Genomic DNA, 115,343 nt, shown 5'->3' on the forward strand with positions numbered 1-115,343 from the left:
AGAGGTCGTAGCGGCATCGTCACCGCCTTCACCATCAGTGTCGCGACCGTCGGCATCGCCACCATCCGTCTCGACGACCGGTTCGTCTTCGGGCCGGACGAAGCCGCGTTCGATCTTCAGCTCGCCATTGGCTGCCAGCGAGATGAACGCGCCGCCGCGGGCGACGTCTTGCCTGTCGAAGACGTAGGGCCGATCGTTCAGCGCATCCAGCGCGTTGCCGAGCTCGTCGAGCCGGGCTTCAGTTTCCTCGCAATAGTCTTCCGCCGCGGCATATTCGGCATCGAGCTTGTCATATTCAGCCTTCAGAGCGTCATGGCGCACGAGCTCCTCGTCGGTGTACCCGCGCCGTTCACCGTAGAAGCGGCGGAGGCCCGCGGTGTGGCCATAAGGAAAGTCGAAGGCGGCATCGACCCATTTCCAACCCTCTTCGGTCTTCAGTGCTTCGGCGTCGGCGCTCAGTTTTTCCAGCACGAGCTGCTCAAGCAGTGCCGGGTCCTGCAGCCATCCGCCATTGTCCTCATCGAACAGGTCGCGCATCACGACACCGCCGGCGCGCTCATAGGCGTCGACACCAACATAGACGACGCGTCGATCGGATGCCCGGACCGCGGTTTCGGTCAGCAGCCGGCGGATATAATAGGCATCCTGATTATGGGACCGCGAGATCGTGTCCCAGACCTGCTCCTGCCGGACGTGGTCATTGGTGATCGAAAAGGCCATGACCTGGCCGAGCTTCATCTCGTCATTGGCATAGAATTCGAGCAGGCGCGGCGAGACGGAGGCCAGCCGTAGGCGCTGCTTCACCGTCGCAACCGAGATGTGGAAACGGGCGGCGATCTCTTCCTCGTCGAGTCCCTGCTCGCGCAGCGCCATCATGCCGCGAAACTCGTCCAGCGGATGGAGTTCGAGGCGCTTGACGTTTTCGGCAAGCGAATCCTCGCCTTCCAGCGTTTCGCTTTTGCTGACGATGCAGGGAATCCCAGCAGTGCTGGACAGCTTCTTCTGGTTGACCAGTAGTTCCAGCGCACGGTAGCGACGGCCGCCCGCCGGAATACGGTAGATGCCGGTCTCTTTGCCGTCGGCATCAACTTCGGCGCGGACGTTGAGGCTGCTCAGCAGTCCGCGATGGGCAATGTCTTCGGCCAGCTCCTCGATCGATACGCCCGCCTTGGTCTTGCGCACGTTTTGCTGGCTGAGAACGAGCTTGTTGAAGGGAATGTCACGCCCGGCATTGAGCGTGATTTTCTGGATGGCCTGTGCCATATCGTTTCTCCGTAGCGGGCTGGCCGGAGCCTCTCTCCAACAACCGCAACCCGCCGCGAACGCCCCCTTCCCCCTCTCCCTCCTAATGCGTCCGCAGCCTTCGCCGTTTCCGGCTGGCTTGCAAACCGCAGGTGAGGATCTTCCATTCCGCCACCGCCATTTCCATGCCACTCGCGACCGTCGGTCCCGGTAGTCAAGGCAGGAAGTTGGGCGGTATAAGCGCGGGCGGACGAAGTGATTTCAGGACAAATTCAACAGGATGTCATAGATTCGGGTCGGAGCAGCACGCACTGTTTTGGGGCGTCGAAACCCCTGCTGCCGGTGGTGCCGCCGGAAGGCATCGAACTCCTTGACCTATGCGGCCGGGGGGGCTGTGGCATATCCAACAGTCGGAGCGAAAGGCTTTGGAGCCGTCGTGCACGGTTTCGAACGTCCGGATCACCAGGGGTCAATGAGCATCGGACGGCGGGGCGCACCGCCGAAAATGCTCGAGGAGAAACCGTTGGCTGACCCGCTATCCTTCAACATCTACACATAGCGACCACAATCGCGAAACCGAAGAGATGTGGGATGAGCACGGAGCCTGGATTCCTGCGACAAGCCTAAGGAACCCTTCATGCGGTTGAGCCATCCGGTGGGACACGATCCTTTCAGCTCTCAAGGGTGAAGCCTGCCTCGCAGTGAAAAACGCGCTGCGAGCTGCCAGCGAGGCGAAAAGCGACAGCGTGTGCTGATCAATATCGAACAACACTATGATACCTGGATGGCAGCCGAACATGCTGCGCCAGCACCTAATCCACCCAAGGCTTTAAACCTTGGGTGGATTCTGCTTAATTTCGGTGACGAAAGTTCCAAGATATATGGCGAACAGCACCAGCGGACGTGTCCGCCGGGTCCGTTGACACATTTTGAGATGTTATCAGGCGCGCAGTCGCTGGCCGGGATCGCTTGCTTCCGCCTGCTCCATTTCGCGTTCGCGCCTGTTGTAGCGGATTGACGACCAGAGCGAGATGCCGATGAGGGCAGCCCCACCAAGGCCGGTGATCACTTCCGGAATGTGGATCAGGGTCTGGAAGTACATGACCACCGAGAGGATCAGGATCGCGTAGAATGCGCCGTGTTCCAGGTAGCGGTATTCGCTGAGCGTACCCTTCTCCACCAGCATGATCGTCATAGAGCGCACATACATGGCGCCGATACCGAGACCGATCGCGATGACGAAGAGGTTCTGCGTCAGCGCGAAGGCGCCGATGACGCCGTCGAACGAGAAGCTGGCATCAAGCACTTCCAGGTAGAGGAAGGCACCGAAGCCGCCTTTTGCCGCCGCACTCATGGTTTCCTGCGAGGCGTCGAGCAGGCCGCCGACCACCTCCACCACGAGGAACGTCAACAGACCGTAGATCGCCGAATAGACGAAGGTGTGGACCTCCGCCGGATCGAGCAGCGTCGAGAAGCCGAGGATGAGTGCCAGAACGAAAGCGATCTCGATGCCCTTGATGGTCGCAAACCGCGCCATCTTGCTCTCGACCCATTTGATCCAGTGCACGTCCTTCTCATGGTCGAAGAAGTAGGTCAGACCGACCATCATCAGGAAGGTGCCGCCGAAGGCGGCGATCGGCAGATGCGCGTCGTTCATGATGCGCGCATATTCCTCGGGCTTGCTTGCGGCGAGAACGATCGCTTCGATCGGGCCGATCTTCGCCGCGATGACGACGATCAACAGCGGGAAGACGATGCGCATGCCGAAAACGGCGATGATGATACCCCAGGTCAGGAAGCGATGCTGCCACTCGGGCGTCATGTCCTTGAGTTTGTTGGCGTTGACGATCGCGTTGTCAAAGGACAGCGAGATTTCCAGCACCGCAAGCACGGTGCAGATGAAGAAGACCGAGACCATCCCACCGACGGTTCCGGTCGATTGCCAGCCCAGCCAGGCGCCGAGCACAAGGCCCACCGCCGTGACGATGAAGGCCCATTTGAAATAGCCGAGCGCGCTCGCGTGCGATTGAGGCTGTGTCATCGACGAGCCTCCTTTGCGCGAACCACGCCGGGATCGGTGAAGAAATGCGGTTTCAAAACGGAAATGCGCACAGCCGAAGGGGCACATGCGTGAGGCATGAGATCAGTTTTCATTGGAGCTAATCCGCCGGCTAATTTGCTGGCGGTACCGACATCACGAGAGCGCCGTAAAAACTCTCGCCAGAGGGGCCCGGCACCAGTGTTCCTCCCGCGTCTGATGTCTTAAGGGCGGGAGCGATTTTCTAAATAGCAACGTCCGGAGGAACGTCAAGGGGGCGCTTCTTGCTTTGTCTGGCGATCACCAAACGGTTTGGCGGGATTGGCTTGCTGCCCAGCTCTTCGCAGACGTGGACGCAAGCACCAACATTGCAGCGGTTCCCAACGTCAGCTTCGCAGCTTTGGAATTGACAGGTGAATTCGACAAAATCGAATCTGATGCCCAACGCAACGCGGTCAAGAAGCTCGTCGAATCGTTGGCGCGCCGCGACTCGACACGTCCCGCAGATGACTTGGGTTTCGACCGCGGGCGCCCCTCGCTTAATAGAACAGATCGGCCGGGCGCCGCTAGCACCCGACGCGCCGCCAGCCGACTACGGCCCGCGCGCCGGTACGTCCGCGTAAGCCGGGAGGCCAGGACCTTGATCTACCCCGTCGAGAATAGGCACCCGAACGCTTCCAGAAGGACAATGCCCGCGCTGCATGTCTCACGGTGTTTCTTTCGGCGAAAAAGACCCGCACGACACGTAAGACGCTCCACGATCTTGCGAGCGTTAAGGACGATCGACTGGCCAATCGGCTCGTATCGACGAGCTGGCTCAGGCTTAGTCAGCTGCAGGCCAGTTGTTAGATGGTTCTTCGACAAACCGCTCGCTGACGTCATCGGCGGGATCGGAATCTCTGTCGTAAGCGAGGCGCAAGCGTTCTAAGTCTTCGAGTATGGCGGCGCAGACATCCCTATGCTGCGCTCCGCGGTTGACGGCCGCGTCGATCAGACTCTCGAGACCAAGACGCAGGTCGCCCCGCCAGTCATGTTTCGGCATTGCTGCTCCTCCGTCTCATGGTTGAAGGAAAAGCTCCATCCATGTGGGCGCGTGGTCAGTGGTATGATCCCAGCCGCGCACATGCTTGTCGACCCCTGCACCTGAAAGCCTTCGGGGAACGTCCGGGCTGAGAAAGAAGTGATCGCGAAGACCGACGTCTCTTACGAAGGCGTTTCGAAAGTACTCCCAGAAGGTATAGACACGTTCGCCAGGATGACGCTGGCGAACAGCATCCGTCCAGCTGTATTTGCGGGCCCAGCCCATGTCACTCAATCGATAACTTGGCCAAGTAAGCGGCGCTCAGGGAACAAATCCGCAACATTCCCGTTGGACTTCATTAGCAGCATTTGAACAGGGCGCTGCTAGCCGGGAGATACGTGCGCTTCCGCCCCAATCGGGAGCGCTCCGATGTACATCCCCAGCAACTTCCTTTTCCCCATCCACGAAACTCACCCGTCTCTTCTCGCCGTCATCGAACAGAACCTTGCTATGGCGGATGTGCGTCTCGAGGCCGCAAGGGATCAAGCATCCTGGCAAGACGATCCCGAGCGTCGGAGAAACTCCGAGGAAGCAGACCGGCGAGTACTTCTCGCCATGCACGAGAGGACCCTCGAACTTTACGCAGCCGATGTCCAAACCCTTGTTAGGGCCAGAAAGCGTGCCTTGGACCGGTGGGAATTAAGCTGAGGGGATCGCTGGTCCCTCAGACTGTCAGTCCGGCCACGCCGGACCGTGTCCCGGAGTGCTTGGCACGGATATACGGAGCATGAGTCTATAATCCGCAAACGCTGGCGCACGCGGGCGGCCTGTAAGCTTGAGGAACATATCCTTGGTGCCTCCCCGATCGCCGGCAGCCCCTCCTCGATCGCGCTAGTTGTGAGCAGTTTGCAAACATTACGCCGGTAGATCGACAAAACCTTTTCGTACGCGGAAGCGCCAACGCTCGCAGCAACATTCTATGCAGCATGCGCAAGTTGCGTTGAGTACGCGAACAGCCGCACCAGACTGAAGCCGGAACCCTTCTCGATCGCGCTGGTGGCCGAGGAGGGGAGTGTCAGCGTCGTGTTGGCATAGGGGTATCTTGGTTGGGCGCCCGAACACCCAAACCCATTCATTCGCAAAACTTATCGTTCCATATGCGAACGGCAATGGATCGACGGATCGGAATGTGTCATGGCGTGCACAACTTGCTGAAGGCCCCAACATGACTGTGATCACCGTCCCCGTAACCGCCCCGAATGCCGCCCGGACCGGCGTCCTCATTATGCTGCTCGGCATGCTGATGTTCTCGCTGAACGACGTTATGGGGAAATGGCTGGTCGCGACCTATTCCGTCAGCCAATTGATGGTGATCCGCAGCATTGCGGCCCTTTTGTTCCTCTCGCCCTTCATTCTCAGGCGCGGGTTGCGCTCGATGTTCCAGATCGAGCGGCCGGGACTGCAGGCGCTTCGCTCGCTGCTCTTTGCGATCGATGCCTCCGCTTTCTATTTCGCGGTCGCCTATATGCCGCTTGCCGACACCATGACCTACTGGCTGGCTGCGCCGATCTATGTCGCTGCGGCCTCGCCGTTCCTGCTCGGCGAGAAGGTCGGCTGGCGGCGGTGGACGGCGATCCTGATCGGTTTTGCCGGTGTCTTGATCGCGCTCGAACCTTCCAAGGAAAGCCTTGGCCTGCCGGCATTGATTGCCCTTGCAGGCAGCGCCGCCTTCGCCTTCGCGCTGATGCTTGGCCGCACGCTGCGTTCGACACCAGATACTACCCTCGTCTTCTGGCAGATCGTCGGCGCATTGATCTTCTCGCTCGTCGGCGTCGCAGCCAATCCTTCTGGCTGGGCGCCCGTTGGCGGCGAGGCGCTGCTACAACTCGGCATGCTCGGTATTGTTGCAATGCTTGCGCATATGCTGGTCAATCGCTCGCTCAAGCTTGCCGATGCTGCGACGGTCGTGCCCTTGCAATACACGCTGCTTTTCTGGGCCGTGGTCTTCGGCTGGTTCTTCTTCGGCGACACACCTCGTGCGACGGTGATCATCGGAGCGGCATTGATCGTCGCCTCGGGCCTCTTCATCTTCTTCCGCGAGCAACAATTGAAGAAGCGGCAGGCGAAGGCCTGATCGCAGCGCCTGCGCAAGCCGGTTTCACCGAGCGTGTTTCTGTTATCCCGCTCGCATTCAACGCCAAAGGAAACACTGATGGCCAAGGCGATCCATTCGATGATCCGCATTCTCGACGAAAAGAAGTCGACCGATTTCTATCGCCTGGCCTTCGGGCTTGAGGTCGCCGAAAGGCTGGACTTCGAAACCTTTACTCTCGTCTATCTCAGCAATGAGGAGAGCGAATTCGAAGTCGAGCTGACGGTCAACAAGGATCGAACCGAGCCCTATGCACTCGGCGACGGCTATGGCCATCTTGCATTCTCGGTCGCCGATCTCGATGCCGAGCATCAACGCGCCACCGATGCGGGCCTCAGCCCCGGCAAGATCGTCGCCTTCAACCGTGATGGCACCTTGCTTGCCCGCTTCTTCTTCCTGGTCGATCCCGACGGCTACAAGATCGAGGTTCTTCAGCGCCACGGTCGCTACAAGTGACGCCATGCTGAAGATGGCAATCAACCAAAACAATACCGGTTATCGCGCCTATCTATTTCGCTTATAGACCTCGGCAGCATAGTCTTCCCTGGAAAGCATCAGGAATGATGCAAACAAGGGGAACGTAAATGAAGAAGCAGATTGCAGCAGCCGTACTCGCCATCGTGGCGGCAACCGCCTCGTCGGCTCACGCGGCGGAGAAGATCAAGATCGGTACCGAAGGCGCCTATCCTCCCTTCAACTTCATCGATCCCGCCGGCAAGATCAGCGGCTTCGATGTGGATATCGGGCTTGCGCTCTGCGAGCGCATGAAGGTCGAGTGCGAAGTGGTGGCCCAGGATTGGGACGGGATCATTCCCGGCCTGCTCGCCAAGAAATACGACCTGATCATCGCCTCGATGTTCATCACCGAGGAACGCAAGAAGCAGGTTGCCTTCACCAATCCCTATTATCTTGCCGCGATGACGCATGCCGCGCCAAAGGGCTCGGGCATCACGGAGTTCACCAACGAGGCGCTCAAGGGCAAGGTGATCGGCGCGCAGTCCGGCACTACCCAGGCCGAATACATCACCGCGACCTACCCCGACGCCGAGATCAAGCTCTATCCGACCCAGGACGAGGCCAATCTCGACATGGTCAATGGACGCCTCGATCTCCAGGTCGGCGACATGCTGCCGCTGCTCGATTGGGTCACGAAGAACGATGATGGCAAGGGCTGCTGCGAGCTCATCGGCGAACCGATCACCGACAAGAAGTTCGTCGGCGAAGGCGTCGGCATTGCCGTCCGCCAGGAAGACAACGATCTGCGCGAGAAGATCAACAAGGCACTCGACGAGATTCGCGCTGACGGCACCTACAAGAAGATCAACGACAAGTACTTCAGCATCGACGTCTACACGATGAAGTGACGCGCCGCGGGTCGGTTTACGGCCGACCGGACGAAAGCCGACCGCGCCCGAATGGCGCGGTCGCTTATTCCTCAATTATAACAGGCAGCGCGTATAACAGTGCGTTGCCGCTTTACGATCGCATCGGACTCGGGATCACCGACAAGCGATTGGCCGGCCCATTGGCCTTCGAGCCATTCAGCTTCGACCTATCCAACCACCATCCACATACGGGCCGAGAGTGCTCCCTGCTTCCCCGTCAAGGGGCCCGGCATCGATCAAGGCCCGGTCGGTCGGCATCGTTCAATCTGCACTGATGCCGGCAGCCTGTGGGGGAAAACCAGCCGGACAATAGGAGCCAGCATCCGCCAGCCGCGCGATGCCCGGCTCCACGAGACGGTCAACCCGGACATCGCCACTGGTCGTGCCATTGGTTGTGCCATCGGGCGGCCGCCGAGACAGCGAGCGACGGAAGGCACGCGAGGGTATTCTTGGCGGATGCCGCGGCAGGCGCTAAAGCTCGTCTGTCGAGATTGATCGACCTGAAAGCGGCCACTGATACGGAGACCGATATGTTCGACCTCAGCGGAAAGACCGCCCTGGTGACAGGCGGTGGTCGCGGCCTCGGCCTCGAAATGGCAAAGGCTCTCGCCAGAGCGGGCGCGGCGGTAGCAATCAATGGTCGTAACCGTGAGGCACTTGAAGCGGCACGCCGCCGACTTGCCGACGATGGCATAGCGCTCGATATCGCCCCAGGCGACGTGGCGACGAACGCCGCACAAATTGTCGACGCGGCGTTGGCGGGAACGGGACAGCTCGACATTCTGATCCATGCGGTCGGCGAGCGTGACCGGCGCGGTACGGACGCCATGGACCTCGCTTCCTTTGCTGCGCTGATCAACGCCGACCTGACGGCTGCCTATGGAATGGCGAAGGCAGCGCTTCCTTATCTTCGCCGCTCCGTCGCGGGGCGGCTGATTTTCGTCACCTCCATCGCCGCCTTCGTTGCACGCCCCGGAGACCCCGCCTATACGGCCGCAAAAGGCGGCCTTGATGCCCTCACCCGCTCGCTCGCGGCCGAACTCGGCTCCGACACGCTGACAGTCAATGCGATCGCGCCCGGCTGGTTCGCAACGGAGACCAATGCGGCGCTTGCCGCCGATCCGGCACTCCAGGCCTTCGTCGATGTCCGCATTCCCTTAAAGCGTTGGGGCCGACCGGAAGAGATCGCGCCTGCGGCCGTGTTTCTGGCATCGCCCGCTGCAAGCTTCGTCAATGGCATTACCTTGACCGTCGACGGCGGCATGACCGTGCAGATGTAGTAGCCGCCCCTCCGGCTCGGTTCACGGCCCGCTTTCGCCCGGCAAACCTTCGGCAAGAAGCGTCGCGAGACGGGAGGCCGCCTTGTCCGCCTTTGGCTTGAGCCGCAGAGAGAACTCAGCATTCGGCAGCGTCGGCAATGACAGAGCCTGGGGTGCGAGGGCGATGCCCTCGCCTATAAATCGCGCGGTCCGCGCGGTGATCGCGATCCCACTTCGAACTGCAGCGCGCAACCCGGAAAGGCTCGGGCTGGTCGCCGCGATACGATAGCTGTGGCCCGCTTTATCAAGTGCGTCTGTGGCCGCCGACCGGAATCCGCAGGGTGGGTCCAGCACCGCGATCGGCAGCTCGCCACCGGCGGGAGCCGGCTCACCCGATGCCGACAGCCACAGCATCGGCTCGCTCAACAAAGCGACCTCGTCGGGCTGCGGGCCCTCGCGCATGACGATCAGAACGTCGATCACGCCTTGATCATAGGCCGCCGTCAGCTCCCGTGACCGTCCGACCCTGAGATCAAGCCGGACGCGCGGATGCGTTCGGGCAAAGAGGCGCAGGAGATCAGGCAGATTGCTGTCGGCAAAGTCCTGGGTGCAGCCGAGCGCCAGGCGGCCATCGGCCTTGGCGCCTTTGAAGCTGAGCCAGGCGTCACGGTGAACTTCGAGAATCCGCCGCGCGTGAACCAGCAGTTCCTCTCCCGCGGGCGTCAGCATACGTCTTCTTCCCGATGGAGCGAGAAGCGGCTCTCCCACCATATTTTCCAGCCGCTGCATCTGAGCGGTGATAGCGGAAGCGGTGCGGCCGACCGCGGCGGCCGCATGCGCGAGCGAGCCGCCTTCGGCGAAGGCGAGGAACGTTCGGAGCAGGTCAGGATCGAAAGCTTGCATTACTTCAACATAATCGAATCGTTAATATCAAACAATTCGATTTTATCTCACCAAATGAAATGACAGATTGAAGACAACAAGGGATCACAATCAACAAAAGGAGTCTTCGATGCCTATCATCAATATCACGGTCAGCGGCAAGGCCGACGCGGCTCTCTCTTCGCGGATTGCCGCCGCAGTCAGCGAATTGACGGCTACGCACCTGCGCAAGGACCCGACAATCACTGCAGTCGCCATCACCTATATCGATCCCGCCCATTGGTTCGCCGGCGGCAGGTCGCTGGCGGAGCAGGATCTGAACAGCTTCTGGCTGGATATCAAGGTCGTCGACGGCACCAACACAAAGCCGGAAATGGCGGTCTATCTGGAAGCGGTTTACGGCCGGTTCGAACAACTGCTCGGCAATCTGCATTCAGAGAGCTACATTCTCGTGCACGAGGTTCCGGCCGCCGCCTACGGCTACGGCGGCAAGACGCAGGAGTTCCGATACATCAGCGGGAAACTGAAGACCACCGCATAGCTACGGACACGCTCCCATCTGCCCGCCCCTCCGCGTAGCTCTGTGGGGTGGGCAGATGCATTGCGCGGCGAAGTTCGCGACGCAGAGAGCGCCGGAGGGAACAATCGCCTAGCAAGGCCGTTCGACGCTGAATCGACACCAGCAACGGAAGGCCGATCATGATGGATCCGGTCCGGCAGACGGGTTTATTGGGCGAAGACGGCGACAGCGGAAAGCAGGAGCGGCGTTCATCAACGACTTCGCGCGAACAGCACGGCGACAGTTTTTTGCGCAAGCTCGGCGCCGGCCTGATATCCGGTGCTGCCGATGACGATCCAAGCGGGATCGCCACCTACAGCCAGGTCGGCGCGCAATTCGGCTTCTCGCTCGGCTGGACCGTGCTGTTCTGTTATCCGTTCATGGTTGGGGTGCAGGGTTTGAGCGCCAGGATTGGTGCCGTCACCGGTCAAGGTCTTGCGCGCAACCTGCGTCGGCACTATCCCGCGTCCTTGGCGCGCGTGGCCACATTGATGCTGTTGATCGCAAACGTCATCAATATCGGCGCCGATCTCGCCGCGATGGGCGCGGCCCTGCGGCTGCTCGTCGGTGGGCCACAGCTCGTCTATGCCGTGCTGTTTGGCATCGTCTGCGTGCTGCTCGAGATTTTCGTACGCTACAGGCGTTATGCGATGTTTTTAAAGTGGTTGACGCTTTCGCTCTTTGCCTATGTCGCGGTCGTCTTCGTGGTCGATGTTCCCTGGATGGATGCGGCGCGTGGCGTTTTCATTCCCTCGTTTACCTTTGGCGGCGAACAGGCGATGGCGCTCGTCGCCGTGCTGGGAACGACGATCAGCCCCTATCTGCTTTTCTGGCAGGCGGGCCAGGAAGTCGAAGAGCTCGGACGACGGCATCATCCAAGATTGGGCGCCAACCCGCAAGCCGCCGAGCCGGAGCTCGTGCGCATAGAGATCGACACCGTCGTCGGCATGGCGTTGTCGGGCCTCGTCGCCCTCTCGATCATGATCGCGACCGCCACAACGCTTCACGCCAACGGCACCACACACATCGAAACGTCGGCGCAGGCGGCCGAGGCTCTGCAACCGATCGCCGGCAACGTCGCCTTCGCACTCTTTGCTGCTGGCATTATCGGAACGGGCATGTTGGCGGTTCCGGTTCTGGCGGGTTCGGCCGCCTATGCCGTTGCGGAACTGTTTCAATGGACAGAAGGGCTGGATCGCGCACCTCGGAGGGCAAAAGCTTTCTATGGCACGATCGCTCTGGCGACGTTCGGTAGCGTTGCCGTTTTTCTTGTCGGGGTAGATCCATTCCTGCTGCTCTATTGGAGTGCGGTCATCAACGGAGTACTCGCAGGCCCCCTCATCGCCATCATGACGATGATGGCCGCCAATCGCCGCATCATGGGCCAGCTCAAGGCGCCGTGGTGGATGTTGGTGCTCGGTGGAACGACCGCCATAGTGATGGTCTCCGCGACGGCCGCGATGTTGTTGCTCTAGGAGCATCCCGCTTTGGTGTCGAGCCAGCGGAAGTGGAAAGATGCTTTAGAACCAAGGCCCTTAGCGTCCGTTGCGTGTTCATCGGAGCGCCTAAGGGACGCCCTATCCAAACCGCCAACATGTCGGTCCGCGCCTCCAAGAAGAGGTGACGGCGCCACTATTTCGTTTCCGCATCATCCGCGGCGCGGACTTCAGCGCGGCTGACGATGTCCATCAGTTCTTCGCTGAGGGCGTTCTGATAGGCAAAGTCCGGGCTTGGAACGATCCCCGGGTCCTCCTCGTGATCCTGGACGACGAGATCGTCGCGCAGATGGGCCATGAGCCTTTCCCAGCATGCGTCATCGCGCGCAGCAACCGCCAGGAGCGCGGTCAGGATTTTTCGGTGAGCCATAAGCTTCAGCTCGATCTTTTTCATTTTGTGCCTCGTCTTGGCCGACAAGCTCGGCTGGAGTTCTTCCAACGGCATCTCCAACAGAAAGGAAGCGGCGTTGGTTCCATCATGCTGCCGGGAGCGCCGCGGCTCGGAACATAAAGGCCGACCGCGCATTGTCTAAAGAGCAACTCAGCTACCTCGAAAGGCAGTATCCCCATGCCTTCCACCCCTGAGAAGGAAGACCAAACGCAGCCGCTGGAGACCCAGGTCGTTGACCTCATTCCGGCGTTACGGGCGTTTGCACGCACCTTCGTCACCTCCAACTTCGAGGCGGACGATCTCCTGCAAGAAACCCTTTTTCGCGCATTGCGCGGTATCGATGGCTTCGAACCCGGCACAAATCTGAAGTCGTGGCTCTTCACCATCATGCACAATGCCTTCCGCACGCAGTACAAATTGCGTCGGCGCGAAGCGCCCGGCGCCGTCAACTGCGCCGAATTGCCGATACCAATGGCCCCACCACAAGAATGGTGTGTGCTGAACTGCGAATTGCGCTCGGCGCTGGAAACGCTCGCCCCCGTCCATCGGGAGGTCCTTGTGCTCGTCGCCGGCTATGGCCTTAGCTACAAAGAGGCAGCCGAAATCTGCGACTGTGCCGTTGGAACAATCAAGAGCAGATTGAGCCGAGCTCGCGATGAACTCGCCTATCGCATGAGCGGTGTGCCGGTTCAATGAGCCGGCCCTTCCCGATCACTGCATGAAAATCAGGTAGAGCGCGCCGACGAGGGCCAAGCCGAACAGAACGACGAAAGATCGGCTCGCGACGCGATCGGTATTCTGCCTGCGAAGCGCCCGGCGGGCAGCATCGACGCGGTCAAGCCGCGTCCCGCTCGTCAGATTTGAATTCAGGCCTTCAGCCGTTTCGTCCCGCTCTGCGAGCGTGTCCTGGCTGATGATTTCATCAAGCAGGTGCAGCCGGCGTCCGTATTCGGCGCCGTTTTTTCCGAGGCGTTGGAGCTGGGCAAGATTGTCGCCGAGATCCGCCCGCTTCACCTCCAGGCTAAGCGGGTTGGCGGCGGCGCGGATCGTCAACGCATCCTTCGTTTCACCCGGTCGCCGCGTCAGAGATTCGACAGCGGTAACGACCTCCGGTGAAAAGCCGGAATCCAGCAGCCTTTCAGCCGTCCATCCCGGCGATTTTTCAAGCACATCATGGAGGAAGGCAACCGTCTTGGCCTTGTCGCCCTGAACGGCGTCGGCAACGCGCTGACAATGCCGTATGTAGGGTTCGCCTGCCTTGTCACGCTGGCCGGCGTGGGCGTGAACGGCGACTTCTCGCGCCCAGGCACGCTCCTCGGGCGCCGATAGCAGGACTGGAGAGCGCCAGAGCGAGCGCCGGTCGCGGGTGTCAGCCATTGCTACGGCCTTTGGTTGTGGGCGCCGCCCGGAGCGGTCACGCCTTTGAGGCCAACGCCCGCCAAACCGGGATCTCGACGCGCCGCATCTGCCAGCGAAACGATGCCGACAAGCCGCTTGTTACGATCAACGACGGGCAAGCGGCGTACCTGCTCATCGCCCATGTTGCGCGCCACGTCGGACACGTCTTCGTCGTCGAAGCAGTATTTGACGTCGGCGGTCATGATGTCGCCAACACGGGTCTTGTCGTCGCGACCGTCGGCGACACAGCGTACGACGATATCGCGGTCCGTAATCATGCCGACCAGGCGATCATTATCGCCGACCGGCAGAAAGCCGATATCGTTTTCGGCCATTTCCCGCGCAACCGTTGAGATCGTATCGTCCGGGCTGGCAACGTGGACGTCCCTCGTCATGATTTCGGAAATTCGCATGACTGCTCTCCTTTCCGTTCAGGATTCATCGGGTCCGCGGCCGGCCTTTCCGTGCGGAGCCGTCGACGGCGCAACCACGGTTCCGGTATCGTCGTCGGCGTCGTCCGTGGGATGGAGGCGCTCACGTTCAGCCAGTTCGCGGCTGGCTTGTTCCCAATGGCGCTGGTCGGCACCTTCGGGCCGTCCCTCACTTTCCCATATCGCATATGCGCGCCGGCGAATGCGTTCCTCCCTATCGTCCATGACACTGACCCTCGTTTAGTGTTGCGCCTTGCAAACTCTAAAATCGTGGATTTGTTCCGGATCGGATTGGGGGGCGCACAAGCGCCGCTACAAGGGTTCCGACCGGATCGAACGCGCCGCACGCTGCAATCCTCGAAACTTCTCGGAACTATGCGGGTAAACGCCGGTTCTGCTTGGAAAATGAGGAAAAGGAAATGAGCCCGACCCCACGTAGACCCGGCGAGCAACAGCCACCAACACCGAGGCCGAACCGGACACCACGGCCGGTCGAAGAACCAGAACCCGAGGATCTGCCGGATGAGAAGCGGACGCCGAACCCGGACGAAGTCCGTGAACCGCCCATGCACGCCGAACTTCGCCTCTCGTCCATGTAGCCGCGAAGAGCTGCCTTCAGTTTGGCCCGTACGGGCTTTCGCCATGAATGATCATCATCAACTCGTGCAGCCATGCATCGAGCGGCTGTGTTCTCTGCCTCGTGGCGGCCAAGGCAATCGCGCGTTCGAGCGTACGCTCGACGAGGAAGTCCGCAGCCTTGACGCTCGACAGCAGCGCCCTGGCTCTGAGGCGCAGGCCGGGAATGAGATCCGTAACGGGTTGATCGGGCAGGCCTCCATAGATCGGGGCAAGCGATGATATATTCAGCAGATACTGTTCGAAAACGGCGCTCACCAGGTCTGACGAACCAGTGCATTTGCTAAGGCGCGCGGCCGAACTGAACCTTTCCGGAACACTCAAATCGTCGCAGCCGCTGAAAAAGATCAATGGCACCGATCGGCGCGCGAGCTCGTCCGCGACGGGAAAAACCAACTCCCCATTCAGGTTGATGTCGAGGACAGCAACCTGAATATCATCAGCCTTCGAAAGGCGCTTCAAGGTTTCTTGCACCGTTGGGGTGGGGCCAATGATGGTCGCGCCGGCCCGTTCGAGCCATAGGGCGATGTCATTGGCGACGTAGAACTCATCCTCCGCCACGAGCACCCGCAAATGCTGCAGTTCCGGCATCATATTCCGTCCTCGATCCTTCTGCGCATCTCAGTTCTTCCGGCGCTGCGCGCGGTTGCTCGCCGTTGTGGCTCGCCGGGAATCGAGAGCCCTTTGCAGCCTGTTGGCGAGTATGAGCAACCGATCCGGGACATCATCGATCGGCGCCGCATTCGGCTCGACCGCACGGGGTACCGCATTGTTGATCAGCAAGGTCTCGTTTTCATCAACCGTCTTCTTGCTCGAAGCCATCGCTTCTATCCTAGTCGTCCTTTACAGTGCTCTTCCGGGCATGTTCGCCGCCAATGGCAACGAAGTCAGGATACGCCCTGTGGGAGGGGAAGCCAAGTTTTCCGGCTCCGTGGCGGAGATCGATTGCTTCGGAACGAACGACGGTGCTGTCGGTTTGGTCTCCATGATGTTCCCGAACCAGATCAGCAACGCTCGCATCTCCAGTCGAGTGAGATCAGTCGCCATCTCGGCGAGAACCGCCCTGTTGACTGTGCTCGCCATTATACTGACTGCCCATCCGACATTCCCCCAGACCGGCGATAAAGCTCCATCCGCCGATTGCCAAACGGGCCCCGCAACGCCTGAGAACGAGCAGTCAGAGGAATGGACGCAGAAGCTCGAGAGATGCGCCGGCGTTCTTCTGCCACCCAAGACAGGTGACCGTGAAATGGTGGAACCGGCTCCGCCCACCGGGAAAACACGCATTATCAAGCCCCACGAACTGCCGCCCGATGAAGGCATTGAGCAATGAGCCGCCGAAGCGCTGCGGCGCCGCGCGTCCTTCAAGACGCGAGAAGGTCGCCGTAGCAATTCTGAATTGCTGCTGTTTTGCCCTTCGGCCGGCTTGGATTAAAGGAAATATGCAGTTGGCTTTGCCTTCTGGCGCAGCGGTCGAATGGCTGACCTCGAGCCCTATCGACTAGCACTGGAAGTCGCGTGCTCTGCCGACGTTTTTGCGCTGAAGACTTGGCGCCGGCCTTCGGTGATCTCCAATTCCCGGATGGCCAACCTTGCCGCATCGAGTTTCGCTTCGGCCTGAATCAGCCTCTTGCGCATGGTGAGCACCGCAGCCGAAACCACGAGAATATCGGCGATCACGACAATGACCGCGCCGGCAACACCTTCAACGCCAAACAGGATCAATATGACAGCGCCGACAAATATCGCAACGGCGCCGCATCGCAGGTTGCGGCCGCCTCTCAGGAAAAGCACGGCGGGAAAGGTCGCCATCAAAACGGCTACGATCCCGGATTTGTCCGCAAGGCTCTGTGAAGCGAATTCGATGAGTGTATCCATGGCGACCCACGGCTCGCTGAGACAGTTCAAGTTGAGCGTCTGATCAACCGGGCGTTCCATCCGAACGCGCCGGTGTTCCGGTTCATCAAAGTGTCGTCGAAAATGGCTAGGGTGCCAACTCGGCGGCCTTTTCGGCGGCCCCGGTCTGCTCCGGCTCGACGATTACCATCTTGAGACGCAATTCGTCAGCAGTCTCATTCGCGTATCTCCCCGTTGACCCTACCACAATAGTGGTACGCGCCATTCGCCTTTTGGCGATACAATTGGCCAAAGGTACTCGTCTCCTCATCCCTTGCTTCAGCTTACTACGCACTAGTGCTGATGGCACTGATATCAGCGAACCTGATATATTTTTCGGTGGCCGGCAGTTTGATCGGTCGACGGCGGAGCAGGATGACTTGGGCGTACGGCGAACCGGTGTGCGAATGCCGGGACTGCTGCGCGTGAGTGCGACTAACCATTAGCTCCTCAAACGTTTGTTTACTGCAGGCCCCTCCGCTGGTGCAGCACCGGCGAAACATAATCATTGTGGATATTTGAAGGGATTTGACAATGCAGAGCTCGACCGACCGCGTGATCGTGACACCGGAACCGGCGCTGCTCGACGTAAGGGAGATTATCGATTTTCTTCGCCGGCGTTGGAAATTCATATCGTGCACCGCGGTCTTAACGCTCGGAGCTTTCGTTGGAATCTCGCTCGTCGTCACTCCGTCCTATACAGCCATTTCCAGGATACTGCTCGACGCTCCGAAGGATTATATCCTCTCTCAGGACGCTGGGCCTGAACTGCGCGACAACTCCACATTCATCGAAAGCGAGATCGCCATCCTGACGTCCGCCTCGCTGCTTCAGAAGGTTGTCGAAAGCGAAAGGTTGGCGTCAGACCCTGCGCTTGAGGCCGGGGCCTTGACCTGGCTCGAGAGCGCGCTCGAGGTTTCGCGCGTCGGACTGGCCGATGTCATCGAGCTCAACGTAACCTCACATGATCCCGAACAGGCGGCGCGCCTCGCCAATGCGCTTGCCCAAGTCTACGTCCAAGACCGCATCGAATCCCGTTACGAAGGGGCCAAGAAGGCTTCCACCTGGTTGAGCGAACGCGCCGGAATTCTGCGCGAAGAACTGAGCCGCTCGGAAAACGCCGTCCAAAAATTCCGCACCGAGCATAATCTTTTGGCGACCCAGTCCGGAAGCCTGACCGGGCAGCAATTATCCGAGTTGAACATAGCCCTCATCAACGCCCGTGCTGAACTGGCAACAAAACGCTCGAAGTTCGAGCAGGCGGAGAAGGTCGTTAGTTCCGGAGGCGATGCCCAGACCCTGCCCGACGTGCTGCAATCCGATGTCGTCAGCGCGCTTCGCACCCAGGCCGGCGTCGTGACGCGCAAGGAAGCAGATCTGCGGCTACGTTACGGCGAGCAGCATCCTGAGGTGATGACGGTCCAGGCGGAGCACCGCGACATCGAGCAGCAGATCGCCGCCGAGATACAGCGGCTCGTCGGCAACCTCAGAAACGAGGTGGAAGCTGCAGAAGCGCGCGAAGCTGCGCTGTCTCGGGCGCTGGCGTCGGTATCCGGCCAGTCGGCGGTTGAGGATCAGGTCGGCGTACAGTTGCGCGATCTGGAGCGGATTGCAGCTGCGAACAAGGAACTGTTCCAGACATTCCTGTCGCGCGCCAAGATCGCCGAGGAGAAATCGACATTGCTGAGCAGCGGCGTGCGCGTCATTACACGCGCCGGCGTCCCGCTCGCGCCAAGCTTCCCGAACAGGCCGCTTTTTGCGGCCGTGGGCCTGGTGGTCGGTGCTGCCTTGGGCGGAGCCGGCGCGCTTGTCCGCGAGCTGTTTTCATCCGGCTTCATGGCAAGGCGCCAGGTCGAAGAAGCACTGGCCGTTCCAGTTCTCGCCTCCCTGCCGCGGATGACGGAATGGTCGCGGACAAAATCGCGCGTGCAGCCGGTGGCGTACCTGGAGCACCGTCCCTTGTCGCGCTACAGCGAGGCCGTTAGAAGATTGCGCCTGGGTCTCGGCGACATACCCGACACGGATAATGCGCCATCAATCACCCTCGTCACCTCGGCGATGCCGGGCGAAGGCAAGACGACGCTTGCACTCAGCCTTGCTTGCTCTGCCGCCGCAGACGGGGAGCGCGCGCTGATAATAGATGCCGATCTCAGGGTTTCGGCCACCACCGCCTTCTTTGGCATGACGGAGAATGTCGGCCTGGTCGACCTTCTGACGCTCCCGATCGATCCCGCCAAGGCAATCCACCTGGACGAGCGCTCGGGCATTCACGTTCTGCCGGCCGGCGCCAAGACCCTGAACCCTCCCGCTCTCCTTGCCTCGGCACGGATGCGGTCGCTCATCAACGAGTTCCGGGCAACCTATGACACCGTGATCATCGATGCGCCGCCGGTCGGCCCGGTGGCAGATGCCTCCATTCTTGCCGGACATGCCGACAAGGTGGTGTTCGTCGTGAAGTGGCGAGACACGTCCCGCGAAGCGGTGGCTGAGGGCATTCGATACCTCGGCGACAAATCCAAGATCGCCGGGATTGCCCTGACGATGGTCGATGGGCCGAAGTTGCCCAAATATGGCCGCTACGCGTCTCTCGACGGCAATGGATATGACGGCCGCTACCTGAATTGATGAGCAAATCCACTCGACTCTCGAGGAAAAGAAGCAGTTCACCTTTAACAAGATAGTTAATACATCGCGAATATTTAATAACAATAAACAAGCACAAAGTAACAAACAGAAATATACTGAATAAAAATCGAACAATTAAAAAATAAGATGGAGGTGAAAAGATGCTGAGTGACAACTCACACGATGGTTCACGTTCGGTGCCACTGGACGATGCACGCGATGCTCAGCCCGAACGCTGGTACGTGGTGCAGACACATCAACATTGTGAGACCCTGGCTGAAAAGCATCTGACTTCACAAAACTTGCGGACCTATCTGCCGAAACGGCGCCGAACCGTTCGCCATGCGCGCAGCATAAAGACTGTGTGCGGTGCCTATTTTGATGGCTATCTTTTCGTATCACTGGATATTCAACGGCAGAGATGGTCGCCGATCAATTCGACCGTCGGCGTGCGCAAGCTCGTGATGAGCGACCGCAAGCCGATACCAGTCCCTTACGGAATCGTCGAAGCCTTGATCATGGCCACCGACGAAGCGGGATTCCTGCACCCCAAGGATATGTTCCAAGCGGGAAAAACAATCAAAGTAGAGAGCGGCCCATTTGCAGATCAACTCGGCGTCCTTGACTACGTCGGGCGCTCAGGAGCAGTCCGAGTCTTGATGGATATTATGAATAGGGCCGTTCCAATTTATATAGACAGAGACAAGTGTCTGGTGATAAATTAACATCTGCTTAATTAGTACTTTTGTTGAGTTTGTTGCTTTAATCCTAGGTTTTTTGCGCGAAAGATGAGCCAGATCGACTCACCCTCGCTGCGGCAGCCTGCGAAGAATCGGCCGAGCCTGCGCTGTGTCGAAAGATTGGCAACGGCACATCACTGGATTTCACGTATGACGCTCCCGACAGTCGATTGTGAAGAGCTCCGTCTGCCATGGACCGCGAGGACGGGCGGGTCCCAACATAGCCTCTTGGAGAGAATCACGGAGCACAAGAGCGGCCGTGAACTCTACTGGCAGCTCCCATGAAGTCGCGCCCCATGTCTACCTGGCAAGAAAGCGTCGTGACCAAGGAGTCGTCGACTTCGCAGGCGAGCGGTCACGATCAGGCAGCGACGTTACGGAGCGGCTCAACCAGATGCCTTCCCTCACCTCCAGTTCCACCGTTGGCGATCGCGGCTGAACTGTTTGCGGCGCTGGATGCCGCCGATATCCACTACGGCATTGTTCAGGATCCGGGAAGCCTGCCGCAAGCCCTCGCCGGCCGTGACGATATCGACATGCTGCTCGATAAGCAGGACTACACAGCCTTTTGCGAGATCATGGCTCGGCTCCACGGCCTTCGTAGCGTCAGCCTCTCCTGCTACGACAATGTGTGCGACGGTCGCGAAGATTGGTTCGTTCCTGATTTTTCACGCAGCGCCTATCTCCACATCGATCTTCATGTCGGCATCCGCGTCGGCTGGGAGTTCCGCAAGCGTTATCTGGCGTTCGACTATACGGCGATCGCGCAGTGGGAGCACCTGTCGGTCGACGGAGTAACCATCCCGGTCGCCTCTCTCGAGGACGAAATTCGGTTGACGCTTGGTCGTTTCGCCTTTCGTCTTTGGGGATGGCCGTGGACACGATGGGTGGTCTTGCCTGGGGACTGGGAGGACCACCTTGCGCAACTGCCCTTTCGATCCGGCGAAGCGGATGAACGTGTCATCGAATGCGCCAGTGGCGGCGGCACGATGAGTTGCAGGATCCGGCCGAACGAAGGCGGCATCGAGGTCTATCGCGCTGATCTCGCGCGGCTCAGGCACGCGATCCGTCACCGGTGCGGGTACTCCCGCAGCAGCGGTCTGACGGATGCGACGGTCCACTTCATCCGCAAGGCCTCCTATCTTTCGTTGAGGATCCTGGGGCGACTGTGGCCAGGCAGCGTTCCGGCAAAGAGGCGCGCCTCTACAGGCGGGCTCGTGGTCGCGCTCGTCGCGCCGGATGGCCTTGGCAAGAGCACGCAGACCGATCTGCTGACACGCATCTTCGCCTGGAAGCTCGGTTGCGCGCAGGTTTATGTCGGTACTGGAGAAGGCGATGGGTGGTGGTTCCGCAAGGGATTGCAAAATTTTCTTTCCCCACGCAGGCACCAACTCAAGGCGGTGATCCAGCGTGACCGCAAGGAACCGCGCGGCAGGGCGATGGGCAAGGTGCTCGCGGCCGGGCTGGCTTTATGGGCCGTGCTGATTGCGATCGAGAGATATGGGGTCGTCAAGCGTGCGCATCGGTGGGCGACACGCGGCCTGATCGTCGTGTGCGATCGGTGGCCGCAGACGCTTCGCAAGGGCTACCTGGACGGACCGATGATCCAATCCGACCTGCCTGCCGTTCCCGGCCTCGCGGCGCTCGCCCGCTTCGAAGAGCGGCTTTATCAGAAGATGAGCGAATGCAAGCCAGACCTTATCCTTCACCTCGTATCGGATTTCTCGGTCTCTGAGAGCAGAAAGCCGGGAGAGATCAGCAAGGAAGGGTTCGAGGCGCGGATGTCGTTGATGAGCGAGCTTCGAGCACTCGACAAAGACATCAGGGCCATCGACGCAAGCGGCAATACCGAGACCGTCACCCGGGTTCTTTTCAAGCAAATCTGGCTTTCCCTGTAAGAGGCGACGCCTACCCCCGATATCCCAGCAGGTCACACGCGCCACGTTCCAGCGCGGCCCTCTGCCTGTCACCTTGAACCGTCGCCGAAACGGAATGCGCGCCCCGAAACGCCGTCGTTTCGCAACCAAAGCCCCTCAACGAACTACCAACAGCCGTCAGCCTCGCGGAGATACACGCAGATGAAGATCGTTCATGTGTTGACTCGCCTGCATCGCGCGGGTTCGGAGGAAAATACGCTGGCCTGTTGCAACGCGCAGGTGAAGCACGGCCATGAGGTCCTGTTGGTTCACGGCAACGAATATGATGCCAGCCTGCAGGCTTCCGTCGCCAAGACCATGCGGGTCGTCGGCCTTGACGCGCTTGTCCATCCGATATCGCCCATCAACGATTTCGCGGCCCTGCGGCAACTCAGCCGCCTTCTCCTCGAATGGCGCCCCGACATCGTTCACACCCATCAAAGCAAGGCTGGCATCATCGGCCGGTTGGCGGCCAAGCAGGCCAATGTTCCGGGCATCATCCACGGCGTGCACATTCTACCTTTCGTGCACGTCGGCAATGCTCAGAAACTGACTTTCCTTGCAGCCGAACGACTGACCGCACGGTTCACACGCGCCTTCATCGACGTCAGCCAATCGATGCGCGATATCTGCGTTTCCCACCATATCGGCAGCCCCGCACAGCACTATGTCGTTCATTCGGGTTTCGACCTCACGCGCTTTTCCCACGCCGATTGGCCGAACGAGGCGCCGCGGCTTCTCGGCATTGCGCCTGGCGAGCCCAAGCCACCGGTCGTGTTGATGCTGGCGGCACTCGAACCCAGGAAGCGCCATATCGAACTCATCGAAGCTTTTCCCGAGGTCATCGAGCGCGTTCCGGACGCGCGGTTGATCCTCGCCGGCGAAGGACCGGCACGGCGGGATATCGAAGCCGCCATTGCCCGCTCCCCGGTGGGCGGCAGTATCCATCTGATCGGATATCATTCCGAGCCGGAACAGTTGATCAGCCTGGCCGATGTCTGCGTGCTGACGTCGATGCGAGAAGGACTGCCGCGCGTGGTCATGCAGTACCTGGCCGGCGGCAGGCCCTGTGTCGTGTCGGAGTTGCCCGGGCTGGAGGAAGTCGTCAGGCATGGCGTCAACGGCATCGTCACCCCCACCGGTGACGTGAACGCTGCGGCGACGGCCATTGCCGATCTCCTCGAAAACAAGGCGCTTCGCGCCCATTTGGCCGAAGGCGCAAGACGCACCGACCTCACATCCTGGGGACTCGATGCGATGTGCGACAGCGTCGAGACGGTCTACCATTCCGTACTCGGGGCGCTACCACAAAACAACCTTGCAGGCGCGCGGGCTTATCAGTCGCAACTGCAATAGCAATCGCAGTGCCTGCAGACTTCCACACTTCGATCAGGGCCAGGCTCCCGCTGCCAAGGCAGGGGCGCCCGTCCTCCTCTTTCAAAGGCAATAGGTCCGTCCCGTTTCTCCTGGGAGATATATCGTGACTCAAATACCGGCCGAATCTTCACGTCCCTGGCACAAGGCGATTCCGCTCCCGATTGAGCAGATCAAGAATCGATTTGTGCTGCGCTGCCTGTTCTGCTCTCTGGCTATGCTCGGTGACCTATGCGTGATCCTTGCAGCAGCTGTCACGACCAACCTGGTCAGCCTGCACATGACCGGTCATGGGCACGGGCCAAAGCTCGCCTATGTCGTCTTGCCCACCTACCTGGTCGCCGCCTGGAACCTGGGCGCCTACCACTTGCCGACGCTGCGTTCGCGCTTGGCGTCTGTCAGAAGTTGCCTTGCCTCCCTGGCGACCGCGGCGAGCTTCTCGCTCCTCGCCGCGCTCGCCTTCAGCGTCATCGGCAGCTTCTCATCGCGACAAACGGCCTTCTTCCTTGGGCTCACCGCCGTCGGCCTGACCGTCTTCCATTGGAGCGTAGCGGCGGGATTGCGTCGCCGGGAGCATCAAACGGAGACGAAGGTCATTCTGCTGGGCGACGACAGCGTCCGTTCAAATCGCCAGCGCAACGTCGCAACGACGATTAATGTGAGAGCACGCGACTGGCGTCCGGTGGAGATGGATCCGAACTTCCTCAATGATCTGTCGTTGGCGGTAGCGGACGCAGACCGGATCGTGTTGTCGTTCAGAGCCTTCAAGGAACAACAGAAATGGGCAAAGCTGCTCGGCGAACTCGGCTTCGAGACCGAGCTGCTCGAACCGGGCCTTGCTGGCCTGAAACCGTTGGCGCTCCGCTATCTCGATTCCACGCCGACGCTCGTTGTCTCGACGGGACCGCTGACATTGCACAAGCGCGCGCTCAAACGCGGCTTCGACCTGATGCTGGTGCTGCTCGCAGCGCCCATAATCGTGCCTCTGATCGCCGTGCTCTCGGTTCTCGTTCGCGCGGATTCGCCCGGGCCGGCGTTCTTTGTGCAGAAACGGATCGGCACCAACAACAGATATTTCAACTGCATCAAGTTCAGGACCATGCGCGTCGACCTGACCGACGCGGCCGGCAATCACCTTACCGAACGCAACGACCCTCGGATAACACGGCTCGGGCATTTCCTGCGCCATACCAGCCTCGATGAACTGCCCCAACTTTGGAACGTCTTCATGGGGCAAATGAGCCTCGTCGGTCCTCGGCCACACGCGCTGGGCGCATCGGCAGAAGGTGCGCTTTACTGGGAAGTGGTCCCGGACTATTGGCATCGTCATTCGATGAAGCCTGGCCTGACGGGCCTTGCGCAAATCCGCGGTTATCGAGGTCCGACGGAGAAGAAATGCGACATCGAAAGCCGCGTCGCCGCCGATATTGAATACATCCATACGTGGTCGCTCTGGCTGGATGTGAAGATCCTTTTCAGGACCTTGCGGGTCCTTGTGCACAGCAATGCATTCTGAAGTGTCTTGAGTATCGTCACGTCCCCAACGTTGACGAAGGAGAAGGCTATGAAACCGTATGTCGAAAGCTATGGCTCTTCACGGTACGCAGGCGCACGCCGACGCCCTGGAGACTTTCACGGCCCCACGCGCGCGGTCGATTGCGGCCGACTGCTCTTGCGAATTCTCGCGGTGCTGGCTGCCTTGCTGACCGCCAATCTCGCCCGTGCCGAGGGATATGTGCTCGACACTGGCGATGTCGTGCGCGTCCTGGTCTTCGGCGAGGCGGCCTATCCTTTGGAGGTCGCGGTCGACGACCGCGGCTCGATCGCGCTTCCGCTTCTCGGTGACGTTCGCGCCCGTGGCCTGACGACAGCCGCCCTGTCCCAGAACATCCGCAATGCCTACCAGCAACGGAAATTGATCCTCGACCCCTATGTCAAAGTCGAGATCGGACAATACCGTCCGTTCTTCATTTCCGGCGCCGTCGCGCACCCCGGCTCCTATCCGTTCCAGCCAGGAATAACCGTCCGGCACGCATTGGCGCTTGCCGGCGGCTTCCGTCCAACGACAGCCGGAGAATCCGTGCCGGCATTACAGATCGCGGACCTGCGTAGCGAGCGGGCAAATTTGATGATCGAAGAATATCGGCTGAAGGTTCGCCTTGCCCGGCTCAACGCCGAGAGCAAACTGGCCGACAGTTTTGTTATCCCGACTGATCCGCCGGCCGAACTTGGCCAGGGCCTGATTGACGAGATCATTGGAACCGAAAGGGCGCAGTTGAAGGCTCGGCTGGGCGCATTCCGGGACGACGTATCTTACCTTGAAGCCTCGCTTGCGCGCCTGAAGAAGGAAGCCGAGACGCTGGCCGGTGCCAAGGACGAACGTCAGCAGACGTTGAAGAGCCAGCTCGAAGAGTTGGAAGCTGTGCGGACCCTGCGCCAGAAAGGTTTGATTACCAATACGAACGTGATGGCGCTGGAGCGTGCCCAGAACAACTATCGCCTCGACCTCGCCCAGTTCGAAATGCAGCAGACGCGGCTGCAGCAGGATCTGCTCAACATGGAGAGCGAGCTGCGCAAGAAGCATCAGGACCACGAATTCCAGTTGATTTCGGACACGCAGGAAACACAGGTTCAACTGGCGAAGCTTGCAAGCCAGCTCAGATACCTGTCGGACAAACTGCTTTTCGTCTTCGAATATGGCGAGCATCGGACAATCGAAGAACTGCAGGGATCGGTAAGAATCCTGATTTTCCGGCGCGGCCAGAAGACGGGCCAGGAAGTCACCGCCAACGAGGACACCGACGTCAATGCAGGCGATGTCATCGAAGTCTCGGTCGTAGCGAGCAAGGGCTTCTATTCGTCGGGAGATTCGCGTCCGGACCCGGCAGTGGACATGGAAAAGAAAGCGTTCTGACGGGGAGGCGAGCCGCCATCGACCATGTCGCGGGACGATTCCTGCGCCTTGCGACGCGCCCGCAGCACCAGCAAGCCGGTCACGGACCCCAACTGAACCGTCATCACGGCGAGCAGGCTCAGTAAGATCACGGCGAATACACCATCGATGCCATGCTGAAGCACCAGATAAACGGGCGTGATCAACAATACGACAATGGACGACAGGAAAATCCAGACGACCCGCCCGAAGCATCCTCCGAGAAAACCGATCGTCAGAAGGGTCGCGAACTCAAACACCTGATACCCCTCTCGTGCTGCGCTCTTCGTCAGAGCGACAGTTGGAGTCACGCGTAAATATCGCAGTAACCATCGGCGAAAACAATGACAGTCGTGCAACAGTCTTACAAGTTTCGGATGGCCAGGCGTTGCTTTGCGGCCACTTCGAAGACCAGGATGCACTGAGTATGGTATTCAGCGGCCACAGTATTACCGGCATTCTGACCTTCCTTTCCGGTGCAGCCTTCATGCTTGCGGCAAATCATAGGCATGCCGCGCCGCGCCACAAGGCTCAGCCGGCGAAACATGGGCAGCTCTTGCGTGGGCCGCGGCACAGGTCACGCCGTCGCCGCAGCGCGGTCACGCCATGGCAGGTGGCCGGGGCAATCCTCTTCTTGCTCCCCCTTCTCCGACTTGCATTCGAGTTCCTGCCCGCCAACAGCGCGTGGATGACTGCGCGATCCGCCTTCGCCGTCGCCCCATGGCCGGCCTGGATGGAGAGCCTCACCGCAAGCGCCGCCTCTGCGAGGGACCAACTGACGAAACTGACGGGCGTTGCTTTGGACGGGCAGTCTTTTTGGCTGGCCTTGGCGGCATTGGGCCTCATGCTGATGGTCGTTCCGCGGCGGCGCAGGCGAAGACGGGTTTCTGCCAACCCGCCTGCAGCCACCTTTTCGGCCACGCAAAGGCGCGTGCCGGGCACGGAACTTGCGGGCGCCTTGCGTTCCTGCCGCGGCGCACTCGCAGGTGTCGCGATCTTCAGTGGCGTCAGCAACATCCTCATGCTGAACGGCGCGATCTTCATGCTGCAAGTCTACGACCGCGTCCTGCCGAGCCGGAGCGTGCCGACGCTCATCGGCCTGTCGATCCTGGCTGCCGCCCTCTTCCTCGGGCAGGCGGTCATAGATCTGCTGCGCGGCCGCATCATGACGCGGATCGGCGCCGAACTGGACGAATGCGTTTCGGGGCGGGTATTCTCCGCCATCGCGCGCCTACCCCTCCTCGTCGGGCAACAAGGCGAAGGACTGCAGCCTCAGCGCGACCTCGACAGCATTCGCACCTTCCTTGCCAGCCCGGGTCCCAACGCACTTTTCGAACTGCCGTGGCTACCTTTCTACATCGCGATCATCTGGAGTTTCCACCCGATCCTCGGGCTGACGGCGATCGGCGGTGCGATCGTATTGGTGGCATTGACGATCACGACCGAGATGCTGACACGCAAGCCGGCGAGCGCGGCGACATCGTCGGGAATCCGGCGCAACAACCTGGCGGAAGCAAGCCGCCGCAATGCGGAAGTTCTGGCCGCCATGGGCATGCGTCGGCGCCTGCATGAGCTTTGGCAGGAAACGAGCCGCGAACACATCGCCCAGCAGCAGCGCGTCAGTGATGTCGTTGGGGGCCTCGGCAGCCTTTCCAGAGCGTTGCGGCTGATGCTTCAATCCGCGATGCTGGGCGTCGGTGCCTGGCTGGTGATCCATGGCGAGGCAACGGCCGGTGTCATCATCGCCGGCTCGATCCTCGCTGGACGGGCCCTTGCACCCGTAGACCTCGCAATCGCTCATTGGCGCAATTTCATCTCTGCGCGCCAAAGCTGGCGCAGGCTGAGCCAGTTGCTTTCACGGCTGCCTGACGAAGTGGGGCCGATGGCCCTTCCGGCGCCACGTTCCAGCCTCACCGTCGATCGCGTCGCCGTCAGCGCGCCTGGCACGCAACGGCTGATCGTGCAGGGCATCGAGTTCAATCTTAGCGCAGGCGTCGGGCTTGGCGTCATCGGCGCCAGCGGTTCCGGCAAATCAACCTTTGTACGTGCCCTCGTCGGCGCCTGGCGGCCGACGATCGGCCGCATAAAGCTCGACGGGGCGGCACTCGATCAATGGCCGCAGGACCATCTTGGCCGCTACATCGGCTATCTGCCGCAGGACGTGGAGCTCTTCTCAGGAACGGTTGCGACCAACATTGCGCGCTTTGAGCCGGTGGCAGATGCCGACGCCGTTGTTGCCGCGGCGCGTGCGGCGGGTGCTCATGACCTGATCGTCAGCCTGCCCAATGGATACGAGACCCAGATCGGCGAGAGCGGAACCGCACTTTCTGCCGGACAGCGTCAGCGCATAGCGCTTGCCCGCGCCCTCTATCGCGACCCATTTCTGATCGTGCTCGACGAGCCGAACTCCAATCTCGACGCGGATGGCGAGAGCGCCCTTGGCGAGGCGATCAAAGGGATCAAGGCTCGCGGCGGGATCGTCGTCATCGTCACGCATCGACCGAATATCCTCGCCGCGGTCGACCTGGTGATGGAAATGAAAGAAGGGCAGATGCAGACGTTGGGCCCGCGAGAACGGGTGCTTTCGAAGCTCTCCCCGCCGCAGCCGGCCAATACTGATTTCCTCAGGCCCATCGCCGCCCACCCCAAACTGCCGAATTGAAGGCGGTCAAAACAATCGTCGCCAGTCAAATGAACGCACCGCACTCGCACCGACGCTCTATTCGCCGCAACCTCCTGGGTGGCGTCACGGTCATCGCCCTGCTTTTCGGCGTGGTCGGCGGCTTCGCTGCAACGATGGAGATCTCCGGCGCGATCATCGCCCACGGCGTGGTGGTCGTCGCCTCCAACGGCAAGAAAGTTCAGCACCCGACCGGCGGCATTGTCAGCAAAATCCTCGTGCGCGACGGTACGCATGTCGAAGCCGGCGATCTTCTCGTGCAGCTCAGCGATGTCGTGCCGCGCGCCAATCTGGCCTTCGTGACCAAGAGCCTGGACGAGCTCTATGCCCGAAAATCGCGCCTCGAGGCAGAGCGCGACGGCGAGGAGCAATTGACGATCACCCCAACACTGGTCGCGCGGATGAGTGAGCCCGATGTTGCAGCGCTGGTCACGAGCGAGCGTCGACTGTTCGAAATTCGTCGCATCGAGCGCTCCGGCAACAAAGCGCGGCTTCGCGAGCGCATCGAGCAGCTCCAAAAGCAGATCGAGGGCTACTTGGCGCAAGGAAAGGCCAAGAGCAAGGAAATCGAACTGATCGGCGAAGAACTCGAGGGGATTCGCGATCTTGTCGAGAGGAAACTCACGCCGCTGTCGAAGCTGACGGCCTATGAGCGCGACGCGACCCGGATCGAGGGCGAGCGGGCGCAGCTGATCGCCAGCACTGCGCAGGCGCGGGGCGCGATCGCAGAGGTGCAACTTCAGATCCTGCAGCTGGACAAGGAGTTTTCGAGCTCGACCGGCAGCGAACTTCGCGACGTCGACGCCAAGATTGCCGAGTTCGAGGAACGACAGGTGACGGCCGCAGATCAACTGTTGCGCATCGATATCCGTGCGCCCGTCAGCGGCTCCGTCTATCAGTCGACGGTGCACACCATCGGCGGCGTGATTGCTGCCGGTGAGCCGATCATGATGATCATACCGGATCACGATGCTTTGGCGATCGAGGCAAAGGTTGCTCCTCAGGACATCGACCAGGTCCTTATCGGCCAAGGCGCCCAGTTGCGGTTCACCGCCTTCAATCAGCGCATCACGCCGGAATTCCAAGGTGTCGTCTCGATGGTCGCAGCCGACGTGACGCACGATCAACGCACGAATGAAAGCTACTACGTCGCGCGGATCACGCCGAAGCTCGATGGGTCGGAACGTTCCTTGACCCTCCTTCCCGGCATGCCCGCCGAAGTGTTCATCACGATCGGAGACCGGACGATGATCTCCTATCTGATGAAGCCTTTGTCAGACCAGATGATGCGCGCGTTCCGGGACCAATAGGCGCAACGCAGGCGGCACCAACGCCGCCGCTGAATCCGGTGTCTCCAGCGAAGGAGGATTGCTGTGATCGCGGACAAGCTCAGACCTCCGATATTCCTGATCGGCAACTATCGCTCAGGAACGACCATCACGCAGAAATTGATCGGCCTGCATCCGGACGTGGTGACCTGGTATGAACCGCGCACGCTCTGGCTCTACGCGGATCCCGGGAGGCAACACGATGTGTTCACCGAGCGTGATGCGACGGAAAAGGTCATCCGCTACATTCGCGGACGCTTTCTCGAATTTCAGGTGAAGAACGGCGGCCGCCAGATCATGGAGAATACCCCGTCGAACGTCCTCCGCACCTCCTATGTGCACGAGATCTTCCCGGAGGCGACCTTCCTCTTCATCACACGAAACCCGTTCTCCTACATCAGCTCGATGGAACTGAAATGGCAGAGAACGAAGACGCTGAAGGGCATGAAGAGAACGCTTTCGACCACGCCGCTGACACAACTTCATTACTATGCCGCCGTGCTCATCCGCCAAATGTTCGTCAAGAAAATACTGCGGAAGAAATACGCGCCGATCTACGGGCCGAAGTATGAAGGGATCCACCAGGACCTGAAGGAACATGACAAGCTGACAGTGATTGCGCGCCAATGGGCGCGTGGCAACCGCCGGGCCAGGGAGGATCTTGCCAGGCTCGGAGACGGCCGGGTGCTGACATGTCGATACGAGGACCTGATGCAGGATACCGAGAATACCTTGCGCCGCATCTACGACCACTGCGGACTCGCCTGCAGCGATGATATCCTTCGTGCCGCCAAGCAGATGGTAGACCCCACCCGCCAGGAGAAATGGCTTCGCTTCGATCGCGAGCAACTGCGGGCAATCCTTCCGGAGATCGAGGAAGAGATGCGCGTGTATGGCTACGAAGTTCCGCCTCCCCTTCAGTGAGAGAGTGCCGCAAGAGCAGCGTGTAGGTTCGTTCCCCCAAAGGAGAGCAAGGCGTGAGTAACATTCGACAGGGGCTGGCAAGGCGGAGTGTCGTGGGCATGTTCTGGACGGGCCTGTCCATGGGGGCGCTCGCCGTGGCGGAGGCCGTCGCGCTTCTCGTACTCGCCCGGCTTCTTTCCCCCAATGAATTTGGGCTTTATGCCGCGGCCGTCGTCATCATCAAGCTGGCGACCATCTTCGAAAACCTTGGCGTCGCCCCGGCAATCGTGCAGCGGCCCGAACTCGATGAACGCCACCTGCGGGTCGGCTTCACCTTGTCGCTGATCCTCAGCCTCGTGATCGCCGGGCTGGTATGGTTGACGGCACCCGCGATCGCACATGCCATGCGACTTGCCGACCTGGCGCCCATCGTGCGCGCCACCAGCGTGGTCTTCATTTGCCAGGGCGTCGCGCTGGTGGCGCAGGCCGTCGCCCAGCGAGCGCTGCGGTTTGAATGGCTGGCCGCCGTCGACGCGATAAGCTTTGCGGTCGGCTTCGTGATCGCAGCACCGATCCTTGCCTTGGCTGGTTTCGGAATTTGGGCGCTCGTCGGTGCGCTGATGACCCAAAACGTTCTGCGCACGATCGTGTTGCTTGTCGGCCAGCCGCATCCGAAACGCCCTCTGCTGGAGCGGCGTGCAATCAGCGAATTGCTGTATTTCGGTGGCGGGTTCACCATTGCCAGAGTGTGCAACTATCTCGCGACCCAGGTCGACAAGCTCATTGTGGGCCGCTGGCTCGGAGCGGAAGCGCTCGGTATCTATTCGCTCTCCTCACAGCTCATGACCACGCCGGCGGTCATCATCGGCCAGATTCTCGACCGTGTCCTGTTTCCAACGATGGCGCTCGTTCAACAGGAGCCCGCCCGGCTCGCCCGCGCCTATCGCAGCGCGGTTGCCGCCTGCGCTCTCGTGGTGCTGCCGGCAAGTCTTGTCGTCGCGATCGCGGCGCCCGAACTCGTCCTGGTGCTCCTCGGTCAAGGATGGGACGCGGTCGTCGCTCCTCTGCAGATCCTGGCCGTCGGTATGTTGTTCCGCACAAGCTACAAGCTCAGCGACTCCATTTCGCGGGCGACCGGTGTCGTCTACGCAAGGGCGTGGCGGCAGGCGATCTTTGTGGTCGCCGTGGCGGCTGGCGCTTTACTTGGATGTTTCTGGGGCGTGACGGGTGTGGCGGTCGGCGTTGTCGCGGCCGTCATGACCAATTTCATGCTGATGGCGCATCTCAGCCTGCGCGTCACCGGGATCAGCTGGTCCGAGTTCATCGGGGCGCATGCGCCGGCATTTGCGCTCGCGGGCGTGGTGGGCGCCAGTGCCTGGATCGCCGCGGATCAATTGCGCCAGGTTCACGTGATGCCGCTCGTCCTCCTCGTCAATGTCGCGATTGCCGCCGGCGCGACGGGCCTGGTGTCGTGCTGGCTGCTGCCGTCGCTGTTCCTTGGTCGGGACGGGCAGTCGATGCTTCGCCTGGTCGCCGGATTGGCGCCCGCTTGGCTGCGACGCAGTCGACCGAGCTAGGCAGACAATCTCCCACCGTTCGGCGGCATAGTCCGGACGACGAACACGAGCGTTCCAAATTCCGTCCCGCGATCCGATCGAGTGACGCCGTTCCTGCCCGACGGTCGCCCTCCTTCGGCCGCGGGTTTTGGCATTACCCAGGGGTGCCCGTCCCAGCGAGCACCAACGATCGCTGACCTGCAAAGGCCGGCTGAGAGGCCGCCTTGACAAAGGAGATACGACATGACCAGTTTGGCTCGGTTTCCTAGTATCAAAGAGCTTTTGGCAGATATCGACCTCGACTACGGCCTTAAGGGCGGATTGGGCGATGACGGACTGCTGGCACTGACCGGTGTGTCCGCTGGAAATGCGACACTGCCGCCTTTTGTCCAGAACGTTCTGCGCGCGACGGTCTCCTTCGAGGGGGGCAGCGACTGGGGCCTCTCACCAATGGGTCTTGAGCGCAATGATGGCTCCAGCGGCGCGACGGCACCGGCCGAAACCGGATTGGCGAAAGAGAGTGCAACAAGGCCATCCCCCGCCATGACGACCAGCGACGGAGAAGCGCCCACAACGATGGAGGTGCAGAGCCTTGCCGCTTCGACCAGCAGCACACCGACAGCACTCGAAATCCGTGTGTCCGGCGCCGCCGATGACGCCGAGGAAAAGGGCTCGGGGACGATCTCGGGCAACATCAACGATCTCGAACTCGGCTTCGACGGCACCACCCGTCAGACGGTCGGGATTCGCTTCACAGGTATCGACATCCCCAAAGGCGCCATCATCACCAATGCCTATATCCAGTTCACCACCGACGAAGTGAGCACGGGGGTGGTTTCCCTGCTGATCCGCGGCCAGGACTCGGACGACGCAGCAGCTTTCACAACCGCGAAGTTCGACGTTTCATCCCGCCCGATCACGGATGCATCGGTCGGCTGGACACCTGTGGACTGGACAATACGCGGCGAGGCCGGAGCCGGCCAACGCACGCCGGATCTCAAGGCGATCATCCAGGAAATCATCGATCGCGACGGCTGGGCGGCGCTGAACGACATTGCCTTCGTGATCACTGGCACCGGCACGCGCACCGCCAAGTCTTTCGACGGCAACGCCGCCGCGGCACCGCTCCTGCACCTCGAATATTACGTGCCGCCAGCAAGCGCTCCGGTCGCATTTAACACTCCGGCAGACACCAACGCCGCCGCCGACCAGATTGCAGAGCTGGCCGCCGTTGGAGCGGCCATCGGCATCACCGCTTCGGCCAGCGATCCCGATGCCACCGACACGGTGAGTTACAGCATCGACGATGCGCGTTTCGCCATCGACGCCAATGGCGTCATCACCCGCTCGGGCACCGGCACGCTTGACTTCGAAACGCAGGCCCAGATCACCCTGACGGTGACGGCGACCTCGTCCGACCGAAGCACGGCCACCCAGACCTTTACCGTCAACGTTCTCAACAGCCCGGAACCGGTCGCCTTCAATACCCCGGCCGATGCCGACACGGCCACCAACCAGATTGCCCAAGGCGCTGCCGCAGGCACCAAGGTCGGTATCACGGCGTCAGCGGCGGACCCGGATGCCGGTTCGACGGTGACCTATAACCTCAATGATTCGCGTTTCGCCATCGATGCGGGCGGCGTCATCACCCGCTCGGGGACCGGTACGCTCAATGCGCAGTCCCAGCCTTCGATTACGCTAACGGTCACGGCCAGGTCGTCCGACGGGAGCACAGCCCAGCATGACTATACCGTCAACGTCACGACGGGGATCCCGGGCCCGCCGACATCGGCAACCTTGGTGCACACCGTACTGACGTCCCAGTGGTCGCCGGAAAGCCCGGACCCGTCGGGTATCACCTACATCTCCCATCTCGGCACCCTGATGATTTCCGACGGGGAAGTCGATGAGATGTCGATATTCAAGGGAAAGAACCTCTTCGAGATGAGCCTGAACGGTACCCTGATCAGATCGCTCACCACCACCAGTTTCTCAGACGAGCCAAGTGGTGTTGCTTACAATCCCACCAACCGGCACCTCTATTTCTCCGATGATACCGGCACGAAGAGTGTCTACGAACTCAACCCGGGTTCGGACGGGCTTTACAACACGGCCGATGACATAGTGACCTCGTTCAAGACTTCTGCATTCGGGAGTTCCGACCCCGAGGGCATAGCCTACGACACCAAGCGTGGGGTCCTGTATCTCGCGGATGGCAACGCGAGGATCTATACGATCAACCCTGGCGCGAACGGCAAATTCGACGGAGTGGCCTCCACGGGCGGCGATGACGTGGTGACGAGTTTTTCGATCGGGACGCTGTCCAACGGGGACCCTTGCGTCGAGTATGACCCCGTTCACGACCTGCTCTATGTCGTCAAGTCGCGCACCCAGGTCGTGATGATGTCAACGACGGGACAGCAGCTGGGCACACTCGATATATCGGCGGCCAATGCCCGCAAAGTGGCCGGCCTGGCGCTTGCGCCAAGCAGCGACGATGCGAACCAGATGAGCCTCTACATCGTCGACCGAGGCGTCGACAACGACTCCAACCCGAACGAGAACGACGGCAAGCTTTACGAGTTCCGGCTCGACCATTGGCTGCTCGCCTGATTGGGGGAGCATGATCGGCCACCTGGCCAAAACCTGAAGCAGGTCGCGCAAAAGTGCGCAAGCGCTCTGCGATAAAGTCAAGAAATATCACTGGTGTAGGGGTGGCTGCGTCCACTGGTCGACCCCTGTTATCCGCAAGCCGCGGAAAGGAAATTGGCCATGTCTAAGGTGTCCCGCGTTCCATCTGGCCTAGACGACCCAAAACTGCTCGCGATCGAGTTCGGGCTGAGTTTTGGCGCCCATGGCGGTTACGTGTTCGAGGATGATGCTGGTTCGATCTGGACCGCTCATCCTCAAGGGCTGGCACAGCGATTGGTGGCTGACCTGAGGGCGAGCTGGGAGGAGCCCACGGTCGCCACTCATGGGCACCGCTCCTCTGTGGACGCCAGCACAGAGTACCAAGGCCCGCTCGTGGATACGACCGCTACCTCGGTGTCTTCCGACACCGACGGGAGGTCGCTTGGAAGCGATACGCACGAGAGCACCTTCCGCTCATCCAATACAACCAGCTTGGATCCGGCATCAAGCAATGTTGCCCCCGGCGTGGCCACGCTGAACAGTGCCACCGTCAACACGCTTGCCGCCGATCCGATTTTCGAGACAAGGATCGCCACCGCCGCTGATGACATCGAGGAAAAGAGCTCCGGCACGATCTCCGCCAACATCAACGATCTGGACATGGGCTACGACGGAACCACTCGCCAGACCGTCGGACTTCGCTTCACCGGGATCGACGTTCCCCGAGGTGCGGTCATTACCAACGCCTATATCCAGTTCACCTCCGACGAGGTCGGCACCGGCGCGGCGTCGTTTGTGATCCGTGGCGAGGATGCAGACGAATCGGCCGCCTTTACCGCCATCAAGTTCAACGTCTCCTCGCGCCCGACCACGGATGCATCCGTTGCCTGGACGCCAGCAAGCTGGACGGTGCGCGGTGAAGCCGGCATTGCCGAGCGAACGCCGGATCTCAAAGCGATCGTCCAGGAGATCATCGACCGCGGCGGCTGGGCGGCGCTCAACGACATGGCATTCACGCTCGTTGGCACCGGCACGCGCGTGGCGAAGTCTTATGAAGGCAGTGCCGCTGGCGCCGCGCTCCTGCACATCGAGTACACCGTTCCGGTGGCAGGCAGTCCCGTCACATTCAATACGCCGGCAGATGGGGATCCAGCCACCAACCAGATCGCCGAACTCGCATCAGCAGGCACCAAGATCGGTGTCACCGCTTCCGCCAGCGACCCAGACCCTGGCTCGACCGTCGCCTACAGTCTTGACGATCAACGCTTCACCATCGACAGCAACGGTGTCATCACCCGGTCGGGCACCGGAACGCTCGACTTCGAGACCCAGGCCTCGATCACGTTGACGGTAACGGCAACCTCCTCCGACCAAAGCACGGCCACCCAGACCTTCACCATCGGCGTTCTCAACAGCCAGGAACCGGTCGCCTTCAACACGCCGGCCGACACCGACACGGCCACCAACCAGATCGCCGAACGCGCAGCCGCCGGCACCGTCGTCGGCATCACCGCTTCCGCCAGCGATCCCGATGCGAGCGACACGGTCAGCTACAGCCTCAACGATTCACGCTTCGCCATCGACGGCAACGGGATCATCACGCGCTCGGGCACCGGAACTTTGAATGCCCAGGCCGAACCTTCGATCTCGTTTACAGTGACCGCCACATCTTCCGACGGAAGTACGGCAAGCCAGGCTTTCACCCTCGACGTCCTCGTGAGCCCGCAGCCCGTCGCCTTCAACAGCCCCGCTGACGCCGATGCGGCCACCAACCAGATCGCCGAGCTCGCAGCGGCCGGCACCGCGGTCGGCATCACCGCATCGGCGGGGGATCCCAACGCAACCGATACGGTCAGCTACAGCATCGACGACCCGCGCTTTGCCATCGACAACAATGGCGTGATCAAACGCTCTGGCACCGGGACGCTCGACTTCGAGACGCAGACATCGATCCTGCTGACGGTGACGGCGACCTCCTCCGATCAAAGCACCGCAACCCAGTCCTTCTCCCTCGCCATTCTCGACAGCCCGGAATCGGTCGCCTTCAGATCGCCCGCCGATGCGGATCCGGCCACGAACCAGATTGCCGAGCTTGCCGCAGCAGGCACCAAGGTCGGGATCACTGCCTCCGCAAGTGATCCCGACGCCGGCTCGACGGTCACCTACAGCCTCAACGACAATCGCTTCGCGATCGATGCCAATGGTGTCATTACCCGCTCGGGCGTCGGCACACTCGACTTCGAAACCCAGACTTCGGTCACCTTGACCGTGACGGCAACCTCATCCGACCAGAGTACGACCACCCAAACCTACACCCTCGGTATTCTCGACAGTCAGGAGCCGGTCAGCTTCGGAACGCCGGCCGATGCGGATACGGCCGCCGACCGGATCGTCCAGAATGCTGCCGCAGGCACCAAGGTCGGCATCACCGCCTCGGCGAAAGACCCCGATGCCGGCTCGACCATCACCTACAGCCTCAACGATAATCGCTTCGCGATCGATGCCAACGGGGTCATCACCCGTTCCGCCACGGGCACGCTCAATGCCCAGAGCGAACCGTCAATCGCCCTTCACGTGACGGCAACATCGTCCGATGGAAGCACCTCCACGCACGACTACACCGTCAACGTCGCCGCGCCGACGGGACCGCAGACCCTTTACCGCTTCGCGATCTTCGGCGACTACGGGGATACCAACCTCAATGGGGAAAAGGCCGTGTCGGCGCTCATCCATAGCTGGAACGTCGATTTCGTCCTCACTGTCGGCGACAACGTCTACGCGCCCCAGACAATGGATGCAGCCATAGGCCAGCAATATCACGACTATATCGGCAACTATCAAGGCGCCTATGGCGCCGGCAGCGCCATCAATCGCTTCTTCCCCGTGCTCGGCAATCACGAGTATGAGGACGGCAACTTCTCGAACTACCTGAATTATTTCTCGCTGCCGGACAACGAGAGGTACTACGACTTCCAGGTCGGACCGGTGCATTTCTTTGGGCTCAACAGCAACAAGCAGGAAACTGATGGCCGCAGCGCGACGTCGGTCCAGGCCCAATGGTTGCACGCCACGCTCGACGCGTCGAACGCGAGCTTCAACGTCGCCTACTTCCACCACACACCCTATAACCCGGGCGGCAGCACCCTCACCATGCGCTGGCCCTTCGAACCCTGGGGCGTAAATGCGGTGTTCGCCGGCCACGAGCACAACTACTACCGCGAAAACCGCGACGATAATGGTGACGGGGTACAGCTTCCCTACACCACCACCGGCCTCGGCGGTTCGGGCCGCGACGTCCCGAACGTCGGCACGAATCTCGTCACCATCACCGATCAGGGCATGCTGATCGAGTTCTACAAGGTCACCAGCTTCAACGGGATCACAGCGACCAGTTCTCTCACCGACTCCTACTTCATCGCGACGCCGGCGGGCCGCGCCCCGACGATCGTCAACGGCAGTTATGTGCTGAACGGCACGACAGGCGCCGACTATCTCTGGGGGCTCGGAAGCAATGCGACGCTGACGGGCGGGCGCGGCAACGATACGCTCGTCGGCGGCAAGAACAGCAATCTTTTCGTGTTCCACACCGGCGATGGGAACGACACGATCCTGAATTTCCGGGCCGGCGCTGCCACCGGCGACGTCCTCGACCTGCGTGACTACGGTATCGACAGTGCCAGCAAGTTCCAGCAGGTGGCGTCGAACCAGGGCGCAAATGTGGTGGCCAACCTCAGCGCCACGGACCACCTGACGCTCCTTGGCCTTCACGCAGAGCAGCTCCATGACGACAATTTCGTCCGGACAGGACTTCTTGTCTGAAATGAACTGACTGGGTCTGCCGTCTTCGGCCGACGAGATTAGCCCCGACGAACACAGAAGCACGGGCCCCGCATCGGCGGGTTCCGATTATCAGAAAGCCGCGGAAAGGAGATTGGACATGTCTAAGTTGTCCCGCGTTCCATCTGGCCTAGACGACCCAAAACTCCTCGCGATTGAGTTCGGGTCAAGTTCTGGCGCCCATGGCGGCTACGTATTCGAGGATGATACCGGAGGTTCGATCTGGACCGCTCATCCTCAAGGGCTGGGACAGCGATCGGTGGCTGACCTGAGCGCGAGCTGGGAAGAGCCCGCGGTCGCCACTCATGGGCATCGCTCCTCTGTCGATGCCAGCACAGAGTACCAAGGCCTGCTCGTGGATACGACCGATACCTCGGTGTCTTCCGACACCAACGGGAGGTCGCCTGGAAGCGATACGCACGAGAGCACGCTGCGCACCTCCGAAGTAACAGCCTTGGAGCCGGCACCGAGCAAGGTTGCCCCCGGCGTGGCCACGCTGAACAGTGCCGCCGTCAACACGCTTGCCGCCGATCCGATTTTCGAGACAAGGATCGCCACGGCCGCTGATGACATCGAGGAAAAGAGTTCCGGCACGATCTCCGCCAATATCAACGATCTGGACATGGGCTATGACGGAACCACCCGCCAGACCGTCGGACTCCGCTTCACCGGGATCGACGTTCCCCGGGGGGCGGTCATTACCAACGCCTATATCCAGTTCACCTCCGACGAGGTCGGCGCCGGCGCCGCGTCGTTCCTGATCCGCGGCGAGGATGCAGACGATTCGGCCGCCTTTACCGCCATCAAGTTCGACGTCTCCTCGCGCCCGACCACGGACGCATCCGTTGCCTGGACGCCAGCAAGCTGGACGGTGCGCGGTGAAGCCGGCATTGCCGAGCGAACGCCGGATCTCAAGGCGATCGTCCAGGAGATCATCGACCGCGGCGGCTGGGCGGCGCTCAACGACATGGCATTCACGCTCATTGGCACCGGCACGCGCGTGGCGAAATCTTATGAAGGCAGTGCCGCTGGTGCAGCGCTCCTGCACATCGAGTACACCGTTCCGGTGGCAGGCAGTCCGGTCACATTCAACACGCCGGCAGATGGGGATCCAGCCACCAACCAGATTGCCGAACTCGCAACGGCGGGTACCAGGATCGGCGTCACCGCTTCCGCCAGCGACCCCGATGCCGGCGACACGGTCAGCTACAGTCTCAACGATTCACGCTTCGCCATCGACAGCAACGGGATCATCACCCGCTCGGGCACCGGCACGCTCGACTTCGAGACCCAGGCGTCGATCACGCTGACGGTAACGGCAACCTCGTCCGATCAAAGCACCGCAATCCAGACCTTCACCATCGGCGTTCTCAACAGCCAGGAGCCGGTCGCCTTCAACACGCCGGCCGACACCGACGCGGCCACCAACCAGATTGCCGAACTAGCAGCCGCCGGCACCGTCGTCGGCATCACCGCTTCGGCCAGCGATCCCGACGCCGGCGACACGATCAGCTACAGCCTCAACGATCAACGCTTCGCCATCGACAGCAACGGCGTCATCACCCGGTCGGGCACCGGCACGCTCGACTTCGAGACCCAGGCCTCGATCACGTTGACGGTAACGGCAACCTCGTCCGACCAAAGCACGGCCACCCAGACCTTCACCATCGGCGTTCTCAACAGCCAGGAGCCGGTCGCCTTCAACACGCCGGCCGATGCCGACACGGCCACCAACCAGATTGCCCAGAATGCTGTCGCCGGCACCAAGGTCGGCATCACCGCTTCGGCCAGCGATCCCGACGCCGGCGACACGGTCAGCTACAGCCTCAATGATTCGCGCTTCGCCATCGACGCCAACGGCGTCATCACCCGCTCGGGCACCGGAACACTTAATGCCCAGTCCCAACCGTCGATCAGCCTGACAGTCACGGCAACCTCGTCCGACGGCGGCACTGCTTCCGAAACCTTCAATTTAAACGTCACCAGCGGCACGAATGGCCCGCCGATATCAGCGACCTTGGTCCATACCGTCCTCACCTCGCAGTGGTCGCCCGCGAGCCCCGATCCCTCGGGGATCACCTATATTTCGCATCTCGGTACGCTGTTCGTTTCCGACGGTGAGGTCGACGAGATGTCGATATTCCAGGGCAAGAATCTCTTTGAGACAAGCCTGAACGGCACGCTGGTAAGGTCGCTTACAACCATCAGTTTTTCCGATGAACCGAGTGGGGTCGCCTATAACCCCACAAACCACCATCTCTATTTTACCGACGACACCGGCACGAAGAGCGTCTACGAACTCAATCCGGGAATGGACGGACTTTACAACACGTCCGACGACATCGTGACCTCATTCAAGACCTCTGCGTTCGGCAGCACAGATCCGGAAGGGTTGTCCTACGACACAAACCGCGGAGTTCTGTACCTCGCGAATGGCGTCAATAATACCGTCTATACGATCAATCCGGGTGTGAATGGCAAGTTCGACGGCGTGCCATCCGTGGGTGGTGATGACGTGGTGACGAGTTTTGCAATGGGCGCGACGTCAAACGGGGATCCCTGTGTCGAATACGACCCCGTTCACGATCTGCTCTACATCGTTAAATCGCGTACCGAGGTGACGATGACCACACCGACAGGCGAATTCCTGGGAACCCTGGATATCTCCGCGGCCCATGCACGCAAAGTGGCGGGACTGGCGCTTGCGCCGAGCAGCGACGATCCGAATCAGATGAGCCTCTACATCGTCGATCGCGGCGTCGACAACGACGTGAACCCGAACGAGAACGACGGCAAGATGTATGAGTTCCGGCTCGACCATTGGCTGCTCTCCTGAGGAGACCCGGGGCTCATTGCCCGACCAGCTGCGCCGATCGATCAACTGGATCGATAAACCAGGGGTAATCGCAGCTCTCCTTCAGGCGGCCCGGGAGATGACCAGCTCCTGCTGCCATTGCTGCGGGGGCGAGCGCGACCCGGCACCCGCACGACGCGTTAGAGCACGCCGCACAAACATCACGCGTGAAATCAAATAGTTATGGCGCGTTGCGCGAGGCGTTTGATCGCAACGCGCAATCGTGCCGGCTGTGGCGTGTGCGGCACAGCCGAGGATTCAACCTGGAAACTGCGGAAGGGAGATTTGGATATGTCTAAGCTGTCCCGCGTTCCGTTTAACATAGACGACACGTTCGCTTTGAGTTTTGACATCAAGGGCGGCTATTCGCTCGATGGCGGTTTCATCGGGCCGGCCGAAGCGGCCAATCCGAACCTGGCGGGGTCTGTCAATCTGTACGAGCTACCGCCGGGTGCGGCGACAGTCGAGCTCAGTGGCGACTGGGTCGGCTCCGCCGATCAAAGCCACCGCTCCGCTGTCGAGGCCGGCAAGGGTGGCGAGAACCGGGCATCCGATGCCGCGCCGGGCGAGAATGATGGCTCGACTTTGACGCCCGCGATCACCATCGCCAAGGCGGCCGAGAGTGCATTCGGTTCCCCCGGTTTCGTAGAGGCCGCAGCCAGATTTGGCGTCCACGCCGACAGCAGCGTGTTCGATACGCCTCCGGATAGCCTTCGCGGTTCCTGGCGTTACGGCGCCGCCCAAACGGTCGGCCCCGAGGGGCACCCGACCGGGACAACTGAGGCGGATGGTCGGCTTGCGACAGCGTCCAGCACCAACGCCAGCCTGCTTGCAGCCAACGATCCGATCTTCGAAACAAGGGTCGCGTCGAGCCTCGATGACGTCGAGGAACGCCCCACAGGCTCGATGTACATCACCAGTAGCGATCTCGAGCTGACGATCGACGGCACTTTGAACCAAACGGTCGGTATGCGCTTCAATGGCATTGACATCCCCCATGGTGCCGTCATCACCAACGCCTATATCCAGTTCACGGTCGACGAGGTGACCACCGGGGCCGTTTCGCTGCTGATCCGCGGCGAGGACGTGGACGATGCCGCTGCCTTCACCAGCACGGCTTTCAACGCATCCTCGCGCACCAGGACGGACGCGTCGGTGAGCTGGGCACCGCCAGACTGGACGATACGCGGCGAGGCCGGCCTTGCCGAACGCACGCCGGACCTTAAAGCGATCATCCAGGAGATCGTCGATCGCGGCGGCTGGACTGCGCTCAATGATATGGCGCTCCTGATCACCGGCACCGGTACGCGCACGGCAAAATCCTTCGACGGTAGTGCCGCGGCCGCCCCGCTCCTGCACATTGAATATTATGTGCCGCTGGCGAGCGCTCCGGTCGCCTTCAACACCCCGGCCGATGCCAATCCCGCCGCCAATCAGATTACGGAACTCGCTGCAGCCGGCACGGCGGTCGGCATCACCGCTTCGGCCAGCGATCCCGATGCCGGCTCGACCGTGACCTACAGCATCGACGATCCGCGCTTCGCCATCGCCGCCGACGGCGTCATCACCCGTTCATCGACAGGTACGCTCGACTTCGAAACTCAGAGCTCGATCACTTTGACCGTGACGGCAACCTCGTCCGACCGAAGCACCGCAACCCAGGCCTACACCGTCGGTGTTCTCAACAGCCCGGAGCCGGTCGCCTTCAACAATCCGGCCGACACCGACACGGCCACCGATCGGATTGCCCAGAGCGCTGCCGCCGGCACCAGGGTCGGCATCACCGCCTCAGCCAAGGATCCCGATGCCGGTTCGACCGTCACCTACAGCCTCAACGATCCACGCTTCGCCATCGATGCCAATGGCGTCATCACCCGTTCGAGCACCGGGACACTTAATGCCCAATCCGAACCATCGATCGCCCTGCATGTGACGGCAAGATCGTCCGACGGAAGCACTGCGACACATGATTACACGGTCAACGTCGTTACTCAGACGGGGCCGCAAGTGTTGTACCGCTTCGCGGTCTTCGGCGATTACGGCGACACCGACCTTTCCGGCGAAAAGGCGGTGTCGGCGCTTATCCATAGCTGGAACGTCGACTTCATTCTCACGATAGGCGACAACGTCTACGCACCACAGACGTTGGACAATGCTGTCGGCCAGCAATACCACGACTACATTGGCAACTATCAAGGCGCCTATGGCGCCGGCAGTGCCATCAACCGCTTCTTCCCGACGCTCGGCAATCACGAATACAACGAGACCAATGTCACCAACTACCTGAATTACTTCACGCTGCCCGACAACGAGCGGTATTACGACTTCCAGGTCGGGCCGGTGCATTTCTTCGGGCTCAACAGCAACAAGCAGGAGCCCGATGGCCGCAGTTCGACGTCCATTCAGGGCCAATGGATGCACGCCACGCTGGATGCGTCAAACGCGAGCTTCAACGTCGCCTACTTCCACCATACACCCTATAACCCGAGCGGCAGCACCACCACCATGCGATGGCCCTTCGAGCCCTGGGGCGTGGACGCGGTATTTGCCGGACATCAGCACAACTATTATCGCGAAAATCGCGACGACAATGGCGACGGTGTCCAACTGCCCTATACGACAACGGGCCTCGGTGGCGCCGGCCGCAGCGTCCCCAACGTCGGCACGAATCTGGTCACCATCACCGATCAGGGCATGCTGATCGAGTTCTACAAGGTCAGCAGCTTCAACGGGACCACCGCCACGAGCGTCCTCACGGACTCCTATTTTGTCCCGACACCGGTGGGCCGCGCCCCGACGATCGTCAACGGTGCCTATGTGCTGAACGGCACGACAGGCGCCGACTATCTCTGGGGGCTCGGAAGCAATGCGACGCTGACGGGCGGGCGCGGCAACGATACGCTCGTCGGCGGCAAGAACAGCAATCTTTTCGTGTTCCACACCGGCGATGGGAACGACACGATCCTCAATTTCCGGGCCGGCGCTGCCACCGGCGACGTCCTCGACCTGCGTGACTACGGTATCGACAGTGCCAGCAAGTTCCAGCAGGTGGCGTCGAACCAGGGCGCGAATGTGGTGGCCAACCTCAGCGCCACAGACCACCTGACGCTCCTTGGCCTTCACGCAGAGCAGCTCCATGACGACAATTTCGTCCGGACAGGACTTCTTGTCTGAGTGATCTGACTGGGTCTGCCGTCTTCGGCCGACGAAATCAGCCCCCGTCCAGCGGGGGCATTTCGTCGCTTGTATCCCGTTACCGACCGGCTCCCGAAAATCCCCTTCCCCGACGGACATAGAAGCACCGGCCTGCACCGGTGGGTTCTGGCTGTGCGCAAGCCGTGCAAAGGAGATTGGACATGACCAAGCTGTCCCGCATCCCGTCCGGCCTGGACGATCCCAAACTGCTCGCGATCGAGTTCGCACTGGGTTTCGACGTCGACGGCAATTACACCTTTGACGACCTCGCCGCTGTTTCAATCGGCTCCGTTCATCCGAAAGCAGCGCAACCGGGATCGGCAATTGACCTGGCTGGGAGTTGGGGGGCTTCTGCCTCTCTCGATCGCAGCGACCACTCGCCCGTCGCTGTGACCAACCCGGAGGAAGGATCTGTCACCGGCACGATTAGCACCGCGCCGACCCCAGGCACCCAGGGGCTCGACAACAATACGCTAGGAAGCGGGAGCCGCCTGTCCGACGCGGCCACCCTGGAGGCGCCGGCCGAAACCGACGCAACCGCGCCAAACAGCGTCCCAATCGCCGCACTTGCGGCCAATCCAGTCTTCGAGACAAGGGTAGCCTCGAGCGCAGACGACGCAGAGGAACGGTCCAGCGGTTCGACATCCTTGACCAGCAGCGACCTCGAGTTGACTGTCGATGATGGCGTTGGCCAGACCGTTGGGATTCGCTTTACCGGCATCGACATTCCGAAGGGCGCCATCATCACCAATGCCTATATCCAGTTCACCGTCGACGAGGTGAGCGCGGGGACGATTTCGCTGCTCATTCGCGGTCAGGATGTGGACGACGCCGCGGCCTTCACCGCCACCTCGTTCAACGTCACCTCGCGCCCGACGACCGACGCATCCGTTGCCTGGACGCCTCCTGACTGGGCCACGCGCGGTGAGGCCGGCGCGGGGCAGCGCACGCCCGATCTCAGCGCAATCATCCAGGAGATCGTCAGCCGCAACGGTTGGGCGGCACTCAACGACATGGTGTTCGTGATCACCGGTAGCGGCACGCGCACGGCGAGAGCCTATGACGGCAGCCCGACGGCCGCGCCCCTCCTGCACGTTGAATATACCATACCGACATCCGGCGATCCGGTCGTCTTCAATACGCCGGCAGACACCAATCCCATCGCCAACCAGATCGCCGAGCTTGCGGCCGCCGGCACCGCCATCGGCATTACGGCGTCGGCCACCGACCCCACCCCGGGCGACACCGTCGCCTACAGCATCGACGACCCACGCTTTGCCATCGACGCAAACGGCGTCATCACCCGCTCGGGAGCGGGCACACTCGACTTTGAGACCGAGACCTCGATCAGGCTGACGGTGACGGCCACCTCCTCGGATTTCAGCAAGGCAAACCAAACCTTCACGGTCAGTATTCTCAACAGCCAGGAACCGGTTGCCTTCGGCAGCCCGGCAGATAGCGACCCGACCGCCGACCGGATCGCCCAAAATGCTGCCGCCGGCACCAGAGTCGGCATCACCGCTTCAGCCAGCGATCCCGATGCCGGCTCAATCGTGACCTATAGCCTTAGCGATCCTCGTTTCGCCATCGACGGCAATGGCGTCATCACACGCTCCGCGATCGGGACGCTCAATGCGCAAACCGAGCCGACGATTACGCTGCATGTCACGGCGACGTCGTCCGATGGCAGCACCGCCGCGCACGATTACACCATCATCAACAGTCCGCCTGCCACCAACACCGTGATCTTCGAGAAGAGAGTTCTTGCCAGCCTCGACGATGTCGAAGAAGCGGCCTCGGGCTCGGTCTCTGCCACCAGCAGCGATTTGGAACTGACCGTCGACGGCGCCAAGGTCCAGACCGTCGGAATGCGCTTCACCGGAATCGACATTCCCAAGGGCGCGATCATCACCAATGCCTATATCCAGTTTACCGTGGACCAGGTGAGCACGGGAGCAGTATCGCTGATGATCCGCGGCCAGGATGTGGACGATGCCGCCGCCTTCACGACCGCTCAGTTCAATGTTTCTTCGCGCGCGACAACGGACGCATCGGTCGCCTGGACGCCTGCGGACTGGACGACGCGCGGAGCGGCAGACCTGGCTCAGCGGACGCCGGACCTCAAGGCGATCGTCCAGGAGATCGTCGATCGCGGCGGCTGGGCGGCGCTCAATGACATGGTGCTCCTTGTGACCGGCACCGGCACGCGCACGGCAAGGGCCTTTGATAGCAACACCGCGGCAGCTCCGCTGCTGCACATCGAATATTACGTGCCGCCGGCAAGCGCCCCTGTCGTCTTCAACACGCCTCCCGATGCCGACCTCGCAGCCAATCAGATCGCGGAGTTGGCTGCGGCCGGCACGGCCATCGGCATCACCGCCTCGGCAGGCGATCCGGACGCCGGTGCCGTCGTTACCTACAGCATCGACGACGCGCGCTTCTCCATTGGTTCGAACGGCGTCATCACCCGCTCGGGCGTCGGCACACTGGACTTCGAAACCCAGAATTCGATCTCGCTCACCGTAACGGCAACTTCATCCGACCGAAGCACCGCCAGCCATACCTTCACCCTCGGCATCCTCGACAGTCCCGAACCGATTGCCTTCAACGATCCGGCCGACACCGACACGGCGAACAACCGGATCGTCCAGAGCGCAGCGGCAGGAACCCGGGTCGGCATCACCGCCTCGGCGAAAGACCCCGATGCCGGCTCGACCATCACCTACAGCCTCAACGACAACCGCTTCGCGATCGATGCCAACGGGGTCATCACCCGTTCCGCCACCGGCACGCTCAATGCCCAGAGCGAACCATCGATCGCCCTTCACGTGACCGCAACATCGTCCGACGGAAGCAGAGCCACCCACGACTACACGGTCAACGTTGCAGCCCAGGCGGGACCGCAGACCCTCTACCGCTTCGCGGTCTTCGGCGATTTCGGCGATACCAACCTCAATGGGGAAAAAGCCGTATCGGCGCTCGTCCACAGCTGGAATGTCGATTTCGTCCTCACTGTCGGCGACAACGTCTACGCGCCCCAGACAATCGACGCCGCCATAGGCCAGCAGTATCACGACTATATCGGCAACTACCAAGGCGCCTATGGCGCCGGCAGCGCCATCAATCGTTTCTTCCCCGTCCTTGGCAACCACGAGTACAACGAGAACAATGTCACCAATTATTTGAACTACTTCACACTGCCCGACAATGAACGGTACTACGACTTTCAGATCGGGCCGGTGCATTTCTTCGCGCTCAACAGCAACAAGCAGGAGACCGACGGCCGCAGTGCGACGTCGGTCCAGGGCCAATGGATGCACGCCACGCTCGACGCATCAAACGCGAGCTTCAACGTCGCCTATTTCCATCACACGGCCTTCAACCCAAGCGGCAGCACCAGTACCATGCGCTGGCCCTTCGAGCCCTGGGGCGTAAATGCCGTCTTTGCCGGTCACGAGCACAACTATTACCGTGAAAACCGCGACGACAATGGCGACGGTCTGCAGCTTCCCTATACCACCACCGGCCTCGGCGGTGCGGGCCGCGATGTCCCGAATGTCGGAGCCAGCCTTGTAACGATCACCGATCAGGGCATGCTGATCGAATTCTACAATGTTACCAGTTTCAACGGGACCACCGCGACGAGTTCCCTCACCGACTCCTATTTCATCGCGACGCCGACCGGACGTGTCCCGACAATCGTCAACGGCGGCTATGTGCTGAACGGCACGACGGGTGCCGATTACCTCTGGGGGCTTGGAAGCAATGCGACGCTGACGGGCGGACGCGGCAACGATACGCTGGTCGGCGGCAAGAACAGCAATCTCTTCGTGTTCCAGGTTGGTGATGGCAACGATGCAATCCTGAACTTCAGGGCCGGCGCTGCCACCGGCGACGTCCTCGACCTGCGTGCTTTCGGCATCGACAGCGCCAGTGAATTTCGGCTGGTGGCGTCGAACCAGGGCGCAAACGTCGTGGCCAATCTCAGTGGCACCGACCACCTGACCTTGCTCGGCGTGCATGCCGAGCAACTCCACGACGACAACTTCGTACGGACTGGCCTGCTTGTCTAAATGAAGTGACCTACCGCGCCGTGCGTCATTTAAGACGCACAAAGGTCGCTTTAACACTTTGATTTACTGCATTTCTTCGTCCTTAAATCGAAGTCGATTTCAGGAGACATGCAGTCTGCCCCTTTCGGCCCAGCTAGGCTGACTCCTACAATCGGCGAAACGACAAAGCCGGAGCCCTGAAAGCACAGGGCTCCGGCTTTGTCGTTCTACCGCACCGCTCTATCTCAGAGGCGCGAAGGTCGCTTTAGCACTTTGATTTGCCTCATGTTCTGTCATTTGACCGGCTGCGATCAAAGCAACACGCACGCGTGTCCTGGAACGCAAAAAAGCCGGCATTCCTGCCGGCTTTGCTGAGACGAACGGCCTGCGACTTAACGCGGGCGCCTTCCCTCATTGGGGATCATTTCTTGTGGCTCCAAAAATCGAGGTTCAGGTTGACAAGCTTTTTCAATTGGCCAGGCGGCCCGTAGTGATCGTGGTTCTTGTCTCCCCATCCATTGCCTGGCTTCGGGAATTTGGGGTGCGATCCGCTGGATTTGGCAATGGCGCGCGAACTCAGGCTAGTGCCAAGCAACAAGGTTATGGCGGGAGGAGTTACAGCAGCAAATTTCCCGGCCTTCATGAGAAAATTCCGGCGCGCTTCCGCTTCCGTATTAAGTCTTTCTGGCGAATTGTCTACGCCTTTTTGGGTATCTATCGACATAACACTTCCCTTTTTGCGCGGACTGAAATTATCCGCTTACACTATCACTTTACATATTAGAGTTCAATTGGCGATATGCATACATAAATACTTTAAATCTTCGAGCGAAGATCTTTATTCAAGAGGACAGTCGTGATACGGCGAGCGAGATGGACCGGATTCCGTCGAGCGAGGTGGTGGACGCGTGAAAACCGCTTTGCGCCCCAGACGAGGTTGCCAGCCAGGCGCAGGGGCGCACCCAGGATCGGGTGACATGAGGCAAAGACGCGCCTCCAATGCTGGAAACGGATCGTCGGCCGTTCCCCGCACCCGGGCGGAATGCTCGTCCCGAAAAAGCGATGCAAGGTCAGTAACTGCGTTTCGACAGCATTGCGCGCGCTTCTGCCCGCGAGCGATGCTCGAAGCGGCGCCCAGTCGATAGCTTCGCTTTCGGCCAGTTGTGCCAGGTCATACATATGCCTGAGGTCGATCCTTCCCCGCCAATAGTCGCCTTCCTTGAGAAGGTCATGCACGATCCAGTGCAGGGCACGAGACTGCGCAGGAGGGATTTTCACGGAGAGCCCCCCCTGCTGCACGAGCTTCGGGCGCCCAAGGCCATCCGCACGATAGGCCCGCAACTCAAGCATGCCCACGTCCCGGTCGCGCGCCATGCCACGACCATCGGGCACGCCAACATAGCCAAGCTCTTCCAGGCAGGCTTGCGCCAATGGCTCGTCGCGTGCCGCAACAGCCAGGTCGATGTCGCTGGTTATCCGATCTGGAACGGTTTGCGAGAGAAACAGCGGAACCGCACCCTTCAGCAGAACGGGAGCGACGCCGATAGCGTTCAGAGCGGTGATGGCCTCGTCCAACTGCAGCCGCAATCTCTGATTGCGCTCTCGATTGCAGTCGCGAATGAACTGAAGATAGTCGCGCACGTCGCCGGGCACGTCCCCGATGCGGCCCGCCTGCTCGATTGACGCGAACAGAGCCGGCGTCAACAAGGTCTGGTTCGCCAGCGCAATTATCCCCGGCCAGTCCGGCTGGTCGACAACACGACCGCAAAGGCCGGCAATCAATGCGTCGAGTGGGTTTGCGGCGGGCTTCATGAGCATGCCCGCCCAATCAGCCTGACCGCCTCATCGAGCCCGGTATAGGTCAGGCGATACGCCTTCACGGATCCTATGACGCCAGCCAACACGTCGAAACCGGTATCGCCCAACTCGCCGCCCGGCGCGAACGCACCGCCAAGCAGGCCGCGCAGGACATCCACCGGATCGACCTTTTCCAAGCTCGGTTTCGCAGCGCGGTCACGATGGAGGAGAATGACAGCGCCCACCGGCCACGACTGCGCGGTCAGGGAGGCAGCAGCCTTCGGCACGAGATAGCGCACGCGCCGGTTGTCCGGACGTCGGAAGATCGGCGCTGCATCGAGGTCGGGAAAGCGCTCCGCCAGCAAAGGCCACGCGCCCGACTTGACGGCGGGTGCGAACGGGAGCCCGACGCAGCACCCGTCGGCATTCAGGAGGGTCACGTCGTCCGACGCGAAACCGAATCCGGCATGGGCCAACGCCATCGTCAATGTCGTCTTGCCCGCCCCCGGCTCGCCGCAGAGCAGAACAAGCCGCTCGTTCTTGAGGAGTGCTGCCGCGTGAAGGGCCAATTCGTAATGGCCGGCACCGAGGACATCGCTCAGCATTTCGCCCTTCAAAATTGTCGCCATTTGATCTGGAGCCGAGGCCAGGAGCCATTCGCCGTTGCGAAACAAGTGGAGCCTGTCACCATGCTCGGCCAGATGGAAAACGGTGTCGGGGGTGCCATCCCCAACTTCGAGATGCCTGAAGGTGGCCATCGTCGGTAAAGCGTGGGCAATCGGATAGAGGATGCGCATACGGCGCCCGGCAACACTCAGCATCTGGCTCACATGATCTTGCGCGGAAATATCGAGCGGCGAGATCCGGGGCCGGATCAAGCCCAGGCGCTGCCAATCCTCGATCGCCGCCTGGACCTGCCCACGCGCATCCCGGGCATCGACGCCGGCGCGCTCCACACCCTCCGTCGGCTTTCCCTGTTCCAGCAGGCGCCAGATATAGGCGGCAGTGTCATTCAGGGTGAAGATCGCGTGCTGCGATGCACTGAACAGAACATTCTGCCCCCTGATCCGGACGAGCCGTGCCTGGGTGACGAAACGGGGCGCCATACTGTCGCCTCGCATTCCCAAATAAGCTCCCATAGCCCTTCATCCCTCCCCATCCCGCGGCGCAGGCGGCTTTCAAACTCTCACTCGGCCGGCGATCCGGCCAATCCGGCAAAGACTTTCGGATTGCGCACGAGCCGCCAACGCAACCACAGCCCGGTGGCAAACGAGGTCAGGATCGAGGCAAGCACCAGGGCCGTGAACATGCGGCCGTCGATGATGTCTGCCGCATAGGCTACGCTGGCGAGCACGATGCCAGGCCCGCCGCGCGTGTTCATGGAGACGCCGTAATCCAGTGCCCGCGCCCAGTCGCAGTCGGCGGCTCTTGCGGCAAGAGTGCAACTTACGAGCTTGATGGTCGTGCTCATGCCGATGAACAGAACGGTCAACCCGGCATCGAACTCATGTGCGAGATTGAGCCGTTGTCCTACGAGCGCAAAGTAGATCGGGACGAAGAACCAGATCGCGATGTCGGCGATGTGCTGTTTGACAGGAGCGAGGTGTCGCGAGGGAAACCGCGCCATGACCAGACCCGCGACAAGCGCTGCGAAAACGATGTTCACGTTCAAAAGGCTCGCGCCGGCGACGAAGATCAGGCACAGGAGCATCGTATAGCCGGTAAAAGGCGCTTCACTGAATTTGCCGATCATCCATCGACGAAGTGCCCTGACGACCGCCGGTGCGAAAAACAGGGAGGCGAGCACGAAACCGAGCGTTATGGCGACCACGCGCCCGATGCCGGCTGCGCTCGCCGCCTCGCCATGCTGGACCGCCGTGGCGACGGCGAGGATCGTCCAGAGGATGAGGTCCTGAATCGTGGCTGCCCCGATGACGTTGCGCGCGAAGGGCGTTCCCATCAGGCCCAGATCGAGAAATAGCCGCGAGATGACGGGGATCGATGTGACGGCGGCGGCTATTCCCATAACGAGCTTGAAGGCGAAGGGATCACCACGCTGGGTGTCTGCGAACAGCGAGGCGCTCGCATAGCCGAGCACGAACGGGATCATCAGCGCGCCAACCACCAGGGCGACCACGATGCGGCCTGCCGCCCCACCGCCCTCTGCCTGAACCTTGAAGCCCGCCGTGAACATCAGGAGGACGAGGCCGAACCAATAGAAGGCCGTCAGCAGCGCGGACTGCGCCGGAAAGGCAGCGAACAGCCATTCATGCGCTTCGGGCGAAATCGTACCAAGCACCGATGGGCCAAGGACGATACCCCCGGCTATCTCGCCGATGACCCGGGGCATCTTCAGGCGCTCAAACAGGTGACCGCCGCCCAGCGCTCCGATAAGCAACAGCACCAGCGACAGGAAGAAACGCGCGGTTTCGGAATCGCTCATGACGCCGCCTCAAATGGCGGCGCGCGGTGAACGATGCGGCTGCCGATATCACGCACGGCCGTCAATCCGGGTGTAGGTGGCGACAACACGGGCTGCCAGCTCATCGAGCGAATAGAGTTCCGTATCGAGGACGAAATCGGGGTTCTCCGGTGGCCTGTAGGTGGTGTTATAGCCGATCAGGGTATCGATCTCGCCGCGCATGGCCTTGCCGTAGAGCCCCTTCGGATCCCTCTCGGCGCAGCCCTGGATCGAACAGGCGACGTAGCCGGTCGTCAGGTTTCTGACATTCTTGCGAACATATTCGCGCGCGTCTTCGCCGGCCGTCAGAGCCGCAACGACCACATTGAGGCCGGCCTCTGCCGCCTTGTTCGCCAGATGCGCGAGAATAGAAACGACATGCAGCCGGCTTTCTGCCCCGAAGCCAAGCTTTGCGCCGAAGAAGTCGCGGACCTCGTCACCATCGAAGAGAATGGCAGGAATCCCGGCCATCCTCAGATCGGCGACGACCCGTGTCGCGAGCGTCGTCTTGCCCGCCGACGTCGGTCCGAGCAGCCACAGTACCGTTCCAGCCTGTAGCGAAGCGCGCGGATGCCGCGTATCGGGCTGTAGATGCGTCCTTCCCTGCACGGTCTATCCTCCCCTGTCCTGCAGCTATTCCTGGAACAGCGCTCGTTTCATCATCAACTCGGCCCGAACGACGTCCTGCACTTCGGAGCGCATCATCCAGTTCGGCAAGGCTTCGCCCGCCTTCAGGGCGCGCCGGATTTCCGTACCGCTGATCGGTCTGGCTGTTCCGCAGGCGCTCAAGTCGACATAGCGCTCGGACTGGGTGTCGTAGCCGACGGCATCGAAGAAAATCGGTTCGATACCGATATCTCCGAGCTCCTCGAAGAGTTCGCGACCCGCATTTGCCCCGTAGAAGTCGCCGACGCCTGAGTGATCGCGCCCGACAATGATATGGCTGCAGCCCATGTTCTTGCGGCAGAGCGCGGTAAAGACCGCCTCGCGGGGACCGGCAAATCGCGGATAGGTGATGAAGCTTGCCAGCACCACCTTGCCGGGCGGGTAGATGCCGTAGTCCAGCATCGCCTGATAGCCGTCGAGGATCACGTGCGGCAGAAAATCTCCGCGCTTGGTATGGCCGACGATCGGGTTGACCAACAGGCCGTCGGCATATGTGCGTTCCAGGGCCTCGAGCTGAATCATCTCGTGACCGCGATGGACGAGATTGCGGCTATGGAATGCCACCACCCGGGTCCAGCCCTTGTGGGCAAAAACCGTCCGCAACTGCGAAGGGGTCAGATCATAGCGTCGCCAGGGCAAGGCCAGCGGCTGCACCAGTGTGACATGGCCAGCGAGGAAATGACCGCCGCGCGTCAGCACGCGAGCAACGCCCGGGTGTTCGCGGGACTCGGTGCCGAACCATTTGCGCGCCAGAAGCTCCGGCGGGAATTCGTAGGTTTCGGACACATCGAGTACGGAATGCGGTGATCCGTCTTGCGTGGTCAAGAGGACCCGATCGCCCTTGGCGTAGCGGATCGCCGTTTCTTTCGGCACGGCAAGCAGTATCGGCATCGTCCAGATCGGCCCGCCGGGCAGACGCCTTTCCTCCAGCACGCTCTCCAGGCAGGCCCGATCCATGAAACCGCGCAGCGGCGAGAAGGTGCCGCGACAAATCTGCTCGACGTCGGTCAATTCCTCGTCAGCCACCCTGATCGTCGGCAAATGCTTGATGTCGGGGATTTCGACCGGGCCCGGCGCCTGACAGATCAGGCGCCCGCCATGCGGCTCGACCCCAGGCATCAGTGCCGAAGGGCGAACGCGGATGGGGCGCCCGCCATTGTTCGTGTTCCGCAAGAATTGCTGGGCGACCTTTGTTACCATCCGCGCGCAATTGACCGGATATTGACCGATCGCGGTTTCCGCCGCCAGAACAAGGCCATCGGCGCCATCCGCCAGGGTATTGTAGATGTCGTTGACCTCGGCGCGCGTGGGCGTCGGTGCGCTGGTCATCGATTCAAGCAGGTTCGTCGCGACATAGGCTTTGGCGCCATGCGCCTTTGCCTGGCTGATGATCATCTTCTGTATGGCGGGGATTTGCTCGATCGGAACTTCGCGGGAGAGATCGCCGCGGTCGATGAGGATCGCCTGGGATTTTTCGGCGATCGCCGCCAGATGACGCAGTCCGCTGAGGCACTCTATCTTGGAAATGATGGTCGCGTCGCTGCCGGCATGCGAGCGGATTACGTCCACGTCGGAGGCGCGATGGGCGAAGGAAAGCGCGAAGTGGCGGATTCCCATTCGCCGGCCGATGGCGATCGCGGCGACATCCTTCGCGGTGAGCGGCGGCATTTCGATCGTTCGCTGAACCGTCACCGCCTTGTTCTGCCCGATCTCCCCACCGTTCAGAACCCGAAGCACGACCTCGCCGTCGCGCTTCTCGACGACCTGGGACAGAACCGCGTTGAAGTCGATGCTGACGAAATCGCCGACTTCGAGCTTGTTGACGATATAGGGCGGGTAGAGGCTGATGGCGGACTGGTTTCCCGTGACCGGTCGGGCATGCGCGGTCAGGAACCGATTTTCTCGTACCGTCACCTTGCCGTCGGCAAATGGCCCGGTACGAACCTGAGCCCCTTCCGTATCCAGGCAAAGCGGCACAGACGTGCGCTGCTTGATGTAGCCGATGATACGCTCGATATCCTCGACCTTCGTGTGGGAAAGATTGAGGCGCAGCAGCGACGTGCCTGTTCTTTCCAACCAATGGATCACCCTGTCATTGAGTGATGCGGGACCCAGGGTGCAAAGGAGCTCGACGTGTCTGGCTTTCATGGCTTTTACCTTCGGTTCAATTGGGTTGAAGGTCATGCGCGCGCTCGTCTCGTGTTTGACCTGGCGCATCTCGAGCAGCCGGCTGCGATCGCGTCACAGCTCGTCATCGGCAAAGCGGGCGACGTCCGGATGGGCACTGATCCACTGTCGACGGGCCTTGTTCCAATAGTCGCGGGCCTCATTGCCGGTCAGCAGATCAAAGCCCTCGGGCGGAAGCGGCAGTTCCGGCGGAATCGGATCGTCCGGGAGCCACAAAAGCGTGTTGCCGTGGCTTTCAAACACTCTTTGCCAAGTTCGCTCCAATCGCCGAAATCCTCGCATCTTTGCGGAGGAAAACGCGAAGACCGAATTGGTAATTTTCAGCTTCGGAGAGACCTCGGACGCTTTGACGGGGGATTGATGCGTTATGTCCCCTTTGGCCAGGAAGGCTTGCATCCGGATCAGCGACCGATCGATCGTCACCACTTCTTCGCGCCCGTCGCGATCATTCGATGCCGGGTCGAGGCTCACGCCTGAAAAACAGCCGTCGAAAAGGCAATCCTCGATGACGCCCCCGAGAAGGTAATCGTCTTCCACGGCATCATCTCGAATTTCGCTCAGCCAGCAGCTCTTGAGATGAAAGCCGCTCGCCTGGTCGGTGAAGCGGATGCCATCCCAGCATCGGCGCGCCCGCACACCTTCGATCGTCGGTCGTGTCGTTCCGTCTCGGATGAGCAAACCGGCACTGTTGCAATAGGTGTTGGCCCAATCCGACTGAAGCGGCACTTCGCCATTGATGCGGCCGCCAACGAAATGAACGCCGGGGCAATTGCGAAGGACGATCGGATAGGGGTTGACCGGCTGCATACCGATGTCGCAGCCGAGGACCGCGTTCGGAGCCGCGTTCCGGCTATTGGCAACAGTGAAGAGGGCCTGTGTGGCATCGACGGTGGTTTCAGGTGGAAGGTCGCGAATGGTCTTCTGTGCATAGCCGTATTCGCCACTCAGCACGATGCGTGCGCCATCCAGGTCGTCTTCATCGACCGAAGTCTGCCGGTCATTCGTGACGCCCGAACCGGTTAACAATGCGAGGGCGGGACCGGCACCGGCGAGGCGTATGAATGACCGTCGATCGAGTTTCACGTTCAGTGGCTCCCCGGTTCGATGGATCTTTGTCTGCGCTCATAGGTCAGAAGCACGGCCTGCAGCGTCTTGTCCGCCACCTCCTCGGGCGAGGCGGAGGCGCTCATGTCCACGACGGCAAGCATAGGCATGCTGTGCGCTGCGTTCTGTCGTCGCCAGAGGTCGGCAGCGATCGTGCAATAGGCGCGTTCCGCCTTGGTCCAGAGCGCCCCCTCACCCGTCGGAGCTTGCCGCTGAAGGCGAGAAGCGCGATCGTCCCTGCTCCGAATCCGATTTCGCGCAAGATCGATGCCACCGCGCAACTCGACGAAGACGATGTCGTCGAGCCCGATCGCGGCCATGATATCCAGCCAGTGCTCGGAGGTACCTCTGTGACGGCTCTTCAGCAGAACGGACCAGAACCCCTGCAGCAGCCCCTGATCCAAGACCGTGACCTTGTCGCCCTTTGATCGCTCGTCGGCCATATAGGCGGCGACCGACCAGAGACACCAGGTCCAACGCAGGAGGTCGACAGGCGCCTCCTGCCCGCCCTCGGCAACGAACCTTGCAATGCGCGATGCTATCGAGCGAAAGTCGCTGTGGCGCAGTCTTGGTAGGACGAGGTTGAGGCGATTGAATTGCCGCGCGACGAGCGCCTTGTCTTCCCATGTCGTCCTTTTTTCGTCGACGATGGCGCCAGCGCTTCGCAATCGGTCAGCCAACAGGCGGGAAGCCGTGGTCTTGCCGATGCCCGGAAGACCGAAGAACTCAATGAAACGAATGCCTGCCGGCAGCGCGTCGCCGCCGATGCTTCGCGGTTCGCCGCCAGCCATCGCACCCGGCTTCTTCGGAGCCGCCGGATCCAGATCCACGCCGGCCACCCTCATATCTCCAATGTCCGCGCCGCGGCCGGCATCGGCCGGTCGTAAGTCACCCGGCTCCGGTCCACCTCTGCTGGCACCGGCGATCGCTGCATGCTGCGATAGGCGATCAGTAGCGCGAGCGGGATCCAGAAGAATGGCGCCGTTGACGGGCCGAAAGAATCGCTCATCTGGTTTGCCACCAGATAGTTCCAGACACAGACCGCCGATCCGAGCAGCATGACATTGATGACGGTCGCATGCCTGCTCTCGCCTTGCCCCATCAGCGTGGGAACCACGGCACTGACGAGCAATATGACGACGAGCAGCACCATGATGGTGATCAGTCCGACGCCGGGCACGCCGAGGGTGCGGAAATATTCGATGAAGAGGTTGTGGCTATGGGGAGCGATATCGCCGATCGGTTGGCCCGCGCCGACGCCCGTGAACGGATGCGCGAGACCCAGGTTGATCGAGATGGTCCAAAGCCGCTCGCGCGACACCATGGAATGAGCCTCGCCGCCGGACACCTGGGTCATCAACAGCCGATATGCCCGCGGATTGAGGGATTGCAGGATGACCAGCGCCATCTGGAGCGCCACTGGTGCCGCTATCACGCCGGCGACGACCGTCAGGGGGCGCTGTCGTCTCACCGCGAGATAGATTGCATACAAGGCGAAGAAGAGACCGAGCCCAATGACACCGACGACGAAATTGGTTTTGGAGCCTGATTTCACCAGGCCAAGAAGTACGGCGGCCATACAACCGGCAAGGAGCAATCGGTGTTTGCGGGTCGTGACCAAGCGGGCGGCGACAAGTGGCAGGCCAGCCGAAAGCGCGATGCCCAACTGATTTGAATGCTTGAAGTAGCCTTCCGCCCTGTCGGCGAACTTGGCTCCACCGAGGCCGCCGACGACGAGGCACGCCGTTGCCACACTCATGACGACCATTGCCGTCACCAGCCGGTCGAGCAAAACCTGTCCATTCGGCCTGGTGGACAGGGCGGCAACCGCCGGGATCGTGGCGAAACCGAAGATCTGCGCGAAGATTGCTCGCATGGCTCGCATCGGATTGTCGGCGTGGAGCATAGACAACAGGGACAGAACGATGATCAGGGCTGCGGTGGTGAGCAATGCTGTCGCCAAGGTCGCCTCGGTGCGGTGAATGCGCTTTCCCAGCTCGCCATACGATGCCACGCCGACGACGGCGCAAAACAGCGCCAGCAGGAAGGAAAGCGATCCATCCGTTCCGGCAATCCGCGTGGCGCCCGGAAACCAGATCGACGCAATCAGCAGGAGGAGAGAGATTTGAAGCAATGATTGCTCGGGCGACGATGCACATGGCTCGATCAAGCAAGATACTTGCGAACCGGCGTTGCGTTGCGGGAAAGGATCTTCAGGGTGCCGGACCTTCGCGGCGGCCGACGGCTCACGCTGAGTTGTGAGCGAGAATATCTTAAAGGAAATTTTTAGTATGCTACCGCACTGCAGGTGAGTATTCCCTGCATTTCCAGTGCGTTTCTTTTTTTCGGCGCCGATCGGATACCAACGTAACCTCACGCGCACTCGGCTGAACGAGCTGAACTCTTACAATAAACGGAAGCCTTTACTTATGCAAGCGACGTGCCTCGACCCAGTCCGGTTAGCCCAAAACACCGAGGCCATGGGGCTTCGTTCTTGGTCCCGCACCAAGCGTGCGACACGTCCAGTCAGCGATACCGTTGTTCCATGCCGTCGACTGGCGGATCCGCAGGGAACAGATCGTTTATCTTGTAGGCGACCTCGGTCCTGTTCGTCGCCTTTATCTTCTTCATGATATTGCGGATATGAACCTTGACTGTGCTTTCGCGCAGATTGAGTTCGTAGGCGATGATCTTGTTGGCCTTTCCGCGTCGCAGGGCTTCGACCACTTCCGCCTGGCGCGCCGTGAACATTCCGGCGAGCGGACGCGCGGCCGTGCTGCCCGTTTCCAGCAACTGGCGCATGGCGAACACACTGCTGGCAGGAACGAATGTGCCACCGGCCAAAGCAAGGTAGACGGCCTCTATGCACACATCGATGCTGACGGAGGACGGAATGTAGCCCTTCGCCCCGCATTCAAGCGCCTTCATGATCTGGCTAAGTTCGTCTGTGTCTGCCAGGACGATAACGGGCGCCGGCTCAAAATCGGACGACAACCTGCGAATTTCTTCGGCGACGGCCGGCTCAGAAATTCTTCTCCCGCCAATGTTCAGCAGGATCGCGGACAGTTGAGGCCATTGGCTGTGTCGCTGTCTCCACTCCTCGATTGATCCAAAGGCCAGCACACGCAGCTCCGCCTTGTGGGCGACGATGCTCTGCGCCAGGCATTGTCGGTCAAGCGCGCGACCGTCGATGATAACCAGCAGGCGCTCCCGTTGTGATGCCGCCTCCGGGCCCGCTTCGACGGTTTCGAAATGTTTACCGGACAAGTGGAAGGTATCGTTAGCTAATTGCTTTCCATTCGACTTTTTTAAGATCATAATTACATTTCCCCCAGACCTGAAAATATTCAACCCACGAGTCGCAATGAAACCACCAGGGCTGCGCTACCAGGTCATAAAAATACTTCGGTTTATACTTGGAGATCGTTCCACCACATTAACTTGACAGAGACTCTCCGCTAAAAAATTTTACGAAACGCGCTTACTCTACAACAACCAATATATTAGAGACTACTGCAAAAGGCGTCTCCGGAATACGATCAAATTGGGGTGTTGCGGATGAAAAAGGAAGTAGTTCCTCCGTGTCCTCTACTTTGAAATAGGTATCGAACATCATACCTAAGGAGTATGCAGCCAAAGAAGTCGAGCTGAGTTCGTGACACGGGGTTCGACAGGAGCGCCTGCTCTTTTTAGAGGGATGCTCTGGTGACACCAACTTAATGCCGCGTATTGCTTTTGGGAACGAACCTGGCGTGCGCCACGGCAGGTTCCAATGGCGTGCGCATGGCGGCGACATAGTCGTCGGTCAACTCCAGCAAGGCCATGGCGATTTCGTCCCAGGACCACCCGGCATGTTCGGCGAATTCCGTCAGCAGCCGAAATTGATCGCTCATTGCCAACTGACATTCGAAGTCACGTCCGGCACCAGCGTCGACGTTCGTTTCGATCGTTTTCACCATTGGTTCCTCCTGTTCGATAAATAAACTCGGAGGACGACGACGGGTTCCGGGCAAAGTTGGGGTCATCGATCGCAATTCGTCGAACAGGCCCCTTCGCCGAAGTTCGAAAAGCGAGACGTTTCCCGCAGATAGGTTGCGGATGCTCTGCCGCTGACAATCGTGATCTCGGCACCCGTGCGGCACGACAGTCGCACGGGCGAAAGTAGTCCTCACCCTACCCGCTCGGCCTGCCGCTATCGGCTGCATTTCGGAACCATTCTCGCAATCGTCGGTTAGTCCACACCAGTTAGGAGGCTTGATCATGAAGAAAATAATCCTGGCAAGTGTGTTTGCGGGCCTGTCCTTCGGTGGTGTCGCCGTCGCGCAGACCGCAACCGTCGTCGTGCCCGGTGAAGTCAAGACCTACGTTCTTGAGCAGAGCAGCCCTTCGGTCGTCTATCAGGGCGATCTGGTCGTTGGCACCCGCCTTCCCGATACCGTCGAGGTCCATACGATCCCAAATCAGCCTGCCTACGGCTACGTAGTGCTCAATGACCGCAGAGTGCTGATCAACCCGCAGACCCGTGAAGTCATCGAAGTCTGGTGATTCAGGGAGCGAATAGCGGAAGGACTGAAAGATGCTTGGAACCGTACTGCTGATCATCCTGATTCTGCTGCTGGTCGGCGCTTTTCCCGCGTGGCCCTATTCTGCGAATTGGGGCTACGGCCCGTCCGGCCTGTTCGGCGTTCTGGTCGTCGTCCTGGTGGTGCTCCTGTTGATGGGGCGGGTCTGATTGGGCACAGGCCAGAGCGTGACACCGGCTGAGCACGACCTTGTCTATGTTTCCGACAAGGAACCGGGCTACAGCCGGTCGCGCATCGGCAACGGCTTTTGTTATCGACGCCCAAACGGCGAACCCTTGAAAGACCCCAGTATCATTGAGCGCATTGAAGCGCTTGGATTGCCGCCAGCCTACGAACATGTGTGGATTTGCCTGAACAAGAACGGCCACCTGCAGGCGACGGGTTACGATGCGCGCGGCCGGAAACAATACCGCTACCACGATGCCTGGCAGGAATTGCGAAGCCGCGCCAAATACGACCAGCTTCCTGCCTTTGCCAAAGCACTGCCGCGGATGCGCCGAACGATCCGCAAGCATATGAGCGGGCCGATCGACGATCCGATCACAGTCCTTGCCACGCTGGCTGCGCTGCTCGATCAGGCACCGCTTCGCATCGGGAGTGCCAACTATGTCGAGCAGAACGGCAGCTACGGCGCCGTCACGCTTCTCAAGCGGCATCTCAAGATCCGCGACGATTGCATTGAACTGAACTTCAGGGGCAAGGGCGGGCAGCGTATCCGCAGACGCCTGCGCAATCCCAGATTGCAACGAATTCTGGAGGAAATTGCTGAACTTCCCGGGAGACAACTCTTCGTTTGCGTGGGGTCTAACGGCAAGGCACAGCCGATCGAGTCCGGCCGTTTCAATCGCTACCTCGCCGAGATCGCCGGCACCCAGATCTCTGCCAAGACCTTCAGAACCTGGGCGGGAAGCGTTGCTGCCTTTGCCGTCGCGCGACAAGCCCTCAATGAAGGCAGGCGCCCGACAATCAAACAAATGTGCGAAGCGGCAGCAAACGTCCTTCACAACACACCCGCCGTCTGCCGCAAGAGCTATGTCCATCCCGCCGTGCTTGCTCTTTCGCATCCTGGCGAAACAATCCCGAAAGGCGGCGCCAACCCGAAGCCTCTTGCGGGGCTTCGGGCGGACGAAACCCAGTTCGTCCGATTTCTAAGACGACGCCGTTCGAGGAAGAGCAGATAAGTCCATGGGCGGCTTCAAGACGTCACCTTAACGCGTCGAGTGCCCGGGCGATGCAATGGCGGGCTTGCGCCCACATCGGGAACCTTTCCTGTCGGCGCTTGGTTCAACGGGAGCACGCGAAACATTTCTCGCAGGATCGATGTGCCCAGCAGGAGGACGGAACCATGTACGACAACCCGATGTCCGAGATGAACGAATGCATCGACGATTGCCTCGTTTGCCATCGTGAATGCCTGGACACCGCCATGCAACGGTGCATCGAACTCGGGGGAAAACATGTGGAGCCGCGGCATCTTCGGCTCATTCTCTCCTGTTCCGAGCTATGCCAGGCGTCAGCCCGGTTGATGATGATTGGCACCGAACACCACCGGCAAGTCTGCCGGATTTGCGCGGACCTCTGCCAAGAGTGTGCGGATGATTGCATGCATCTTGGTAACATGGAAAGTTGCGTCGAAGCGTGTCGGCGCTGCGCCGAAAGCTGCCGCAGAATGGCAGCATGAGGCCTGCTATATCCGTTTCAGCGCCCATTGGGCGGCAAAAGCAGCCGGACCTAAACGGGCACCGCAAGCGTAAATCGATTTCGGTGATCCCGCCTATCCAAAGCCGCGTTGGCGAGGCATGGCAAAAATCCTTTCGCAGGAACAAAATCGCGGGGCGCAAGTTGGAGGGGCTTCTCCAGGAGAAACCCCCATGAACACCAACGGGCAAGATCGAAGCGCAGTCATCCGTCCACAGGAGATGGCGATGCTGCAAGACGTGCTCAATCAACTGTTGAGAGAGAAGAACATTTCGCCCGCGGACACGCGCGCGCAAACCCTTGCGGCGCGCGTCATCGAACTGTTTCGATCGGGCGTCCGCGATCCGGAGGCTCTCAAGCTCATGGCCGGATAACAACGAAGCTCAATCGCAGCATTCCGGCTGCACGCTATCCCCTGCGAAATCAAAGCCCGGGAACCAATTGCGCGTAGACCGGTTCGGCTGCCGGAGGAGTGCACGGTGATGCGCAAGGAAACGGTGACGCTCGATGCTGGACGGCATAACCAGGCATATCTCGATGCAGATGCGGATGCACATCCGCTCGAAGAGCAATTGGCAATGTTGCGGCAAATGACGAGAGAACTCGAACACGAGATCGACGACATCCTTGCGGACGCGAGCGAAGTCGTTGGCGTGGCTCCCGCCATGAACCGCTCCAAGGTGATCAAGGCGTTCGTTGCCGACAATCGGAAGAAGCTTCTCCGCCTGCAATCCTACCTGGCGAGGCTGGAGGAACGCGTGAGCCGCGAGGCGATCAATTCCGATTGACCGTTGCTCGCGACAGCGCTTGTCGCCGAAGGCCCTCGCCTCTCGTCCGCGGAGGTAGAAATGCCCATGTTGTTGCGTTTTCTCTTTTGGCATCTGTCGTCCGGCTTCCTGCTGGGCGCCATCACCGCCCTGGTGATCGTCGCCCGAAACCCGGAGGCGCTTGGCCACAGCGGCTCAATCGAACCCCTCGCCCTCTTCATGCAGATCTTTGCCTTCGGCGCCTCGTTCGCCATGGGCAGTCTGGGCACGGCGTTGATGGGAAAGATCGACTGACGACACGACGACCGCCTCTCGTAACCGGGGATCTTTGGGCTCATCCGCCCGACCGTAGCCTCGCCGCTACGTCTGGCCCCGAACCGCCGGAGACCAACCGACCGGAACCAAAGAAACAACAGTCGGTTGGGCCAAGAGAATCTGCGGAGTTTCTGGGTGAGCCAGTGCCGCCGGCAGCGATAAGGAGGTTTCGAATGCAAACGGTGACAGGATTGTTCGACGACTACGCCGACGCACGCGCAGCGGTCACTGAGATGGAGCAGGCGGGCGTTCCCTCCGAGAACATAAGCATCATCGCCAATAATGTGGGCGGCCGGCATGCAGACGAAAGCCGCGCTGTCGAGGGTGCCGGAACTGGAGCAGCCGTCGGCGCGGTCACCGGAGGCGCTCTCGGACTGTCGGCGGGCCTTGGCCTGATGGCCATTCCAGGGATCGGTCCCGTCGTTGCCGCCGGTTGGCTGGTAGCGACGCTCGCAGGGGCCGCCGCCGGCGCCGTTTCCATCGGCGCGGTGGGCGGCATCATCGGCGGGCTGATTGATGCCGGCATTTATGAAGAGGACGCCCATTTCTACGCGGAGGGGATACGCCGTGGCGGCACACTGGTGATTGCCCGTGTTCTCGACGAACCGATGGCCTACCGCGTTCAGGCTATCCTCGGGCGGGCGAGCGTGGACCCCGCAGAGCGCCGCGCCGCCTACGAGCAGACGGGCTGGGAACGTTTCGATGAGGCTGGCCGACCTTGGACGGACGGCGAAATAGATGCCGAACGGGATCGGCTGCGGCCGCGTCCCTGATGGCGCAATCCGGGCAAGCAATCCCGGCCAGCACCGGCTGATTGCACCCGAGGAACACACGTCTCAACCCTTCGGCCGGAACGACCGCCGCCAGGTCTCAATAGTGCATCGGGGGGCGTCGAAACCTCAGGATTGTCGCGCTCCAAAGCTTTCGGGAGGGAACAAAATGGACGTTTGAACACTTGGGCGCTGACGCAGCGCCACGGGTCGGCGTGGGTTGCGAACCGCAAACACCGACGTCGCACGACACCAGGAGATCGAGATGGCACAGCACCAGCCCGCTTCCCATGGAAGCAAACCGTCTGCACCTGCCAAACGAGGGCGCGCCAGGATCATCAATCCGTCGGAGGCGGTCTATTACGGCCATTACGACCTTGCGGAATTCATTGCGAAATACGGTTTGACGCCTCTGGTCGCACGCGAGATTTTCGGCCGGGTCGGGCCGGCGCGCAGTGATCTCGACAAATTCATGAACGAGCGCCGCCAGCACCTCGCTGAGTGACTGCGCGAGCCGCAGAGCCGCTAGAGCCGCTATGCCCCATCGGTCGGGCGCGGCTCAGTCGCGGCCTGGTGTGGCTCCAGGAAACGACCCGCAGGTCCTGCCAATCGCCACCGGAGCATTCCGTCGCCGCAGAGAATGTCCACGGTCGCGCTCAGCGCTTGCGCAACGCTGCGCCTGAGCACAACTGCGCCGAAGCCGGTTTGCGGAAGGCTCGGGCTTTTGCTTCCCGGCGCCACCCGCTCTTCCCATGTGATCGAGAAGCCTCGGATCGGCCCCCGTTCGGCAAGTGCCCATTGCACGGAGATCGCTCCGGCTCGCTCTTTCAGGACGCCGTTGTGCAGCGAATTCAGTGCCAACTCGTGGATCGCCATGCCGAGGTTCTCGATCGCGACTGGCGTCAACGCAAGGGAGGGCCCGGCGACCTCGTAGGTATCGCCCGGATGAAAGGGCGCCATTTGAGTCTCGACGAGACCACCGAGATCGACCCCCTTCCAGTCGGCGGAGGCAATCAGATCGTGGGAGGCTGCCAGTGCCCAGATACGCTCCTCGATCCGCTTTTGGAAAGTGGCTGCGTTGGATGCTTCACTGCCGCTCTGCCTGATCATCGCAAGGATGATGGCGTACTGGTTGCGAACCCGGTGGTTCACCTCACGCAGGAGAAGGCGAATGCGACGTTCTTTCTCTTTGTTCGATGTAATGTCGCGGGCGGCCACCGACGCACCCACGATCTTGCCCACGCCGTTTCGAATGGGCGAGACCGTCAGCGACACGGAAACATAACTTCCGTCCTTGCGCTGCCGTACCGTCTCGAACGTGTCGATCCGCTCTCCTCGTCCCACGCGTTCGAGCAGCCTCTGCTCCTCACCATGCAGATGCGGCGGGATAATGGTGAGGATCGATTGCGCCATCATCTCGTCGGCCATGTACCCGAACATCCGCTCCGCGGCACCGTTCCATGTGCGCACAGTGCCGTCCAGATCTTTGCTGATAATCGCATCGAAGGACGATTCCACGATCGCAGCCAACCTGGCCCGAAGGACATCGTCGGCGACTGCGTCCTCGTCGAAGGGGCGTGACGGCATCGGATTGCTCGCTTCCGACCGGGCATTGATTGGCGGATTCGTGTTGCCCGGCCCAGCAAGTACGTCCGAACTCTCAAAATGTTCCGCTCTGCGGAAGCTCAAAACCACTTTCAGGAGGGACGTGAGCGTCAGCGCGAGCTGCGATCTTCTATCGGTTTACGCGTCTCGGCCGCCTTCTTCGGAGACGCCGAGCGATCTGCCTTGGAACGTCGCACAGAGGCGTCCACGCTGATTTGTCCACCCTTCTGCAATGACGGTTCGCGTTCCGGTTCATTACCATGGCCAGTCTTGCGTTGATGGTCCTCAGTGTTTGTCCGTTTGTCTCCGCGGGGCACGACCGTTCTCCTCTGGTTGAAGCCGTCAAACCGCCGTCGCGACCAAATGTTCCGCACCAGCATCCGGCGCAACCGTGACGGAAAGATCACGGAACCTCTTCAGCCCGCAAATGTTCGATTAAGGACACAAACATCACGCGCAGAACAGTGGAGAGACCACTCATGTCCCGGAAGATAAAGGTCGAGAAAGCTCAAAAAATGAACCTGATGCTGAGCCAGGCCGTTACTGCGATGCGCGTGAATGAGAGGCTGATGTGTCGGTTGCTGCGATGGGCGGCGTCTCACAGCCAGGATCCGCATCGGTTCATCGAGAAGACGGTGGAAGAGGCGCGAAACGACCTGCGGGAGGCCGTTGACGACGGCAGTACCACCTCCGCAATCGCTGCCGGTGAGGCGCTCGAATATCTCGATGATCTCGCAGTCGAGATCAAGACGAAAGGCCGCAGAAAACGCCAGCGTCAGGACGACGCCGAGCCGCTGGCCGACCCGGGCTGAGCGTCCGATTTTTAAGGATTGCCCCCTAAGTTCCGAAGCCCCAGACAATTCTGGCCGCAATGGCGGCCAAAGAGACGGGCCGGCTGGCTGCCAGCCGGCCCGAACGACCGGTCAGGCAATGACCACGACAACCTCCAGCGAAGATGGATCAACAATGACGATCCGACCATCGGCAAGGACGAAGTAAAGGTAGCCTTGGTATGCGGGCACGATCTGCACTATGCGACGCGGCAGCGGTTGCAGCTTGGCCTTGATGGTCCGAGGCACAACGACGCCGACCGAAACGTCGAAATCGACGTCAACGGGTCTGACCTTTTCTTCCTTGATGACCTGCGTAATTTCGGTCTTCTGTTCTACGGTCACGTTGGTCGTTGACGAGTTGGACTTGCCTTGACCAGACTTGTTGGCTTCACCCTGTTGTGTAGGCTGCTCGTTGCCGCTCTGTCCGCTTCCGGATTTCTGAGTTTGGCTTGCATTGTTCTGTTGGGTCGTGCCGCTCTGCTCCTGCGTTTGGCTCTCGGCTGCACCGGTCTTCTTTCGGTGGGTCTTCTGTTGTTCGGTGCTTTGACCTTGCTGTGTCTGGCCTTGGGTGTCAGGCTGTTTCTGTCCCGTACCCATCTGCACGCCATTCGAATCCTGTTGATCCTGTGATTGCGTCTTAGACTGTGTGGAACCTTGAGTGTCGGGCTGTTGGTTCTGTTCCGTACCACCACCCTTCGGGCATTTGGTCCCCGCAGGACACTCGGTCGATTGCCCTTGGGCGGGCTGTTCTGTCTGGGCGAAGGCTGGAATGCCCACGGTACCAAGGCTCAAGGCCAAGGCACTTTTGATGAGGATATTGGTCATTAGAACTCTCCAACTTGTTTATCCGCACTGCCGCCCAAACCATTTTGCTTTCCTAATGTTCCGGATACTTCGCGCTTCGCCAGTTTGCCCAGAACCGAATCCACTACCACCAGTTGCAACGACGCCTGTAGATCGACGAGGACCTTGCGTGGACCGGTACGGTATCGAAGGAACTTGGAAGCCGATCAAAGACAAGATCCGGAGCCGTTTTCGCGGGCCAATTGCCGCGATCTGAGCCTTGGGCGAGGCGAGAAGGGATCGATCGCTTTTCGCTACATTGCGGTACATTTGATGGCGGGGGCCGACATATCCGGGATACCTCGCCGGACCAGATTGCGATCATCGCCTCACGAACCCGGAAGGAACGATCGCATGCGCCGCCGAATTCTCCCAACCATTGCTCTTGCGTTCGCAACGAGTGTTGTCGCCTTCGCTGCCCAGGCCGCGGACATCAAGAACATTGTCATCGTGCACGGCGCCTTTGCCGACGGTTCGGGCTGGCGGCAGGCCGGCGATATCCTGGCGCGGCGCGGCTACAACGTAACGGTGGTGCAGGAACCGCTAACCTCGCTTGCGGCCGACGTCGAGGCGACGAACCGTGTTCTGGACCTGCAGGACGGACCGACCTTGCTCGTCGGGCACAGCTACGGCGGCATGGTGATCAGCGAAGCCGGCCATCACCGGAAGGTCGAAGGATTGGTCTACGTCGCAGCCTTTCAGCCCGACAAGGGCGAGGACTTGGCAGCACTTGCCGGTTCGACGCCGCCGGCGGCGATGAGCATCAAGGAAACCACCGATGGCAAATACTTCTATCTCGACCCGGCAGCGTTTGCTGCTGATTTCGCCGCCGACCTTCCCAAAACGGAGGCCGCTTTTGCAGCGAAGTCGCAGGTCTTTGCCGCAAAGGAAGTTTTCACTGCCAAGGCGGGCGATCCCGCCTGGAGGACGAAGAAGAGCTGGGCGATCGTGGCAACCGAAGATCGCGCCATCAATCCGGACCTTGAGAGAAGCATGGCCAAGCGAGCCGGCAGCAAGGTAAGCGAAATCAAGGCGAGCCACGCCGTCTTTGCCTCGCAGCCGGAAAAGGTTGCCGAGATCATCGAGACCGCAGCCAAGGATGCCGGCAAATAGCCCGAACACGCCGAGCATCCGCGTGCTGAGTGCGGTGGCCCTTCCGCACTCAGCACGGTGGACTGGCTTTCCATTCTCAACCGTCGGCTTGACAGTCTGCTCAAAGAGCGGAAAACTTCATGCATGGGGGTGCGATCACCCCATGAGGCGCCAGCCGAAGAATCGCGTCCATTCAACCGCTCATCCGGAGGACGCGTCATGTCGTCATTTCTCGAAATATCCTCGGAAAAACTCTCCCGCCTCATCGGCACGCCGAATTGTCCCGTACTGATCGATGTCAGGATCGACGAAGACTTCGATGCCGATCCACGCCTCGTCCCAGGTTCCCACCGGCGTGACTATCGCCGGGTGCAGGACTGGATGAAGGATGTCGACCGGGCAGCGGCAATCATCATCTGCCAACAGGGCAAGAAGCTCAGCCATGGCGTTGCAGCCTGGCTTCGCAATGCCGGCATTGCTGCCGACGTGCTCGAAGGCGGTTTCGAGGCCTGGATCGGCGCTGGCTATCCGGCCGTGCCGGCTTCTGCCATCCCGGAACGGGACACCAATGGACGGACCATCTGGGTTACCCGGGCGCGACCGAAGATCGACCGTATCGCCTGCCCCTGGCTGATCCGCCGCTTCGTCGATCCGAAAGCGGTGTTCCTGTATGTCGCGCCGTCCGAGGTCGAGTTGGTCGGCGAGCGTTTCGGCGCCACGCCCTTCGATATCGATGCCCCGATCCGCTGGAGCCACCGCGGCGAACTCTGCACCTTCGATGTCATGGTCGAGCAATTCGGCTTGGCAACCGCCCCGCTGCTGCGGCTCGCGACCATCGTGCGCGGCGCCGACACCGCCCGTCTCGAGCTTGCGCCCGAGGCACCGGGTCTGCTCGCCGCCTCTCTCGGTCTTTCGCGCATGTACGCCGACGACCTGGAGCAACTGGAAGCAGGGATGCTGCTCTACGACGCCTTCTATCGCTGGTGCCGGGACGCGACCAACGAGACGCACAACTGGCCTTCACCGAAAAAGGATCTCTGAGATGACCGATATCGCTGACAAGGCCGCGCCCGATGTGGCGCGGCACGGGCAAAGCCACGGCATTTCGTTCGGCGAAGCGGCGCGGGTATGGGCGCGCATTGCGGCGCTGAGCTTCGGGGGCCCGGCCGGGCAGATCGCGGTGATGCACCGCATCCTCGTTGATGAGAAGCGCTGGATCGGCGAGCATCGCTTCCTGCATGCGCTGAACTACTGCATGCTGCTGCCTGGACCCGAGGCGCAGCAGCTTGCCGTCTACATCGGCTGGCTCCTGCACCGCACCGCCGGCGGCCTCGTTGCCGGCCTTCTCTTCGTGCTTCCCGGTTTCCTGGCGATCCTGGGCTTGAGCTACGTCTACGCCGCCTTCGGCAATGTCACCGTCGTCGAAGGGCTGTTCTTCGGCCTCAAGGCCGCCGTGCTCGCCGTGGTCGTCCAGGCCGTCTTCCGCATTGGCGGCCGGGCCCTCAAGAACCGGATGATGGTCGGCATCGCGGCGGTCGCCTTCATCGCCATTTTCTTTTTTCGCGTTCCCTTCCCGCTGATCATCCTGGCAGCCGGCGTGCTTGGCTATGTCGGGGCCCGCGTCGGCTCGCCGCTTTTTCGCATCGGCGGCGGACACAAGGGTGGCACGGGCGCATTTCTGAGAGACGAGGACTCCGCGCTCGGCGAAGAAATCCCTGTTCACGCACGCCCCAATCTTGCATGGTCGCTTCGGATCTCCGGAGTCCTGCTTGCGTTGTGGCTCTTACCGTTGGCGCTGCTCGTCATCGTCCTCGGCCGGGAGAGCGTCTTCAGCCAGATCGGCCTGTTCTTCAGCCAGATGGCGGTCGTCACCTTTGGCGGCGCCTATGCTGTGCTCGCCTATGTCGCCCAGGAAGCGGTCCAGCATTATGGCTGGCTGAAGCCGGGCGAGATGCTCGACGGCCTTGGCATGGCCGAGACGACGCCTGGGCCGCTGATCATGGTGGTGCAGTTCGTTGGCTTCATGGGCGCCTACCGCGATCCGGGCGCGCTCCATCCGATGGCGGCGGCGACACTGGGCGCGATACTGACCACCTGGGTGACCTTCGTGCCCTGCTTCCTCTGGATCTTCCTCGGGGCGCCGTTCATCGAGCGACTGCGGAGCAATATCGCGCTCACAGGCGCCATGTCGGCAATCACGGCTGCCGTCGTCGGCGTGATCCTCAACCTCGCGGTCTGGTTCGGCCTGCACACGTTGTTTGCGGAGCTCGTGCCCTGGCAATTGGGGCCGTTCGCGCTCGACATCCCGGCGCTGCGGTCGCTGGTCATGCCATCGCTCCTGCTGACAGTTGCCGCCGGCACGGCGATCTTCCGCTTCAACGCCTCGGTCATCACGACGCTGCTTGCCTGCGCGCTTGTCGGCATGGGCTGGACCCTGGGAACGACCTGATCGCGGATGCGACACCTGGTCTTGCTCTCGTCGCTTTGCGCAGAGGATTTGGCGGGTTTTGGCCTTGGTGGGTCGTCGGGTTCGATGAGCTATTCGACGCTTCGCGCGACGCAGGGCTGCCTTCGTGTCGATCCCGATCAACCCGAACGCGACGAGTTCTTGAGCATACTGCGGCTCGCCGTCGAAGCCTCTCGGCTTATTCGGCGCGACGGTCACCATCGTCACGAAGGCAACCTTCGCCCCAATCAGATCCAGCACCGAACGAACCAACGGGGCTCGCATGCGCCCCCTGCCCCCGAGCGCCCATAGCGCCAGCCATCAGCAATAGCGCGGGATCGCGCAACGCCGCTTCGTCCTCCCACCCTCGATCGGTAGAAAATTGTGCTTTCATCCGATAGAGGGCGGGTGTATATAGCTAGACAGCCTAGCTAGTTTGGAGCACAATAATGGAATGGCAGTTGCAGGACGCCAAGAACCACTTTTCGAAAGTGGTGCAGAAGGCCCGACACGAGGGACCGCAGATTGTCACGCTGCGTGGCGAGCGCGCGGCGGTGGTGCTGTCCGCCCATGACTATGACGCTCTGCGCGCCGGCCGACCGACGCTGGTCGACGATCTACTCGGCGGCCCGCCTTGGAACGATGAGCTCGCCGATGCGGTCGAGGCGCGCGTCAAGACACCAAGCCGCGACGTGGCCTTCTGATGTATCTGGTTGATACCAACATCGTTTCGGAGGCGCGGCGCGGCACGCCGCAGGCGGTTGCCTGGTTGCGCTCGGTCGATCCGCTCAGTGTCCATCTGAGCGCACTGACCCTCGGCGAAATCATGCGCGGCATTGCCCTGAAGCAGAAGTCGGATCCGAAGGCCGCTGCTCACCTCACCGAATGGCTGCGCAAGCTGCGCCACGACCACGGCGACCGCATCCTGCCGGTGACCGACCAGATCGCCGTCGAATGGGGCCGCATCGCCGCAATCCGGCCGCGTGGCGATATTGACGGGCTCCTCGCCGCAACTGCGATCGTCCACGACCTGATCCTCGTCACGCGCAACGTCAAGGATTTTGAAGACACTGACGCATCTGTGATCAATCCCTGGGAGACATCGGCGTGAGCGGCTCAGCGACGAGCTCGGAATCGACAAAAGTCGATCTCTCCCACCCGCTGGTGTAACGGTCGACACAAACCCCTGGCGGCACCGCACAGGAAGCGATGCCGCCCCGCCGACGCACCTCGAGCGCCTCGCCGATCGGGCTCGATTTGCGCCCGCTTGAGCTTGTGCGCCGGGTGCTTGCCGCTGCATAGTGTGCTCAAGAGTTCGTGGCGTTCGGATTGGTCGAGATCGACACGAAGGCAGCCCGGTGTCGAACGAAGCAATTGCTCGTCGAACCCGACTGCGCACCAAAGCTACAAGCCGTCAAATCCTCTGCGCAGAGCTACTCGTCGTCGTAGACCGATTGCGGCAGGTGAAAACCTTCCGGCAATTGCGATCCGTGGAAACGTTCCTCCGGCGGAGATGGTGGAGGTTCGCGATGTTTCACCGCAAAGGCGGCGAGCACGGCCTTGAGCTGTACCGGCCGATAATGTTCCACCAGACCTGGAGGTGGATCTTGCGCGTCCGTCTGTCGCGACATCAGGGGCCTCTTGGAGACAACTTCGTTACGCACCGACAGTGCCAGTCAATCGATCTCGCTGCAACTCTCCACAGACGCAGTCACCCGTTCGCCAGTGCAACCTTTGGACAATTGACCTCTGGCCACTCCTGGTTTCCTTTATGGCCCCGCGGGATGCCGGAGCGATCTAATGCGACGACGCGTCTGTCCACGGTTGCCGCCCACCTCAGCCTGCGCGCAGCCGGCGGGAGAGGAACGCACATTCATGAGGATATCGAACATGCTGGATCCCCTGGCGAAACTTGGCCTGAAACACCCGCTGATCGTCGCACCGATGGCCGGCGGCCCCTCTTCGCCGGAACTCGTCATCGCATCATCGGCATCAGGAGCGCTGGGTTCGATCGGTGCAGCCTATTCGGGCCAGGCGGCGATCACCGAGTTCGTCGAGAAGGTTCGCGCAGGCACAGAGCGTCCTTTTGCGATCAACCTTTTCATCCAGCACCCGCAGCCGCGCATCGAGGCTGCAATGGTCGAGCGGGCCTTGGCGGCGACGGCGAAATACCGCGCCGAATTGGATCTGCCGACGCCGCAATTCGTGGCACCTTACGAAGAGAATTTCGCCCAGCAGTTCGAGGCCGTGCTGAAGGCCAAGCCGGCAGTCCTCAGCTTCGTCTTTGGCGTGCTGCCTGCCGAGCACATGCGAGCTGCGCGCAAGGCCGGAATGCTGATCATCGGCACGGCGACGACACCGGCGGAAGCAGAGGCGCTCGAAGAGAGCGGCGTCGACGCGATTACCCTCCAGGGCTTTGAGGCTGGTGGCCATCGCGGCATTTTCGACCCCGGGGCCCCGGACAGTGAAATCGGACTTCATGACCTGCTGACCCAAACCCTCCCTAGGGTGAAGGTACCGTTGATAGCGGCCGGCGGCATCATGACGGCTGCGGACATCCGCTCTGCCCTCACAATGGGCGCCGGTGCGGTGCAGATGGGGACGGCCTTCCTCGCAACCAGCGAAGCCGGAACCTCGGCGCCCTATCGCTCGGCACTCCAAGGTCAGGAGCGCATAACGCGGACAACGCGCGCCTTCTCCGGCCGGTTTGCCCGTGGCATCGAGAACCGCTTCATGAACGAGGTGGACGCCGCCGCCGTGATGCCCTTCCCCGCTCAGAACAAGTTCACACGCGATATCCGGGGAGCATCCGCGGCAAAGGGGTCGGCAGACTTCCTCTCTCTTTGGGCGGGCACCGGTAAGGGAGAGCTTTGGCAGGGCTCGGCATCCGACCTGATCGAAAAACTCTTTGTAAATTGATCACCCGCTCCTCGGAACGTGGCCTTGACCCCGCTGACGAGAGAGAGCCGACCCTTTACTTCTGCCAAGCCACGGGTGAATGCTTGCCAATTGGCAACCATCATCGCGAAAGTCGGCAGAATGGATCGTATCGACGCCATGAAAGTCTTCGTGACTGCTGTCGACGAAGGCAGCCTCGCAGCCGCGGCCCGGCGGCTGCAGCGATCGCCGACGGCCGTCAGCCGCGCCCTGAACTTGCTTGAAGCCCATGTCGGGGTCGAGTTGCTGCATCGAACGACACGATCGCTGAAGCTCAGCGAGGCCGGCCAGCGCTATGCGGCCGCCTGCCGGCGGGTGCTGATCGATCTCGAAGAGGCCGATATGCTCGCAGGTGGCGAACGTGCGGCCCCTCGCGGCACGCTGACGATCTCCGCACCACCGATCGTTGGCGAGGAGCTCCTGCGTCCGATCCTCGACGACTTCCTCAACCTCTATCCGGCGGTATCAGCCAGGCTTCTCCTGCTCGACCGCTTCGTGAACCTCGTCGACGAGGGCGTCGATATCGCGCTGCGCATCGGCCATCTCGCCGACTCTTCGCTGATTTCGACACGGATCGGCGGCGATGTCCGGCGCGTGGTCGTCGCCTCGCCTCGCTATCTTGCCAACCATCCGCGGATCGATGAGCCGGCCGATCTCGCCAAACACCAGATCGTCGCCTTCACCAACTTCGGCCTCGATTCCTGGACATTCACGCCGGCCGAAGGCTCGTTGATCCCGCGCACGGTGCAGTTCACACCGCGGTGCATCGTCAACAGTGTGCGTGCCGCGCTCGACTCTGCCGCTGCGGGTACCGGCCTGACCCGGCTCTACTCCTATCACGTCGCGCGCTATGTCAGCGATGGGCGGCTGAAAATCGTGCTGGCCGACGCCGAGCATCCGCCGATGCCGGTACACCTACTTGCACCACAGGGCCGCATGTCGGTGCCGAAGGTTCGTGCATTTGCCGATTTCGCGCTGGCGCGTCTCAGGACCGAGTTCTCGCGGATGGCGACAGAAGCCGGCACGCTCGGCTAATTATACCGATTATCGGTTGATTGACTGCCGATAGGCGCCAATTCTCCCAATCATCGGATGGGTCTAAATCTGATTGCACCAACGCCGAGGGCGGAGGACGGGCCGGACCAAGCGCCCGTTGCAATCGAAGAAGGATCACATCCATGAGCAATGAGCAGAAGGTCGCCATCATCACTGGTGCATCGCAGGGCATCGGCGCCGCCCTGGTTCAGGCCTACCGCGATCGCAACTACCGGGTCGTCGCCACGTCCCGTTCCATCCAGGAAAGTTCGGACGCTGGCATTCTCAGCGTTGCCGGCGATATCAGCAATCCTGAGACCGCCGAGCGGGTGGTTCGCCTGGGCCTGGAACGGTTCGGCCGCATCGATACGCTGGTCAACAATGCCGGCGTCTTCACCGCCAAGCCGTTCACCGAGTTCACCCAGGAAGACTATGATCTGAACATGGGCGTCAACGTCGCCGGCTTCTTCCACATCACCCAACACGCGGCTCGCGAAATGCTGAAGCAGGGCTCCGGTCACATCGTCAGCATCACGACCAGCCTCGTGAACCAGCCGATTGCTGGCGTCCCGGCGGCGCTTGCATCTATCACGAAGGGTGGGTTGAATTCCGTGACCCAGGCGCTCGCCATTGAATTTGCCAAGACCGGCGTTCGCGTCAATGCCGTCTCGCCGGGCATCATCAAGACCCCGATGCACGCGCCGGAAACGCATGCGGCCCTCTCGACACTGCATCCCGTCGGCCGCATGGGCGAAATTCGCGATATCGTCGACGCCGTCCTCTACCTGGAGGGCGCCGGCTTCGTCACCGGTGAGATCCTGCATGTCGACGGCGGGCAGAACGCCGGGCGCTGGTAGGCAATTCTGAGGCGTGAGGGAGCGGCTGTCGGCCCAATCCCGGTCGCTCCTCCGCCATCCATTGCACAAGGGTGCGGCACCCGATGGGGCCATCACCTTCCAGATTTGAAAAGGAAACGACAATGCCGATCGTAACAGTTCAAGTGACCCGAGAAGGCACCACTGCGGACCGCAAGGCGGTCACGGCCGAGGAAAAGGCCGAAATCATCAAGGGCGTGAGCCAGGTGCTGCTCGACGTGCTCAACAAACCACTGGAATCGACCTACGTGGTCATCGAGGAAGTCGAACTCGACAATTGGGGCTGGGGCGGCCTGCCGACCGCGCAGTATCGCGCCCGGCGGGCGGCCGAGGCGAAGGCCTGACACCGCCGACCAGACGTTCCTGCTACCCGCCGCTCGAAAGCAAGCGGCGGGTTTCGTTTGCGTAATTGTGTCGAAATGTATCCGGAGGTGCTTGCATTACATTCTCATGCAAGTCTGGATGTTGCGAACACACCGAGGACATATCCCAGGCGCCAATCAGTCCCAGCGGGCCGGATGATGCCGCAAGGATGCGACGACCGAACCGGATATGAGGAGCTTGCTCGATGGAGCATATCGACCACGTACTGATTGTCGATGACGACCGCGAAATCCGGGAACTCGTGTCTGGTTATCTCAAGAAGAACGGACTGCGCGCAACGGCCGTCGCCGACGGGCGACAAATGCGCAATTTCCTCGAAGGAGATACCGTCGATCTCATCGTGCTCGACGTGATGATGCCGGGCGACGACGGGCTCGTGCTCAGCCGCGAGCTGCGCGCCGGCAAACACAAGGCAATCCCGATCATCATGCTGACGGCTCGCAGCGACGAGATGGACCGGATCCTCGGGCTCGAGATGGGCGCGGACGATTATCTCGCCAAGCCGTTCTCGGCGCGTGAATTGCTCGCCCGCATCAAGGCGGTGCTTCGGCGCGCGCGCATGCTGCCGCCGAACCTGCAGATCTCGGAGGCCGGACAGTTGCTGAGATTCGGCCAGTGGAAACTCGATACGACCGCCCGGCACCTGATCGATGCGGACGGCACGGTGATCGCGCTCAGCGGTGCCGAATATCGATTGCTGAAGGTGTTCATCGACCATCCCCAGCGCGTGCTCAACCGCGACCAGTTGCTCAATCTCACCCAGGGCCGCGAGGCCGAGCTCTTCGACCGGTCGATCGATCTGCTCGTCAGCCGGGTTCGCCAACGGCTCGGCGACGATGCCCGTGAACCGACTTACATCAAGACGGTGCGCAGCGAAGGCTATGTCTTCTCGGTGCCGATCGAAATCGTGGAGCCGCGGGTATGACGACGCGTGCCGCGCCAAATGGTTTTCGACTGTGGCCGCGCACGCTCAGGGCGCGGCTCTTCGTTATTCTTCTGGCCGGCCTCACCATCGCGCATGTCATGTCGTTCACCGTCCTGTTCTTCGAGCGCTATATGGCCGCCAGGTCGGTCATGTTCGATACGCTCGAAAACGACATTGCGACGTCGATTGCCATCCTCGATCGCCTGCCCGCGCCCGAGCGAGCCTCGTGGCTTACGCGCCTGGCCCGCGACAATTACGGCTTCGTTCTCGGACCCGGCATTCCCGGCAATCCGTCGCTCGATCCGGCCGCCATGGAGATCGCGTCAAAGATCGAGCGTGCGACGGGCCTTCAATTTCCGGTCAAGGTGGAAACGATCCCGGGCGACCGCCGCCATCTTCAGGCGCATCTGACGCTGAGCGACGGCTCGCCGCTGACGATCGACGTCTTTCCCAAGGGGGTCATGCCCTTGGCTGATTGGCTGCCCTTCGTGCTCGTGGCCCAGCTCGCCCTCCTGCTCCTGTGCGCCTGGTTCGCCATGCGTCAGGCGGTGCGCCCGCTCGTCAATCTCGCCGCGGCTGCCGATACGCTCGACCCGAACCGGAACACGCCGCGCCTCAGCGAGACCGGGCCTACCGAGGTTGCCTATGCGGCGACCGCGTTCAATGCCATGCGCGACCGCATCGCCCAGTATCTCGAAGAGCGGGTCCAGATCCTCGCCGCCATTTCCCACGATCTGCAGACGCCGATCACCCGCATGAAGCTACGCGCCGAGATGGCGGATGATTTCGCCGACCGGGAGAAGCTGATCCAGGATCTTGGCCAGATCGAAAGCCTGGTCAAGGAAGGCGTCGCCTATGCGCGAAGCGCCCATGGCAACGTCGAAAAGGCAACACGTATCGATCTTGCCTCCTTCGTCGAAAGCCTCGTCTATGACTACCAGGACACTGGCAGAGCGGTTGCCGCCACGGCTGTCGATAGCGGCGCGATCATCACCCGGCCCCAGGCCCTCAGACGTATCCTGACCAACCTGGTCGACAATGCGCTCAAGTTCGGCGGCAGCGCCGAGATTGAGGTGAGCCGGCTTGCGGACGACACGGTGACCATCAAGGTGCTCGACCGCGGGCCGGGCATTCCCGATGGTCAGCTGGATGCCGTACTCAAACCCTTCGTCCGGCTCGAGGATTCCCGCAACCGCGACACCGGCGGTACCGGCCTCGGCCTTGCCATCGCCCAGCAGCTCGCGGCCTCGATCAACGCCTCGCTGACCCTCAAGAACCGCGACGGCGGTGGATTGGTCGCGGAGCTCGCCATTCGTCATCATCAGGCCTGAGACATAACAAGGCGCGGTCATTTCGCATGCCTGTCCTCGCCGCTTCAATACAACCGATCCTCCAACCAAAAGGCGGCCGCCGCTTCCGTCGGATCGTGCTGCGGAATGCTCCGGCAAACGGAGTGATGAGATTGATCATTACGTCGATGCTGCCACGTGTCGCCTTGGAATAGGGGCAGGCCTGATGCGTGGCATCGACCAATTGACGCGCGATTTCAGCGTTGATCCCGGAATGCTGACATGCGCAAATTGCCCACCGACGGCGCCTGATCTCTTTCTTCGCCTGATCTCTTTCTTCGAAGGTCTGGCAGGGCCGGCCGCGCTGGAAGCGGCCGATCCCCCGTTTTCCGCCTAGATATCCCAATCGGAGTTCAACGAGTACGCCTCGATGTGGTCGATCTTCATCTCCGCCCCATCGGCAAAGTCGTCATTGGGCGTGTCCGCCATGCCACCGACCGCGAGATTGACGAGCATATACATCGGCTCGTGCATATCCGCGGGCGTGTCGGCGCGGGCGATCTCGGTATCGTCGAAGTACCAGACGATCTCCTCTTTCGTCCAAAGCACGCCGTAGTCGTGAAACCCATCGGTATCGGCAACCTGCACTCCGTCTCGGGTCATGGTGTGTTCGCCGCCTTCATTGGAATGGGCAGTGGTGATCACGGTATTCGTGTCCTGCCCACGCATTTCGACGACGTCGAGTTCCGGCGGCCAGGAGCCGTCGGCGGGCAGCAGCCAGAATGCGGGCCAGGCTCCCTGATCATCTGGCATGTCGGCCCGCATCTCGAAATAGCCGTAGGTCTGCGCGAACGACGAGTACGTCGTCAGCATGCCGGACGTATAGTCGTAGCCACCGATCTCGGCCTGGATCGCCTCCGAGGCATGCTCGGCGGTGATCGTCAACACGCCGTCCTCGACCGAAAACGGGTTGGCGGAAGCGGTCGGTTCGTAGCTCGGATTGACGTACCACTGCAGTTCACCGTTTTCGGCGAGCGTCGCCCCCTCTTCCGGCGCCCACCAGTATTTTGTGTCCCAGACACCGCCCGTGTCGTTGCGGAGCTGAAGCGTGTCGAAGTCGTCCGAGAACGTCTGCGTCAGGGACGACCGGTCCAAGCTCAACTGGAACTGGCTCTCCAGCAGCTCATCGGCTGTTGTATCGGAAAAGACCAGGCTTTCGCCCTCAGTCAGATGAAGGCGGAGATCATCCCCCTCCTGGGCAGAATTGGCCAGGACCTGGTCAAACGAGGTGATTCCATAGCCGTCGAGGCGGACAGTGTCGTTGGAGCTGAAATCGGCAATGAGGTCGCTGCCATTGCCATGCCCGAACACGAAGGTATCGGCCCCACCGGCACCGAAGAGCACGTCATTGCCGGCGCCTCCATCGATGGTCTGGCTGCCCGAACCACCCCTGATGATGTTGTCGGCACTATTGCCGAACGCGTGCCGGCCGTCGCCGGTGACGGTCAGGTTCTCGAAGTTCTCCGGCAGGGTGTAGCTCATCCACGTATTGATCGTGTCTACGCCTTCGCCTTGGTCTTCATAGGCTCGGTTCGTCGATGAATAGAGGTAGTAGATGTCGTCGCCCGTGCCGCCGACCATCGTTACGTCGACGGAACTGTCGCCCCAGATGGAATCATTGCCCGGCGTGCCATAGAGGGTCGGTCCGGATCCGGTTGCGGAAAACCATGCCGTCGAACTTCCGCTGTAATAGACCGGCTGTCCTAGGGCGTTCATGGCAGTTCTGCTCATCGAGAAGTCTCCTGCTTCATTGCGTGCCCCTTCCCGACGACCACCCCTAGCATCTCTGACTGTGGCCTGTCGCCCCCACCTCCCAACCTTTTGCGCAATGCACTCTCAACTGCGACGCAGCATCTGGTGCAGCCCAACTGCCGCAATAGCTGGGCTGGTCGAGGGACCGCTGCTGAGGCACTGCGGCCTCGTGCCCTGCCGCATATAAAGGCATAGGCCGGTTTCCTGCCAAACAACTGCACCGAAGGTGCGCACGTCATTGCAGAGCCCAACGAGATTTCCGTATGCCAGTTGGCGGGCGCTCGTAAGCACCGGCGACGGGCCAGATAACGGTGGCGCCTTCCATTACAGCCTTGTAGAAATCACCCGTCTTGCAGGCCGCCGAACCTGGCGTCGCCTGGTAGCGACCCGCTCGCGCCGCAGAGTGTCGGCTCGGCGGCCGATATTGTGCAGCCCGATGCCAAGCGCGGTATCGGTCGCGAGCGCAAAGCCACTCGGCCCGGACATGGAGAGATCTACCTGACCGGCGACCGTGTCCACGCATTCGCCGAGCCATGATGACACGTATTTTGCCGACCTTAGAAAGCACACTCGCAGGATGCCACCGGGGCTGCTCGCAGTCTCGATCTCAGAGCCGCCCTCGCCGGCCACCCTTTGCTGAAGGCGATCACGTTCAGGCCGCGCCGCGCTCCTCGATCGGCCGAACGTTCTGGTTCATCCGAAAGAGGTTCTGCGGGTCGTAGCGCCGTTTGACCTCCACAAGTCGGCGGTAGTTGCCGCCATAGGCCGCCTCAACCCGGTCGACGTCGTCTTCCGGCATGAAATTGACATAGGCGGTGCCGGCGGCATAGGGCTTGGTGGCTTCGAAGAGATGCCGCGCCCAGTCGATGCAGGCCTGGTCCATCGCCGTGTCGCGCCAGCGTGCGTGCACATTCATGACGAAATGCGAGCCGCGCTGCGGGAAAGCAGTCTCCTCGACCGCGATACGACCGGCGGCCCCGCCGACATGGCCTATGAATATCTCGCATTCCGGCCCCGGCAGTTGCCGGATGGCATTGAGCAGAAAGCCCGTGGTCTGATCGGAAAGCTCCATGAAATCATGGCTCTTCCAGTAGTTGCGCGCGCCGGGCGCCAGCAATAGATCGAAAGCCTGCTGCCAGCCGACGAAGGGATGCGGCGCGACTACGTCGGCGATCGGCCTGCCGATCGCGCGCAGGCCGGCTGTCGCCTTCTCACCCGCCTCGAGATCGCCGCAATAACACACCGCGAGCACGAGGACCTCCTTGCCGTGCCATTCGGCAGGAAGGAACGGCAACGGTGGAGCCTGCCGCATCACCACCCAGCAGGTGAGTTCGTCCGGCGCGTTTTCAAGGGCCCGCCGGTACTGCTGGAGCACGTTTTGCGCGTCGGCGAAGGGATGGACGACGAGCCCGGAGAGGACCTCCGGCCCGACATCGTGCAGTTCGAATTCGAACGCCGTGACGATGCCGAAATTCCCGCCCCCTCCTCTCAGGCCCCAGAAGAGGTCGCGGTGCTCCGTCGGGCTGGCGCGCACTAGTTCGCCGCTCGCCGTGACCACATCGGCCGAAAGCAGGTTATCGATCGTTAAACCGAACTTGCGCGTGATCCATCCAAAGCCGCCGCCGAGCGTCAGGCCGGCAATGCCGGTCGTAGAATTTATACCGGTCGGCAGGGCGAGGCGGAATGCCTGCGTCTCCTTGTCGACATCGGCAAGCGTCGCCCCCGGCTCGACCCAGGCCCTCTTCGTAGTCGCATCGACACGCACCGATTTCATAGGCGTCAAGTCTATCATCAGGCCGCCGTCGCAGACCGCGTTGCCGGCAATGTTGTGACCGCCACCACGCACGGCGACGAGCAGGTGGTTTTCAGCCGCGAAGCGAACCGCATGGGCGACATCGGCAGCCCCGGCGCACTGGACGATCAGTCCAGGTCTGCGGTCGATCATGGCGTTCCAGATCGTCCGCGCCTCATCATAGGCGGCGTCGGTCGCGTTTAGGACTCGACCGCGCAACCGTCCTGCCAGCACCTCGATCGCCGCGGCGCTGATCTTTGTTACTCCCGCTTGCAGATTGGTGAGGCTCATATCGTCCATAATTCGCTCCTCCCGACAGAAGCATTGCCCCAGCGGCCGGCATTCTGCGCCTTTGCCGCGTACCCGGCAAGCGTGCCGGCGACCCCCACCCATCGCCCTTTGGGGTGCTGTCAACCCAAATCGTCGATGCCGTGTTGTCCCCGTCACGACCTTCCGGAGTTGAGGAAGCTCTGTCGAATGCAGAGGCGTGCGTTGTCCCTGTGAGCTGGAACCCGCAATCGCCGGTTGAGCATTGATACAATGCCAGACCGGGCGCGTCGCTTGCCTTTATCCCGACCAGCGATTGCGATCGGACGTTTGTAGCCGCAGGCCGGGCAAGCCCGACCATCGGGCCATACCATGCTTTCCGGCAATCTGCGGCAATGCTTCTCGTCGCGGACGGTCGCAACCATCTCTTCGAGGGGGCGGATGCCTGCAGCGTTACGATCATTAACAGGCATTTTGCGTCTCCTCGGGCGAAGCCGAAGGATCGCAGGCAAGCCAAATATCTCGACGACAATGCTGTCTTTGGTTGATAAAGGCCGCGTTGTTTAGCAGGCGCTATGCCCTCCTATGGAGGATGCGCCCAGTCTCGGCCTTGCGTCTCGAGAGATGTGCATTGTCGATACGCCGAGAGTGTGTCAGCTTCCCGTTTAGGAGGATGGTCGATGACAACGTCGCTATCGCATATACGTGAGATAGAGCGTGTAGCTTCGGGAGGCGCGAGCCCGCGCGACGCACCCGTCGTCCAATCCTGGCTTCGCTGCCTCAACGACTACAAGCTGGATCCTACGATCGCGCAGGAAGCCTATATTGTTCCGGGATCGAAGCTGCGCGAGCATCGCGAGCAGGCGGAAGAGTTGATCCGCATCGGTCGCTCCGGCCTCGAAGGACTGTTCAGTCAAGTCGCCGAACAGAACTATGTCCTGTTGCTGTCCGATGCGCGCGGCGTGACGGTCGATTTCATGGGGGACCCGACCTTTGACAATCAACTGCGCAAGGCGGGTCTCTATCTCGGTTCGGAATGGTCGGAAAGCCGCGCGGGCACCTGTGCCGTCGGGGCCTGCATCGTCTCCGGCGAGCCGGTCATCATTCATCAGGACGATCATTTCGATGCCAGCCATATCGGATTGACCTGCACGGCGGCACCCGTCTTCGACACGCTTGGCGACCTCACCGCCGTGCTCGATATCTCCCAGCTCCGATCGCCTTCCGCTAAGGCGAGCCAGCAACTGGCGTTGCATCTGGTGTCCGCCACCGCGCGTCGGATCGAGCTCGCCAATCTCATGACCCGTACCCGCAATGACTGGGTCCTGCGGCTCGCTCGCTCCCCGGAATTTCTCGATGTCGACCCGGACGCTGCCATCGCACTGGATGGCAGCGGGCGCATTACCGGAATGACCCATGGCGGTTTTGGTGCACTCGCCCGCTCGATGAACATACGAAGCCTCAGAACGCGCGACTTCCTTGGCCTGCCCATTTCCGAGGTTTTCGATATCGACGTGGACGACCTGCCGAATTTCATGCGCGGGCGGCCGAACGGGGAGCGCCTGCTCCGGGCCAAGAGCGGCCTGGTCCTCTTCGCCAGCGCAATCGCGCCCGTCGTCAATGTTCGGGCGCCTGCCGTTCCGGAACCGCGGCTCCCCCGGGCCTTGCGCGACCTCAGCCACGGCGACGCTGCGATGGAACGGGTGCAGACACGCGCGGCGAAGCTTGCCACCCGCCATATCCCTATCCTCATTCAGGGAGAGACGGGCAGCGGCAAGGAATATCTTGCGCGTGCGATCCACGACAGTTGCGGCGACAACGGCAACTTCGTCGCCGTCAATTGCGCGGCGATCCCGGAGCACCTCATCGAATCCGAACTCTTCGGCTACGCGCCCGGCGCGTTCACCGGCGCCAGCCAGAGGGGTAAGCGCGGCCTGATCGAGGACGCCGATGGCGGAACCCTGTTTCTGGACGAGATCGGCGACATGCCGCTTTCGCTGCAAAGCCGGCTGTTGCGCGTGCTTTCGGAGAACGAGGTCCAGCCGGTCGGCGCACTGAAAGCCCGCCCGATCCGCCTGCGCGTTGTCTCCGCCTCCCATCGCGACCTCGCAGAACTCGTGATGGAGGGGCGATTCCGGCAGGATCTCTATTATCGCCTGAACGCCGCGACGCTTTCACTTCCCGCATTGCGCGAGCGCCAGGATCTCGGCTGGCTGATCGACCAATTGCTCTCTCGCATCGAGAAGGAGAACAACGAGTCCTACCGTATCGACAGGGCCGCGCGAGCGGCATTGCTCGCGCATGAATGGCCGGGAAACCTGCGCGAGCTTTCCAACGTCTTGCGAGTGGCCGCAGCACTTTGCGAACACGGCCTCATAGATGCCGAGTGCCTGCCGGAACATCTCTTCTCCGCCTCTGCCTCTCCGCCGCTTGGCGAGGACGACGCATTGCGTCAGGCGCTCAAAGACTGCGGCGACAACGTCTCGGCACTCGCCAGAAAGCTTGGTGTCAACCGCTCTACGATCCACCGTCGCCTGAAACGGCTCAACTGACGCAACGTCTGCAACACCTGTTGCAGAGCAACTGTTGCATTCCCCGAGGTCTACGGCGAAGAGCTTTTTTAAGCCGTTGATATCACGCTGCAAATAGGCGGACCGTCGATTTGGCATGCCGCTTGCTGCGCCTCCTGTGCAAGAACAACAGGAGGAAACGAAATGAAAGCTCTGCGCTTTCACGCAGCCAGGGATTTACGCATCGATGAAGTCGAGGCCCCACCTGAGCCCGGGCCGGGCGAGGTGCTGGTGGAAAATCGGTTCTGCGGCATCTGCGGGACCGATCTGCATGAATACGCCTATGGTCCGATCTTCATCCCGAAGGAACCGCATCCCTTCACGGGCGCCCATGGGCCGCAGATTCTCGGTCATGAATTCGGCGGCGTGGTGAAGGCGGTCGGCGAAGGGGTCAACCATGTGAGGCCGGGCGACCGGGTCTCGGTCCAGCCTTTGATCATGCCGCGCCGTGGCGACTACTATGCCGATCGCGGCCTGTTTCACCTGAGCGCCGACCTCGCACTTGCGGGGCTCTCCTGGCATTCCGGCGGGATGGCGCAAGCCGCCCTTCTCAACGACTACAACGTGCAGCCCATTCCTGATTCCCTCTCCGACGAGGAGGCTGCGCTGATCGAACCGACCGCAGTCGCCGTTTATGCCTGCGACCGCGGAGGCGTCACCGCGGGCAACAGCGTGCTGGTCACCGGCGCGGGACCGATCGGCATTCTCGTCGCCATGGCCGCGCGTGCCGCCGGCGCGGCGCAGATCTTCCTCTCCGACCTCAACGACACCCGGCTGGCCCTGGCAAAGGAGGCGCTGGGCGAAGTCCGCACGATCAATCCGAAAATCGAAAAGGTCAGCGACGTCGTGCAAGCCGAGACCGAGGGCGGTGTCGGCTGCGACGTCGCCATTGAATGCGTCGGCAACGAACATGCACTGAAGAACTGCGCAAGCGCCGTGCGCAAACAGGGTGTCGTGGTGCAGACCGGTCTTCATCCCGGAGAAAATCCGCTGAACTGGTTCGACGTGACCTTCAAGGACATCGATATTCGCGGCTCCTGGGCCTACCCGACCCATTACTGGCCGCGGGTCGCACGCTTGATCGCCAGCGGCCAGATTCCGGCCCGCCGTATTGTCACCAAATATGTCTCGCTCGCCGAGGCCGTTTCGGCAGGGTTCGACCAGTTGCTCGATCCCGCCGGCACCCATCTGAAAATACTGATCGACCTCAAGCGTTAGGCCGATCCGCGTTGCGGGACGGTTGAGGAGCCGTCCCTTTCTTCATCACAGAGCAGGAGGAGAAACGATGCTCGAGAAGACCCCCACCACCCGCGTCCAGGCACTGCTTGATACCTTTGGCGCCGCACTCGAAACCGGCCGCATCGATGATGCGACTGGCCTCTTTGCCGAAGAATGCTACTGGCGCGATCTCGTCGCCTTCACCTGGAACATCAAGACGGTCGAGGGCCGCGATCAGGTGCGCGACATGCTTCATGCGCAGCTTGCCTCCGCAAAGCCCTCCAATTGGCGCGTCGCCGCCGGAGAGGAAGCGACAGAGGCGGACGGCGTGCTCGAAAGCTGGATTTCGTTCGAGACGGCGACCGGGCGCGGCTATGGCCTCGTGCGCATCAAGAACGGCCTCATCTGGACGCTGCTGACGGCGCTGGCCGAACTCAAGGGCCACGAGGAGAAATCCGGCTTCACCCGCCCGCTTGGTGCCAAGCACGGCCAGAATATCGGGGCGAAGACCTGGAAGGAGGAGCGCGAGCACGAGGAGCGCACGCTCGGTTATGAGACGCAGCCCTATGTGGTGATCATCGGCGGCGGACAGGGCGGCATTGCGCTTGGCGCCAGGCTTCGCCAGCTGGGCGTGCCCACCATCATCCTGGAGAAGAACGATCGACCGGGTGATAGCTGGCGCAAGCGCTACAAGTCGCTCTGCCTGCACGATCCGGTCTGGTACGATCACCTGCCCTACATCGATTTCCCGAAGAACTGGCCGGTCTTCGCGCCGAAGGACAAGATCGGCGACTGGCTGGAATTCTATACGAAGGTGATGGAGCTGAACTACTGGACGCGCTCCACCGCCAAGTCGGCGAAATGGGACGAAGCCACGAAGGAATGGACGATCGTGGTTGACCGCGACGGGGAGGAAGTGCTGCTGCGCCCGAAGCAGCTCGTCTTCGCAACCGGTATGTCCGGCAAGGCGAACATTCCGGACTTCAAGGGCCGCGAGCGCTTCAAGGGCGAGCAGCATCATTCCTCGCAGCATCCGGGGCCGGATGGCTACAAGAGCAAGAAGGTCGTCGTCATCGGCTCGAACAATTCGGCTCATGACATCTGTGCCGCCCTTTACGAAGCGGGCGTCGACGTCACGATGATCCAGCGCTCGACCACCCATATCGTCAAGTCCGACACGCTGATGGATATCGGCCTTGGCGGGCTTTATTCCGAACAGGCGCTGGCAAATGGCGTGACGACGGGCAAGGCGGACCTCATCTTCGCCTCGCTCCCCTATCGGATCATGCACGAGTTCCAGATCCCGCTTTACGACAAGATGCGCGAGCGCGATGCCGACTTCTATGCGGCGCTGGAGAAGGCCGGCTTCCAGCTCGACTGGGGCGCCGACGGCTCGGGTCTTTTCATGAAGTACCTCCGCCGCGGATCCGGGTACTACATCGATATCGGCGCTTCGCAGCTGATCATCGACGGCAAGGTGAAACTTGCCGCGGGACAGGTGGAAGAGATCACCGAGACCTCCGTAAAACTGTCTGACGGCAAGGAAATCCCGGCCGACGTCATCGTCTATGCGACGGGCTACGGCTCGATGAACGGCTGGGTCGCCGATCTCATAGACCAGGAAACCGCCGACAAGGTCGGCAAGGTCTGGGGGCTCGGCTCCGATACGCCGAAGGATCCCGGCCCCTGGGAGGGCGAGCAACGCAACATGTGGAAGCCGACGCAACAGGAGGCGCTGTGGTTCCACGGCGGCAACCTGCACCAGTCGCGCCACTACTCGCAGTATCTCTCGCTGCAACTGAAGGCGCGATTGGAAGGCCTTCACACACCGGTCTACGGCCTGCAAAGCGTTCACCACAAACGCTGATTGAAGCCAGACGACGAGAGGGCGGTTTGACCGCCCTCTCGTCGCGCCCGGCCGAGCCATTGAAAAGAGGCTGGCAAATAACGACTCAGGTCCGGCTCGGTAGCGACGGCGCCGTCAGAGGTTCGCCGGGGACGGATCACTCGTCGCCGAACGCGAAGGGCCAAATCTGGGCGCCATGCAAAATACGAAGAATGCGGATCCGATCCGCCATCAGCATGTAGGCTGCGATGTATGGTGTGCGTGGCATTACCAACTCGCGCGTTCCTCTATTCGGCCAGGTCGACCGCTTTCGGGAAAATCGAGGAGACGGCGAACGGCTCGCGCAATCTCCTCGTCGACGCGAACCCGCCACCTTCGGGTTCTCATTTTCAATGTAAGTGAAGATGGCATCGCGACCGTCAAGCGCATACTGCGCCCAGACAAGCCTCATCGGCCGCCTGCTCCTGATTTACGCGCAGCCGCCATCCGACGCTCGCGGAATCGAGCCTCAGCGTCGCCATCCTCGAGATCGGGTCGCGTGTCCTCAAGAGCCTGCAACACCTTCGCGCGGAACCAGGCATCATGAGCGTCAGTGCCACCAACCAGTTCCAGTGGAAGCGCGCCTTCGTTTGCCGTCCGAGTTAAAAGGATTCGAACAGCATCCGAAACCGTCAGTCCCATATTCTGTAGGACAGCTGTAGCGCGGTCCCGAATATCGGGATCAATCCGAGTCTGAACGAGTGCATTTGAACCCATCGCAAATCTCCTTCACTGGGTTTCAGTGCAATGCAATTGCATGACAAACTCCAGTCCAGCCATACACGCCGAGCATTCCGGTCGATATATCATGCACTTCGGTCAGCTCTTCCAAGCGTTCTTTTCTGCGTGCGGCCCCGCCCTTGTGCCGGGGCTTTGTAATTTGCGGTATTGAAACCGTGGTCTTTTTGCAGCCTCACGGCCCTGAAGCGCACTCGAACTGGGGCCTCATCCAAACCGATGTCCGTTCGCATCGAACATGTGAAGCGCCTCGGCGCTCGCACCGACTTTCACCGCGTCGCCGATTGCATTGCGGGCTCGCCCGGAAACACGAAAGATCAGTTCACTGCCGTTTTCGAGCCTACCGTGCAGCAGGCTTTCGGCTCCAACCAGTTCGATACCATCGACGCGGACCGTCGCCTCGAAGGCCGGAGCCGCAGTATTGGCAGGTAGCGGGGAAAGGTCCTCTGGACGGACACCCAGCGTAAAGTCACCATTCGGACGCGCCACGTCAGGGGCGAGCGACCATCCCGCCGATGCGTCCCTGCCGTGCAGCAGGTTCATGGAAGGTGAGCCGATGAAGGTGGCGACAAAGGTGGTTGCGGGCCTTTCGTAGAGGTCCAGCGGCGTGCCGACCTGTTCGATCCGGCCGGCGCTGACGACAACGAGCCGGTCGGCGAGCGTCATCGCTTCCATCTGATCGTGTGTGACATAGACGCTCGTCGTTCCAAGGGAGCGTTGCAGTCGCTTGATCTCTATACGCATCTGCCCGCGCAGCTTCGCGTCGAGATTTGACAGCGGCTCATCGAAGAGAAAGGCAGCGGGTTGGCGAACGATGGCCCGTCCCATGGCAACGCGCTGGCGCTGGCCGCCCGAGAGCTGACGCGGCTTGCGGTCGAGATAGGGTTCGATCTCGAGCGTCTTCGCCGCGGCGGCGATGCGCCGATCGATCTCGGCGGCCGGCGTTTTCCGATTCTTGAGACCATAGGCGAGATTCTGCCGCACGGTCATATGCGGATAAAGCGCGTAATTCTGGAACACCATCGCGATGTCGCGTTCCGCCGGCTCGACATTGTTGACCTGACGCCCGCCGATGAGGATGTCGCCGCCTGTAATGCCTTCGAGGCCTGCGATCATGCGCAGAAGCGTGGATTTGCCGCATCCCGACGGGCCGACCAGAACGACGAACTCGCCGTCGTTGATGTCGAGCGAAACGCCCTTGATCGCCTCCACCGTGCCGTAGGTCTTGCGGACGTCTTTGAGGGTAATCTCAGCCATTACTTTTCTGTCTCCACAAGGCCTTTGACGAACCAGCGCTGCATCAGCACGACGACGAGAATGGGGGGAATGATCGCAAGGATTGCGGTCACCATGACATAATTCCAGGGTGTCGAGGCGTCGGTGAAATCGATCATCCGCCTGAGCCCGATGATGATCGTGTTCATTTTCGCATCGTTGGTAACGAGCAGCGGCCAGAGATATTGGGTCCAGCCATAGATGAAGAGAATGACGAAGAGTGCGGCGATGTTCGTTGCCGAGAGCGGCAGCAGGATGTCCCGCATGAAGCGGAATGGACCGGCATTGTCGATGCGCGCGGCCTCGACCAGTTCGCCCGGTATCGTCAGGAAGAACTGGCGAAAGAGGAAAGTCGCCGTTGCCGAAGCCATCAACGGCAGCGTCAAACCGGCATAGGTGTCGATCAGGCCGAGATCGACGATCACCTTATAGGTCGGCAGGATACGCACCTCGACCGGAAGCATCAGGGTGATGAAAATCATCCAGAAGAACAGCATTTTCAGCGGGAAACGAAAGAAGACGATCGCGAAGGCCGACAGGAAGGAAATCACGATCTTGCCGACGGCAATCGCGACCGCCACGACCGTCGAATTGAACAGCAGCCGCTCGAGGCTGACGCCGACGACGCGCTCGACGCCGCCACCGACCGCCTCCTTGTAGTTCGAGACGAGATGATCGCCGACCGCAAGCGACATGGGTGGCCGCACGATCTCGATCGAAGTGTGCGTGGAAGCGACGAAGGTGTAGTAGATCGGCAGCGCGACGATGATGATCCCGAGCACGAGCACCAGGTGGCTGATCAGGGTGGAAATGGGACGATTCTCGATCATCGGCGTCTCACGAATAATGGACCCGCTTCTCAACGAAGCGGAACTGGAAGGCCGTCAGTGCGACGACGATGATCATCAGGATCACCGACTGCGCCGCCGAACTGCCGAGGTCGAGATTGACGAAACCGTCGTTGTAGACCTTGTAGACGAGCGTCTCGGTCGCCTTTGCCGGACCGCCCCCGGTCACCGCGTGGATGATGCCGAAGGTATCGAAGAAAGCGTAGACGGTGTTGACGACGAGGAGGAAGAAGGTCGTCGGCGCGAGAAGCGGAAAGACGATGGTCCAGAACCGCTTGGTGCCGCGCGCGCCGTCAATTGCTGCTGCCTCGATCAGCGATTTCGGGATTGCCTGCAGACCAGCGACGAAGAAGAGGAAATTGTAGCTGATCTGCTTCCACGCCGCCGCGACGATGACCAGCCACATCGCCTGATTGCCATTGAGCAGCGGATCCCAGACGAAGCCGTTCCGCCGCAAGATATAGGCGAAGGTTCCCATCGCCGGATTGAACATGAAAAGCCACAACATGCCGGCAACCGCCGGGGCGACCGCATAGGGCCAGATCAGGAGCGTTCGGTAGACGTTGCGCCCGCGCACCACACGGTCGGCCGAGGTAGCGAGCAAAAGCGCGAGAGCCATCGACAACAGCGCCGTCGCGAGACTGAACACGACCGTCACCTGCAGCGAATGCAGATAGTCCGGATTGGCGAGAATGGCCCGGAAATTGGCGAGGCCGACAAAACCGGACTTCAGGCCGAACGGATCCTCACGCAACACCGACTGGTAGAGCGCCTGGCTTGCGGGCCAGAAGAAGAAGACGACCGTCAGGATAATCTGCGGCGCAAGCAGAAGATAGGGCAGCACCTTGTTGGGGAACACGACGGACTGCATGAAATGACCCTTCCATGAATAACCAGTCCGCACCGCCTACAGCGTCGCGCGTCCTATCAGACGCGCAAAGGCCGCTGTAGCACTTTGAAATGCTGCATGTTTTTGTCCTTTAATCGGCGACGATTAACGGAAACATGCAGTGGCGGTGCGGACGTTTGCTGAGAGGATCAGTTGCCGATCGCTGCAGTGATCGCCGCGTTTGCCTTCGCTACACCTTCGCTGAGGGCCGTCTTTGCATCCTTCTGGCCAGCAAGCATCGCCTCGAATTCTTCGTTGAGAATGTCGCGAACCTGCGGAAGGTTGACGAGGCGAACGCCCTTCGAATTTTCGGTCGGCGCCTTGCCCATCATCTGCTTGATCGGCGTTTCCCGGCCCGGGTTCTTTTCATAAAAGCCGGATTTCTTGGTTTCCTCATAGGCTGCGAGCGTCACGGGCAGATAGCCCGAGACCTGGTGGAGCTGGGCCTGGGTTTCCGTCTTCGACAGGAAATGGAAGAATTCGGCCACGCCCTTGTACTCGGCGTCACTCTTACCGGCGAAAACCCAGAGACTTGCGCCACCGGGAATGGTGTTTTGCGGGCCATGGCCTTCATAATAGGGAAGCTGACCGACGCCATAATTGATGCCCGACTTCACGATGTCACCGAGACCACCGGACGATTCAGTCAGGATCGCGCATTCACCTGACATGAAGAGCTGCTTTGCTTCCGAGGTGCGGCCGCCGTAGCGGAACGTACCGTCCTTGGCGAGGTCGGCAATCGACTGGAAATGCTCGACGAAAAGCGGAGCATCGATCTTCAGTTCCACTTCGAGGCCGGCAAGCCCGTTTTCCTTCGTACCATAGGGTACATTGTTCCAGGCCGCGAAGTTCTCGGTCTGGATCCAGGTCAACCAGGTCGAGGTGAAGCCGCAATTTGCCGCCCCGCTCGCCTTGATTTTCTTCGCCGCGTCGAAGACCTCAGGCCATGTCGCCGGCGGCTTTGCCGTGTCGATGCCGGCCTTCGTGAGAGCGTCCTTGTTGTAATAGAGCACCGGGGAAGAGGAGTTGAAGGGGAAGGACAGCATGGTACCGTCCGGCTTGGAATAATAAGCAACGATACCCGGCAGGTACTGATCCCTGTTGAACTCGTAGCCGCCCTTCTTAAGAACGTCCGCCACCGGGACCACGGCGCCCTCGGCACCCAACATCACGCCACTGCCTGCATCGAAGACTTGCAGGATGGCAGGAGCCTGCTTGGAGCGGAAGGCGGCGATACCGGCATTCAGTGTCTCGGCATAGGTCCCCTTGAAGACCGGAACAACCTTGAATTCCGACTGGCTTTCGTTGAACTCCTTGGCAAGCCGCTCAACCGTTTCGTTGTTGGCGCCGGTCATTGCATGCCACCAGGCAAGTTCCGTCGCCGCGAAGGCGCTCGAGGTGGCAAAGATCGAAAGCATAGATGTGGCCGCAAGGGTGCATTTCAAAGCTCTCATGGCGGTTCCTCCCATTGGTAAGACGATAAGTCCCGATACTCAGGCACATCGACTCTCCTCAATCGGACGCGCCCGACTTTCGTAGCGAAAGTGCACCGATTAAAAACGAACGATAACGAACCCGCAAGAGAAAACTGGAACGGAAAATTCGCAGATTTTTCATACTGGAATATTCGTTCTGCTTCATATGCGAATGGCGGATGAAGCGGCCCAACGGACAGAACGAGATGGATCCAGCAAAACGGCGGCGGTAACATGGTAATTCTCGAGCGGCCGGCGATCGCCGACCGCAAATAGATGGCTCCTGTCTCAGACGAGCTTGATGAGAGCGACGCCCGCAAGCAGCAGCAGCACCCCGGCAAGACGCAGGCCTGACACCGGCCTTTGCGGGAGGCGAAACCAGCCGTAACGATCGACGAACACGCTTGCCACCTGCTGGCCCGCGACCGTGAAACCAACGGCGGCAGCAGCGCCGATCACCGGGATCGCCGTAAAGACCGTGGTGACATAGGTCGCTCCGGCGAGGCCGCCCAGCCAACCCCACCAGGGCATGGCCTGCACGCCGACGATGTTGGGACGGGGTGTCTTCTGCCCGGCGAGCGCCAAGAGCAGCACCGCTGCCATGGCGAGCGTAGCGACGAAGAACGAGATCGCGCCTACCGCAAACGGCGCACCGCCAAGATCCTGGCGCAGCAGCGCATTGACGGCCCCCTGGACCGGGAGCACCGCACCGGCCACGAGTGCCAGGGCGATCCACCCAAGTTTGTCAGCCTCGAGCTTGTCCTTTGCGCCTTGGCCGAACACGATCATGCCGACGCCGATGAGCACGACGAGCGTACCGACCGCGGCTCCGCCCCGAAGCCCGGTTTGCACGACACCCAGCAGGCCGAAGATATCGAGCGAGAGAGAGGCGAGCATCTGCCCGGCGATAAAGAGCCCGACGGAAACGACTGCGCCGAGGCGGGGGAAGAGAACGATCGTCGAGACGACGTAGACGGCCGAGGCAGTGCCTCCAACGAGGTGCCACCACTTAGCCTGCGGAACGGCAGCAAGCACGGCCAGTGTCCCGGTGAACAGGGCGACCAGAACCAGCAAGCCGGTGCCGATCGCGAGCTGGAGCGTGGTCGCCGCGAACGGCGATCCGACCGCTTTCGAAAGTTGCGCGTTTGCGCCGGCCTGAACGGCGAGCAAGCCGCCCGCTAAGAGAGCCAATGGGACGAACAGGGTCTCCATGACGGGACCTCCTTGATAAGAATGACGTTGAAGACGGATGGGAGAGAAGAGATCAGGCGTTGATGCGCTCGCGAGCCGGAAGCCGCGGCACGACAAGTCCACGCAGGACCGCCGGGCGTGCGCCGACAGCCATGTACCAGCGCGCAAGGTTGGGCGTTCCGTCGAGTGTGAGGCCGAGCTTGGTGAGCCCGGCATGGATCCATGGCCAAACCATCACATCGGCGAGGCCATAGGTCTCGCCCGCGACGTGGGCGTGCCTCACCAGTTGCCCCTCGAGCACCCGGTAGACACGATTTGCCTCCTGCTCGAAGCGGCCGATGACGTAGGGGATCTTCTCCGGCGCGAAGACCTTGTAGTTCCAAAGCTGGCCCAGCGTCGGCCCGACATGGGCTGCCTGAAACAGGATCCAGCTTTGCACCTGGACGCGTTCCGCATCGCAGCCGGGCAGGAGCACACCAGATCGCTCGGCGAGGTAGTGCAGGATTGCGCCGGACTCGAAGACGGTGCGATCCCGATCGGGATCGACAATGACCGGAATCTTGTTGTTGGGATTGAGGGCCACGAACTCCGGCTTCCTTTGCTCGCCCGCTTCGATATCGACGACGTGAACATCGTAAGGCAGTCCAGCCTCCTCCAGCATGATCGAGGCCTTGTGACCATTCGACGTCTGGTAGGTGTAGAGTTGGATGGGGGTCATCTTGTGTCTCCATCGACCGGCCCGTCCGATCGTGGCTACTTAGTTAGACCGTGCTTTCTCGCAGAGCGATCTGTTGCTTTGCCAAATTCTTCTGCATATTTGCACATCCCGAGCGATGACGACGGCGCCGGCTGACGCAACATTGTGGGCGTGACCAGGCGAGGTCTTCTTGGCGAATCCGATCAATAATGGCGGGCACGGTGCTGCCACTTCGCTCGCTCGATCACCACCCCCTGTTGGAGCTTTGGGCAATCAATGCACAACCATCACCGTATCGACTGGGAAGACCTCCGTTTTGTCTTGGCGGTCGCGGAGGCAAACTCCCTCGCCGCTGCTGCCCGCGCGCTCGGCGTCAATCACACCACCGTGCTGAGACGCGTAGGATCGTTCGAGCAGAAACTGGGGGGTCGGCTTTTTGATCGCCTCCCTTCCGGCTACACGCTGACAGCCGGGGGCGAGGAACTGCTCGCGGTGGCCCGCCAGATGGCCGAGACCGTCACGGAACTCGAACGCCGACTGACGGGGCAGGACCTGCGTCTGGAGGGCAGCCTGCGCATCACCACTACCGATACACTCATGGCTTCGATTCTGCCGTCGATATTGGCAGCCTTCCGAAAGCTCCATCCCGGCGTCCTGCTCGAGGTGAGCACCTCGAACGCTCTCGCAAATCTCTCCCATCGCGACGCGGACGTCGCCATTCGGCCAGCGGTCGATTCACCGGATGCCCTGGTCGGCCGCCGCATCGCGAGCGTTGCCTTCGCCATCTATGCGGCGCCCTCCTATCTTCGGGAACGCGGCCTCGCTTCAGTCGAGGAGATCGAATACGCAAACGAACGCTGGGTTGGGCTCGGCGATGCGCTTGCCTCCACAAGCGTCGCACGATGGATGCGTGCGATGCTGCCCTCTCCAACGGTGCTGCGTTGTGACTCACTCGTTACGGCGCGCGAAGCTGCCGCAGCCGGCATCGGCCTTACCGCCCTTCCGTGCTACCTCGGCGATACGACAGCCGGGCTGGTGCGCATCGGCCCGCCTGTCGCTGAAATGACGAGGGAACTTTGGCTCCTTACCCACGAGGATCTCCGCCGCACGGCCCGCGTCAGTGCCTTTACCGAGTTTGCGGGCCAGGCACTCGCCAAACAACGCCCGCTGCTCGAAGGGCATCTTCCCTTGGAACGCTCCCGCTAGGGAAATGCGGCTGCCCCGACAGCGCCGCGCGTCTGATCAGACGCGCAAAGGTCTCTGTAGCATTTTGATTTGCTGCATGTGTCGATTTAAGGAGACATGCATTAGGTCGCGGGATCTGTCCCCTGCTTCAGCCGGTCGAGTGCTTCGGCGTGGAGCGTCTGGTTTGCTGCCATCAGGACCGTCTCGTACTGGCTCGCATCTGTCAGCGACCGGCCCTCCCAGTCCGTAACGATACCGCCCGCCCCTTCGATGATGGGTATCTGCGGGAGGATGTCGTAGTCGAACACGTTGCTCTCGACCAGAAGGTCCACGCTGCCAAGCGCCAACAGTCCGGCTGCATAGCAATCATGAGACATTCGCGTGAAACGCGCCCCCGCGGCGAGCCGCGAGAAGCGCTCTCTGGCATCGAGATCGAACTGCTCTAACGCCGATGTATAGACGATCGCCTCCTTGAGGCGGGCCGTATCGCTCGTTCGGACTGGCACACCGTTGAAGAGCGTCGGGCTTGTGTGCTGGCCGACCCAGCGCTCGTTCGTTATCGGCTGATCAATAATGCCGAGGACCGGCGCCTCCTGATGCAACAGAGCGATCTGGATGCCGAAAGCAAGCGAGCCGGAAGCAAAGGATTTCGTGCCATCAATCGGGTCAAGCACCCAAACCCATTCCGCATCCGCATTTGAAGTGCCAAACTCCTCGCCGCGAACACCGTGGCCAGGAAAGCACTTCTCGATCATCTGCCGCATCGTCATTTCGGCAAGGCGATCGGCGACGGTAACGGGACTGCTGTCCGCCTTGGCGGCGATCTCGATCCGCTGGCGAAAATAGGGACGGATAACGGTAGCGGCGGCATCGGCCATTTCGTGGGCAAATGCCAGAAACGCCGGCGGACAGACATGTTCAGCCGTCATGCTTCAACCTTCTCGGCTTGGGTTGTAATTCTCTGCAGCAGGATTCTGACGGTATCGACCTGTCGACGGGCAGCAGTGGCCTCCTGGCGCAACCGGGCTTCCTGATCGCCCGTTTCGATCGCCGTGAAGCTAGGCGAACGGGCAGGAATGAACGGGTCTCGAGCCTCGGCGGCGAACCGGAGTGCCGGTGCGAAATAGCCCTCCTCTTCTTCCAGCCCGAAGGCCAGAACCTGGGGCTTGTCGCCGCCAAGCAGCAGGAGTTCCACCAACATCGCGAGCATCGGCAAATCGCCGTCCCCAGACAGGCAGGCGAGATGGGCCCAGCCGCCGCGATCGGGTCTGACGAGGCAGTCCTTGACATGCACCTCGGTGATGTATGCCGACTGGGCGGCCAGAGCCGACATCGGCATTTCAAATGCATTGATCATGTTACCGAAATCGAAGAGAAGACTGAGGCGCGGATTAGCGACCGCCTCGATAATCTGGATCAATTCCTCCGACTTGAGATCCTCGTGCTGTTCAAGCGTGAAGCGGAGCCTGCCGTCGGGATCGAGTATCTTGAGCTGGCGGAGATCTGCGATCGTCCATTCGACGATCTCAGAGACCCGCCCCTCGTAGCGCGGATAGCAGCGAAGTGAAGTAGCGCCCGTGGCAAGCGCAATGCGCACGGCATCCGAGAGCCCGGGCAGCTCCGTCGTGCTGGTTTCGACATGCAATTCCAGGCCGAGCCCGCCAACCGCTGCCCCAAAGGCACGCAGCTCTTCGTCCGGCATTCTGGCGAGACTTGCCTGCTCGCCGTCTTCGACGTGAATCTTGAGACCCGAGAGCCCCTGTGCTTTGGCGAACTCAGCCAGATGCAAGGGTTTCATGCCGCCAAAGCGGAAGTTCAGATGAAAGGCATAGGCATGAGCAAAAAGCGGCGCACATCGCGCCCGTGCAGCCAGCAGCGCGCGGCTCTCAGCGGACAAGCTTTCTATTCTCTGTCGCCAATTCGGACGAGGCGTCATTTCCCACGACATATCGGTCACCATCCCCTATTCCTTCCCGCGCTGCGTCAGGCGGCAAGAACGAGCAGGTCGCGATCAGAAATGCTGACCTCGACCGGGGTGCCGACCGAAGGCGGAGGCCTGTCGGGTTGGTTGAACGTGTCGAGTGAGACGAACTGACCGGCAACCGCGACCCGGATGCGGATGACCGAACCCAGGAAATGCACCTCCGCGATGTGGCCGGGGAGAACGACGCTGCCTTCTCCCTTTCGCCCCAGCGCCACGGTTTCCGGCCGAAGCGCTAGGCTCACCCGGTCGCCGGTCCGCCCGGGCAGCTCACGGTTCAGCGCCACCGGTAAATCCCCCAACCCTACGCGCCCTGCGGCGGCGTCGAGAAGGCTGGCGTCCAGGAGATTGAGCGTGCCGACGAACTGCGCCACGAAACGCGTCGCCGGACGATTGTAGATTTCAAATGGCGTGCCGACCTGATCGGCAATGCCCTGATGCATGACCACAACCCGGTCTGACATCGACAACGCCTCTTCCTGATCATGCGTCACGAAGATGGTGGTGATACCGAGCTCGCGCTGGATGCGGCGGATCTCCTCCCGCAGGCTCGTGCGTATCTTCGCGTCAAGCGCCGACAGCGGCTCGTCCAGCAGCAGAACCTGCGGTCGGATTGCCAGCGCACGCGCCAAGGCAACCCGCTGCTGCTGACCGCCGGAAAGCTGGAAGGGGTAGCGTTCGCCAAGGTTCGGCAGGCCGACCATTTCCAACATTTCGCCGACACGCGTGCGAATGTCCGCCTTTCCTTCACCCTTTATTCGCAGCCCGAACCCGACGTTCTGCTCGACAGTCAAGTTGGGAAAGAGCGCATAGGCCTGGAAGACCATCCCGATGTTGCGACGGTTGGCAGCAAGTCCGCTGACATCGCGCCCGTCGATGCAAATCGCGCCTGATGTCGGCGTCTCAAAACCAGCCACCATACGCAGGACCGTCGTCTTGCCGCAGCCGGAGGGCCCGAGGAAGGAGATGAATTCGCCCTTCTCGATGTTGAGATTGAAATCCTTGACGACGCGATGCGCGCCGAAGGACTTTTCCAGATGAAGGATGTCGAGAAAGGCCATGGTTAGCGCCTCACGGTGGAGAATTTGGAAAAGCGGGTGAAAAGCTGGATCAGCCCCATACAGGCCCAGGTAATGGCAAAGGCCACCACCGCGAGCGCGGATGGTTCATAGGCTCGGTTGCCGCCCATCCAGACCATGTAGGGGCCGAAGGAGCCGACGTTGAGCAAGGCGGCAAAGACATATTCGCCGATGACGATCGCGAAGGTCAGGAACGCCCCGGAGAGTACCGAGACGAAGACGTTCGGCAGGATGACGACGGCGAGAATGCGCGCCCAGCCGGCCCCAAGGCTCTGTGCTGCCTCCGTCAGGCTGCCGATATCGATGGTACGAAGGCCCGTATCCACCGAGCGATACATGTAGGGGAGCGACAGCGTCGCATAGCCGAACAGAAGCAGGAGATTGGTACCCCACCAGCTTCCCGTCAACGGCAGGACCGAGGACGTATTGTAGATGCGGATATAGCCGAAGACGATGACAATCGGCGGAATGACCAGCGGCAGCAGCGTGAGGAACTCGACGATCGGGCGCAGGCCCGGAAACCGCAACCGCACGAAATAGGCGGTCGGGACCACGATCAGGATACCGAGCACGATCGTCAGCAGCGCCAACACGACCGAATAGCCGAACGTCTGCTGGAATTGCGGATCAGCCAGCACGACACGGTAGGCCTCGAAGCTGTAACCATCGCGCCGCATGCGCATCGAGAAATCGAACATGCCGACGAGCGGCAGCAGGAAGTAAAGTCCGCCGAAAAGGACGGCGAGCCAGGACCAGAGGCGTCTCTCCGTCATTTGACCCACCTTTCCGCGCGCATGCGCAGGAGGATGTAGATTGCATTGGCAATCGCGGTCAGCAGGATCATGGCGAAGGCAATGGCGTAGCCCAGATGCGGGTCGTTGAGCACGTCGCCGCGAACCTGCGCAAACAGCACGATGGGGGCGATCGAGAGCGACGAGCCCGTAAGGGCGATGGCGGTGGCAACCGCTCCAAAGGCATTGGCGAAGAGCAGCGCCAGTGTGCCGAGCAGCGAGGGCCAGAGCACCGGCAATGCGACTATGCGCCAATATTGCAAGCCGCTGGCGCCAAGGCTTGAGGCCGCCTCGCGCCATTCGCGCCGCAACCCTTCCAGGGCGGGGGTGATGATCAGCACCATCAACGGGATCTGGAAATAGAGGTAGGTAAGCGCCAGGCCCAGAAACGAGACGATGTTGAAGCCGGCACCGTAGAGATTGATGCCAAACCAATGGCGCAACAGCATTGTCACGAAGCCGAGGCGGCCGAGTGTTGCGATGAAGGCGAAGGCGAGCGGCACACCGGCAAAATTCGAGGCGACGCCCGAGAAGGTGAGGATGGCACTGCGAAGCGGGCGCGGGAGGCCGCCGAGCGTGATGGCGGCAGCGATCAGGAAGCCGAACAGACATCCGAGTGCCGCCGTCAGCAGGCTCAGTTCGATCGAAATCCAGAAGGCTGACCGTATGGAGGGTGACAGAAGCTTGCCAAGGTTCTCCAGCGTCAGTTGTCCGTCAGCGTTACGGAACGCGCCGAGCACGATGTTGAGTGTCGGCAGGATCAGGAAGAGCGTGGCGAAGAGGAAGAAAGGGGCAACCCCGAGCCAACTGAAAACCTGCCGCGGCCGGAACGCCACCGGCAGGGATGCGACGCTTGTCGTCATCGGATTTGTCCCTGGAATAAATTGCGCCAAAGCGGGCGAGAGGCTTCGTGACAGGTAAGCCTCTCTGCCCAAGCGGAAGACTTACTTCACGTTGGCGCCGACCACCTTGTCCCAGCCCTCGACCACCGCGGTCTTGTTGGCGGAAAGTTCGTCGACCGTCGGGAAGATCGCCTTTTCATAGGCTTCGGCCGGCGGCAGCTTGTCGAGCAGATCCTGCGGGAACTTGCCGGCCTTCAGCATGGCGTTGAAGCGTGCCGGGTGGCAGTAGCCCTTCAGCCATCCGGTCTGGCCCGCGTCGGAATAGAGATATTCCATCCAGAGCTTGGCGGCATTCGGATGCGGCGCATAGGCCGAGATCGCCTGTACATAGACGCCGGCGACGACACCGCTTGCCGGCACGACCACGTCCATCGGCGGATTGCCTTTCAGTGCATCGCGCCAGGACAAAAGATTGTAGTCCCAGGCAGCGACGATCGGCGTCTGCCCTTGCGCGATCGTGCCGGCCTTGCCAAGCACCGGCACGAAGTTGCCGGACTTATTCAGTTCTGCAAAGAGCTCCAGGCCCTTGCCGCCGGAATCCGTTCCGGGCTTGGCACCGCGCGAAATACCGGCCGACATCAATGCGAGGATCGCCTGCGCGGAGGATCGCGGGTCGCCGGTCAAGGCCACCGCCCCGGAGTATTCCGACTTCGACAGATCCGACCAGTCGGCCGGTGCGGTCTCAAGCAGGTCCTTGTTCACGCCGAAGGCCATGACGCCGTAATAATCGCCGTACCAATAGCCCTTATCGTCCTTGATGTTGTCGGGGATTTCGTCCCAGGTGGCCACCTTGTATGGCTGAAGCAGACCCTCTTGCGCGGCGGCCGGCGCGAAGGCCAGGCCGAGATCGACGACGTCAGGAGCCTGCGAACCCGTATTGCCCTTGTTGGCCCGGATCGCTTCCAACTCATCGGCCGTACCGGCGTCAGGGTTCAGTTCGTTGACCTCGATGCCCGGATATTTGGCCTTGAACCCCTCTATGACCTCGCCATAGTTGCACCAGTCGTGCGGCAACGCGATGACAGTCAGCATGCCTTCCTTCGTGGCGGCAGCGACCAGCTCTTCGGCGGGTTCGGCGCGCGCGAAGCCCGGCAGTGCTGCGGCCAAGGCAAGCGTGGAGACGAAGGCGCGGCTCATTGCGCGCGATACAAGCTTGTTCATAAATTCCTCCTGTTGTCCGTCAGCGACGGATCGTGGGCGATGGCTGCTTTTATGTCCTTGCATCCGGTCGTCGGCATCACCGCCTGCCCGGTTCCCCCGCACCTTGTCTGCGTCCTGCGAAGGGCTGCATCGGTGCGTTTTCGTGTAGGGACAGGATGTAACAATTGGACGACGAAGAAACGTCCATTATGATGCATTTGACTGTACCAATTTTCAGAGACGCATCGATGGTCAAACAACTTGAAGGCCCTATCCTGCCTTTCCTTCGCCTTGACGCCACGATCGCGCTGCCGAAATTCCGCCAGGTGCAGGACCAATTGCGCGCGGCGATCCTCAAGGGGCACTTACGCGCCGGAACACGGCTGCCCGCAAGCCGCATCCTTGCCGAGGAGTTGGGCTTGTCGCGCCAAACCTTGGTGCGGGTGCTCGAGAACCTGAAGGCGGAAGGTTACCTGGAGGCACGGCAGGGAGCCGGCACTTTCGTGTCGGCCGCCCTGCCCCGCCAATCCGCCAACCGCCGCTTCACTCCAATTCGGCGAGATCCCGCGGAGACTGCACCGCCGCGCCTTTCGCGTATCGGCGACCTCTCACGCCTGATGTCGGCCGATATCGGCCAGATGGAAGACAAGCCTTTCCTGCCGAATCGTCCGGCGCTCGACCGGTTTCCTTTCGCCGTCTGGCGGAAATGCTGGAATTCGGTGACGCGCGGCGGCAAGGCCGTGGCCATGGGCTATGGCGACGTTGCGGGAGAACTGGTTCTGCGCCAAAGGATCGCCGAATATCTGGCCCTGCATCGGCGCGATCCCTGCGATCCCGAGCAGATCGTCATCACGCCCGGCGGGCATGCCGCCTTTACGCTCGCAGCCCTGGCGCTTGGGGATCCTGGCGATGGGATATGGTTCGAGGATCCGGGGCCCGTGACCACCAGCAACCTTTTCCGCACGCTCGGGCTGCGGCTATGTCCGGCCGACGTCGACGCAGACGGTATGGATGTCGAAAGCGTCTTGGCGCGCCATCCCGATGCACGCCTTGCCTTCGTGATGCCGTCACGCCATCACCCACTCGGCATTACCCTGTCGCTGCCCCGCCGGCTTGCCCTGCTCGAGTGGGCCCGGGCAAACGATGCCTGGATCATCGAGGACGATTACGACAGTGAATTCCGTTATGACGGTGCGCCGCTGCCCTCCATGCGCTCGATCGATGGCTCCGACCGGGTGATCTATGCGGGCAGTTTCAGCAAGGCGCTCTACCCGGGAATCCGCGTCGGTTATCTCGTCTTGCCGCCGCAGCTCGTCGGGACCTTTCGCACACTCTCCGGATTGATCCATCGCAGCCTGCCAGTGGAAACCCAGCTCGCCCTCGCCGAGTTCATCGGCGGCGGTCATTTTGCCAGCCATCTGCGCCGCATGCGTGGCCTTTACGCCGAGCGCCGCGAGGCCTTCATCCAGGCCGGGCGAGTTACTCTTGCCGGACTTGCACGCATCGACTGCTCCGAAAGCGGGCTCAATGCGCTCGCCTGGCTGGAGGGGGGTCGAGAGGACCAGGCCCCGCACCGCGCGGCGCTCGATGCGGGGCTGCAATGTTATCCGCTATCCGACTATACGATCGCGTCACCCCGGCCCGGGGCGCTCATTCTGGGCTATGCCGGCGTTCCGGCGGATCGGATGAGACCTCTTCTTCTTCGGCTGGCCGAGGCGATTGCCCGAAAGGAAAGCCACCTCGGGAGATCAGGCGGTTGAGGAACCTCTCAGCCACCAAAGCCCAGCCGTTCGGCTCCTCCGTAACGCCGCGAACTCGCGGCGCCACTCTGTAACCGATGCCCCCCGCAACATACCGCACCGCCTTCTCTAACGTCATTGTCGAAGGGCGCGCAGCGGCTTGCCAAGCACCATGTCGGAGGCCCACGGCCGTTCGATGGAAGACGAAGCACGCGACATCTTGAAAATCGTGTTGGCGCAGCAGGAGACAACAGTGGAAAACCTCGCTGGCGCTATCCGCGCCCGTTTGCAGCCGCTTGGCGGCGTCGAACTGGAACTTCCCGCGCGTGAGCCGATACGTGACGTTCCGCATTTCTCCGCCCTCTAATCGTTTTCGACACAAACATCATACCCGAGCTGCTGTTGCCGGCTCCGGAGCCCGCGGTTGTCGACTGGCTTGCGGAACAGCCTTCCGCCGCAGTCTTCACGACCACGATCACCGAAGCCGAAATCCTATATGGTCTACGTCTTCTTCCCGATGGGCGCCGCCGGCGCGACCTTGAAGCGGCAATCTTGCCGATCTTTGCGCAAGATCTCGCCGGTCGCGTCCTACCGTTCGATCGGGAGGCCGCCGACGTTTACAGTTTAATTGCAACTGAGCGGCGCAAGGCCGGTCGCCGATTAGTCAGTTCGACGCGCAGATCGCCTCCATCGCCCTCTCGCGCGGCGCCGCGCTGGCAATTCGGAATGTTCCGGATTTCGAGGGTGTCGGTTTGGTGATCGTCAACCCGCGGACGGGCAGATAAGGTGGTCGAAGGTCGCAAAGCGCCTTGGCGCGCTCCTTACAGATGAAAACGTCGCGATGTTCAAGCACTTGGCCAGCGAAAGCATGGGCGACAATACGCTGCGGGCGTTTGCCTCCGATCTCGGCTATCTCGAGGCCTGGTGTCAGCTTGCGATCGGCAGCCCCTCCCCTGGCTAGCGCCCGAGAGCCTGCAGCTGACCTTCGTCCCGCACCACCTCTGGGTGGCGCGTCGCACGGTCGCGCTGTGGTACTGCGGGCGCCGACTAGGTGTAACAGCCACCAAGCCTTTTAAGCCAGGGTCATGCCGCCGTCGGCATGAAGTTCGATCCCGTTGACGAAGCTGCTCGCGTCGGAGGCGAGGAAGAGCGCGGCGCGCGCCAGCTCCTCCGGCCGTCCCATCCGCCCTGCCGGGATGAGCGACGCCATATGGTCCTCGAATGCGGGACGATCGGCCTCCGATACGCCGAGTTTGCCGAGGATTTCCGTCTCGACCGGTCCCGGGCTCAGTATGTTGACGCGGATGCGCCGTGCCTTGAATTCGATCGCCCAATTCTTAGCGAAGGCAGCGACGGCGGCCTTCGAGCCGGCGTAGACCGCGTGATTCGGCAACACCTTTGTCGCCGCCAGCGAACTCGTGACGATGATGCTGCCGCCATCGCGGATCAGCGGTGCGATCGTCTGCACACCGAAGAACACGCCGCGCGTGTTGATGGCGAAATGCCGGTCGTAGTCTTCCGGTGTCACACTGTGGGAGGCAGTGAGATTGATGACGCCGGCGTTGGCAACATAGATATCGAGGCCACCAAAATGGTTCTCCACCATGTCCACCACCTCGTGGTGATGTTCGAGATCGGTGACGTCGCCCACGATGCCAATGGCATGATGACCGATGTCGCGCACCGCATGGTCGACGACATCCTGGCGTCGACCGGTGATGATGACCCGCGCGCCTTCCTCGGCGAATAGCTTGGCGGTCGCCCTGCCGATGCCGCTATTGCCACCGGTGATAACGGCGACCTTGTCTTTGAGATGTTGCATTGTTTATCTCCTTTCAACTGAGTTTGAGATAAACGCCGGCACTCTCATCCATTAGACCATGGGCAGGCACATGATCTGTGCCGCGGAGTCGCAAATGCCGAACCTGCTGAACGAGACGTCTGGATTGATGGCCTTTGTGCGAACGGTAGAGGCCGGTTCCTTTAGCGCCGCGGCGCGCAATCTCGATACCACACCATCGGCGGTGTCGAAGAGCGTGGCGAGGCTTGAAAAGAACATCGGTGCGCGCCTCTTTCTGCGCTCCACCCGGGCCCTGACGTTAACACAGGATGGCCAGATTTTCTTCGAGCGCGTCGCACCGCTCCTGCGGGATCTGGAAACGAGCGACGAGGTGATCGGTTCCCACGCCGCACTCTCCGGCCGCCTTCGCGTCAGCATGCCAAGCGAGCTGGCACCCCTGATGCTGCCGCGGCTGTTTACACGCTTCGCGGCCGACAATCCGAACTTACATCTTGATATTGGCCTTACGGACCGATTTGTCGATCTGATCCGTGAGGACTACGATGTAGTCTTGCGCGCTGGCAATCCGACGCAAGGCGAATTGATTGTTCGCCATCTGGCCGACCTGCCGATGGTGATCGTTGCATCTCCGGTTTTTCTTGCAACCTGGGGCAATCCTCTGTCTGTCGAAGGTCTGATAGCCGTGCCTTTTGCCCGCTACGCGCTCGGTGGCTTGATCCAGCCTGTACGCCTGGCAGACGGCAAGAGCTTTGTTCCTGGCGGCCGCGTCGATTGCGATTCAGGCGCCGCGCTCATCCAGGCGGCCCTCGCTGGATTGGGCGCGGCCTATCTGCTGCGGTGTCTGGTGACGAAGGAGTTGCAAGCCGGTGCGCTTGTCGCGCTCGCATCGGAGATTGCGCTTCCAAGCCTGCCATTCAATGCATTGCACGCCTTTGGTCGCACCGTGCCCTCGCGCGTCAAACTGTTCTGCGACTTCATGGCACGCGAGGCGAGAGCCATCGAAGCGATGTGAGCCAGCGTATCATCGCCGGAATGGAGATCCTTCGCAGGATCGATCCCGTCAGAACAAGGCGCCGCCGGCCTCGCGCATCGCCATGGGCAGCGTCTCCCAGGCCCTGATCAACTCGCCGATCGACCCGGCCTCCATCTTGCGCATGACATTGGCGCGGTGCAGCTTGACCGTGACCTCGCTTATTCCGAGGTCGAAGGCGATCTGCTTGTTGAGCCGCCCTCGCGCCACTTCGCACAGAATCTCGCGCTCTCGATGCGTCAGCGTCTCAAGGCGTTCGATGTTGCGCTTAACGACCCGGGCATTGGCCCGTCGCGACGCATCGAGCGCAATGCCGGCGATCACCGCATCGATCAGCGTCTGGTCGCGCACCGGCTTGGTCAGGAAATCGACGGCACCTGCCTTCATCGCCTGCACGGTCATCGGGATGTCGCCGTAGCCGGTCAAGAAAATGATCGGCTTTGCATTGCCGCTCTGCACCAGCTGGTGCTGCAGGTGAAGCCCGCTCGCCCCAGGCATGCGCACGTCAAGGATCAGGCAGCCGGGGCTGTCCAGTATGTCGGCGTCGAGCACTTCACGGGTCGAGGCGAAACTCACGGGCCGAAAGCCTGCGGAGAGGATCAGTTCCGACAAGGCCTCGCGAACAGCCGCGTCGTCATCGACGATGACGACGATGGGCTCACTTGCTGTATGCTTGTGCTGCCGCCGCAGCGGTGCCGATCTCGGGAGCGGCTGGTCAATTCGCATATCACCCTCCATTTCTCGATTTCCGCAAAGCTTCCCCCATCGCGACGAGCAGGGCAGGCGCATCGAAGGGCTTGCGGAAAAAGCCGCTGATGCCCTGCGCGCGGCCTTGGTCAGCGATCTCGTGGCGGCCGGTGACTAGGAATACCGGCAGTTCCGGACGCGCCTTGTTGATGATGTCACGAAGCTCAAAGCCATTCGTGCCTGGCATGCCAATATCAGTGATCAGAAGGTCCAGGTCCGACAGGCCGCGGGCGAGCAGGTGCTCGGCCGAGCGGAAACAGCAGGCCGCATAACCGGCGGATTCCAGCAGTTCTTCCAGCGACTCCAGCAGCCGCGGATCATCGTCCACGACCGCGACGATCGGTTTAGTCTTCTCCATCTCAATTTCCTCCCGTCCGGCGCGAATGGGTGATCGGTATTCCCAATCGCTCCGCGATGCGCACGAGGTCGGCGAGCGATGCTGCCGCCATTTTCTGCATGACATTCCTCCGATGGATTTGCAGTGTCACTTCGCTGATTCCGAGTTGCGATGCCGCCTGCTTGTTGAGCAGGCCGCTGACGACGAGCGGCAGGACATCGCGTTCGCGTGGCGTCAATTCGAGATAGTGCTGCCTCAGCAGGCTCAGTTCAGCCCGTTCCGATCGCTTTCGCCGATCCTCGGAAATCGCCATATGCACTGCGGTCATGAGGTCCGCGTCGCTGAACGGTTTGGTGAGGAAGTCCACCGCACCATGCTTGATCGCCCGCACCGAGGAAGGGATGTCACCGTGGCCGGTAATGAAGACGATCGCCGGATGATCGCCCTCGGCGATTTGTCGCTGCAGTTCGAGGCCGTTGATATCGGGCAATTCAACGTCGAGTATCAGGCAGGCAGGTGAATCCGGTTTCTCGGCGTCCACATAGTCGCCCGCCGAACCGAACGCGATAGCGCGCATGCCGTGGGTCTCCAGGAGCTCGCCAAGCGCCTCCCTGATGCGTTCGTCATCGTCGACGATGAAAACAATAGGATCGTCCGTTGTCATAGCGCCGCTTTCCCCACGGTCGGCAGGGTGAAAATGAACCGTGCGCCGCGCGGTTCATTGTTCTCGGCCCATAAACGCCCGCCATGCGCCTCGACGATCGAACGGCAGATGGCGAGACCCATGCCCATTCCATTCTCTTTCGTTGTGAAGAAGGGTTCGAAGATCTGATCCGGGAACTCGATGCCGTTGCCGCGGTCGCCTATTTCGGTCTGCACCTCACTGCCCACGCGATGGGCGCGCACGGTGACCGATTTCTCCCCTGCGATGTCCTCCTCCATTGCCTCCATGCCATTGCGCATGAGATTGACCAGGACCTGCTGGATCTGGATGCGGTCGATCGCGATCGCCGGAAGGTTGTCTTCCATGTCGATGTCGATCCGGATCCGACGGCGCAAAGCCTCCCCTGCCACCAGGTTACACGCCTCAGTGATGACGCCGGAAAGCGACAGGCTCGTCCTATTTTCAACGGATTGCTTGAACAGCGCCCGGATACGGCCGACGACTTCGGCCCCTGAGTTGGCGTCGCGGATGACCCGTTCGATCGTGATCTTGGCGCGCGCGACATTGACGGGCTCAGCCGACAACCAGCGGTAGCACGCATGCGAATTGGCGACGATCGCCGCCAGGGGCTGGTTCACCTCATGGGCGATGGATGCCGACAGCTCCGCGAGGCTCGCTGCTTGGCTGGCGCGCGCAAGCCGTTCCTGCGCCAGGCGCAGCTCTTCTTGCATGCGCACCTCGCCATCGATATCCAGGCAGATGACGTTCCATTGTACGATGGTGCCGTCATCCTTGCGCATTGGCGCGGCCCGCGTTTCGACCCAGATATATTCGCCGTCGAAGCGCCGTAGGCGGTGCTTTCTGCGATAGGCTTCGCCGCTGGCCAGGCAATGGGCATAATGCTCCTTGACGCCCGCGACATCGTCGGGATGGACTCCGGCATCGAGCGTGCCGTTCAGCCGCGATTTGGCTTTCCCATCCAGCTCCTCCAGCTCATAGCCAAGGAACTCGCGCAGTTGCTGGCTGCGATAGACTGGCTCGCCGTTCGGCGCAGCACAATCGATCATCGCCGGCAGTGTTTCCACCAGTTGCCAAAGGAAGCGTTCTCTCTCGCGCAACGCCGCCTGCGCGCGCATCTCGTCCTCAATGTCGATCGAAGCAATATACCATTGCACGATTGTGCCATCTGCGTCGCGCAGTGGCTGTGCGCGCGCCTCTATCCAGCGATAGACGCCCTGCTTGTTGCGCCGGCGAAACCGGTTCGCGAAAGGCTGACCGGTCGCAAAGCCGTCCAATGCCCTCTGAAACATTGTTGAAAAGTCGTCTGGGTGAGCCACGTCTCGGGCCAGCGCATCGAAGTCTTTAATGTCCGCCGTCGGCGCACCAACGTCGTCGAGATATCGCTTGCTGGTGTAGGTCATCTCGCCTGAAGCGGCAAAGCTCAGGATATTGAAGGGCATGGCGTCGATCATTTGTTCCAGTTGCCGCTTGCTGCTCTTCAGCGCTTCTTCGGCCTGCACCTGATCGTCGATGTCGATGGATACCTGATACCAGTGAACGATCGCTCCGTCTTGATCGCGCAGAGGCTGCGCGCGCGCCTCCATCCAGCGATAGTTGCCGTCTTTCCAACGCCGGCGATACCGCATCATGAAGGCGTCGCCGGTTTTAAGCGAGTTGGCTGACGCTCGCAGCACCTCGGCGGCATCTTCGGGATGAACCAGCTTTTGCGCCACCCGGACACTATCTTCGAAGTTCGCCTTTGAAAGGCCGAGATCCTCCAAGGATCGCTTGTTGACGTAGGCCAGCTTGCCAGCAGGTGTCCAGCTCCAGATGTGGACTGGCAAGGCGTCCACAAGCTGCGAAAGCTCCCGCTCCCGGTCGCGCAAGGCCTCCTGTGCGCGCACCTCATCATCGATGTCGATGGAGATTGCGTACCATTGCACGATCTTGCCGCTGTCGTCCCGCAGTGGTTCCGCCCGGCCGTCAACCCAGCGATACACGCCGTCGGCGCGACGCATGCGATATTTCATCGAGTATGGTTCGCCTGTGGCGACGGCGTCGCGCACCGCCTGCAATAGTCTGGACGCATCATCCGGATGGACAAGAGTCTCGATGTTTGCCGCCAGTTGGCTGGTGCCCGGCCTTTTCAACTGTTGCGGGTCAAACCCGAAAAAATCCACCAGGCGTTTGTTGAAGAAGGTCGGCTCACCTTCGGGCGTCAGCCGTCTGATGTGGACTGGGACCATGTTCACGATCTGCGAGAGCTCTCGCTCTCGATCGCGCAGGGCCTCCACGCTCTCGCGTAATGTCAGCAACGCGAGCTGGTGCTGCCGGGATATGGCGGCCACGACCAGGGCCGAAAATGCCGAGATCGCCAGGAAGAGTTGCAGCACGATCTGGTTGTAGCGCTGGTTCTCAACATTTCCGGCAAACTGGCTGGCGCCGGATATCGTGAAGATCGCGGTTATCAGCGCCAGCAGGGCGAGAGTAACGGCAACCCCCTTGAATTCGAAGCGCACAGCAGCCCAAAGCAGCGGCGGCATGATGATGTAGGCGAAAGGCAGGATGCCGCCGAGGGAAAGAGCCGCTACCCCGAGAAGAATCAGTCCCAGGACGCACGCTTCAATCCATCGCGCAGTCGATAGCTCTGCCTTGCCGTTCCAGTTCTGGATCACGACCAGCGCGAGCGGCGCGACGATCAGGATCCCCGTGGCATCCCCGATCCACCAGAGAGGCCAAGCCCCAAGGAAGGTCTGCGAATATATGCCAAACCAGGCAAGCGTCGCGCTACCCAGCGTAGCACTCACGACGGGCGCGACTACCGCGCCCAGTGCGGCGAATACGAGAACTTCCTGCAGCGTTTCCAGTCGAGCCGGTCGGCCCAGGGCCCGGTTCATGACCCACGCGCCGAACACGGCTTCGAGCGCATTGCCTGCATATATCAGGAAGGCAGCAGGCAGCGGGCTATGGAACCAAAGGAGATTGCCGAGTAGCTCAGCGAGACCACCCACTATCACCCACCAGGGCCAACTCTTCATGGGAGCAAGGATGAGGGTGGCGATGAACAGCCCGCTCGGAGCCCAGATGGAAATGCCCGTTCCAGGAACGATTGCAAGAGCCTGCGCGAAGCCGCAACCGAGGACATAGGCCACAAAAAACAGACCCAGGTGCAGGAGTTGGGGGCGGTTCGACCAGACGCGCGTCATCGGCGGCTCCTGCAGGGAAAATAATGCCTGGGCGGCGCTGGCATATCGAGTGGTAGTCTCGACATCACAGCCAGCGATCCCGTGCCGTACCCTATTCGCGCTACTGCGCGGCCGCAACTTATGGAAATCCATGTATTGGCGGCGATTCCGTCGCTTGGCGGCCCTGGTGAAAAACTGTCTAGCCTCAATAATATCCGACATCCGTGTGGATGTTTCTGTCTCAGTCCAAAAGCCGAAGCGACGTCGAATCCATGTCGAAGTCCGTCGACCGGCTGACCGCGTTCCACTGCAGCGCGGCTGTCGATAGTGCCACGGGATCGAGGAACTGGCGCGGCAAGGCCGCGCCAGTTCCGGACGGGACGCGGAGCACGGCGGTTTGCTCCGCGATCCGGGGAGGGTTCAGCCCTTGAGGAAGGCGAGCAGGTCGGCGTTGACCTGGTCCTGATGGGTGGCGGTGATGCCGTGCGGCGCGCCGGGATAATAGATGTCCTTGGCGCCCTTGATCAGCCGGGCAGACTTGACGGCGGAATCCTTGACCGGAACGATCTGGTCGTCCTCCCCGTGCAGGACGAGCGTCGGCACATCGAACTTTTTCAGATCCTCGGTGAAGTCGGTTTCCGAGAATGCCTTGACGCATTCATAAGCGTTCAGCAGGCCAGCCTGCATGCTCCAAAGCCAGAATTGGTCGAGCGTGCCTTGGGAAACGTTCGAGCCGGGTCGATTGGCGCCGTAGAATTGCGGGGCAAGGTCACGATAGAATTGCGAGCGATCCTTGACGAGGCCAGCGCGGATCGCGTCGAACGCTTCGATCGGCAAGCCTTCGGGATTGCTCGCCGATTTCACCATGACCGGCGGCACGGCGGCGATGAGGACGGCCTTGGCGACGCGCTTCGTACCGTGCCGGCCGATATAGCGGGCGACCTCGCCGCCGCCGGTGGAGTGACCGACAAGCGTTGCGTCCCTGAGATCCAGCGCCTCGATAACGGCGGCCAGATCGTCGGCATATCCGTTCATGTCGTTCCCCGACGTCGGTTGGCTGGAGCGTCCATGGCCGCGGCGATCGTGCGCCACGACGCGGAAGCCGTGCTGGACGAGGAAGAGCATCTGGCCGTCCCAGGCATCTGAGTTCAGCGGCCAGCCGTGCGAGAAGGTGACGACCGGGCCGGTGCCCCAGTCCTTGTAATAGATTTCTGTGCCGTCCTTGGTGGTGATCGTGCTCATGGCTTGCTTTCCGTGATTGATGGTGGCGGGGAGAGGCTGCTTCGAAGTCTTTGCGGCGGCAACCCCGGGCAGGCCCACCGCGATACCGGCGGTGAGGCTGCCGAGCAGGGCGTCGCGGCGTGAGACGCCGACAGCCGATGGGTTTGAAATGTCTCGCATATTTTTTCCCTCGCTATGATTGGAATGCGAAAGAGGATGGAGACCGGCTGTTCGAAAAACTATTGGCCGAAAGCATCTGCGGACTGTGCGAAAGTCTAGGTGATCGCATCGAACCACTGGATTTCTCGGCCTTGACGACGGGCGGAACCGATTGAACGACCCCGATTGACCGGTTGGGATCAGGTTATCGTCGTCGGAATAGTAGAGGACGTATCTCGGAGATTTTCCGTACGGTGCAGGAAGCAATTCCGTGGCCCCAACGACTGAAGCGTCGTCGGGAACAATCCTTTGGATTGCGCCACCCAAACTTACGCATAGCTGACCGGCAACATCCGCGAACCTAGAGTTCGCTGCGTGGCCCGTGATTGCCACGCCTCAAATTTACAACTGGAGCGTATCATGTCGAACGTAGAAGCAACATCTCGACCGGTGGGGCAGCAGGTCAAGCCGGGACCCGACGAACTGGTTCCGTCGCGCTACGCAGTGCGGGTCGGTGATATCGACGTAATGGTAATCAGCGACGGTGTGCTGACGCCGCCGGCTGAATCGATGGCAACCAACGCCGATCCGGCCACGCGCGGGGCTTGGTTGGACAATCAATTTCTTTCGAAGGAGGCCTTCGACTGGGCACTCAACGCCGTCGTGATCCGCACCGGGAAGCAGACGATGCTAATCGACAGCGG

General features: G+C 61.2%; 97 protein-coding genes and 6 pseudogenes (2 of these 103 running past the window's edge). 54 read left to right on the forward strand and 49 right to left on the reverse strand.

What is annotated here, in order from left to right:
• The 4 genes and pseudogenes from ACQ5BM_RS08445 to ACQ5BM_RS08460 form a co-directional block, all read right to left on the reverse strand.
• Window positions 1-1,263, reverse strand: the 5' portion of a protein-coding gene (locus tag ACQ5BM_RS08445; protein ID WP_429810023.1) for a ParB/RepB/Spo0J family partition protein. Its footprint begins 894 nt before the window's first position; 1,263 of the gene's 2,157 nt are visible here — the first part of the coding sequence; the start codon lies at window positions 1,261-1,263; its stop codon lies beyond the left edge, outside the window.
• Between the two features lie 919 nt (window positions 1,264-2,182).
• Window positions 2,183-3,283, reverse strand: coding sequence for a DUF475 domain-containing protein (locus ACQ5BM_RS08450; RefSeq protein ID WP_429810025.1), 1,101 nt, complete (start codon window positions 3,281-3,283; stop codon window positions 2,183-2,185).
• Between the two features lie 820 nt (window positions 3,284-4,103).
• Window positions 4,104-4,322, reverse strand: coding sequence for a hypothetical protein (locus ACQ5BM_RS08455; protein WP_429810027.1), 219 nt, complete (start codon window positions 4,320-4,322; stop codon window positions 4,104-4,106).
• 15 nt (window positions 4,323-4,337) lie between these two features.
• Window positions 4,338-4,562, reverse strand: a pseudogene (locus ACQ5BM_RS08460) (exodeoxyribonuclease III); the annotation flags it as partial.
• Window positions 4,563-5,526: 964 nt separating this feature from the next.
• Between ACQ5BM_RS08460 and ACQ5BM_RS08465 the strand changes: the two are divergent.
• The 4 genes from ACQ5BM_RS08465 to ACQ5BM_RS08480 all read left to right on the forward strand — a co-directional run bounded on the left by ACQ5BM_RS08465 (window position 5,527) and on the right by ACQ5BM_RS08480 (window position 9,118).
• Window positions 5,527-6,435 (forward strand): DMT family transporter, encoded by a 909-nt coding sequence (locus tag ACQ5BM_RS08465; RefSeq protein ID WP_429810029.1) that lies wholly within the window; start codon window positions 5,527-5,529, stop codon window positions 6,433-6,435.
• A gap of 78 nt (window positions 6,436-6,513) precedes the next feature.
• Window positions 6,514-6,909: a VOC family protein gene (locus ACQ5BM_RS08470; RefSeq protein ID WP_429810031.1), complete on the forward strand. Its 396-nt coding sequence runs from the start codon at window positions 6,514-6,516 to the stop codon at window positions 6,907-6,909.
• A gap of 128 nt (window positions 6,910-7,037) precedes the next feature.
• Entirely contained in the window at window positions 7,038-7,817 is a 780-nt protein-coding gene (locus ACQ5BM_RS08475; RefSeq protein ID WP_429810033.1) for an ABC transporter substrate-binding protein, read from the forward strand.
• A 551-nt stretch (window positions 7,818-8,368) separates the two neighbouring features.
• Window positions 8,369-9,118 carry an SDR family oxidoreductase gene (locus ACQ5BM_RS08480; protein WP_429810034.1) on the forward strand — a complete coding sequence of 250 codons (750 nt, stop codon included), beginning with the start codon at window positions 8,369-8,371 and terminating at the stop codon, window positions 9,116-9,118.
• A gap of 21 nt (window positions 9,119-9,139) precedes the next feature.
• Here ACQ5BM_RS08480 and ACQ5BM_RS08485 read toward each other — a convergent pair whose 3' ends face one another.
• The gene (locus ACQ5BM_RS08485; RefSeq protein WP_429810036.1) at window positions 9,140-10,000 is read right to left on the reverse strand and encodes a LysR substrate-binding domain-containing protein; all 861 of its coding nucleotides are present in this window, start codon (window positions 9,998-10,000) and stop codon (window positions 9,140-9,142) included.
• A 109-nt stretch (window positions 10,001-10,109) separates the two neighbouring features.
• Here ACQ5BM_RS08485 and ACQ5BM_RS08490 point away from each other — a divergent pair, with 109 nt between their 5' ends.
• Together ACQ5BM_RS08490 and ACQ5BM_RS08495 are read left to right on the forward strand one after the other, a co-directional pair.
• Window positions 10,110-10,520, forward strand: coding sequence for a tautomerase family protein (locus ACQ5BM_RS08490; protein ID WP_429810038.1), 411 nt, complete (start codon window positions 10,110-10,112; stop codon window positions 10,518-10,520).
• Window positions 10,521-10,678: 158 nt separating this feature from the next.
• Window positions 10,679-12,013 (forward strand): Nramp family divalent metal transporter, encoded by a 1,335-nt coding sequence (locus tag ACQ5BM_RS08495; protein ID WP_429810040.1) that lies wholly within the window; start codon window positions 10,679-10,681, stop codon window positions 12,011-12,013.
• 157 nt (window positions 12,014-12,170) lie between these two features.
• On the opposite strand, the gene ACQ5BM_RS08500 is transcribed toward ACQ5BM_RS08495, so the two are convergent.
• The gene (locus ACQ5BM_RS08500) at window positions 12,171-12,428 is read right to left on the reverse strand and encodes a hypothetical protein (RefSeq protein ID WP_429810042.1); all 258 of its coding nucleotides are present in this window, start codon (window positions 12,426-12,428) and stop codon (window positions 12,171-12,173) included.
• A gap of 174 nt (window positions 12,429-12,602) precedes the next feature.
• Between ACQ5BM_RS08500 and ACQ5BM_RS08505 the strand changes: the two genes are divergently transcribed.
• Window positions 12,603-13,121: a sigma-70 family RNA polymerase sigma factor gene (locus ACQ5BM_RS08505; RefSeq protein WP_429810043.1), complete on the forward strand. Its 519-nt coding sequence runs from the start codon at window positions 12,603-12,605 to the stop codon at window positions 13,119-13,121.
• 15 nt (window positions 13,122-13,136) lie between these two features.
• Here ACQ5BM_RS08505 and ACQ5BM_RS08510 read toward each other — a convergent pair whose 3' ends face one another.
• From ACQ5BM_RS08510 to ACQ5BM_RS08525, 4 genes and pseudogenes are all read right to left on the reverse strand, one after another.
• A complete protein-coding gene (locus ACQ5BM_RS08510; RefSeq protein WP_429810045.1) occupies window positions 13,137-13,802 on the reverse strand; it encodes an HD domain-containing protein in 666 nt (221 codons plus the stop codon).
• 2 nt (window positions 13,803-13,804) lie between these two features.
• Window positions 13,805-14,236, reverse strand: coding sequence for a CBS domain-containing protein (locus ACQ5BM_RS08515; RefSeq protein ID WP_429810047.1), 432 nt, complete (start codon window positions 14,234-14,236; stop codon window positions 13,805-13,807).
• Window positions 14,237-14,370: 134 nt separating this feature from the next.
• Window positions 14,371-14,479, reverse strand: a pseudogene (locus tag ACQ5BM_RS08520) (DUF2934 domain-containing protein); the annotation flags it as partial.
• A 390-nt stretch (window positions 14,480-14,869) separates the two neighbouring features.
• Complete coding sequence (locus ACQ5BM_RS08525) at window positions 14,870-15,481, reverse strand: response regulator (protein ID WP_429810049.1); 612 nt, start codon at window positions 15,479-15,481, stop codon at window positions 14,870-14,872.
• Window positions 15,482-15,662: 181 nt separating this feature from the next.
• On the opposite strand from ACQ5BM_RS08525, the gene ACQ5BM_RS08530 reads away from it, so the two are divergent.
• Window positions 15,663-16,223 (forward strand): hypothetical protein, encoded by a 561-nt coding sequence (locus ACQ5BM_RS08530; RefSeq protein ID WP_429810050.1) that lies wholly within the window; start codon window positions 15,663-15,665, stop codon window positions 16,221-16,223.
• A 161-nt stretch (window positions 16,224-16,384) separates the two neighbouring features.
• On the opposite strand, the gene ACQ5BM_RS08535 is transcribed toward ACQ5BM_RS08530, so the two are convergent.
• Window positions 16,385-16,828: a hypothetical protein gene (locus ACQ5BM_RS08535; RefSeq protein WP_429810052.1), complete on the reverse strand. Its 444-nt coding sequence runs from the start codon at window positions 16,826-16,828 to the stop codon at window positions 16,385-16,387.
• 492 nt (window positions 16,829-17,320) lie between these two features.
• Here ACQ5BM_RS08535 and ACQ5BM_RS08540 point away from each other — a divergent pair, with 492 nt between their 5' ends.
• From ACQ5BM_RS08540 to ACQ5BM_RS08565, 6 genes are all read left to right on the forward strand, one after another.
• Complete coding sequence (locus tag ACQ5BM_RS08540) at window positions 17,321-19,411, forward strand: GumC family protein (RefSeq protein WP_429810054.1); 2,091 nt, start codon at window positions 17,321-17,323, stop codon at window positions 19,409-19,411.
• 161 nt (window positions 19,412-19,572) lie between these two features.
• Window positions 19,573-20,136 (forward strand): transcription termination/antitermination protein NusG, encoded by a 564-nt coding sequence (gene nusG, locus ACQ5BM_RS08545; protein WP_429810055.1) that lies wholly within the window; start codon window positions 19,573-19,575, stop codon window positions 20,134-20,136.
• Between the two features lie 311 nt (window positions 20,137-20,447).
• On the forward strand, window positions 20,448-22,049 hold the full coding sequence (locus tag ACQ5BM_RS08550) for a hypothetical protein (protein ID WP_429810057.1): 1,602 nt from the start codon (window positions 20,448-20,450) through the stop codon (window positions 22,047-22,049).
• Between the two features lie 180 nt (window positions 22,050-22,229).
• Entirely contained in the window at window positions 22,230-23,423 is a 1,194-nt protein-coding gene (locus ACQ5BM_RS08555) for a glycosyltransferase family 4 protein (RefSeq protein WP_429810059.1), read from the forward strand.
• Window positions 23,424-23,676: 253 nt separating this feature from the next.
• Window positions 23,677-24,957, forward strand: coding sequence for an exopolysaccharide biosynthesis polyprenyl glycosylphosphotransferase (locus ACQ5BM_RS08560; protein WP_429810061.1), 1,281 nt, complete (start codon window positions 23,677-23,679; stop codon window positions 24,955-24,957).
• A 48-nt stretch (window positions 24,958-25,005) separates the two neighbouring features.
• The gene (locus ACQ5BM_RS08565) at window positions 25,006-26,355 is read left to right on the forward strand and encodes a polysaccharide biosynthesis/export family protein (protein WP_429810063.1); all 1,350 of its coding nucleotides are present in this window, start codon (window positions 25,006-25,008) and stop codon (window positions 26,353-26,355) included.
• On the opposite strand, the gene ACQ5BM_RS08570 is transcribed toward ACQ5BM_RS08565, so the two are convergent.
• A complete protein-coding gene (locus ACQ5BM_RS08570; RefSeq protein WP_429810065.1) occupies window positions 26,295-26,633 on the reverse strand; it encodes a hypothetical protein in 339 nt (112 codons plus the stop codon). The genes ACQ5BM_RS08565 and ACQ5BM_RS08570 overlap by 61 nt on opposite strands.
• A gap of 590 nt (window positions 26,634-27,223) precedes the next feature.
• On the opposite strand from ACQ5BM_RS08570, the gene ACQ5BM_RS08575 reads away from it, so the two are divergent.
• From ACQ5BM_RS08575 to ACQ5BM_RS08615, 9 genes are all read left to right on the forward strand, one after another.
• The gene (locus ACQ5BM_RS08575; protein WP_429810512.1) at window positions 27,224-29,035 is read left to right on the forward strand and encodes a type I secretion system permease/ATPase; all 1,812 of its coding nucleotides are present in this window, start codon (window positions 27,224-27,226) and stop codon (window positions 29,033-29,035) included.
• Between the two features lie 29 nt (window positions 29,036-29,064).
• Window positions 29,065-30,363, forward strand: a complete 1,299-nt coding sequence (locus tag ACQ5BM_RS08580) for an HlyD family type I secretion periplasmic adaptor subunit (protein WP_429810067.1) — start codon at window positions 29,065-29,067, stop codon at window positions 30,361-30,363.
• Between the two features lie 63 nt (window positions 30,364-30,426).
• A complete protein-coding gene (locus tag ACQ5BM_RS08585; protein WP_429810068.1) occupies window positions 30,427-31,305 on the forward strand; it encodes a sulfotransferase family protein in 879 nt (292 codons plus the stop codon).
• Between the two features lie 53 nt (window positions 31,306-31,358).
• Window positions 31,359-32,861: a lipopolysaccharide biosynthesis protein gene (locus tag ACQ5BM_RS08590; protein ID WP_429810070.1), complete on the forward strand. Its 1,503-nt coding sequence runs from the start codon at window positions 31,359-31,361 to the stop codon at window positions 32,859-32,861.
• Window positions 32,862-33,083: 222 nt separating this feature from the next.
• Window positions 33,084-35,453 (forward strand): RTX toxin, encoded by a 2,370-nt coding sequence (locus tag ACQ5BM_RS08595; RefSeq protein ID WP_429810071.1) that lies wholly within the window; start codon window positions 33,084-33,086, stop codon window positions 35,451-35,453.
• 159 nt (window positions 35,454-35,612) lie between these two features.
• The gene (locus ACQ5BM_RS08600) at window positions 35,613-39,290 is read left to right on the forward strand and encodes a metallophosphoesterase (protein ID WP_429810073.1); all 3,678 of its coding nucleotides are present in this window, start codon (window positions 35,613-35,615) and stop codon (window positions 39,288-39,290) included.
• A gap of 277 nt (window positions 39,291-39,567) precedes the next feature.
• Entirely contained in the window at window positions 39,568-42,144 is a 2,577-nt protein-coding gene (locus ACQ5BM_RS08605; protein WP_429810075.1) for an RTX toxin, read from the forward strand.
• A 309-nt stretch (window positions 42,145-42,453) separates the two neighbouring features.
• Window positions 42,454-45,336 carry a metallophosphoesterase gene (locus tag ACQ5BM_RS08610; RefSeq protein ID WP_429810077.1) on the forward strand — a complete coding sequence of 961 codons (2,883 nt, stop codon included), beginning with the start codon at window positions 42,454-42,456 and terminating at the stop codon, window positions 45,334-45,336.
• Window positions 45,337-45,518: 182 nt separating this feature from the next.
• Complete coding sequence (locus ACQ5BM_RS08615) at window positions 45,519-49,430, forward strand: metallophosphoesterase (protein WP_429810079.1); 3,912 nt, start codon at window positions 45,519-45,521, stop codon at window positions 49,428-49,430.
• 400 nt (window positions 49,431-49,830) lie between these two features.
• On the opposite strand, the gene ACQ5BM_RS08620 is transcribed toward ACQ5BM_RS08615, so the two are convergent.
• The 7 genes from ACQ5BM_RS08620 to ACQ5BM_RS08650 form a co-directional block, all read right to left on the reverse strand.
• Window positions 49,831-50,133, reverse strand: a complete 303-nt coding sequence (locus ACQ5BM_RS08620; protein ID WP_429810081.1) for a hypothetical protein — start codon at window positions 50,131-50,133, stop codon at window positions 49,831-49,833.
• Between the two features lie 92 nt (window positions 50,134-50,225).
• Window positions 50,226-51,221, reverse strand: a complete 996-nt coding sequence (locus ACQ5BM_RS08625) for a nucleotidyltransferase family protein (RefSeq protein ID WP_429810082.1) — start codon at window positions 51,219-51,221, stop codon at window positions 50,226-50,228.
• A complete protein-coding gene (locus ACQ5BM_RS08630; RefSeq protein WP_429810084.1) occupies window positions 51,218-52,312 on the reverse strand; it encodes a PqqD family peptide modification chaperone in 1,095 nt (364 codons plus the stop codon). Before ACQ5BM_RS08630 ends, ACQ5BM_RS08625 begins: the two co-directional genes overlap by 4 nt.
• Before the next feature lie 80 nt (window positions 52,313-52,392).
• Entirely contained in the window at window positions 52,393-53,649 is a 1,257-nt protein-coding gene (locus ACQ5BM_RS08635) for a cation:proton antiporter (RefSeq protein WP_429810085.1), read from the reverse strand.
• A gap of 48 nt (window positions 53,650-53,697) precedes the next feature.
• Complete coding sequence (locus tag ACQ5BM_RS08640; protein ID WP_429810086.1) at window positions 53,698-54,276, reverse strand: adenylyl-sulfate kinase; 579 nt, start codon at window positions 54,274-54,276, stop codon at window positions 53,698-53,700.
• Window positions 54,277-54,300: 24 nt separating this feature from the next.
• Window positions 54,301-56,481, reverse strand: a complete 2,181-nt coding sequence (locus ACQ5BM_RS08645) for a pyruvate kinase (protein ID WP_429810088.1) — start codon at window positions 56,479-56,481, stop codon at window positions 54,301-54,303.
• Window positions 56,482-56,574: 93 nt separating this feature from the next.
• The gene (locus ACQ5BM_RS08650) at window positions 56,575-57,057 is read right to left on the reverse strand and encodes a hypothetical protein (protein WP_429810090.1); all 483 of its coding nucleotides are present in this window, start codon (window positions 57,055-57,057) and stop codon (window positions 56,575-56,577) included.
• Window positions 57,058-57,096: 39 nt separating this feature from the next.
• On the opposite strand from ACQ5BM_RS08650, the gene ACQ5BM_RS08655 reads away from it, so the two are divergent.
• The gene (locus ACQ5BM_RS08655) at window positions 57,097-57,543 is read left to right on the forward strand and encodes a hypothetical protein (RefSeq protein WP_429810092.1); all 447 of its coding nucleotides are present in this window, start codon (window positions 57,097-57,099) and stop codon (window positions 57,541-57,543) included.
• A gap of 62 nt (window positions 57,544-57,605) precedes the next feature.
• On the opposite strand, the gene ACQ5BM_RS08660 is transcribed toward ACQ5BM_RS08655, so the two are convergent.
• The 4 genes from ACQ5BM_RS08660 to ACQ5BM_RS08675 form a co-directional block, all read right to left on the reverse strand.
• Window positions 57,606-58,463 carry a hypothetical protein gene (locus ACQ5BM_RS08660; protein WP_429810094.1) on the reverse strand — a complete coding sequence of 286 codons (858 nt, stop codon included), beginning with the start codon at window positions 58,461-58,463 and terminating at the stop codon, window positions 57,606-57,608.
• A gap of 2 nt (window positions 58,464-58,465) precedes the next feature.
• Complete coding sequence (locus ACQ5BM_RS08665; RefSeq protein ID WP_429810095.1) at window positions 58,466-60,007, reverse strand: O-antigen ligase family protein; 1,542 nt, start codon at window positions 60,005-60,007, stop codon at window positions 58,466-58,468.
• 143 nt (window positions 60,008-60,150) lie between these two features.
• Complete coding sequence (locus ACQ5BM_RS08670; RefSeq protein ID WP_429810097.1) at window positions 60,151-60,942, reverse strand: LuxR C-terminal-related transcriptional regulator; 792 nt, start codon at window positions 60,940-60,942, stop codon at window positions 60,151-60,153.
• A 398-nt stretch (window positions 60,943-61,340) separates the two neighbouring features.
• Entirely contained in the window at window positions 61,341-61,583 is a 243-nt protein-coding gene (locus tag ACQ5BM_RS08675) for a hypothetical protein (RefSeq protein WP_429810099.1), read from the reverse strand.
• 301 nt (window positions 61,584-61,884) lie between these two features.
• Here ACQ5BM_RS08675 and ACQ5BM_RS08680 point away from each other — a divergent pair, with 301 nt between their 5' ends.
• The 8 genes from ACQ5BM_RS08680 (at window position 61,885) to ACQ5BM_RS08715 (ending at window position 66,262) form a co-directional block, all read left to right on the forward strand.
• Window positions 61,885-62,169 carry a DUF1236 domain-containing protein gene (locus ACQ5BM_RS08680; RefSeq protein ID WP_429810100.1) on the forward strand — a complete coding sequence of 95 codons (285 nt, stop codon included), beginning with the start codon at window positions 61,885-61,887 and terminating at the stop codon, window positions 62,167-62,169.
• A gap of 31 nt (window positions 62,170-62,200) precedes the next feature.
• The gene (locus tag ACQ5BM_RS08685; protein ID WP_429810102.1) at window positions 62,201-62,356 is read left to right on the forward strand and encodes a DUF3309 family protein; all 156 of its coding nucleotides are present in this window, start codon (window positions 62,201-62,203) and stop codon (window positions 62,354-62,356) included.
• 18 nt (window positions 62,357-62,374) lie between these two features.
• Entirely contained in the window at window positions 62,375-63,388 is a 1,014-nt protein-coding gene (locus ACQ5BM_RS08690; protein ID WP_429810104.1) for a DNA topoisomerase IB, read from the forward strand.
• A 618-nt stretch (window positions 63,389-64,006) separates the two neighbouring features.
• A complete protein-coding gene (locus ACQ5BM_RS08695) occupies window positions 64,007-64,279 on the forward strand; it encodes a hypothetical protein (protein WP_429810106.1) in 273 nt (90 codons plus the stop codon).
• 108 nt (window positions 64,280-64,387) lie between these two features.
• Entirely contained in the window at window positions 64,388-64,693 is a 306-nt protein-coding gene (locus ACQ5BM_RS08700) for a hypothetical protein (protein ID WP_429810108.1), read from the forward strand.
• Between the two features lie 60 nt (window positions 64,694-64,753).
• Window positions 64,754-64,966 (forward strand): hypothetical protein, encoded by a 213-nt coding sequence (locus tag ACQ5BM_RS08705; RefSeq protein WP_429810110.1) that lies wholly within the window; start codon window positions 64,754-64,756, stop codon window positions 64,964-64,966.
• Window positions 64,967-65,160: 194 nt separating this feature from the next.
• Complete coding sequence (locus ACQ5BM_RS08710; RefSeq protein ID WP_429810111.1) at window positions 65,161-65,760, forward strand: hypothetical protein; 600 nt, start codon at window positions 65,161-65,163, stop codon at window positions 65,758-65,760.
• Window positions 65,761-66,022: 262 nt separating this feature from the next.
• Complete coding sequence (locus tag ACQ5BM_RS08715) at window positions 66,023-66,262, forward strand: hypothetical protein (protein WP_429810112.1); 240 nt, start codon at window positions 66,023-66,025, stop codon at window positions 66,260-66,262.
• 29 nt (window positions 66,263-66,291) lie between these two features.
• Here the strand turns inward: ACQ5BM_RS08715 and ACQ5BM_RS08720 are convergent, their stop codons facing one another.
• Window positions 66,292-67,446, reverse strand: coding sequence for a PAS domain S-box protein (locus ACQ5BM_RS08720; RefSeq protein ID WP_429810114.1), 1,155 nt, complete (start codon window positions 67,444-67,446; stop codon window positions 66,292-66,294).
• Window positions 67,447-67,877: 431 nt separating this feature from the next.
• Between ACQ5BM_RS08720 and ACQ5BM_RS08725 the strand changes: the two genes are divergently transcribed.
• Window positions 67,878-68,174, forward strand: coding sequence for a hypothetical protein (locus tag ACQ5BM_RS08725; RefSeq protein ID WP_429810116.1), 297 nt, complete (start codon window positions 67,878-67,880; stop codon window positions 68,172-68,174).
• Window positions 68,175-68,285: 111 nt separating this feature from the next.
• Here ACQ5BM_RS08725 and ACQ5BM_RS08730 read toward each other — a convergent pair whose 3' ends face one another.
• Window positions 68,286-69,020, reverse strand: coding sequence for a DUF1236 domain-containing protein (locus ACQ5BM_RS08730; RefSeq protein ID WP_429810118.1), 735 nt, complete (start codon window positions 69,018-69,020; stop codon window positions 68,286-68,288).
• A 372-nt stretch (window positions 69,021-69,392) separates the two neighbouring features.
• Between ACQ5BM_RS08730 and ACQ5BM_RS08735 the strand changes: the two genes are divergently transcribed.
• From ACQ5BM_RS08735 to ACQ5BM_RS08755, 5 genes are all read left to right on the forward strand, one after another.
• Window positions 69,393-70,151, forward strand: coding sequence for an alpha/beta fold hydrolase (locus tag ACQ5BM_RS08735; protein WP_429810119.1), 759 nt, complete (start codon window positions 69,393-69,395; stop codon window positions 70,149-70,151).
• 198 nt (window positions 70,152-70,349) lie between these two features.
• The gene (locus ACQ5BM_RS08740) at window positions 70,350-71,171 is read left to right on the forward strand and encodes a chromate resistance protein ChrB domain-containing protein (RefSeq protein ID WP_429810121.1); all 822 of its coding nucleotides are present in this window, start codon (window positions 70,350-70,352) and stop codon (window positions 71,169-71,171) included.
• A 1-nt stretch (window position 71,172) separates the two neighbouring features.
• On the forward strand, window positions 71,173-72,579 hold the full coding sequence (gene chrA / locus ACQ5BM_RS08745; protein ID WP_429810123.1) for a chromate efflux transporter: 1,407 nt from the start codon (window positions 71,173-71,175) through the stop codon (window positions 72,577-72,579).
• A 446-nt stretch (window positions 72,580-73,025) separates the two neighbouring features.
• The gene (locus ACQ5BM_RS08750; RefSeq protein ID WP_429810125.1) at window positions 73,026-73,280 is read left to right on the forward strand and encodes a type II toxin-antitoxin system Phd/YefM family antitoxin; all 255 of its coding nucleotides are present in this window, start codon (window positions 73,026-73,028) and stop codon (window positions 73,278-73,280) included.
• Window positions 73,280-73,687 (forward strand): type II toxin-antitoxin system VapC family toxin, encoded by a 408-nt coding sequence (locus ACQ5BM_RS08755; RefSeq protein WP_429810127.1) that lies wholly within the window; start codon window positions 73,280-73,282, stop codon window positions 73,685-73,687. The genes ACQ5BM_RS08750 and ACQ5BM_RS08755 overlap by 1 nt, the downstream gene beginning before the upstream one ends.
• Before the next feature lie 322 nt (window positions 73,688-74,009).
• Here ACQ5BM_RS08755 and ACQ5BM_RS08760 read toward each other — a convergent pair whose 3' ends face one another.
• Window positions 74,010-74,207 carry a hypothetical protein gene (locus ACQ5BM_RS08760; protein WP_429810129.1) on the reverse strand — a complete coding sequence of 66 codons (198 nt, stop codon included), beginning with the start codon at window positions 74,205-74,207 and terminating at the stop codon, window positions 74,010-74,012.
• Window positions 74,208-74,466: 259 nt separating this feature from the next.
• On the opposite strand from ACQ5BM_RS08760, the gene ACQ5BM_RS08765 reads away from it, so the two are divergent.
• The 6 genes from ACQ5BM_RS08765 to ACQ5BM_RS08790 all read left to right on the forward strand — a co-directional run bounded on the left by ACQ5BM_RS08765 (window position 74,467) and on the right by ACQ5BM_RS08790 (window position 80,063).
• Window positions 74,467-75,495 carry an NAD(P)H-dependent flavin oxidoreductase gene (locus ACQ5BM_RS08765; RefSeq protein WP_429810131.1) on the forward strand — a complete coding sequence of 343 codons (1,029 nt, stop codon included), beginning with the start codon at window positions 74,467-74,469 and terminating at the stop codon, window positions 75,493-75,495.
• A 120-nt stretch (window positions 75,496-75,615) separates the two neighbouring features.
• Window positions 75,616-76,548, forward strand: coding sequence for a LysR family transcriptional regulator (locus ACQ5BM_RS08770; RefSeq protein WP_429810132.1), 933 nt, complete (start codon window positions 75,616-75,618; stop codon window positions 76,546-76,548).
• Window positions 76,549-76,691: 143 nt separating this feature from the next.
• Window positions 76,692-77,405, forward strand: coding sequence for an SDR family NAD(P)-dependent oxidoreductase (locus tag ACQ5BM_RS08775; protein ID WP_429810134.1), 714 nt, complete (start codon window positions 76,692-76,694; stop codon window positions 77,403-77,405).
• A gap of 122 nt (window positions 77,406-77,527) precedes the next feature.
• On the forward strand, window positions 77,528-77,767 hold the full coding sequence (locus ACQ5BM_RS08780; protein WP_429810136.1) for a tautomerase family protein: 240 nt from the start codon (window positions 77,528-77,530) through the stop codon (window positions 77,765-77,767).
• A 224-nt stretch (window positions 77,768-77,991) separates the two neighbouring features.
• Entirely contained in the window at window positions 77,992-78,732 is a 741-nt protein-coding gene (locus tag ACQ5BM_RS08785) for a response regulator (RefSeq protein WP_429810138.1), read from the forward strand.
• Window positions 78,729-80,063 (forward strand): HAMP domain-containing sensor histidine kinase, encoded by a 1,335-nt coding sequence (locus tag ACQ5BM_RS08790; protein ID WP_429810140.1) that lies wholly within the window; start codon window positions 78,729-78,731, stop codon window positions 80,061-80,063. Before ACQ5BM_RS08785 ends, ACQ5BM_RS08790 begins: the two co-directional genes overlap by 4 nt.
• Before the next feature lie 351 nt (window positions 80,064-80,414).
• Here the strand turns inward: ACQ5BM_RS08790 and ACQ5BM_RS08795 are convergent, their stop codons facing one another.
• The 3 genes and pseudogenes from ACQ5BM_RS08795 to ACQ5BM_RS08805 form a co-directional block, all read right to left on the reverse strand.
• Complete coding sequence (locus ACQ5BM_RS08795) at window positions 80,415-81,812, reverse strand: family 16 glycosylhydrolase (protein ID WP_429810142.1); 1,398 nt, start codon at window positions 81,810-81,812, stop codon at window positions 80,415-80,417.
• Window positions 81,813-82,485: 673 nt separating this feature from the next.
• On the reverse strand, window positions 82,486-83,925 hold the full coding sequence (locus ACQ5BM_RS08800; protein WP_429810514.1) for an FAD-binding oxidoreductase: 1,440 nt from the start codon (window positions 83,923-83,925) through the stop codon (window positions 82,486-82,488).
• Between the two features lie 162 nt (window positions 83,926-84,087).
• Window positions 84,088-84,365 (reverse strand): annotated as a pseudogene (locus tag ACQ5BM_RS08805) (transposase); the annotation flags it as partial.
• A gap of 207 nt (window positions 84,366-84,572) precedes the next feature.
• Between ACQ5BM_RS08805 and ACQ5BM_RS08810 the strand changes: the two are divergent.
• The 3 genes from ACQ5BM_RS08810 (at window position 84,573) to ACQ5BM_RS08820 (ending at window position 89,547) form a co-directional block, all read left to right on the forward strand.
• Complete coding sequence (locus ACQ5BM_RS08810) at window positions 84,573-86,444, forward strand: sigma-54-dependent Fis family transcriptional regulator (RefSeq protein ID WP_429810144.1); 1,872 nt, start codon at window positions 84,573-84,575, stop codon at window positions 86,442-86,444.
• A gap of 162 nt (window positions 86,445-86,606) precedes the next feature.
• Window positions 86,607-87,680, forward strand: a complete 1,074-nt coding sequence (locus ACQ5BM_RS08815; RefSeq protein ID WP_429810146.1) for a 2,3-butanediol dehydrogenase — start codon at window positions 86,607-86,609, stop codon at window positions 87,678-87,680.
• Between the two features lie 67 nt (window positions 87,681-87,747).
• Window positions 87,748-89,547, forward strand: a complete 1,800-nt coding sequence (locus tag ACQ5BM_RS08820) for an NAD(P)-binding domain-containing protein (protein WP_429810148.1) — start codon at window positions 87,748-87,750, stop codon at window positions 89,545-89,547.
• A 136-nt stretch (window positions 89,548-89,683) separates the two neighbouring features.
• Here the strand turns inward: ACQ5BM_RS08820 and ACQ5BM_RS08825 are convergent, their stop codons facing one another.
• From ACQ5BM_RS08825 to ACQ5BM_RS08860, 8 genes are all read right to left on the reverse strand, one after another.
• Window positions 89,684-89,977, reverse strand: coding sequence for a type II toxin-antitoxin system RelE/ParE family toxin (locus ACQ5BM_RS08825; protein WP_429810150.1), 294 nt, complete (start codon window positions 89,975-89,977; stop codon window positions 89,684-89,686).
• Window positions 89,974-90,282, reverse strand: a complete 309-nt coding sequence (locus ACQ5BM_RS08830; RefSeq protein WP_429810152.1) for a type II toxin-antitoxin system RelB/DinJ family antitoxin — start codon at window positions 90,280-90,282, stop codon at window positions 89,974-89,976. Before ACQ5BM_RS08830 ends, ACQ5BM_RS08825 begins: the two co-directional genes overlap by 4 nt.
• Window positions 90,283-90,510: 228 nt before the next feature.
• Entirely contained in the window at window positions 90,511-91,560 is a 1,050-nt protein-coding gene (locus ACQ5BM_RS08835; protein WP_429810153.1) for a sn-glycerol-3-phosphate import ATP-binding protein UgpC, read from the reverse strand.
• On the reverse strand, window positions 91,560-92,408 hold the full coding sequence (ugpE, locus tag ACQ5BM_RS08840) for a sn-glycerol-3-phosphate ABC transporter permease UgpE (protein ID WP_429810155.1): 849 nt from the start codon (window positions 92,406-92,408) through the stop codon (window positions 91,560-91,562). The genes ACQ5BM_RS08835 and ugpE overlap by 1 nt, the downstream gene beginning before the upstream one ends.
• 7 nt (window positions 92,409-92,415) lie before the next feature.
• Window positions 92,416-93,297, reverse strand: a complete 882-nt coding sequence (ugpA, locus tag ACQ5BM_RS08845; RefSeq protein ID WP_429810156.1) for a sn-glycerol-3-phosphate ABC transporter permease UgpA — start codon at window positions 93,295-93,297, stop codon at window positions 92,416-92,418.
• A 167-nt stretch (window positions 93,298-93,464) separates the two neighbouring features.
• Window positions 93,465-94,769, reverse strand: a complete 1,305-nt coding sequence (gene ugpB / locus ACQ5BM_RS08850; RefSeq protein ID WP_429810158.1) for a sn-glycerol-3-phosphate ABC transporter substrate-binding protein UgpB — start codon at window positions 94,767-94,769, stop codon at window positions 93,465-93,467.
• A 309-nt stretch (window positions 94,770-95,078) separates the two neighbouring features.
• Window positions 95,079-96,002, reverse strand: coding sequence for a DMT family transporter (locus ACQ5BM_RS08855; protein ID WP_429810159.1), 924 nt, complete (start codon window positions 96,000-96,002; stop codon window positions 95,079-95,081).
• Between the two features lie 52 nt (window positions 96,003-96,054).
• A complete protein-coding gene (locus ACQ5BM_RS08860) occupies window positions 96,055-96,699 on the reverse strand; it encodes a glutathione S-transferase family protein (protein WP_429810161.1) in 645 nt (214 codons plus the stop codon).
• Between the two features lie 255 nt (window positions 96,700-96,954).
• Here ACQ5BM_RS08860 and ACQ5BM_RS08865 point away from each other — a divergent pair, with 255 nt between their 5' ends.
• Window positions 96,955-97,884 carry a LysR family transcriptional regulator gene (locus ACQ5BM_RS08865; protein ID WP_429810163.1) on the forward strand — a complete coding sequence of 310 codons (930 nt, stop codon included), beginning with the start codon at window positions 96,955-96,957 and terminating at the stop codon, window positions 97,882-97,884.
• A gap of 101 nt (window positions 97,885-97,985) precedes the next feature.
• Here ACQ5BM_RS08865 and ACQ5BM_RS08870 read toward each other — a convergent pair whose 3' ends face one another.
• From ACQ5BM_RS08870 to ACQ5BM_RS08895, 6 genes are all read right to left on the reverse strand, one after another.
• Window positions 97,986-98,792 carry an inositol monophosphatase family protein gene (locus tag ACQ5BM_RS08870; protein WP_429810165.1) on the reverse strand — a complete coding sequence of 269 codons (807 nt, stop codon included), beginning with the start codon at window positions 98,790-98,792 and terminating at the stop codon, window positions 97,986-97,988.
• Complete coding sequence (locus ACQ5BM_RS08875) at window positions 98,789-99,823, reverse strand: sugar phosphate isomerase/epimerase family protein (RefSeq protein WP_429810167.1); 1,035 nt, start codon at window positions 99,821-99,823, stop codon at window positions 98,789-98,791. Before ACQ5BM_RS08875 ends, ACQ5BM_RS08870 begins: the two co-directional genes overlap by 4 nt.
• A gap of 23 nt (window positions 99,824-99,846) precedes the next feature.
• On the reverse strand, window positions 99,847-100,905 hold the full coding sequence (locus ACQ5BM_RS08880; protein ID WP_429810169.1) for an ABC transporter ATP-binding protein: 1,059 nt from the start codon (window positions 100,903-100,905) through the stop codon (window positions 99,847-99,849).
• 2 nt (window positions 100,906-100,907) lie between these two features.
• Entirely contained in the window at window positions 100,908-101,696 is a 789-nt protein-coding gene (locus ACQ5BM_RS08885; RefSeq protein ID WP_429810171.1) for an ABC transporter permease, read from the reverse strand.
• Window positions 101,693-102,577: an ABC transporter permease gene (locus ACQ5BM_RS08890; RefSeq protein WP_429810173.1), complete on the reverse strand. Its 885-nt coding sequence runs from the start codon at window positions 102,575-102,577 to the stop codon at window positions 101,693-101,695. The genes ACQ5BM_RS08885 and ACQ5BM_RS08890 overlap by 4 nt, the downstream gene beginning before the upstream one ends.
• A gap of 81 nt (window positions 102,578-102,658) precedes the next feature.
• Window positions 102,659-103,753 (reverse strand): ABC transporter substrate-binding protein, encoded by a 1,095-nt coding sequence (locus ACQ5BM_RS08895; RefSeq protein WP_429810516.1) that lies wholly within the window; start codon window positions 103,751-103,753, stop codon window positions 102,659-102,661.
• A gap of 251 nt (window positions 103,754-104,004) precedes the next feature.
• On the opposite strand from ACQ5BM_RS08895, the gene ACQ5BM_RS08900 reads away from it, so the two are divergent.
• From ACQ5BM_RS08900 to ACQ5BM_RS08915, 4 genes and pseudogenes are all read left to right on the forward strand, one after another.
• Window positions 104,005-105,516, forward strand: a complete 1,512-nt coding sequence (locus ACQ5BM_RS08900) for a PLP-dependent aminotransferase family protein (RefSeq protein ID WP_429810175.1) — start codon at window positions 104,005-104,007, stop codon at window positions 105,514-105,516.
• Between the two features lie 163 nt (window positions 105,517-105,679).
• A pseudogene (locus ACQ5BM_RS08905) lies at window positions 105,680-105,862 on the forward strand (FitA-like ribbon-helix-helix domain-containing protein); the annotation flags it as partial.
• A pseudogene (locus ACQ5BM_RS08910) lies at window positions 105,862-106,280 on the forward strand (type II toxin-antitoxin system VapC family toxin). The pseudogenes ACQ5BM_RS08905 and ACQ5BM_RS08910, both read left to right, overlap by 1 nt.
• Window positions 106,277-106,500: pseudogene (locus ACQ5BM_RS08915) on the forward strand (hypothetical protein); the annotation flags it as partial. The pseudogenes ACQ5BM_RS08910 and ACQ5BM_RS08915, both read left to right, overlap by 4 nt.
• Window positions 106,501-106,567: 67 nt before the next feature.
• Here ACQ5BM_RS08915 and ACQ5BM_RS08920 read toward each other — a convergent pair.
• Window positions 106,568-107,317, reverse strand: a complete 750-nt coding sequence (locus ACQ5BM_RS08920) for an SDR family NAD(P)-dependent oxidoreductase (RefSeq protein WP_429810177.1) — start codon at window positions 107,315-107,317, stop codon at window positions 106,568-106,570.
• A gap of 58 nt (window positions 107,318-107,375) precedes the next feature.
• On the opposite strand from ACQ5BM_RS08920, the gene ACQ5BM_RS08925 reads away from it, so the two are divergent.
• Entirely contained in the window at window positions 107,376-108,308 is a 933-nt protein-coding gene (locus tag ACQ5BM_RS08925) for a LysR family transcriptional regulator (protein WP_429810179.1), read from the forward strand.
• A 48-nt stretch (window positions 108,309-108,356) separates the two neighbouring features.
• Here ACQ5BM_RS08925 and ACQ5BM_RS08930 read toward each other — a convergent pair whose 3' ends face one another.
• The 5 genes from ACQ5BM_RS08930 to ACQ5BM_RS08950 form a co-directional block, all read right to left on the reverse strand.
• Window positions 108,357-109,052 carry a response regulator transcription factor gene (locus ACQ5BM_RS08930; protein ID WP_429810181.1) on the reverse strand — a complete coding sequence of 232 codons (696 nt, stop codon included), beginning with the start codon at window positions 109,050-109,052 and terminating at the stop codon, window positions 108,357-108,359.
• A gap of 1 nt (window position 109,053) precedes the next feature.
• Window positions 109,054-109,431, reverse strand: coding sequence for a response regulator (locus tag ACQ5BM_RS08935; RefSeq protein WP_429810182.1), 378 nt, complete (start codon window positions 109,429-109,431; stop codon window positions 109,054-109,056).
• 1 nt (window position 109,432) lies between these two features.
• Window positions 109,433-110,074, reverse strand: coding sequence for a response regulator transcription factor (locus ACQ5BM_RS08940; RefSeq protein ID WP_429810184.1), 642 nt, complete (start codon window positions 110,072-110,074; stop codon window positions 109,433-109,435).
• Entirely contained in the window at window positions 110,071-113,280 is a 3,210-nt protein-coding gene (locus ACQ5BM_RS08945) for a PAS domain-containing protein (protein WP_429810186.1), read from the reverse strand. Before ACQ5BM_RS08945 ends, ACQ5BM_RS08940 begins: the two co-directional genes overlap by 4 nt.
• 399 nt (window positions 113,281-113,679) lie before the next feature.
• Window positions 113,680-114,660: an alpha/beta fold hydrolase gene (locus ACQ5BM_RS08950; protein WP_429810188.1), complete on the reverse strand. Its 981-nt coding sequence runs from the start codon at window positions 114,658-114,660 to the stop codon at window positions 113,680-113,682.
• A 399-nt stretch (window positions 114,661-115,059) separates the two neighbouring features.
• On the opposite strand from ACQ5BM_RS08950, the gene ACQ5BM_RS08955 reads away from it, so the two are divergent.
• Window positions 115,060-115,343: the 5' portion of an MBL fold metallo-hydrolase gene (locus ACQ5BM_RS08955; RefSeq protein WP_429810190.1), read on the forward strand. It continues 646 nt past the right edge of the window; the window shows 284 of its 930 coding nt (coding positions 1-284); it begins with the start codon at window positions 115,060-115,062; its stop codon lies off the right edge, out of view.

The organism is Ensifer sp. B1-9 (assembly GCF_050474445.1).
Classification (GTDB): Bacteria; Pseudomonadota; Alphaproteobacteria; order Rhizobiales; family Rhizobiaceae; genus Ensifer.

Excerpts from the sequence above, each read along its gene's own strand:
- ACQ5BM_RS08655 (WP_429810092.1), top strand. The coding sequence starts at position 57,097 with ATGAAAGCCGCTCGCCTGGTCGGTGAAGCGGATGCCATCCCAGCATCG.
- ACQ5BM_RS08870 (WP_429810165.1), bottom strand. The coding sequence starts at position 98,792 with ATGACGGCTGAACATGTCTGTCCGCCGGCGTTTCTGGCATTTGCCCAC.
- ACQ5BM_RS08860 (WP_429810161.1), bottom strand. The coding sequence starts at position 96,699 with ATGACCCCCATCCAACTCTACACCTACCAGACGTCGAATGGTCACAAG.
- ACQ5BM_RS08685 (WP_429810102.1), top strand. The coding sequence starts at position 62,201 with ATGCTTGGAACCGTACTGCTGATCATCCTGATTCTGCTGCTGGTCGGC.
- ACQ5BM_RS08645 (WP_429810088.1), bottom strand. The coding sequence starts at position 56,481 with ATGAAAGCCAGACACGTCGAGCTCCTTTGCACCCTGGGTCCCGCATCA.
- ACQ5BM_RS08825 (WP_429810150.1), bottom strand. The coding sequence starts at position 89,977 with ATGAGGCTTGTCTGGGCGCAGTATGCGCTTGACGGTCGCGATGCCATC.
- ACQ5BM_RS08485 (WP_429810036.1), bottom strand. The coding sequence starts at position 10,000 with ATGCAAGCTTTCGATCCTGACCTGCTCCGAACGTTCCTCGCCTTCGCC.
- ACQ5BM_RS08855 (WP_429810159.1), bottom strand. The coding sequence starts at position 96,002 with ATGGAGACCCTGTTCGTCCCATTGGCTCTCTTAGCGGGCGGCTTGCTC.
- ACQ5BM_RS08725 (WP_429810116.1), top strand. The coding sequence starts at position 67,878 with ATGAACCTGATGCTGAGCCAGGCCGTTACTGCGATGCGCGTGAATGAG.
- ACQ5BM_RS08885 (WP_429810171.1), bottom strand. The coding sequence starts at position 101,696 with ATGACGGAGAGACGCCTCTGGTCCTGGCTCGCCGTCCTTTTCGGCGGA.
- ACQ5BM_RS08935 (WP_429810182.1), bottom strand. The coding sequence starts at position 109,431 with ATGGAGAAGACTAAACCGATCGTCGCGGTCGTGGACGATGATCCGCGG.
- ACQ5BM_RS08515 (WP_429810047.1), bottom strand. The coding sequence starts at position 14,236 with ATGCGAATTTCCGAAATCATGACGAGGGACGTCCACGTTGCCAGCCCG.
- ACQ5BM_RS08895 (WP_429810516.1), bottom strand. The coding sequence starts at position 103,753 with ATGAGCCGCGCCTTCGTCTCCACGCTTGCCTTGGCCGCAGCACTGCCG.
- ACQ5BM_RS08635 (WP_429810085.1), bottom strand. The coding sequence starts at position 53,649 with ATGAGCGATTCCGAAACCGCGCGTTTCTTCCTGTCGCTGGTGCTGTTG.
- ACQ5BM_RS08795 (WP_429810142.1), bottom strand. The coding sequence starts at position 81,812 with ATGAGCAGAACTGCCATGAACGCCCTAGGACAGCCGGTCTATTACAGC.
- ACQ5BM_RS08830 (WP_429810152.1), bottom strand. The coding sequence starts at position 90,282 with ATGGGTTCAAATGCACTCGTTCAGACTCGGATTGATCCCGATATTCGG.
- ACQ5BM_RS08580 (WP_429810067.1), top strand. The coding sequence starts at position 29,065 with ATGAACGCACCGCACTCGCACCGACGCTCTATTCGCCGCAACCTCCTG.
- ACQ5BM_RS08780 (WP_429810136.1), top strand. The coding sequence starts at position 77,528 with ATGCCGATCGTAACAGTTCAAGTGACCCGAGAAGGCACCACTGCGGAC.
- ACQ5BM_RS08470 (WP_429810031.1), top strand. The coding sequence starts at position 6,514 with ATGGCCAAGGCGATCCATTCGATGATCCGCATTCTCGACGAAAAGAAG.
- ACQ5BM_RS08765 (WP_429810131.1), top strand. The coding sequence starts at position 74,467 with ATGCTGGATCCCCTGGCGAAACTTGGCCTGAAACACCCGCTGATCGTC.
- ACQ5BM_RS08755 (WP_429810127.1), top strand. The coding sequence starts at position 73,280 with ATGTATCTGGTTGATACCAACATCGTTTCGGAGGCGCGGCGCGGCACG.
- chrA (WP_429810123.1), top strand. The coding sequence starts at position 71,173 with ATGACCGATATCGCTGACAAGGCCGCGCCCGATGTGGCGCGGCACGGG.
- ACQ5BM_RS08525 (WP_429810049.1), bottom strand. The coding sequence starts at position 15,481 with ATGCCGGAACTGCAGCATTTGCGGGTGCTCGTGGCGGAGGATGAGTTC.
- ACQ5BM_RS08475 (WP_429810033.1), top strand. The coding sequence starts at position 7,038 with ATGAAGAAGCAGATTGCAGCAGCCGTACTCGCCATCGTGGCGGCAACC.
- ACQ5BM_RS08775 (WP_429810134.1), top strand. The coding sequence starts at position 76,692 with ATGAGCAATGAGCAGAAGGTCGCCATCATCACTGGTGCATCGCAGGGC.
- ACQ5BM_RS08595 (WP_429810071.1), top strand. The coding sequence starts at position 33,084 with ATGACCAGTTTGGCTCGGTTTCCTAGTATCAAAGAGCTTTTGGCAGAT.
- ACQ5BM_RS08730 (WP_429810118.1), bottom strand. The coding sequence starts at position 69,020 with ATGACCAATATCCTCATCAAAAGTGCCTTGGCCTTGAGCCTTGGTACC.
- ACQ5BM_RS08465 (WP_429810029.1), top strand. The coding sequence starts at position 5,527 with ATGACTGTGATCACCGTCCCCGTAACCGCCCCGAATGCCGCCCGGACC.
- ACQ5BM_RS08625 (WP_429810082.1), bottom strand. The coding sequence starts at position 51,221 with ATGAAGCCCGCCGCAAACCCACTCGACGCATTGATTGCCGGCCTTTGC.
- nusG (WP_429810055.1), top strand. The coding sequence starts at position 19,573 with ATGCTGAGTGACAACTCACACGATGGTTCACGTTCGGTGCCACTGGAC.
- ACQ5BM_RS08705 (WP_429810110.1), top strand. The coding sequence starts at position 64,754 with ATGCCCATGTTGTTGCGTTTTCTCTTTTGGCATCTGTCGTCCGGCTTC.
- ACQ5BM_RS08550 (WP_429810057.1), top strand. The coding sequence starts at position 20,448 with ATGTCTACCTGGCAAGAAAGCGTCGTGACCAAGGAGTCGTCGACTTCG.
- ACQ5BM_RS08455 (WP_429810027.1), bottom strand. The coding sequence starts at position 4,322 with ATGCCGAAACATGACTGGCGGGGCGACCTGCGTCTTGGTCTCGAGAGT.
- ACQ5BM_RS08810 (WP_429810144.1), top strand. The coding sequence starts at position 84,573 with ATGACAACGTCGCTATCGCATATACGTGAGATAGAGCGTGTAGCTTCG.
- ACQ5BM_RS08480 (WP_429810034.1), top strand. The coding sequence starts at position 8,369 with ATGTTCGACCTCAGCGGAAAGACCGCCCTGGTGACAGGCGGTGGTCGC.
- ACQ5BM_RS08600 (WP_429810073.1), top strand. The coding sequence starts at position 35,613 with ATGTCTAAGGTGTCCCGCGTTCCATCTGGCCTAGACGACCCAAAACTG.
- ugpB (WP_429810158.1), bottom strand. The coding sequence starts at position 94,769 with ATGAGAGCTTTGAAATGCACCCTTGCGGCCACATCTATGCTTTCGATC.
- ACQ5BM_RS08740 (WP_429810121.1), top strand. The coding sequence starts at position 70,350 with ATGTCGTCATTTCTCGAAATATCCTCGGAAAAACTCTCCCGCCTCATC.
- ACQ5BM_RS08450 (WP_429810025.1), bottom strand. The coding sequence starts at position 3,283 with ATGACACAGCCTCAATCGCACGCGAGCGCGCTCGGCTATTTCAAATGG.
- ACQ5BM_RS08540 (WP_429810054.1), top strand. The coding sequence starts at position 17,321 with ATGCAGAGCTCGACCGACCGCGTGATCGTGACACCGGAACCGGCGCTG.
- ACQ5BM_RS08495 (WP_429810040.1), top strand. The coding sequence starts at position 10,679 with ATGATGGATCCGGTCCGGCAGACGGGTTTATTGGGCGAAGACGGCGAC.
- ACQ5BM_RS08900 (WP_429810175.1), top strand. The coding sequence starts at position 104,005 with ATGGTCAAACAACTTGAAGGCCCTATCCTGCCTTTCCTTCGCCTTGAC.
- ACQ5BM_RS08950 (WP_429810188.1), bottom strand. The coding sequence starts at position 114,660 with ATGCGAGACATTTCAAACCCATCGGCTGTCGGCGTCTCACGCCGCGAC.
- ACQ5BM_RS08770 (WP_429810132.1), top strand. The coding sequence starts at position 75,616 with ATGGATCGTATCGACGCCATGAAAGTCTTCGTGACTGCTGTCGACGAA.
- ACQ5BM_RS08555 (WP_429810059.1), top strand. The coding sequence starts at position 22,230 with ATGAAGATCGTTCATGTGTTGACTCGCCTGCATCGCGCGGGTTCGGAG.
- ACQ5BM_RS08700 (WP_429810108.1), top strand. The coding sequence starts at position 64,388 with ATGCGCAAGGAAACGGTGACGCTCGATGCTGGACGGCATAACCAGGCA.
- ACQ5BM_RS08920 (WP_429810177.1), bottom strand. The coding sequence starts at position 107,317 with ATGCAACATCTCAAAGACAAGGTCGCCGTTATCACCGGTGGCAATAGC.
- ACQ5BM_RS08500 (WP_429810042.1), bottom strand. The coding sequence starts at position 12,428 with ATGAAAAAGATCGAGCTGAAGCTTATGGCTCACCGAAAAATCCTGACC.
- ACQ5BM_RS08680 (WP_429810100.1), top strand. The coding sequence starts at position 61,885 with ATGAAGAAAATAATCCTGGCAAGTGTGTTTGCGGGCCTGTCCTTCGGT.
- ACQ5BM_RS08820 (WP_429810148.1), top strand. The coding sequence starts at position 87,748 with ATGCTCGAGAAGACCCCCACCACCCGCGTCCAGGCACTGCTTGATACC.
- ACQ5BM_RS08800 (WP_429810514.1), bottom strand. The coding sequence starts at position 83,925 with ATGGACGATATGAGCCTCACCAATCTGCAAGCGGGAGTAACAAAGATC.
- ACQ5BM_RS08925 (WP_429810179.1), top strand. The coding sequence starts at position 107,376 with ATGGGCAGGCACATGATCTGTGCCGCGGAGTCGCAAATGCCGAACCTG.
- ACQ5BM_RS08835 (WP_429810153.1), bottom strand. The coding sequence starts at position 91,560 with ATGGCTGAGATTACCCTCAAAGACGTCCGCAAGACCTACGGCACGGTG.
- ACQ5BM_RS08750 (WP_429810125.1), top strand. The coding sequence starts at position 73,026 with ATGGAATGGCAGTTGCAGGACGCCAAGAACCACTTTTCGAAAGTGGTG.
- ACQ5BM_RS08620 (WP_429810081.1), bottom strand. The coding sequence starts at position 50,133 with ATGTCGATAGATACCCAAAAAGGCGTAGACAATTCGCCAGAAAGACTT.
- ACQ5BM_RS08630 (WP_429810084.1), bottom strand. The coding sequence starts at position 52,312 with ATGGCGCCCCGTTTCGTCACCCAGGCACGGCTCGTCCGGATCAGGGGG.
- ACQ5BM_RS08785 (WP_429810138.1), top strand. The coding sequence starts at position 77,992 with ATGGAGCATATCGACCACGTACTGATTGTCGATGACGACCGCGAAATC.
- ACQ5BM_RS08760 (WP_429810129.1), bottom strand. The coding sequence starts at position 74,207 with ATGTCGCGACAGACGGACGCGCAAGATCCACCTCCAGGTCTGGTGGAA.
- ugpE (WP_429810155.1), bottom strand. The coding sequence starts at position 92,408 with ATGATCGAGAATCGTCCCATTTCCACCCTGATCAGCCACCTGGTGCTC.
- ACQ5BM_RS08875 (WP_429810167.1), bottom strand. The coding sequence starts at position 99,823 with ATGGTGACCGATATGTCGTGGGAAATGACGCCTCGTCCGAATTGGCGA.
- ACQ5BM_RS08695 (WP_429810106.1), top strand. The coding sequence starts at position 64,007 with ATGGCAAAAATCCTTTCGCAGGAACAAAATCGCGGGGCGCAAGTTGGA.
- ACQ5BM_RS08890 (WP_429810173.1), bottom strand. The coding sequence starts at position 102,577 with ATGACGACAAGCGTCGCATCCCTGCCGGTGGCGTTCCGGCCGCGGCAG.
- ACQ5BM_RS08945 (WP_429810186.1), bottom strand. The coding sequence starts at position 113,280 with ATGACGCGCGTCTGGTCGAACCGCCCCCAACTCCTGCACCTGGGTCTG.
- ACQ5BM_RS08670 (WP_429810097.1), bottom strand. The coding sequence starts at position 60,942 with ATGATCTTAAAAAAGTCGAATGGAAAGCAATTAGCTAACGATACCTTC.
- ACQ5BM_RS08735 (WP_429810119.1), top strand. The coding sequence starts at position 69,393 with ATGCGCCGCCGAATTCTCCCAACCATTGCTCTTGCGTTCGCAACGAGT.
- ACQ5BM_RS08930 (WP_429810181.1), bottom strand. The coding sequence starts at position 109,052 with ATGCGAATTGACCAGCCGCTCCCGAGATCGGCACCGCTGCGGCGGCAG.
- ACQ5BM_RS08790 (WP_429810140.1), top strand. The coding sequence starts at position 78,729 with ATGACGACGCGTGCCGCGCCAAATGGTTTTCGACTGTGGCCGCGCACG.
- ACQ5BM_RS08880 (WP_429810169.1), bottom strand. The coding sequence starts at position 100,905 with ATGGCCTTTCTCGACATCCTTCATCTGGAAAAGTCCTTCGGCGCGCAT.
- ACQ5BM_RS08675 (WP_429810099.1), bottom strand. The coding sequence starts at position 61,583 with ATGGTGAAAACGATCGAAACGAACGTCGACGCTGGTGCCGGACGTGAC.
- ACQ5BM_RS08575 (WP_429810512.1), top strand. The coding sequence starts at position 27,224 with ATGGTCGTTCCGCGGCGGCGCAGGCGAAGACGGGTTTCTGCCAACCCG.
- ACQ5BM_RS08865 (WP_429810163.1), top strand. The coding sequence starts at position 96,955 with ATGCACAACCATCACCGTATCGACTGGGAAGACCTCCGTTTTGTCTTG.
- ACQ5BM_RS08535 (WP_429810052.1), bottom strand. The coding sequence starts at position 16,828 with ATGGAACGCCCGGTTGATCAGACGCTCAACTTGAACTGTCTCAGCGAG.
- ACQ5BM_RS08565 (WP_429810063.1), top strand. The coding sequence starts at position 25,006 with ATGAAACCGTATGTCGAAAGCTATGGCTCTTCACGGTACGCAGGCGCA.
- ACQ5BM_RS08615 (WP_429810079.1), top strand. The coding sequence starts at position 45,519 with ATGACCAAGCTGTCCCGCATCCCGTCCGGCCTGGACGATCCCAAACTG.
- ACQ5BM_RS08815 (WP_429810146.1), top strand. The coding sequence starts at position 86,607 with ATGAAAGCTCTGCGCTTTCACGCAGCCAGGGATTTACGCATCGATGAA.
- ACQ5BM_RS08715 (WP_429810112.1), top strand. The coding sequence starts at position 66,023 with ATGGCACAGCACCAGCCCGCTTCCCATGGAAGCAAACCGTCTGCACCT.
- ACQ5BM_RS08490 (WP_429810038.1), top strand. The coding sequence starts at position 10,110 with ATGCCTATCATCAATATCACGGTCAGCGGCAAGGCCGACGCGGCTCTC.
- ACQ5BM_RS08940 (WP_429810184.1), bottom strand. The coding sequence starts at position 110,074 with ATGACAACGGACGATCCTATTGTTTTCATCGTCGACGATGACGAACGC.
- ACQ5BM_RS08710 (WP_429810111.1), top strand. The coding sequence starts at position 65,161 with ATGCAAACGGTGACAGGATTGTTCGACGACTACGCCGACGCACGCGCA.
- ugpA (WP_429810156.1), bottom strand. The coding sequence starts at position 93,297 with ATGCAGTCCGTCGTGTTCCCCAACAAGGTGCTGCCCTATCTTCTGCTT.
- ACQ5BM_RS08610 (WP_429810077.1), top strand. The coding sequence starts at position 42,454 with ATGTCTAAGCTGTCCCGCGTTCCGTTTAACATAGACGACACGTTCGCT.
- ACQ5BM_RS08510 (WP_429810045.1), bottom strand. The coding sequence starts at position 13,802 with ATGGCTGACACCCGCGACCGGCGCTCGCTCTGGCGCTCTCCAGTCCTG.
- ACQ5BM_RS08505 (WP_429810043.1), top strand. The coding sequence starts at position 12,603 with ATGCCTTCCACCCCTGAGAAGGAAGACCAAACGCAGCCGCTGGAGACC.